The following is a 115,343-nucleotide window of genomic DNA, read 5'->3' as shown; positions in this document are numbered from 1 at the left end:
CATCTCTTTATGAAGTGGAAACAAAAGTATTGAATCAAGCAGTAAAACGTAATATAAATCGTTTTCCTGAAGATTTTATGTTTCAATTAACTTCGTTTGAATGGGAAAATATCCGGTCGCAAATTGCGACGACAAATAGCCCCAACTTGAAGTCACAAATTGTGACTTCAAGTTGGGGTGGCACTAGAAAGATGCCTTATGCTTTCACAGAACAAGGCGTAGCAATGCTAAGTGGTGCTTTGAAAAGTGATAAGGCGATAAACATGAACATCGCGATCATGAGAGCCTTTGTAGATATAAGGCGGATTTTGCTTAAACAAAGTAACATCAACGAACACCTCATCGAAATTAAAGAACGGATTGGGGAACATGATGTTCAACTGAATGAGCTTTATGATGCAATGGACAATTTGCTTGATGAAAAAATAGCCCAATTGAAGTGGAAAGACAGAAATAGAATTGGGTTTAAAATTAAAGAATAATAGAACCGCAAAAACATAATTATGGAAACTGCACAAGATACAATACCACAACCCGAGGCAAAAGCAGAAACCTCAAAAACCTTATTCAAAGGAACAGGCTCTCAGGTTTTGTTGAATGGACTGATTGAAGAAGGCGTAACTACCATTTTCGGCTATCCTGGTGGAGCAATCATGCCAATTTATGATGCACTTTACGATTACGCAGAGAAATTGCAACATATTTTAGTCCGCCATGAACAAGGTGGTATTCATGCAGCTCAAGGTTTTGCCAGGGCAAGCGGCAAAGTCGGCGTTTGTTTTGCAACCAGCGGACCGGGTGCAACTAATTTGGTAACTGGTTTAGCCGATGCCCAAATTGACAGTACGCCTCTTGTTTGTATCACTGGGCAGGTTTTCGCACATTTATTAGGAACAGATGCTTTTCAGGAAACGGATGTAATCAACATCACGACACCAGTTACCAAATGGAATTATCAGGTTACTGATGCCAATGAAATTCAGGAGGTATTAGCAAAGGCTTTTTATATTGCCAAAAGCGGCAGACCAGGCCCTGTTTTGATTGATATCACCAAAAATGCACAGTTGCAAATTGAAGAATTTCCGGAATATGTAAAGTGCAACCATATCCGCTCTTATCGCCCAAAACCAAAAGTTAGGGTAGAATATATAGAGCAAGCTGCAACATTAATTAATTCAGCTAAAAAACCGTTCGTGTTATTCGGGCAAGGTGTTGTTTTAGGAAATGCAGAAAAAGAATTTAAGACATTCATAGAGAAAAGTGGCATTCCTGCTGCATGGACGATTTTAGGTGAAAGTGCAATCCCAACTTCCCACCCGTTAAATGTTGGAATGTTAGGAATGCATGGTAATTACGGACCAAATGTTTTAACCAATGAATGTGATGTCTTAATCGCTATTGGGATGCGTTTCGATGACCGCGTAACGGGTCGTTTAGATAAATATGCAAAACAGGCGAAGATCATCCATCTGGATATTGATCCTGCAGAAATTGATAAAAATGTGAAAGCAGATGTTGGTGTTTGGGGAGATTGCAAAGAAACGCTACCATTATTAACCAACCTGGTTACTGAAAATAAACACGAAGAATGGTTAGCTAAATTCAAAGATTATAACCAGCAGGAAATTGATCAGGTGATCACGCCGGAACTTTACCCAACGAGTGATGAAATGACAATGGGCGAAGTATTGCGTAATATCAATGAGATTTGTGGCGGAGATGCTGTAATTGTAACTGATGTTGGTCAGCACCAGATGGTGGCATGCCGTTACGCGAAATTCAACAATACCCGTAGCAATATTACTTCTGGTGGCTTAGGCACAATGGGTTTTGGTTTACCAGCCGCAATTGGTGCTAAATATGGCGCTCCGGATAAAACGGTAATTGCCATTATTGGTGATGGTGGCTTCCAAATGACCCCACAGGAACTGGGTACCATTATGCAATTTGGAGCAGCCGTAAAAATCCTGATTTTGAACAACCGCTTCTTAGGAATGGTTCGCCAATGGCAACAATTATTTCACGATAAACGTTATTCATTTGTGAACATCACCAGTCCTGATTTTGTGGCATTAGCTAAAGCATATTATATTGAGGCTGATAAAGTTGATGAACGTGCTAACTTAAGAAAAGCTTTAGAAACGATGATTAATCACGAAGGTTCTTATCTGCTAGAAGTAATGGTTGGAAGAGAAAATAACGTTTTTCCTATGGTTCCTCAAGGAATGAGTGTGAGTGAGATTAGACTTAAATAAGAATAAAGCGAAAAGACTAAAGTAAAAAGCTTGGCGCAATCGTCATCTCGACTGGAGCGCAGCGAAACGGAGAGAACTTTGAACAAAGACTTTCTCCACAAGGTCGAAATGACGGCAACACATAAAGAAATTATCATGAGTACTGAAAACACAATACAACATACAATAGATAAAGCCGACTTGGACGGAAAGCAAGAATATACCATCACCGTATATGCTGAAAATCGGATCGGTTTATTAAACAGGATTGCAATTATTTTCTCCAAAAGAAAAATTAATATCGAAAGTTTGAATACTTCTCCATCAGAAATTGATGGAATTCACCGTTTTAATATTGTGATTACTGAAAGTTATGAAGTGGTGAGAAAATTAGCCCGTCAGATTGAAAAGCAAATCGAAGTATTAAAGGTTTATTTTAATACCAACGAAGAAATTATCTGGCAGGAATTGGCACTATACAAAGTATCTACAGATGAAATTGCAGAGAAAGTTACAGTTGAGCGTTTGTTGAGACAATATGGTGCAAGTGCTGTGGTAATCCGTAAAGATTATACAGTTTTTGCAGTTACTGGTCATAGAGAAGAAACGGATGCTTTGGTGAAAGCCTTAGAACCTTACGAACTGATTGAATTTGTAAGATCTGCAAGAGTAGCGATTATTAAAGACAGTGCGGGCTTCCACGAAAAGTTAAAAGAATTTGAAGCTTTTGAACCAGGAGAAGAGTTGGTAGAAAATGAGTTCCTTGATAAGGGAGAGAAAATTTTCACCATGTAACCATAATAAAATCGTCATTGCGAGGAGGAACGACGAAGGAATCTTTAAGATCAACCATAATAAGATTGCTTCGGCTCACACAAATCCAGACTTGCAATGACCTAAAAGAAACAACAATGAACGAAGTATTTAATTTTATAATCAACTCACGCAAAGCATTTATTCAGTTGGTAGAAAGCTTATCTATCGAACAATTGAATAAAATTCCAGATGGATTTAACAACAACATCATTTGGAACTTCGGCCACATCGTGGTGAGTACACAAACGCTTTGCTACGTGCGTACAGGGATTTTGGAAGATGCGAGTACAGTAAAATTTAATGAGTTTTATAAAAAAGATACCCGTCCGACTTACACTGTAACTGCAGATGAAGTTGCAGAACTGAAAGCGCTGGCATTAGCAAGCATTGAAAAGATAAAAGAGGATTACTCCAATGGTAGCTTCTCCAATATTACTCCTTTTACAACTGCAACTTATGGTGTAGAATTAAAAAGCATTGAAGAAGTGTTGACCACAACAGTTGGACATGATAATGTACATTTCGGTTACGCTTTGGCACTGAAAAAACTGATATAGGAATAAAACATAAACCGATAATAAATAGAAATTAACCAATAAAAACGATGTCAAATTATTTTAACACATTACCTCTTAGAGAAAAATTAAACCAACTTGGTGTTTGCGATTTCATGGACAGCAACGAATTTTTAGATGGCGTTAGTGCTCTAAAAGGGAAAAAACTGGTAATTGTTGGTTGCGGTGCGCAAGGCTTAAACCAAGGTTTAAATTTAAGAGATAGTGGTTTAGATGTAAGCTACACGTTGCGCAAAGAAGCTATTGAAGGCAAGAGAGATTCGTGGAAAAATGCAACTGAAAACAACTTTAAGGTTGGTACTTACGAAGAATTAATTCCAAATGCTGATGTAGTAATTAACCTTACACCTGATAAACAACATACAGCTGTCGTAAATGCAATTATGCCCCTAATGAAAGAAGGCGCAACATTGTTATACTCACACGGCTTCAACATCGTGGAAGAAGGCATGCAGATCCGTAAAGATTTAACCGTGATCATGGTTGCTCCTAAATGCCCAGGCAGTGAGGTGAGAGCAGAATATGTTCGTGGTTTTGGCGTACCAACTTTAATTGCTGTACACCCTGAAAATGATCCGCAAGGTAAAGGTTTGGCACAGGCTAAAGCATATTGCGTTGGTACAGGCGGTCATAGAGCAGGTGTATTAAAATCATCTTTCGTTGCTGAAGTTAAATCAGATTTAATGGGTGAGCAAACTATCCTTTGCGGATTGTTGCAAACTGGATCCATCCTATCTTTCGATAAAATGGTGGAAAAAGGTATCGATGCAGGTTATGCTTCTAAATTGGTTCAGTATGGCGTTGAGGTAATTACTGAAGCATTAAAACAAGGTGGAATTACTGCAATGATGGACCGTTTGAGCAATGTAGCTAAAATCAAAGCTTTCGAAATTTCAGAAGAACTGAAAGACATCATGCGTCCTTTGTTCCAAAAACACCAAGATGATATCATGAGTGGTGAATTTAGTCGCACCATGATGGAAGACTGGGCTGCCGGAGATAAAAATTTATTAAAGTGGAGAGCAGAAACAGGTGAAACAGCCTTCGAAAAAACACCGGCTGGCGATGTTAAAATCGGTGAGCAGGAATATTTCGATCACTATACTTTAATGGTATCCTTTGTACGTGCAGGAGTTGAATTGGCTTTCGAAACCATGGTTCAAGCAGGGATCAAACCAGAATCTGCTTATTATGAGTCGTTACACGAAACACCACTTATTGCCAATACCATTGCCCGTAAGAAATTATTCGAAATGAACCGAGTGATTTCTGATACCGCAGAATACGGTTGTTATTTATTCGATCAGGCTTGTAAACCATTATTGGCTGATTTCATGAAAAAAGTGGATACCGATCTAGTAGGTAAAAACTTTAACGAAGGTAAAGATGGCGCTGTTGATAACAGAAAATTAATTGATGTGAATGAGGCCATCCGCTCACACGAAGTAGAACAAATTGGCGCTACTTTACGCAAGGCAATGACTGCGATGAAGGCCATTAAAACTGCATAATAAAACTCAAACCTTATAGGTTTTAAAAACCTATAAGGTTTACAAAACATAATAAAATGTCAAAAACATTAGTCGAGAAAATTTGGGATGCACACGTCGTTAAGAGCGAAGAAGGATTTCCTGATATTTTATATATTGATACGCACTTAATTCATGAAGTAACATCACCACAGGCTTTTGATGGTCTACGAAAAAGAGTATTGCCTGTTTTTCGTCCGCAGCAAACGGTGGCAACTGCCGATCATAACGTACCGACTTTAAACCAGTTACAACCCATTAAAGAGGAGCTTTCCCGCTATCAGGTGGATATGCTCACTAAAAATTGTGCAGAATTTGGAATTGAATTATATGGCTTAGGTCATCCGTTTCAAGGCATTGTTCACGTCATTGGACCAGAGTTAGGCATTACCTTACCCGGAAAAACGATGGTTTGCGGTGATAGTCATACCTCTACGCATGGCGCATTTGGCGCAATTGCTTTCGGTATAGGGACCTCACAGGTAGAGCAGGTTTTCGCAACACAATGTCTATTGCAATCGAAGCCAAAAACCATGAAAATTGAGGTGAATGGTGAATTGGAAAAAGGTGTTGGTGCAAAAGATATCATTCTGTACATCATCGCTCAAATTTCTGCAGCTGGTGGAACAGGTTATTTCATCGAATACGCAGGTTCGGCAATTGAGGCTTTAAGTATGGAAGCCCGCATGACGATTTGCAACATGAGTATTGAAATGGGTGCCAGAGGAGGATTAATCGCACCAGATCAAACTACATTCGATTACATTAAGGGAAGAGAATTTGCTCCCGCAGGCGAAGAATGGGATAAATCATTAGCCTACTGGAAAACTTTGTACAGTGATGCTGATGCAAAATTCGATAGCGTGCTGACTTTTAACGCAGCAGATATTGCCCCAATGATTACTTATGGAACCAACCCAGGAATGGGAATGGGCATCCAGGAACATATCCCGGCAACCAACGCTCAGCCAGAAAAAGAAAAACTTTCGTATCAAAAGGCGCTGGATTACATGGGTTTTGATGATGATGCATCTTTAATTGGTAAACCAGTTGATTATGTTTTCATCGGAAGTTGTACCAATTCTCGCATTGAAGATTTACGCGAAGTGGCTGATTTCGTTAAAGATAAACGCAAAGCCGATAATGTAACCGTTTGGATTGTTCCAGGTTCAAAACAAGTAGAGCAACAAGCCAAGAGTGAAGGTTTGGACAGGATTTTTGAAGCAGCTGGCTTTCAGTTACGTGAACCGGGTTGCAGTGCATGTTTAGGTATGAACGAAGACAAAATCCCGGCAGGTAAGTATTGTGTTTCTACATCAAACAGAAACTTTGAAGGTAGACAAGGACAAAATGCCCGCACATTATTGGCCAGTCCACTTACGGCTGCTGCTGCTGCTGTAACAGGCGTGATTACGGATGTAAGGGATTTGCTGGAGAAGGTTTGAAGATAACTGTCATGCTGATGAAGGAAGCATCTGCAACCTAAGAAAAAGATTCTTCGTTCCTCAGAATGACAACTTTCAAAATATATGATTTTAGAAGTTGCGATATTAAATGTAAAAGCTGGGTTATCAGCTGATTTTGAAAAAGCTTTTATCAAGGCTGAAAAAATCATTTCATTGATGGATGGTTACATTTCTCATCAACTAAAGAAATGCATTGAAGAAGCTGACAAGTATATTCTGCTGGTAAATTGGGAAACTTTAGAGTCACATACCAAGGGTTTTAGAAGTTCGGCAGAATACCAGGATTGGAAAAAATTATTACATCATTTTTATGAGCCTTTTCCAATTGTTGAGCACTATGTAGCAGTTGAGAAATGATGTTAGAAATTATTTTCGACAAACCTAACAGCACCCGTCATGTTGACGGACAAAAACTTAATAAACTTAAGCGATAAACAAAATGGAAACATTACAAGAAATACAAAACCAGTTCAATGCGGTCTCCGAAAAGTACGACTGGCAAAGGCAGTTCCTTATCCCTTGTTTCAATGATTTTTATAAAACGGCTTTGACCCTATCAGAAGAAGTTAGCATTGTAAAAAACATTTTAGATGTAGGTGCAGGAACAGGACTGATGAGTGCTTTTTTCCATGAGAAATATCCCGAGGCCAAAATAACATTAGTGGATATTTCTTCAGCCATGCTTAAAAAAGCAGAAGAACGTTTCGAAGGAAATGAGAACATCAACTTTTTAAATGCAGACTTTGCTACGGTTGATCTACCTGAAAACCATTACGATTTGGTTGTTTCAGGATTGGCCATCCACCATCTGCCAGATGAATTGAAGCAACAACTTTTTATCAAAATTGCTAAAACGCTAAAATCTGGAGGCTGGTTTATCAATGCCGACCAGGTTTTAGGTGGAACAGATTTAGCAGAAAAGATTTATACCGAAAACTGGAAAAATCATGTGGCACAGAATCCGAATTTAACAGAAGAGGAAAAACATAGTGCCTTCGAGCGAATCAAAGTTGACATCATGGCGCCTTTGAAACCTCAATTAGAATGGTTGGAAAATGCAGGACTACAAAATGCAAATTGCTATTATCAGTATTACAATTTTGTAGTTTTTGCCGCAAATAAATAAACATTACAATAGCGCGGGATATAGGTCTTGATACCTGATACTCGTAACTTGATACTATTACAATGAAAAAATTCACAAAATTAACATCGGCAGTGGTGCCTTTAAACATAGAAAACATTGATACCGACCAGATTATTCCGGCGAGGTTTTTAAAAGCGACTACCCGTGAAGGTTTCGGTGAAAACTTGTTCCGCGATTGGCGTTACGAAAACGATAACCAACCAAAAGCTGATTTCGTTTTAAACGACCCAACCTATAACGGTAAAATTTTGGTTGCCGGTAAAAACTTTGGTTGCGGAAGTAGCCGTGAGCATGCCGCCTGGGCCATTCAGGATGCTGGTTTTGATGCCGTGATCAGTAGTTTCTTTGCTGATATTTTTAAAGGAAATGCGCTAAATAATGGCTTATTGCCCATTCAGGTAAGCGAGGAATTTTTAGCTCAGATTTTTAAAGCTGTTGATCATAATGCTAAGTCACCATTAGAAGTTGATTTAGAAAACCAAACGGTAACCATTATTGAAACTGGTGCACAGGAATCTTTCGAGATCAATCCTTACAAAAAATCGTGCTTAATTAACGGTTATGATGATATAGATTTCATCCTGAACCAAAAGAGCCTGATTGAAGAATTTGAGAAAAGGTAAAAATTGAGGCTTAAAGGCTAAAGTTACATTCGTCATTGCGAGGCACGAAGCAATCCTACAAATATCGCTAGGTTCTTCAACCCATCGCATTTAGATTGCTTCGTACCTCGCAATGACGACCACACATAAAAATCGGTATAATCATTTAAAAAAACATGAAAGAAAGTTTCGTCAGTATTCAGAATTTAAACCTAAAACACCAGCAAAAATCGGTGTTAAGGGATCTGAATTGGACGATCAATAAGGGCGATAATTATATTTTGTTTGGTGAAAGTGGCAGTGGTAAAACCTCTTTAGCAAAAATAATAGCAGGCTTGCAACAAGCTGATGGTGCAATAAAAATCAATTTTAACAATAATAGTAATTTACCTGCGGAAGTTTTATTTGTAGAAAGCTGGTATCAGTTTAAAAACTTAGAGGGTGTTGCAAACTTCTATTATCAGCAACGCTATACCAGTCAGCAGGCAAAAGATACGTTAACCGTTCATGCAGAATTGGTGAGTTATGGCAAAGAAAAAGGACTTCATTTCGATCAGGTTGAACCTATTTTAGAATCCTTAAATTTTTCTTCGTTCGCCAGTTCACAATTAATAGAATTATCTAGCGGCGAACATAAAAAACTGCAATTGGTTAAAGCCCTTTGGTTAAAACCCCAATTGCTAATCATCGATCAGCCATATACAGGATTAGATGCGGCATCCCGAAAAAATTTAAACATTTTACTGGATAAAGTTTCTGCTGAAGGCGTTAAATTGATTTTAATCAGTAACGATTCAGAATTACCTGCTTCCATCAATCGCTTTGCTGAAATCAAAAATGGCCATTTAATTGAAGTTGAATCTAATGAAATAACTCCATCAACTGCTGAAAAACATTTTAGAGAAATCCCTGATTTTTTAAAAGAATCTCCGGTTTATTCTTCTCAGCAAATTGTTAAAATGGTTGATGTAAATATCAGCTATGGTGAGAAACAGGTTTTGAAAAACATCAATTGGGAAGTTAAAGCTGGCGAGAAATGGTTATTACAGGGACACAATGGTTCAGGCAAATCAACCTTATTAAGTCTTGTAAATGGTGATCACCCGCAATCTTACGCCAACGAACTTTATCTATTTGGTAACAGACGTGGTAGTGGCGAAAGCATCTGGGATATTAAACAGCACATCGGCTTAATCTCTCCAGAGTTTCATTGGTATTTCGATCCTAATGCAACCGTTTGGCAAAGCATCGCTTCAGGATTTTATGATACCGTAGGTTTATTTCAGCAACTGCCCTATTCAAAAAGCGAACAGGTGAATGAGCTTGTAGCATATTTTGGTTTAACGGCAAGCAAAGATGAGTTGTTAAGCACCCTTCCGCTGGGAAAACAGCGACTGGTTTTATTGGCGAGAACCATTATCAAAAACCCTGAATTATTAATTCTGGATGAACCCTGCCAGGGCTTAGACCAACAGCAAACACAGCATTTTAACCAACTGATTGATGAGTTGTGTAGTAACGGAATGACCTTAATTTACGTTGGCCATTTTGAATCGCAGCTACCAACCTGCCTGGGAAAAAGAATATTATTAGAAAAAGGCGAAGTGAAAGTCGTCGAAAGTTTAAATACCAAAACCCGTCATTTCGAGGAACAAAGCAATCTCGTATAGAAAGCACCTTGCAATGATGACAATATATCATACAATGAAGAAGAACATTTTAGTAATACCTGGAGATGGTATTGGCCCGGAAGTAACCACTTGGGGAAAAGCAGCATTAGAGAAAATTGCAGAAATTTTCGGACATGAATTTCTGTTCGACGAAGCTTTAATGGGACATGCGGCGATTGAAGTTACAGGAGACCCGCTTCCTGACGAAACTTTGGAAAAAGCAAGAAAAAGTGATGCCATTCTCTTTGGTGCTATCGGCCATGCCAAATATGACAACGATCCAAGCTTAAAAGTACGCCCGGAACAAGGCTTGCTTAAAATCCGTAAAGAACTTGGTTTATTTGCAAATCTCCGTCCGATATTACTATTTGATGAACTTCTTCAGGCATCAAGCATTAAACCAGAAATTTTAAGAGGTACAGACATTTTATTTTTCCGCGAGTTAACGGGCGATGTTTATTTCGGTGAAAAAACCCGTTCAGAAGACAGAAATACGGCTTCCGATTTAATGATTTACCACCGATACGAAATAGAACGTATTGCACACAAAGCCTATCAGGCAGCGCAGCAACGCAACAAAAGATTATGTTCGGTAGATAAAGCGAATGTTTTAGAAAGTTCTCGTTTGTGGCGTGAAACCGTTCAAGAGATTGCAAAACAATATCCTGATGTGGAAACGGAACATATGTTTATTGATAATGCAGCGATGCAATTGATAAAAAACCCGAAGAAATTTGATGTGGTTTTAACCGCAAATTTATTTGGCGATATTTTAACTGATGAAGCGTCTCAAATTGCTGGTTCAATGGGCATGTTAGCCTCCGCATCTGTTGGCGAAAGCACAGGTTTCTTCGAACCCATCCACGGTTCGGCACACGATATTGCCGGTAAAGATTTAGCCAATCCTTTGGCCTCTATCCTATCGGCGGCATTAATGCTCGAAATTGGCTTCGGACTTAAAGAAGAAGCAAAATTATTGGTTGACACCATTGATGAAGTTTTGAAAGAGGGTTTCAGAACACATGACATTGCCGACCAAAGTACTAATCGATTTAAAGTTTTAGGCACTGCCGAAATGGGCAAATTGGTATTAAAATTCTTATCTCAAAAAATTAATCAATCCTAAACTCAAGATCATGATTCACGACCCAAATAAAGTTTATATTTTCGACACCACCTTACGTGATGGGGAGCAGGTTCCAGGCTGCCAGTTAGATACAAATCAAAAAGTAGAAATCGCAAAATCTCTTGAGCGATTAGGTGTAGATGTAATTGAAGCAGGTTTTCCGGTATCCAGCCCGGGAGATTTTAACAGCGTAATTGAATTATCTAAAGCGGTAACCAATCCTATTATTTGTGCTTTAACCCGTGCAAACAAAAACGATATTGATGTAGCTGCTGATGCTTTACGCTATGCAAAAAGACCACGGATTCATACCGGAATTGGTTCTTCTGATTTCCATATCAAACATAAATTTAACAGCACCCGCGAAGAAATTTTAGAACGTGCCGTAGAAGCCGTAAAATATTCGAAAAAATTTGTGGAGGATGTAGAATTTTATGCTGAAGATGCCGGCCGTGCCGATATAGAATTTTTAGCCAAAATGGTTGAGGCTGTAATTGCAGCAGGTGCAACAGTGGTTAATATTCCGGATACCAATGGCTATTGCCTTCCAGATCAATACGGTTCGAAAATTCTTTATTTAAAAGAGAACGTAAAGAATATTGATCAGGCCATCATATCGGTTCACTGCCATAATGATTTAGGCTTGGCTACCGCTAATTCCATAGCAGGTTTGCAAAATGGTGCTCGCCAGGTGGAATGTACCATTAACGGCATCGGCGAACGTGCCGGAAATACTTCGATGGAAGAAGTGGTGATGATTTTAAAAACGCATAAAATTTTGGGATTACACACACAAATTGATGCCACTCGTTTTTACGAAATGAGCCACATGATTAGAAACCAGATGAATATGCCAGTTCAACCCAACAAAGCAATTGTTGGTGGAAATGCATTCTCACACAGTTCTGGGATCCATCAGGATGGTTTCTTAAAAAATCGCGAGAACTATGAGATCATTAAACCAGAAGATGTGGGTTTCCCAGACGCTACAATTGTATTAACGGCCAGAAGCGGTCGCCATGCATTGAAACACCATTTGGACCGCTTAGGCCATAGATTGGAAAAAGACAATTTGGATATTGTTTACAAACAGTTTTTGGTTTTAGCAGATGGCAAACAAGGCATTAATGACCAGGATTTAAACCAATTGGTTGCTTTACATTTAGCTTAAGGAAAACTAATGCTGAAGTTTGGCATAAAGTATAGAACTATGAGGGGAACTCCACTCCTTATTTTCAAGGAGGGGCTTGGGGTAGTTTTTAACATCGAAGCACTTCCCCGAGTTTCCTAAACCTGATAGTAGTGAAAATACTTTTTGCTTGGCAGCAACCCTGAATATGCTGTCATGCTGAGGCACGAAGCATCTGCAACCGATGAAACAGATGCTTCGTAGCTCAGCATGACAGAATTTTAAAAAAAGATTGAAACGAATAGCAGGACTGCCATAACCGAAAAGCACTGAACTAGCTTTTCAAAACAATATAAAGCGAAATAAATTCGCAAATTACTTACCTGATATTAAATAACCCCCTTTAAGGGTTTAGGTTTAAAATATGAACATAACAACGCCAAATACTTTGGATTTCAATTCTGCCACGCAGCGACTTAAAGGTGTGGTAAAGCGTACACCTTTGGAATTTAACGCCGGACTTTCTGCTCATTACAACGCAAATATCTATTTGAAAAGGGAAGATTTGCAAATTGTGCGTTCTTACAAGTTGCGTGGTGCGTATAATAAAATCAGTTCATTACCGCGAGAGGCCCTAACGAATGGTGTGGTTTGTGCCAGTGCTGGTAATCATGCACAGGGCGTAGCCTATTCATGCAAGAAGTTAGGAATTAATGGTGTCATATTTATGCCTGAGATTACGCCAAAGCAGAAGATTAAGCAGGTTAATATGTTTGGTGGCGATAATATTGAAATTATTTTAGTTGGTGATACGTTTGATGATTGTTTAAAAGAAGCCCTGGTTTATTCTGAGGAAAAAGCCTCGACATTTATCCCTCCCTTTGATGATGATAAAGTGATTGAAGGACAGGCTACGGTTGCGATGGAAATTTTTGAGGATTTACCGGAATTAGATGCCATAATTGTTCCGGTTGGTGGTGGTGGTTTAGCTTCCGGAGTGATTGCTTATCTGCAAACGGTAAAGCCTGCTGTAAAAATTTTCGGTGTTGAACCAATGGGCGCTCCATCATTAAGCGAAGCTTTAAAAAATGGCGGACCAGTAACTGTTGAAAACATCGAACGTTTTGTTGATGGTGCAGCAGTAAAGAGAATGGGTTGGATCACTTATCAATATTGTAAGGAACTGCTCAGCTCTACTTATTTAATTCCTGAAGGACAAATTTGTACCACCATTTTAAAGCTTTATAATGAGGATGCTATTGTTGTAGAACCTGCTGGTGCATTGTCTGTTGCGGCATTAGAGCAGGTAAAAGATCAAATTGTAGGCAAAAACGTTGTTTGTGTAATTAGCGGTGGCAATAACGACATTGAGCGTATGCAGGAAATTAAAGAGAAATCTTTACTTTTTGAAGGTCTGAAACATTATTTCATTGTCCGTTTCCCACAGCGACCAGGTGCGTTAAAGTTATTTGTAAATGAGGTTTTAGGTCCGCATGATGATATTACTCGTTTTGAATTTATCAAGAAAACCAATAAGGAAAATGGGCCTGCCTTAGTTGGTATTGAGCTTACCAATAAAGATGATTATGCCAGTTTAGTGCAACGCATGAAGGATTTTAAATTTGAGATTATTGAATTGAACCAGGATCAAACCTTGTTTGAATATTTGGTGTAAATAACTTCAAAGGACGCTGAGTTTTTCGCAAAGAACACAGAGAGAAATCTAATACAATTTCGCCAATAGACCCTAAAATGAATTTAGGGTGATGCAAACAATAAATAGAATGAACTTTAAAGATTTAACTAATAGAACCTTAATTACAGACAACAAATTAGATTGGCAAGAATTAGGCGAAGGCGTTAAACGCAAAGTGATGCCTTTTGATGATAACCTGATGTTGGTAAAGGTCAGTTTTGAGAAAGGCGCAATTGGTACAATTCACAATCATCCGCATTTACAATTAAGTTACGTGGCAAAAGGAAGTTTTGAAGTAACTATGGGTGATGATATAAAAATCCTGAACGAAGGCGATGTTTTCTTTGCCCCAACGTTGGTTTACCATGGCGTGGTATGTTTGGAAGCAGGGTTATTAATTGATATTTTTAATCCACACCGTGAGGACTTTTTATAATTTGGCTTATCTCGATAATTGCTACTTAAATCTTGACACTAAATTATTCAAAAGTCAAACGTACATTTTTATAACCCAAACCTTCAATGATTGGTTTTAGAACACTGGCTGCATTAGTTTTGGTCTGTGCTAAAATATCTGATTTTTTGACTTCAGAAGTTATCTTTTGTTCAGCCGCTTTATAGGCCTCATCTACCAGTTTGGCTTCTCTGAAATATGCCATTTTAGTATCGTAAACCCTTGAGCTTTTGTGGTCAATTTTTACATAACAAATCTCTGGCTGTGGTAAATTTACTACAGCGGTATCCGCATTGACCTGGATATGATCTCTTGTAACTTTTGTGAGATCAATACAGCCTACAGCTTCTGCTTTTACAATGAGTAAAACACTGGCTTCAGGCAAAAAATCTGTTTTGTTTTTATGCTCCAGTACATCGCTAATTTGATAGCGAACCAGCTCCAGCTTGCCTATAGCCTCTATTTTTTCTACCAGAAGCTGATGTTTACTTTCAACTGAAGTACTGATGCTAAACTTTTTGGAGATAAAAAAATAGCCGGCTACCAGCAGAATCAACCATGGTAAAACCCTAAAAAATATTCTCATGATGCAGGAATTAATTTAAATTTCGTTATTGTGTGATATCAGATAAACAATTATTAATCCACATTGTGTGATTCAGAATTTTTGGCAGTTGTTTTGTATTAAGACAATCAACACACACAAATAAACACTAATCAACATGAAAAAACTTACTATCCTAATGCTTTGCATTGCCACGCTAGGTTTGGCATCGTGCAAGAAAGACACTATTGTTCAAAACAACAATTCAATTTTAACAGTAGTTAGAGATGTTCCAACGAGTGCTTGGGTACTTAGTAACGATAGAAATACTTTTACATCAGAAATTTCTGTACCAGAAATTGATCAATTTCATATTGATAATGAAGGTACTCTAGTCTACATCTCCTATAATAATGGAGCAAGCTATATTGCTCTTCCTTTTGTTTACAACACTGATGCTTTTAGTTACGAGGTATACCAAGGAGGTGTTGCAATTGATGTACAAAGCTCAGATTACCAAGCTACACAACCTAGAAAACCAACATCGACTGTAAGAATTAAAATCGTTTTGGTTGGTAACGACCTATAATTAATATCTAAAACTCTAAAAAACGACTAATGTTCAATTGAACATGGTCGTTTTTTTTATATTCACCCCTATTAAGCTGTATAGCCCTCACAGCTACTCCGTTTCGTTCCAACAATAATTCATCGTAGAAGCCCTTGTAATAAACGTCTTTAACTTCAAAACGTCTACTACTCCAATTGCTAGAAATTTCTGCCCATTCCGGATAAAATACCACTGAAGCGGCAAATGTTTTTATTCCGATTTTTTCTGCATCTCCACGAGATAGCACCACTGCATTGCCTAAAATCTGTGCTGTATAAATGTGTTTAGGTTGTTGATAAATTTCTGATGGCTTACCTGTTTGCAAAAGTTCACCATCGCGTACAATTAACAGTTGATCGGCGAGGAATAAACCATCAGCCGGATCATGAGAAACGAGGATGACGGTAACACCGGTTTCAGCTGCAACACGTTTAATATCGGCTCGCAGCTGATTCTTCAATAAAGCATCAACCTGACTAAAAGGTTCATCCAACAACAGCACTTTAGTATCGGCAACCATAGCTTTAGCAATGGCTACGCGTTGTTGCTCGCCCCCACTGAGCTCAATAATTTTCTTGTTTTGCAATGGAAGAATCCGAAGGTGTTCCATAATAGACAGCGTTTTTTCGGACTTGGTTTTTAGATCAGTGTTTGATAATTGTGAGGCAATATTATCATAAACCTTCGCATAGATATTCAAAGAAAAATCCTGGGTAACCATTTTCATTTGCTTGTGCCCGGGAATGAGTTGTTCATCTGGCCCTTTAACACGTTCATTATTAAAAAGGATTTCGCCCTGATCAGTTTTTAATAAGCCATAAATTGATTTTAACAAAGTTGACTTGCCGCTTCCGCTTTCGCCAATAATGGCTACAACATCGCCCCTATCGATATCGAAACTGATGTTTTTAATTCCACCGGCCTGATCTGCCTGATATTGTTTGGTTAAATTTCTTACACTGATGATGGTATCGCTCACAGAGGTAAAGATAAAACTTAAAGCAGAAAGACTAAAGCTTAAAGAGAAAGAATATGACACGTGCACTTATATTAAAATTTGCACGTGCAAATATATCAATGTATCTTTATATCAATAACTAGAAAATTATGAATACCAAGTTAACATTAACAATAGATGAGTCTGTTATAAAACGGGCAAAAGCTTATGCAGAAGAGCAAGGTCGGAGTTTATCTGCGGTGGTAGAAAATTACCTTAAAGCTGTAACTAAAAGAGAAGAAATCGAACCCATTCAGGATGAACTTTCTCCTATATTAAAATCATTTAAAGGTGCATTCAAAATGCCTTTAGATTTTGATTACAAAGAAGAATTGAATAAAATCAGAGACGAAAAATATCAAAGATATCTTGATAATGAAAATAAATAACATACTAATTGACTCTGATATTATTCTCGATTATTTTTTAGATCGACAACCTTTCTCTGAAAATTCTTCAAAAATTTTAGCCTTGTGTGAAACAGGGAAATTAAATGGATTTGTCACTGGAATAGCCATTGCCAATATATATTATTTACTAAGAAAGGAACATAAACCTAAATCAATATTGCAGGGTATAAAAGTTCTTCTTAACTTTTTAGATGTTATTAAAGTTGATAAAGCTATAATTTTAAAAGCTATTGATTCTGAATTTTCTGATTTTGAAGATGCAATGCAAAATTTTGCTGCAGATGCTAATGGCTCAATTAATGCCATTATTACCCGAAACATTAAAGATTACAAAAAAAGTAAGCTTAGTGTGCTCACTCCGACCATGTTCCTAGAAACACTATAAAACAAAAAATCCTGTTCCGCCTAACCGAAACAGGATTTAACTTATTTGTGTGTTGTGTATTTTAATTAAGTCCGAAGGTTACGCCAAAACTCATATTTTTCAAACCTGCTTGTGCAGCTGTATTGAACATATCGTTGAAATAGTATTTGGTAAATAAACCAAAACCACCATAACCTAACCTAAACGTTCCGCCGTAACGTACTGACTGGAAATGGTAATTATCATATTGTTTTTCTTTTCCACGTTCATCGCTAATCTGTTTTATTTTCCCATTCAACAAGAAACTTACCTCTGGACCTAGAATAAAATAGAATCTTTTACCTTTATCATTTTCTTTGGTACGCAATTCAAAGTTTAAAGGAATGTGAACATAGCTACTTGAAAAGCGATTTTTTGAAAAAGCAATATTTTCATTTACGTATGCTAAAGTAGGTTGGTTTTTCTGAATGGTGATGTTATCCCTTAAGCGAATTAAAGTCCAATCAAAACCACCAGCTACATAAACTTTAAAGTTCGAATTGAAACGATAACCAAATTGTAAAACATCGAAAGAGAACGTACTTGTTTTTCCACCTTTATAATCTAAAAATTCGTTGGTAGGTGATAAGTTGAAGCTACCATTATCAATTAATCTGGAAAAACCTAAATCTACTCTGGTAAAAGTTATACCGCCAACAAAACGACCTTTTTTAACTGTTTTTGTAGAATCTTCCATCTTCGAAATCAATGTACCTCCTCCGATTCTTACCATATATTTATTCTTCTTTTTGATTACAGTATCTTTAACTACCGTATCTTGTTGTGCAAATGCACCTGGAGCCATAACACCGGCAAGCCCGCTTACCAAAAGTGTTGTAAAAATTAGATTTTTCATATTTTGTGTGTGTTATTTTATCAATGTTGAATAAGTTAATTATCAAATAAGAGAATGGTTTAAGCATTCAAATCTTATGATCCTTTAATCCAATCCTATTTTCTGCTTTTTTTTCCTATTCTGAATGGTCCGATATTTACAGATGAAATAGAAGAATCATCATCATCAGTTCTGAACTGAATCAATTTATCTTTTCTTTTATCAACCTTATCCATAATGAGGTTAACCACATCGCCAACGTTACGGATACCTTTGTTTTCGGAATGATCTGACTCACCCACTACTTCATCAATTGAAATTGTATTGGCATTAGATGCTAGAACAGTTTCATCTTTGGATTTTAAAATCGCCTCATCAATTTTAGCTTTAATGTCTTTTTTAGGTTCTTCAACCTTAGCAATCATAATTTCCTGCTTTTGCATTTCTGGCGCAGTAACTTGTTTTTGGCTTCCCAACGAACGAACCTTTTCTTTTACTGCCGTTTTTGCTATTGCCTCAACATGTTGTGTTGTAGAAGGTAAAACTTGATCTACCTTTCTAACTGGTGTTGTTATCGTTTTTGAAGAGTCATTTACTGGTGATGTTTCTATAATTGGCTTTGCTTTTTGAGGTTCAACATGATTTGCAAACTGATTAGGCTTAACTTCTTGTTGTTGATAAACCAAAAGTCCAACTGTAGCGATTAATAAAACTGCGGCTGCAGATAACCAGTAAAGCGGAACTATTCTCTTTTTCTTAGGTTCTATTTCACTTTCAATGCTACTCCATAAATTACGGGATGGAGTAATTTCGGCATCTTCGAAAGCATTTTTAAATAACTGATCAAAATCCTTATCCTGTATAGGTTGCATAACCAAATCCCTCCATTTTTATAATTTCTTCTTTTAATATTGCTCTGGCTCTCGATAACTGAGATTTACTGGCTCCCTCTGAGATGCCAAGCGTTTCGCCAATTTCTTTATGTGAATACCCTTCAATCACGTACATATTGAAAACCATTCGGTAGCCATCTGCTAATTTTTGTATTACTTTCATTAAATCCTGCATGCCGAGCGTACCAAAATCAAATCCGGTTGAGGGTTGTTCATAAGCTTCATCAATCTCTACCACATTAAGGCTACGTAAATTTTTACGATAACTTTCAATCGCGGTATTTACCATTACCCTTCTAATCCAGCCTTCGAAAGAACCATCGCCTCTGTACTCCTTAATCTTCTGGAAAATTTTAATGTACCCCATCTGCAATACATCCTCAGCTTCCATTCTATCTTTGGCGTAGCGCATACAAACGGCTAACATTTTCGATGCTGTTTGCTTATAAAGCAGCTCCTGCATCTTCCGGTCGCCAGCTTTGCAGCCTTCCATCAAATCGTTTATCGTATAGCTTCGCGTCAATTTCATTGTGTGTTTGTATAGAGTAGATGATAGATGACACACATTGGTTGCATAGGGAAATAAAAAAAGTTAAATAAAGTTAAAATTAAAATAATTGAAGCTGATTATCAGAAAGATATACCTTATTTTTTTCATAAAAACAATAAACCTCATAGGTTTTAAAACATATGAGGTTTGGAAGTAGAATATTTTTAAGCTTATTTCTTCACCTTAAACAATTTAAAATCCTGCTTGTAGGTTAAGAAGAATGAGTGATTAAACTGCAACTGTTTATCAGTATGATCCAAATCAATGTGTGGTTCAAAACGAACATCGAGATATAGATGTGGAATTAATTCTTTTTGATAGGCATAACGTAACGAAACGATATTTCTTCCGCTTTGCTTTAAACCGTTGGTATATAAGTTACTGGAAACGGATTCATATAAAGGCATACCCTTAATTGAAATAAAGTTATTTCCTTTCCAATAAGATGCTACTAAGCTACCCCATTTACTCTCTACACCAGCATTTAACCACAATCCGAAACCACCTTCATAAGCTCTTCTTTTAGTAGGTGAGAAATCCTTATACACTGCAATATAATTATCCGTATAAACTTGCTTGATATTCGTATTGATATCTTTATGCAGCTTTAAACCTGTTGCACCGTTAAATACGGTACTAATAGGAATTTCCTTTAACACATCTATTTGTCCGCCCTGGTGAAAAGCTAAAAACTGAGCTGGGATACTCAATTTCCAATCATCGGTTTTCAGTAAAAAAGTTTCGGTAGATAAACCACCAATAATTTCTTCCTTTGCAGCTTCTCCGGTGTAAATCATTTTCTGCCAGGCAATCCAGGCATCTAAACTAAATTTCTTTCTCTCTACCAATAACTGTGTTCCATATTCAATTGGCGTAGTGATTGTCCTTTCGAAATCGTAAAGTGGCTCTATATATTTATGCTGAATTCCTCCTTCTAAACTTCCAAAAACCAAGGTTAAATTTCTTTTATGATATTTCAGGCTGAATAAAGGCTTTGCATCTGTTACGCCATTACGTCCAAAATCTTTTCTAATAAATGCCCCTGCCGTGATGGCTAAATTAGGATGTGCATAATAAACAATCTGCGGTTGTAACTGCGTCCCGTAGAGGGTGTAACCATCATGAAAATCGTTGGTGTATTCGTAGTTCCGAACGTAATTAAAATTATAAAAGTTAAAGTGAACCTCGTTTGTTAAACTGCTATCAGGACGGATTCTGTTTTCAATAGCCGATTGATTAAACTGTGCTGATGCGAAATAGGATGTAAATGAAAAAGTTAGGAAGAGTAAGGCCCTTTTCAAACCTGTATTTGTAAACATGTGCTTGGATTTTATCGCTCAAATTTAGGATAGTTTTTGTAATGCTGAAGGAGTTGAGGTATTAATATAATTTATTTTACTTTAGACAGATTAGATTATTGATAATAAATATTTTTTTCTATCATTGATGGAAAATATGACGAAGTTAGAATTTGTTGATTGCCATCGGCTACCGGAAAGATCATTTTTTTTTAAGGGAAAGCAGTTTCCACTATGTGCCAGATGTACCGGTATATATGTTGGCTATGCTATTTTTATACCTATTATCTTTTTTATAAAAATAAATATTCTTTTTGCTCTACTGGCTATTATGCCGACCACAATAGATGGACTAACTCAGGCTTACTGTAATCGGGAAAGCAATAACATACTTAGATTTATAACAGGAATATTTGCCGGCTTAGGATTGGCTGGGATAAGTGATTTTATCGCCTATTATATTGTTGTATCCTTAAAATTTTTATATCATTTATTATAATCATCTCTATCTAAAATTAAAAACATCATGTCAGAAAACGATCCATTTAACACTCAAAAAGACCCACAATTTAATCCGTTTAACAACCAATCTAATGAAGATTTAAGCACTGGAATGAAAATCCTTTCATTCTGTATCCCTTTAGCAGGTGCAATTATTTACTTCGTTAAAAAAGATACCGAACCAGTAGCTGCGAAATCAGCTTGTAACCTGGCGTTAATAGGTTTTGGAATTGGTATTGGACTAAATATAGTTAGCTATTTAGTAAGAAGCTAATTCATTTTAAATAAACTTTCTTCAGATTTAGATTTTGAAGAAAGTTTATTTACTTTTCAATCTATAATTTTTATAGAGCTTAACTGCAATCATAATCGCCATCGCCACGCCCATAATGCCAATCAAACCATAAATCCAATTGATTGCGCTTTTAAGGATAACCACAAATACAATTGCAATCATAAAAATGGTTGCCAATTCCCGCCACAAGCGCAACTGAAAACTGGTCATTTTAAATTGATTATTTTTAAGCTGCTTAACAATATTCTGGCAGATGAAGTGGTATATCAGTAAACCAATTACAAAGCCGAGTTTAACATGCATCCATGACATTTGTAATAGCATTGGATGTAATGTTAGCATTGAGATACCTGCCACAACAGAAATAATCATTGCCGGAGCGCAAATGATCTTCCACAGCGTAGCCTCCATTTTGGTAAACTGCTGGAGGAGAATACTCTTTTCAGGTTCTGGCTTTTCATTTGCCTCGGTATGGTAAATAAAAAGACTTAAAATATAGAACAAACCGGCCATCCAGCTGATTACAAATACAATGTGTACTGCAACGAAGTAGTAATAATAGGACTGTAGGGTTTCTATCATTTGATTTTACTTAAAATATAACTATCTACCCAATTTGGAACATCAAGAACTTCGAGGTTTAAAACGCCTTCTTTAATACTTCCAACGAAGTCATGTTTTAATCCCGAATTATCCCATAGGTAAGTTTCATCTACCTTTTTAAGCATATTTATTAATAAATCCATTGTTAAAAAGTAACGCTTCTCAATTTTTTCTGCTCCAACCAAATGACCTCCTTTCAAAACTCTATCCTTTACTCGTTCTATGTTCATCCTTGGCGTCTCCGTGCCTATAAAATAAAGGTAAACCTTATAATTGTTTTGATGAGCAAAACCAATAAGATCTAATTTTGAAGGATGTGAAAATACAGTTTCGAAGCTGAATGATTTTTTATTTCTGATTAATGTATATCGAATAAAATCTGCAATGATGGCAAAATGATAGGAGTTATAAATAGTTGAAAGTGCAATATTTTTAACAACAACATTTTCTCTGACGGCTAAATTCCAACTTTCTGTGTTGAATCCAGCTTTTATAAAAAGTCCACTTTGAAAACAAAACGATGCAAAATCTTCATTGGTTGTATCAATTTCAAAATCAGATAAGTTGAGGAAATTTTTCTTCTGAAATTCTTCCTCCAACAAGTCTGCATTGATAAAAATCTGGGTAGAAAAATAGTTTGATTTTATAGAATCAAACAAAGTAGTTTTACCAGAACCATTCGGTCCGGCAAAAATCCTTAATTTAGGCTGTTTAGGCATTAAAAAATCTTAATTCTCTTTTCAGTAATTCTTCTTCTTTTAAAATTACCTTCTGCTAACTTAACTGAATCTCCGTTATTAAATGTTCTGTAAACTCCATCTGCCTTAACTTCAGTTCTACCTAGATTTAAAGCATCAACAACCCTTAAAACATCTTTCATCTTCTTATTAACGGCTTTAATTAATTGTTTAATTGGCAGCTTATCCTCATCATTTAAAGATTTAACAGTCATATTTTTGAGTTATATAGCTAATATACAAAAATCAAATGATTCAATTAATACCTAAATTCCTTTACTACCTCAATCGCATATTTCACATTATCAAAAGGAATGTCTGGCATGATACCATGACCTAAGTTGAAGATAAATCCTTCTGTACCCCGCATGCGTTCAAATAATTTATGAATTTGTGCTTTAATCACTGATTGATCTGCATATAAAATATGTGGATCTAAATTTCCCTGAACAGCAATACCTGCGGGTAAAGCATTTTTGATGTTCAATAAATCTGCGTTCCAGTCTACCGAAATCACATCAGGTTTAGCTTCCGCCATAATTGGTGCAAAAACCGAACTTCCTTTACAGAAAGAAATTACGGGAATATCTTTTCTGTTTAAATTTGAAATAATTTCCTGAATGTAACGGTGAGAGAATTCCTGATAGTCATTCCAGGATAAAGCAAGTGCCCAACTGTCAAAAATCTGAACTGCGTTAACACCCGCCGCAATCTGAAGATTCAAATAATCAGTCGTTACTTTAGCAATTTTAGCTAATAGTTTGTGTGCTAATTCTGGCTGATTGTGTATAAAAAGCTTTGTTAATTTAAAATCTTTAGAAGAACCACCTTCAATTAGGTAACTCATTACCGTAAAAGGTGCACCTGCGAAACCAATTAAAGGAATATTTCCGTCTAACCGTTGTTGAATCACCTTAATTGCGTCAGCAACATATTGCAATTCATCTAAACAATCTACATTGAGGTTTTCAATATCTTGTGCATTACGTACCGGGTTTGCAAATTTTGGACCTATGCCTTGAGTAAAGCTTAAATCCCCACCCATTGCCTCACCAGTTACTAAAATATCACAGAATAAAATCGCGGCATCAATACCTAATAAATCCACAGGCAACATGGTTACATCTGCTGCAATTTCAGGAGTTTTACACATCTCTAAAAAAGAGTATTTGTTTTTGATCTCCCAATATTGTGGCATAAAACGACCTGCCTGACGCATCATCCATACTGGTGGGCGTTCTGTTTGTTTTGAAAATGCAGCGTCTAAAAATAAATTATTCTTCATGATTTGTAGTTGATCTCCCGTTAATCGTCATGCTGAATTTATTTCAGCATCTTCCTTTTTAGTTGGATACTGAACTGAATTGAGGATGACGTATGGATAAAAAATTTTAATGATACAAAGCTATAAATAAAAAAAAAACGAAGTACCTTTTTATTCCTAAACCGGTGCTTCGTTATTCAAAATGACAATACTTATATTATAATTTGGCTATTTCTCTTTCTATCTTCACAATGATATCCTTTGAACGGGATGACTCTGCAAGTTCTTTAGCCAGTTTTGTATATGCTTCTGCTCTTTCCTTATCTTTTTTTCGCAAGGCTAGATTAGCCAAATGGATTAAAACATATCCTTTTTGTGTTTTCCCTCCTACAGGAAAGCGACTGGCGAGTTGAAAATGATACTCAGCCTGATCATAGTTTTCATCTTTCAAAGCAATGTTACCCTGCATAAACTCGTAATAGCCTCTTCTGTTTTTCGATAATCTTTCCGGGTTTGGAACTTCGGCAAGCATCAGCTTTGCCTTCCCAAATTCGTTATCCTTGAAATATTTTGAAGCCATTAAAACAGAACTATGCCGAAAGTGACTCCAAATGATGAACAGAAATAAGAATCCTGCCACTGCAGCCAGTTCGTATTGAGTATAAAAAACACAAACCAATGCGGCCATTAAAAAAACAGCCATCAATACATACCTGCCGAGACTATTGTACATTAATGAATATCAGTGAATTTGTAGCCTACCCCACGAATCGAGTGGAAATACACCGGATTTTTCTGATCTGGCTCGAAATACTTACGAAACGTTAAAATAAAGTTATCAATCGTTCTGGTAGAAGGATAAACATCATAATTCCAAACAGTTTCTAAGATCTGCTCACGGGAAACGGCATCATTTTTACGCTCAATTAAAAGCTTCAATAACATCGTTTCTTTTTTGGTTAATGGCGTGATGGTGCCATCATCATTTTTCAATTCGAACGAATTAAAATAGATCGTTTTATCGCCGATTTTATAAGAATTTAGCTCTTTTAAATCATCCGATTTTAAACTGCGTTTAACTAAAATACCCACACGAAGAATTAATTCTTCTAAGTTGAATGGTTTAACTAAATAATCATCAGCTCCTTTTTTCAAACCTAAAACACGGTCTTCTGAAGTGTTTTTAGCCGTTAGAAACATAATTGGAACTTCAGCATTTTCTAAACGAATAGTTTCACAAACCTGGAAACCATCCATTTCGGGAAGCATAACATCTAATACAATAAGATTGAAACGCTCTTCTTTAAAAACTTTAAGAGCAGTTTTGCCATCTTTAACGGCATGAACTTTATAACCCTCCAGTTCAAGGTTTAATTTGATAGCATCTAACAAGTGATCCTCGTCTTCTACCAATAGAATTCTTAATTTTTGTGACATAATTGAGATTAACTAAATGTTACTTCAAAAATACTTCCTCGAGGCAGATTGTCTTTTACTGTAATATCTGCATCATGGTATTGTAAAACCTCTTTCACAATAAACAAGCCTAAACCTGTTCCTTTCGCTTTCCTGACATTCTCATTACCAACTCGGTAAAACTTATCAAATATCAGCATTTTTTCGGCATCTGAAATGCCCGGACCTTTATCTGTAACACTTAATCTCAAATGTCCATCCACTTTATCTAAAGCCACATTTACCTCATCGCAAGGACTTGAATATTTAACTGCATTTTCAATCAAATTCGTTACCACTGACGATAAGGCAAACTTGTCACCCATAATCTGCAAATTTGGCTGAATTTGAGCGTTAATCAATTGCTCATTACCGCAGGAATGAACCTGCAACCTGTCTGTAATTTTATAAACCAATTCAGAGAAATTGAATTCCTCCTTTGGAAAACTATAGGAACGGTTTTCAATTTTAGTAGCCAACAGCATGTTTTCAACCAAATCATCTAACCGCTCAATATCCTTTAATGAATTATTTAATAAAGAAACCTGACGGGCTTTATCCAGATCTCTTTTAACAATGGTTTGGATAGAAAGTTTTATTGCGGCAAGTGGCGATTTTAATTCATGAGTGATCGACATTAGAAAATTCTGCTGTTGCTCCCGAAGTTTGTCTTCCCGTTTCAGCGATTGATGCAGAAAATAGCCACCAATGCATAGCAAGAAAAGGAAAACAGAACCCTCCCCCATAATCATCGTCATGCGACTAGGCTGCAAACGCACCACCAAAGTACCCCAGGAAATGAGCTGAATTAATGCATACAGCAGCAATGCATAAAAAATGATAATGGATTTCTTCATTGGTTTACCAGGATTTTTAATTTATTCCTTCTTTAGATAAATTATATTATTTGAAAAGCAAATTTCTATTCGTTTTGGTTAATTCAGTCCCGCTTTTTGTTGCAATCTTTTTCAACTTCTGTCCTTCTAAGGAACGAAGAATTTGTTTTATCGGTTGCAGATGCTTCGTACCTCAGCATGACAGTATATTCAAGGGTTGCTGCAACAAAAAGTATTTCCACTTCAATCGGGTTTAGAGAACTTGGGCTGGTGCAATAAACTTAAAAACCACCCCCAGCCCCTCCTTGAAAATAAGGAGGGGAGTTGCCCCTCAAAGTTTCTAATCAACCCGACTTAATTTGCTTATGTCTTTTATGGTTAAAATTTACTCGATTAAATCTATAAGGTTTTCAAAAACCTTATAGATTTCTACTATTTCTTAAATACCAAATCCAAAGCTTCAAAGATCGCTCTTTTCGCTTTTTCTAATTCTATCTTGGTGTGTGCTGAAGATACGAAACCAACCTCATATCCCGATGGGCCTAAATAAATTCCACGGTTTAATAACTCACGGTGCATGATTTTGAATTTTTCCATGCTACCAGCATCAATATCATCTGCTGATTGAATTTTATCTTTCTCTGTAAAGGCAAACCAAAAAATAGAACCTACCGTAAAAACCTTAAACTTATAATTTCTGGCGGTTGCAAACCGTTGAATGCTGGCCACAAAATCCTGCGTTTTAGTATTTAGATCTTTATAGAAACCAGATCTGTTAAGTTCAGTTAATGTTGCAATTCCTGCAGCCATCGCAACCGGATTGCCAGATAAAGTACCAGCCTGATAAACGCCTCCATCAGGAGAGATATGCCCCATGATTTCAGCAGATGCGCCATACATACCCACTGGTAAACCACCACCTATAATTTTGCCATAAGTTACAATATCAGGTATGATGCCATAATGCGCAGCAGCGCCTTCAAACCCTACACGGAAACCGGTAATCACTTCATCAAAAATTAGCAGTGACTTGTTATCTGTACAAATTTTACGAAGGAATTTGATATACTCTTCATCCTGCATGATCAAACCGTTATTTGCCGGAATACCTTCAATAATTACAGCAGCTACCTGATCCTTAAACTGATGGAAAGCTTGTTCGATAGCATTTTTATCATTTAATGGTATTACAATGGTTTCTTCAGCGAAAGATTTTGGAACACCAGCAGATGATGTTTCACCAAAAGTAACCAAACCGGAGCCTGCCTTTACTAATAATGAATCGCTATGACCGTGGTAACAACCTTCAAACTTGATAATTTTATCTCTACCGGTAAATCCTCTAGCCAAACGAATAGCCGACATCACTGCTTCTGTACCCGAACTGGTAAAACGAATTTTTTCTACAAATCGATTGTTTTTAATAATTAGTTCCGCCAATTCATTTTCTAAAGCTGTTGGTGCGCCAAAGCTCATTCCGTTCTGCATTACTTCAGTAACTTTTTCACGAATTTTTGGATGGTTATGTCCTAAAATTAAAGGCCCCCAACTTCCACAAAAATCAATAAACTGATTACCGTCTGCATCCCAGATGTAACAGCCATCACCCTTTTCAATAAAAAGCGGTGTTCCATAAACCGACTTAAAAGCCCTAACCGGGGAGTTTACGCCACCTGGAAAATACGTTTTAGACTTCTCATATAACTCCGCAGATTTTACTCTCGAAATATCGGGTTTACTTCCGGTATTGACCGGAATATCGGCCTCATTACCAGAAAACATTTTTTTTAATGAATCTAACATTTTTATTAAGCTAAAAGCTAAAAGACTAAAGTCAGAATAAATCGCCATACAGCGCTTTGATCTTTCTGCTTTAGTCTTTTAGCTTAATTACATCCAGTTGTTATTTAAAATATCTTTGATATGATAGGTGGTGATAATGCTTGCACCGGCTCTTGCAAAAGCATGCATGGTTTCCATTACCACTTTTTGTTCGTCAATCCAGCCACGTTCTGCGGCTGCTTTAACCATTGAGTATTCGCCAGAAACATTATAAACGGCAATAGGCAAATTGGTATCCTGTTTTAACCGTTGGATAATGTCCAGATAAGCTAATCCGGGTTTCACCATCAACACATCTGCACCTTCCTGTTCATCCAATTGCGCTTCACGCAAAGCTTCTAAGGGATTTCTAAAATCCATTTGATAAGCTTTTCGATCACCCTTGCTCGGGGCACAATCTGCAGCCTCTCTAAACGGACCATAATAAGCCGATGCAAATTTTGTCGCATGGCTCATAATGGCTGCATTCACAAAACCATTTTCATCCAGTAAATTTCGCATAGCTTCAATTCTACCATCCATCATATCCGATGGTGCGAACATATCTGCACCAGCTTCAGCATGCGCTAGAGCCATTTTCGCAATCACATCAACCGTTTTATCATTTTGAACATAATCGTTCTCCATAATTCCGCAATGTCCATGAGTGGTATAAGAACAAACGCATACATCGGTAACCACATATAAATCATCGCCAAATTGTTTCTTTAATTCACGAACCGCAGTAGGAACCAAAGAATGATCATGATAAGCTGACTTTGCATCGGCCGACTTTTCATCTCCAACACCAAAAAGCATGATTTTATTCAAGCCTTTTTTCATTCCGTCCGCTACATCTTTAACCAAGGCATCAACCGAATAATGGTTTACACCAGGCATGGCATCAATTGCATGCGTAACATTCGTTCCTGGCACCACGAAATAAGGGTACACAAACATATCTTTCGATAGTCGGGTTTCGGCTACCATCTCTCTCACTAACGGGTTCTTTCTTAATCTTCTCGGACGATGTAACATTTTATTTGTATCAAGTAATTATGATCAAGTATCGAGACTTGATCATAGTATTATTTTTAACTGCCGTTTGCCTTCATCTCGTAACTCTGAATTTATTTCAGAGTCTCTTGTGCATTAAAATGCTGAAATAAATACAGCATGACGACTAGGTTTATAAAAGATGCATCAAGATGCTTCGTAAATGGCAATGACGATTTGGTATTTCTTTTTGCTTTGGTCTTTCGGATTAAGCTACCTCTATTTAATTTCTATTCCAAAAACTGCCTCTGCCAATCCAATTTCATCGGGTGAGTAAGGTAAGGCATACTTTACACCCATCTCATCAAACTTTTTACCTGTGGAGTTTCCAATCGCAATCACCTGCTGACCGGGTTCTAATAGATTATCAGCAAAATAGGCATCAACATTGGATGGACTGGTAAAAATCAAAACATCAGCATAACTCTGGTCGATGTTTTCTTCAATTACTGTTTCGTAAATGGGTAAATCAATAATTTTAGCATCAGGCGGTAATGACTTTTGAATGGATTGCAAGGAATCCTGTGCCCTAGGAAATAATATATTCTTTCCTGAAACCAGCTTTGCAAAATCTTCGGCAACCTCTGTGATATCACCGCTTTCACCAACAAAATCGGCAAAGTGACCAAATTTACGCAGAGCATCTTCTGAACCTCTACCCACGACACCAAATTGTGTTTTCTTAGGTAAAAGTGGTTTAAGGTTGAAGAAATATTCCACACTATTTCGGCTGCTAAAGAAAATCCAATCGATATTTTTTAAAATGAATTGGTCTAAAACCGTTACAATAGGAAAAGTACGAATCAACGAGCGACCTTCAATTTCAATATCTTTGGTTTCTAATGCTTTACGAAAATAGCTATGTTCACCAATTTCACGCGAGATAAAAACTTTAGATGGTTTCTTTCTTTCTTTACTAAACTTCGCAACAATTTTTTCTGCTAAACCTTCAGTGGTTGCAGCACGTAAAAACAGGCGCTCCGGAAAATCATCTGCAGTTTCAGCTTTTGAAGTCCACACTTCGAAGGCACCATCTTCTTCCTTACAGTAACAGCCTAATGGCATGTGGCAACCGCCCTCAAACAAGTTCAAAACTTTACGTTCCACACCAACTTCTTCAGCGGTTAATGGATGATGTAGCGTTTGAAGTGCTTCAAAAAGCTCACGATCATTTTCTCTGATTTGTATGGCTAAAGCACCCTGAGCTGGTGCCGGTACAAATTCTGTAGGAGCTAATTCTTCTACATGGAATTCACTTACATCTAAACCTAAACGTTTAATACCTGCTTTGGCAAGCATAATGGCATCGTAGTTTTCATCCCTTAATTTCTGAATACGTGTAGGTACATTACCACGTAGATCTTCAATCTCTAAATCAGACCTTAAGCCCAATAACTGTGCTTTTCTTCTGTTTGATGAAGTACCTACCATCGCACCTTTTTTCAAAGAGAGTTTCTGCGATACATCCACGCAATCTTTTAAAATCAATAGGTATTCAGTGGCTTCTTCGCGTGGAGGAATGGCTGCAATTGTTAAGCCAGCAGGATGATTAGTTGGTAAATCTTTCAGGCAGTGAACAGCCAGATCGATTGTACCTGCCAATAATTCTTCTTCCAATTCTTTGGTAAAAAAACCTTTTCCTTCCAATTTATCCAATCTCAAATTCAGGATTTTATCGCCCTGCGTTTTGATGATTTTAATATCAGCTTCTATTCCAATTGCTGCTAACTCATTTTGAATATGATTAGCCTGCCATAAAGCGAGTTCGCTACCGCGTGTTCCGATGGTTAATTTCTTCACTATAAACATTTAATGAGTAGCAAATTTAAGGTAAATAGTGCTTGAATCTATAAATTGTTTAAAAATGAGACAGTGAGGTTACAGAGAAGGGAGATTGAGATGAAAGTATTACAATTTAAATCATCGGAAGAGGTGCCAATAGCTGGATAGTATTTATTACTTATTCTAATGTGCCTTAAGAAGCTATGATATAAAGTGAAATGAATTAATTTAACCACAGAAGGAAAGTAAGAAAATACAAGTTTAACTTGGTGAGCTTTGAATCTAAAACTCATGCTGTATGGTTAAAACTAAAAATAGAATATAACGCCTAACTTATAACACTTTGCGCTTAAAATTCGCATTCTTTGCGGTTAACCTAGAAGTTAAATTGAGAAAAAACTAAGATTCTTTAACCAGAATTTCCTTGGCCATAATCATTGGCACACTAATACATTTTTTCTCCATGTAATTCATTACACGTTCCAAAACTTCTCGGGATGCTTCGTCCATCTGACTAATTTCGTCAGCAAATACACCATTAAGAGCCGTATTTTTGATTTCTTTGATCTTGCGTGGAACATCCTGCATGGCCAATTCAATCCTACGCTGCTTTAAAACGGTAAAAAATTCAGTGATGTTATTCCCAATAATTTCTTCTGCGTGAACCAATTCACTATAACGTTCCTGAATATTTTTACGGGCGACTTCTTTTAAAGACTCTACTTCAATATAGTGAACCGGATTATTGTGAATAACAGCTGAAGCAACATCATTTGGGATAGCCAAATCAACAATTACCTTTTTACCCGTATCGCCATTTAACAACTTGGCATAAAGTGCTTCGTTAATAATGGCTTCAGTAGAACCTGTACAAGTGATAATGACATCAAAACCCTCTGTAAAATTTTCTAAAGCTTCTAAAGGGTAAGCTTTCCCATTTAATTCTCCGGCCAAAGATTCTGCCTTTGACAGCGTACGGTTAAAAATAGAAAAGTTTGAGTACTTATGTTTGTTAAGATATTTTGCAATATTCTGGTTGGTTTCACCAGCTCCAATAATTAATACACGTGAATTACCACACATATTTAATTCTTTAAGCTTGCGATAAGCAAGAGAAACCACGGAAACCGGATTTTTTGAAATGTTTGTATGCGTATAAACCTCTTTTGCTGTTTTTACTACCCTTTCCATAATCATCCGCATATAATCGCCAGTAAAACCTGCATCACGGCAGTTTTCATAAGCTTTACGGATCTGGGCAAGGATTTCTTTTTCGCCTACAACCAAACTTTCTAAAGAACAAGACGTTCTCAAAAGATGATTGAAAGCTTCTTCATTTTCGTAAACGGTAACATTATCAAGGAAACGCTCCATAAACTCTGGAGGCAAACCCATGTCCAATACAGTAAGAAAACGGGTAACAAATTCTTTATCGGTTTTCTCTTTGGTGAGAAAAACAAACTCTACACGATTACAGGTTCCAATGTAAAAAATTTCGCTAACTGGAAGTTCAGTTTGAATATTCTTCAACCTGCTATCTAAACTCTGGTCACAAATAACTAATTTCCCTAAAGATTTCAGGTCGATGTGGTGATGCGTAAAAGCTATTACTTTTAAATATTCCAAGTGTTTCCGTTGTTAACTATTATCGGGACACAAAAGTAGCACGGATGATGCATGTCACCGTCATTCATCTGTAATTTACGTCAATTTAGAACGGTTTTAAATAAATGCAAAACACTGACAATCGCAACATCCTTTTCAAAATTTTCCTCTGGATATATAGCCTTTTGTATATCCTGGCAGGGATTAATCATTTTATAGCAACACCCAGCTATCATATCATTATGCCAAAATGGTTACCCGCTCATGGGTTTTTAATTTATCTATCTGGTGTGCTGGAAGTTATTTTAGGAATAATGCTGCTTTTTTCTAGAACGAAAAAACTGGCGGCCTTATTCATTATTTTGATGTTAATTGCATTCATTCCTGCACATATATACATGATTCAGATCGCTCCTTTTCTCCTTGGCAAAATTTTAATTACGCCGTTTATGGCTTGGGTGAGATTGCCATTTCAAGTATTATTGATTGCTTGGGCCTGGTATTATTATCGAAATTAGGGTAAATGACAGCAATTTAGCAGCTATAATTTCTTATAAAACCATTAAAGGGCAATGATAACAGAACAAAACTTCACAACAAAATCAGATTTCATAAGTTTATCTTGTACACCAATTCCTTAAATGATGATTATACAAAATGATTTTAGCTTAAGTGGTTCAGACGGAAAACTAATTATCGGAGATATTACTTTTGATGATAAAAATCCAAATACGCCGATCGTACTTTTTGTTCATGGCTTTAAAGGGTTCAAAGATTGGGGCACGCACAATCTGGTTGCCCGATATTTTGCCAGCAATGGATATAGATATATTAAGTTCAATTTATCGCATAGTGGCGTACCAGCAGATCATCCGGTGGATGTTAGCGATATGGAAACCTTTGCCAACAACACCATTTCTAAAGAACTTTTTGATGTAAATGCAGTACTCGATTTTATAATAAAAGCTTATGGAAGCGAAACCGAAGTCAATTTAATCGGCCATAGTCGCGGAGGTGGATTAGCCATTATTGAGGCTTCTCATGATTTACGAATTAATAAGCTCATCACATGGAGCGCGATTTCCAGCTTCAATAGCCTTTGGAAGAAAGAACAGGAAGCGGAGTGGAAAGAAACAGGTAAAATCTTTGTCACTAATGCAAGAACGAAAGAACAAATGCCTTTAAATGTTACGCTGTTAGAAGATTTTGAAGAAAACGCCCAAACGTTTAATATTCTGGATGCAGCGAAACGGATCAATATTCCGTGGTTAATTGTTCAGGGTGATGACGATATCAATGTTCCTTTTGAGCATGCACAGCGATTAGCTGATGCCAATCCGAACAGCATACTGGTGAAAATTGAAGGCGAGAATCACGTGTATGGCGCATCACATCCTTATGAAAACGAAACCCTACCGCCGCTTTTATTTAAGGTTTGCGAACGGTGTTTAACTTTTCTAAAAGAGTAAAGATCAGTGAGGGGGAATGTATGCTTAATCGTTCCCTCTTCCAACAAACCCACGCATATCACTCCCGCTAGGGCTTTGGAAAATTTCTAAATCAAAGTAGGGTACCGCAGCCAAAAGGTGATCGAAAATATCAGCAGCAACTTCTTCAAATTTCTTTAAGCCTTTTTCTTTTGAAAAAACGTAAATTTCAATAGGCAGACCATTTTCTGTAGCCTGTAACTGGCGAACCATAAAAGTTAAATCGGTATTAATTGATGGATTACTTTCTAAATATTTTTCAGCATAAACCCTAAAAGTTCCAATATTCGTCATGTGACGTCCGTTCACCAAATTATTGGGGTTTACCGTATGTTCAGCATTAAATTGCTCGATCTGTAATTGCGTTTCTTTGAGGTAATCTTTTAAAAAATCGATGCTCTGTAAACGGCTGATCAAATCATCATCACAAAATTTTATGCTGGATATTTTAATATTAATGTGGCGTTTGATTCTCCTCCCCTCGCTTTCTTCCATAGCCCGCCAGTTTTTAAAAGACTCACTAACAATAGCATAACTTGGTACTATAGTAACGGTTTTATCCCAATTCCTCACTTTAATGGTGGTTAAATTGATCTCTGTTACTTCACCATCAGCACCATATTTTTCTACGGTAATCCAATCGCCAACACGAACCAGATCGATTGCACTCATTTGCACTGAAGCTACAAAACCTAAAATAGGATCACGGAACACTAAAATGAAAACAGCAGTTACCGCACCAAAACCTCCAAAAATATATAAAAGCGACTGGTTAAGTATGATGGATAAAATCAGTACAAAACCAAAAATGTAGATAATGATTTTGGCTACCTGCTTGTAGCTTCTAATGGGTTTATCAGCATATTTTCGTGATGTTTCCATAATGGAAACCAACGCATTTAAAAAAGCGTTAATGGCGAACATAGTGGCTAATACTACATAGATCTTAGAAAAAATAAGGGCGTAGAAAAACCAGTTTTTAAAATCAATAAAAACATAAGGAACGGCATTGTAGATAATATAGGCACCGAAGATCAATGCAAAAGCCCTGAAAACCCGAAATTCATATAGGGCCTGTTGCCAGTCTGATTTTGTTTTTGCACTTTTTACTACGCCAATAAAAACTTGCCTGGTTACAAAAATTGTGATGAACAAAAACAACGTAACGCTTACTGATCCGATGAGGAAATAGCTGTAAATTAATACGCTACCGGTTAATCCATGTTCGATTAAGAGTTTTCTTAATTCATTAAAAATGGATTCAAACTCGAATAGGTTCATGAGCGCAATTTAGGTTTATTCTTGGAAAGTTAAATGACTTAAGGAAGTGATTAAACCTTCTCTACCCAGTTGCCATCATTTTTAATGATTTCAATTAGTTCATCTAAAGCAAATGCAGTAGTTACATTTTTCTTAACCACTTCCTGACCACGATATAGCGTAATTTTATCAGGACCAGTGCCTACATAACCATAATCAGCATCGGCCATTTCTCCAGGACCGTTCACAATGCATCCCATGATACCAATTTTAAGTCCCTTCAAATGATCGGTTCTGGAACGGATCAGTTGCGTTGTTTCCTGTAAATCGAAAAGGGTTCTGCCACAACTCGGACAAGAAATATACTCTGTTTTACTGATGCGCGTACGAGTGGCTTGCAAAATACCAAAGCTTGTTGAATTAATGAGTACTAAGTCCTGACCTTGTGCATCCATCCAGATTCCATCACCAAAACCATCAGTAAATAGTGCACCAAAATCTGTTGCAGCATAAAGCATTAGTGTATCTGCATCTAAATTTTCATAACTTCTTCTAATGATTACCGGAATTTGAATGTTTCTGTTTTGCAAGGCAACAAAAAATGCTCTTTGTTCTGCCATTCCATGCTGAGCAGAGGTTTCAAGAATGAGCACAACATTATTTAGTGGTGTAGTTGTTAAACTGGTCTGTTGGCTCGCATCAATCCTGACGAAATTCAAAAACTCATCCTTTACTTCAGCCCTGCTAAATTCTTCCAAAGAAAATAGAGGGTGACAATTGTTTTTATCACTAAGATTTAGCCATGTATTATAATTATAAATCTGTTTTAAATTTCCAGGGAAAGAAAATGAAGGTAAGTTATCCCCTAAAAAAACCAGGTCACATGCCTGATCGGCCAGGTTATATTTATCTAAACCCGCACTATAATTATAGCCAACCGAACTCAAAAAATAAGGATCTTTTAGGTTTTCCTTTGAAACATCTATCATTACTAAAGGATGATGATGATCACCAATGTGCTGAACAGATTGTGTAATTCTTCTGGAATAGGCATATGGAGAATAAGTTGGAAGTTGAGTGTTAAGAGTTGGGAGTATAATCGACGACTCCGAACTTCGAGCTTCAAACTCCAAACTCCTTTTCACATACCGATCAGCCAAAGCTTTTGCTACTGGTGCTTCAAATTCAGGATCTTCGGTTAAGGAAACACGAATAGTATCACCCAAACCATCTTCTAACAAAGTACCAATTCCTACTGCAGATTTAATTCGTCCATCTTCGCCATCTCCTGCCTCTGTTACGCCCAGATGCAAAGGGTAATTCATGCCTTCTTTCACCATGGTTTCAACCAACAAACGATAAGCCTGAACCATTACCTGTGTATTACTGGCTTTCATAGAGATGACCAGGTTATAATAATTTTCAGCCTCGCACATGCGGATAAATTCCATAGCCGATTCCACCATTCCTCTTGGTGTATCGCCATAATGACTCATAATCCGATCAGAAAGCGAACCATGGTTGGTTCCGATACGCATGGCCGTACCGTATTCTTTACAGATTTTTATAAGTGGAATAAATTTTTTATTGATTCTTTCTAGTTCAGCTGTATAGGCATCTTGCGTATATTCCAGGTTTTCGAATTTCTTCTTATCGGCATAGTTGCCGGGATTTACCCTTACCTTTTCTACAATTCTTGCCGCCATTTCAGCCGCATTAGGGGTAAAATGAATATCTGCTATCAGTGGAACATCATAGCCCCGGAAACGTAATTCCTTTTTAATATTGGCTAAATTTTCAGCTTCTTTTATGCTTGGTGCTGTAATACGAACATATTCACATCCAGATTCTACCATACGAATGGTTTGTTCAACCGTTCCAATGGTATCCATGGTATCGGTTGTTGTCATCGATTGGATACGAATGGGATTATGACCACCCAATGCAATATCTCCAATCTTAACTTCGCGGGTTAAAAACCTGGAATACTGCGTTAAACTGTTGCAATACCCTCCACCTAACTCATGCTTTACCGATAAATTTTCCATGCTACGGCAAAGATAAGCTAAATGTTTAATTGTTAAATTGATGGATTGTTAAAATATTTCAAACAGCATAAGTTGGTTTTGCTATAAATTCGAAGCAATTTCGTGCATATTTTTCTATCAATTTATACCAATTTAGGTGAGTTTTTCCTATATCAATCTATCTTTAATCACTAAAGTCTCGGCAGTAATGTCATGCCAGCACTGATTTTTTTTATTAAGAAAGCTATACAGATAACCAAAAAAAACTGGAGTTACGGACAAGATTTTAGAAAAATTGCGTGCTATGGAGCGACTTATAGTTATCCTGCTGCCTTCTAAATCTGTCACTTTGATATTGAGTATCCTTTTACCAATAGTGGCTTGCTTTAATGATGATTCCGCAAATACACCATAAATTAATTTAACGATAAAAACAACAGGGAAAGGCACTAGAAAAGCCATAATCCTTTCATCTTTCCCCTGAATAAAAATATAACTGATGAGAATGATAACGGTGTAAATACCAAAAATAATAAAATGATCGATCACTGAGGCCAATAAGCGCTGGTCAAACGCGGCAAAATATTGCGGCGCTGTTTTTTGATATTTAAAGCCAAGAAGCTCACGCAATTCGGGAATTGCATGAGCTTCTTTATAATCGTCCATTCCGGGTTTCCGAATGAAGGTATTAGGAGTAATATTTAAATTTTGAAGATCAGATAAACCATACGGGCCTTGCGGCTTACCATTAATTACAACTGTATATTCTTTATCAGGATTCATTGGATTTGGAGATTTTAGGATCAAAGTTTTTAAAGGCCAGACCATGTATAGCCTTAAACATTCCGCACTCAAACCTTCAACCTTTTTAGTATCTACTCACTTCAAAGTTACTTAATCCTCCATCTAAATTGATGAAAATTTTGTGAGTAGATGTTTTATAATTCGAAGTTTCATAAAGACCATCACTGATTTTTTCAAATCCTTCAAAATCTTTTGCAGATAAGCCGGTTTGCGTTTTTATTCTGCAACCTGAATTAACGGGAACTTTAATCTTAACATCTGCCACCCCTGATTTTACAATCACATCCGTAATTGGCAGTAATTCGCCAAATTGAATATCCAGAGCCGCAGCCCCACCATCGAAACGGAATGTACGTACTTTATAGTCCCTGAAATCAAGATCAGCCTCGCCCGCTCCTAGTTTCATTAAAATATCCCAATTTGCAGCTTTATTTAAATTAAAGTCAACATTGTCAGAGCCGTTATTAAAGTTCCATTTTTTTCTTTTATCATCCAGCTGAAAAGTAAGAACTGTAGCACTATCTGTCACTACTTTTTTTAATGAAAAATTACCATTTTTCCCTTTAACATTTGCATCAATCAATTCAGAAGTTTCTCCGTTTAAATTAAAGGAGATTCCGCCACCTGAAATGTTTAAGATAGTTTTCTTTGCATTATCTGTAGATACAAAAGGTTCGGAAAGTTTAAATTCTCTAACGGACGTATCTCCATTATTATCGTCGTCATCTTCATCATTGTTGTCGATATCAATATCTACACCATTTTTTAAGTGTCTGCCCCACCATGAACTATGCTCAGGAACTTGTTGTCCTCGGATAAAGAGAAATGACAAGGCCACTACCAATACAGCAATGGATATAATACTGCCTGTTTGAGAACTATTTCTATTGAATAAAATATTCAGTCCACCAATGATTAGGAATATTGGCCAAAAGCCCCATACATTACGCCAATAAAAATTGATAATCCCAAAGTTTTCGAGTAGAAGTACACCACCTATAAAAAGCAGTAAAATACCCCAAATTAATCTATCTAATTTCATAAAATTTATAATTGAGGAGGGTTAGTTGTTATATTATCTTTAGACTCTTGAGGCGTTGATTCTTCATGTGTTACAACAGTTTCTGAAAAGTCTGCCTTTTTATCTTCTTCAGCAGCTTTTTGTTGTTGCTGAAAAGCTTGCCAATCGTTTTTTCTTTTTGATTTAGCAATAATGCTGATTCCTAATGCAATAAAAATTAACGGCCACATAAACTTGAATAAGTTTCTAATGGTAAACCAATCCGGAATAAAATCCATTTCCCGCATTAAAAAGAAGCAGCCAATCACGAGCATAACTAAACCGGCAACTGTCCGCCCGGTATCATTAGGTTTATTAAACTTGCTAAAATCTGGTTGGGTTTCAAAAGCAGTTTTTTGAGCACCTTCATTTACAGGTTGTGTCCAATTCGCATTTCCATTGCCTACAGGTCCGGTAAATGGAGGAGGATTACCAAATGGTGCATTATTTGGATTGTTCTTGTTAAAATAATCATTAAACTTTGAAAATCTAAAAGCGGGATCATTGTTAACCGGAACAATTGCCCACATGATGATATAAGCGATCAAGCCAGCCCCGGCCATAAAAATGGTAGACAATACAAATAATAATCTGATTATGGTAACCTCTACCTGCATGTAGTCTGCAAGTCCTGAAGCTACCCCGGCAATCATCTTATCGTGTTCGTTTCTAAAAAGCTTCTTTTCCATAATGCTGTTTATTTTATGTTTAAAAATCCAGCGGAGTGATTAAAACCTCATCAACATTAACCCCTTTACTCAGCGTTAAAATGGTATAAAGTGTTTCTGCAATATCAACGGGCTGTACAAATTTCTCATCAGGTATAGTTGTTCCTTCCCAAGAAGCTGTTTTTGTTGAACCCGGCAAAAAGGCTGTTACTTTAACATGGTGTGGTGCTAACTCTTGCCGCAATACATGATTAAGACTTAGCATCGCTGCTTTTGTTACACTATAACTACCACCATTTTCTACAGGAGTTTTGCTCGCTACCGAACAGATGTTGAAAATATGTCCAGAGCGCCTTGAACGCATTTCTTTCCCAAAAAATTTACTGATATAATAAGCTGCATTTACGTTTAGCGCTTGCTGCTCTTCGAAAACTTCATCAGATTCATCTAACAAACTTCCAGGCAGATAAATACCTACATTATTAACGAGAACATCTATATCACCAAATTCATTTCTTACCTGATGAAGAAATTGATACACTTCTTCTTTAACAGAACAATCTACCTGATAAGTTTTAATCATTCGATCTGGCAGTGAAAGTTCTTCCTGCAGTTCATCTAAATCATGCGAACTTCTGGCTACCAATGCTAAATCGTACCCTGCTGCCTGGAGTTTAATAGCTATTGCCCTTCCAATACCTTTTGTTGCGCCCGTGATTACTGCTCTCATTTCTTATGGTTTAATTTTTGTTAACAAAAAACCATATTAATAATCAAAACCACGAATATTTTTTGAATTATCAAAGACCGACAACTTTTTTATCGTTTCTTTGTAGTAATATAATAATCATTTAAATTAAGCAATACATACGGAATGAATTTTACCAATTTCGGGAGATACATCCTGCTACTCAAATCTGTATTCAGAAGGCCGGAAAAACTTAAAATATATTTGAAGGAAATTGCCAAGCAAATGGATTATGTAGGTGTGGGCTCTCTTGGGCTTATTGCCATCATTTCTACATTTATTGGTGCAGTAATGACGCTTCAGATTGCTTTCCAGCTGGTGAGTGACTTTATACCAAAAACCATTATAGGTTCGGTAAACAGAGATTCGAGTATTCTGGAATTAAGTCCAACCATCAGTGCTATTGTTTTGGCAGGAAAAATCGGCTCTGCTATTTCTTCAGAGATTGGCTCCATGCGGGTAACTGAACAAATTGATGCCCTTGAAATTATGGGAATTAATGCTCCAGGTTATTTAATTCTTCCAAAAATCATCTCAGGCATTACTATGGTACCTATGTTGGTTATCATTTCTATGTTTTTAAGTATCTCTGGTGGTTATTTGGGTGGTTCACTATCAGGTGCAGTTACTCCATCAGAATATCTTCAGGGGATTACAACAGACTTTAACCCTTACACTATTGTAGTTGCTTTAGTAAAGGCTTTTGTTTTTGGTTTCATTATTACATCCGTTCCTGCATATGAAGGTTTTTATGTTCGTGGCGGGGCTTTAGAGGTTTCACAAGCGAGTACCAGAGCAGTTGTAATTAGCTGTATCTCTATTCTTGTTTGCGATTATTTAGTTACTCAATTGTTATTGTAATGATCGAAGTTAAAGATATATACAAATCATTTTCAGGTAATGACGTTTTAAAAGGCATTTCTGGAAAGTTTGAAGAGGGTGTTACCAACTTGATTATAGGCGGCTCCGGCTCCGGAAAAACCACTTTGCTGAAATGTATGGTAGGTTTACACCAGCCAGATTCTGGTTCCGTTTTATATGATGGACGCGATTTTACACCAATGACTTACGAACAAAGAATCGAAGTTCGTAAAGAAATCGGAATGCTTTTTCAGGGTTCTGCCCTATTTGATAGTATGACGGTAGAGGATAACATTATGTTTCCTCTCAATATGTTTACCAATCAAACTAGGAAAGAAAAGCTGGAACGGGTAAATTTTTGCCTGGAACGGGTTAATCTGGCTGGAAAAAACGCATTATTTCCGGCAGAGCTTTCAGGCGGGATGAAGAAACGAGTGGGTATAGCACGTGCCATCTCAATGAATCCTAAATATTTATTCTGTGATGAGCCTAACTCTGGATTGGATCCAAAAACTTCAATCGTTATTGATGAATTAATTCAGGAATTAACGGAAGAATTTAAAACCACCACCATTGTGGTTACGCATGATATGAACTCTGTAATGGGTATTGGAGATTATATTTTATTTCTACATGAAGGAAAGAAATTCTGGGAAGGCAGTAATAAAGAAATAGCGCATACGGATATCAAAGAATTGAACGACTTTGTATTTGCAAGTAGCTTTATGAAAGCTGCTAAAGATAAGTTTTAAGAAAATTCTTATATTTGTTTAATGACTACGGCTACAAAAAACATCATTCACAAATTAGAAACCTTACCAGAAAGCATGGTAAACGAGGTAGAAGATTTTATTGATTTTTTAAAAGCTAAACATTCGAAGGGCATTTATAAAAAAGGTATTGATCAGAGTCAAGTTGTTGAGGAGCCAAAAAGCTTGTATGGTGCTGCAAAGGGATTATTTATTGTTCCTGATGATTTTAATGATCCTATGGAGGATTTAAAAGAATATATGTAATGCATATTTTAATTGATACGCATATTTTTATCTCTTTAATTAATGAAGATCATCGTCTTGAAAAATCAATCATAAGCAATATCGAAGATCCCAAAAATGATAAATTTTTAAGTATTGCCAGTTTATGGGAAATTGTCATAAAAACTAATATAGGTAAACTTACGGTTACCAGAGACCTTGAAGAAATGTATAGCGTAATAGGTGATTTCAATATATCAGTTCTCAATATACAAAAACACCATCTTGACAGTTATTTGTCTCTACCCCTAATTCATCGAGATCCTTTCGATAGATTGATTGTTGCTCAAGCACTGGCAGATAAACTGACGTCAATAACCGATGATCAACACATCAGAAATTATCCAAATTTAAAGTTACTTAATACATGATACAATTATTGGCCCCAACGCACTGGAAAGATTATGAACTTATTGACTGCGGGGATTTTGAAAAATTAGAACGTTTTGGAAATGTGATTTTAATCCGTCCTGAACCACAGGCTGTATGGAAAAAAACATTATCAGAATCAGAATGGAAAAAAACAGCTAATATTACATTCAGAGGTCGGTCAGCAACTTCGGGAGAGTGGGTTAAAAAAAATCAATCCATATCAGATCGCTGGCATGTGGAATATAAAAATAACGAAGTTGCTATTAAACTTCGCTTAGGCTTAACCTCTTTTAAACACGTTGGTGTGTTCCCTGAACAAGCTGTTAATTGGGATTACATTTCTTCATCTATTAAAAAATTTAAAACTCCCCAACCTAAGGTTTTAAATTTATTTGCCTACACAGGTGCTGCCTCATTAATTGCAAACGCAGCCGGAGCTGAAACTACTCACGTTGATTCCATTAAACAAGTAGTAACCTGGGCCAATGAAAACCAGGAACTTTCTGGATTAAAAAATACCCGTTGGATGGTGGAGGATGCATTGAAGTTTGTTAAGAAAGAACTAAAGAGAGGTAAAAAATATAACGGCATTATTTTAGATCCACCAGCTTACGGACATGGTCCAAATGGCGAAAAATGGAAACTGGAAGATCATATTCAGGAAATGATGCAGGATGTAGTTCAGCTTTTAGATGAACAGGAGCATTTCTTAATTTTAAATACCTATTCATTAGGATTCTCTTCTGTGATTGTAGAAAATTTAATCCGTACCTCTTATCCAAGTGTTCAAAACTTAGAAACCGGTGAATTATATTTACAAGCTACTGCAGGTATTAAACTACCTTTAGGTGTTTTTGGTAAATTCTGTAACATATAATTTAATTGTTTTAATTCACCAAATTTCCATATCTTTTCCGCTTAAAAGCCAGTTTTAAAAAACTGTAATACTTTAACAAACTATTATATTATCTATGAAATTTCCCAAATTAGCAGGCACCATTATTCTCGGTTTCGCTGCGATAAGTTTATTTGCAAACTGCAATTCAGATGGCAAAAGCAGCAATGGCACTGGCAAGAATGCATCTGATACTACTAAAAAGAAAGCAGATTCAACAGCAAACGTGATGAAGCCTGTTGATCCAAAATTATATGATTCGCTGGTTAAAAAACTGGCAAATGGTGATACAACAGGAAAGTGGCCAGTTAAAAACCAACCTGTTCCACTGGCCGGCGCAATTTTGCCATTTAAAAGAATCGTTGTTTATTATGGAAACCTACACTCTAAAAAAATGGGTGCTTTAGGTGAATATGCACCAAAAGAAATGTGGCAACGTTTAAATGCAGAAATCAAACGTTGGGAAAAGGCTGATCCATCCACACCGGTACAAGCTGGTTTGCATTATATCGCTGCAGTAGCAAGCGGAACACCGGGAAAGGATAAAAAATACATCAACAGAATGGGAAATAAACAGATTGATTCTGTTTTGAAGATCGCTCAAATGCAGCCAAATACCATTGTATTTCTTGATTTGCAAGTTGCACTAAGTACCATCAAAGCCGAACTTCCACATATTGAAAAATACCTTCAAATGCCAAATGTACACTTAGGAATAGATCCGGAGTTTTCGATGAAAGATGGTTCTCTTCCTGGTAAAAAAATCGGAACTTATGATGCTGCTGATATCAACTATGTAACAGGATACCTTGCTGACATGGTTAAAAAATATAACTTGCCTCCGAAAGTATTTGTTTTACACCGCTTTACTAAGAAAATGGTAACCAACTCCGCAAACATTAAATTACGTCCGGAAGTACAAGTGGTTATACACATGGATGGATGGGGTGAACCCGAGTTGAAGAAAGGTACTTATCGCCATTTCGTTTATGGCGAACCCGTACAGTTCACAGGTTTCAAACTCTTCTATAAAAATGATTTGAAAAAAGAACCTAAACGATTAATGACTCCGGAAGAGTTATTAAAACTTACACCGAAACCGATCTACATTCAGTATCAATAATAAAAAATCCCTAGATTGCACCGCCCCCAAAAAGTTAAACACTTATTGGGGGCTTTTTTATTATTCAAAGATTTTAAGGTCGAAAACGACTCGAAATTATGTTTACTATAAATTTTCAAAAGTTAACAATGCATGCTGGCTTGCCGTATGAATATCTCGCCAAACCCGGTTAATTTCAGATTCCTTTTTCGCAGCTTCCAGTCCGCAATAAGGAAAAAGTGTATCTGTAGCTCTTCTGCAAGCATGAGTAAGTTTTCTACTTACCTTACTTACAGTTTCCAGCTGCTGATGATCGATCACTCCTACGTTAATTAGCTGATTCCAAGACTCATCAAAAGCTTGATAAAATTGAATCTTTAAAGTTTCAACTTCTGTTTTGCATTTATTTAATTCCATGTTGAAGAAGGCTATTTGATCTTCATTGTATCTGCGCAAACCAGTACGTGACAAAAAAGAACTTTCAACCAACTGAATAAAGTGCTGCCCCATGCCAAGACTATTTACAGCCAGCGTAGTTTCTGCCAGTTGTAAAAAAGGGTAATCAAAGCCTTGATCGGCCACTTTAATATCATCATTTATCTTAAAGGTTCTATTTAACGGTACAATCAAATCTTTTACTTCGAATGCATGGCTTCCTGTTGCAATCAAGCCAAAATATGACCAGCCAGATAGAATTTCCACTTCTTCTTTTTTAAGGATAAAAGACATGACTTCAGGATTTCCATCTTCATCTAAAAGATCAGTACCATCCATTTCCTTTATAGTACAGTTTGCTGTAAAAATAGTTGCGTGCAAAGCACCACTGGCATATTTCCAATGACCATTTATCAGGTAACCATTTTCAGTTCTAATGGCTGTTCCTCCAACAGCACCACTACCTGCAAAACAAACTTCCCTTTCGGCAAAGATTTCTTTCGCTAATCCCTGATCTAAAAAACCTGCAAACCAGGCTGCGCCCGCACAAAGTGTAACTGTCCATCCTAAACTTCCGTCAGCCTCTGCCAGTTCCTCTTCCAACCTTAAAATTTCAGGAAGTTTTTTCCCCGCTCCTCCATAAACTTCTGGCACAAAAAGCTTAAACCAGTTTCCCTGATAAGCAAGTTCCAGAATTGCCGGATATAGCTCACCCATTTCTTCAGATTGCGCTGCAAATTCTTTTACTTTTTCCTGCCAGGTTTGTGTTAATGTATTTCGCATATTTTTTCTGTTTATTTATTTCCACGGTAATGTTGAATTCGTAGAAAACAACTTTGATTGTGAAAAACTAGGCCATTCTAAGGTTTCTTTTGCCAATAATTTTCTTCCATTCTATAAAACCGAGTATCGCTACCACAAAAAGAAAAGTAGTTAAGCAGGCCATCAGTGGTAGCTTTTTATGAAATAATAAGGGAATAGCAACGATATTGGAGATATTAAGGAAAATCCAGTTCTCAATTTTACGTTTTGCCAGCAGCCACATTCCTGCCCATGCAGTTGATGAAACAAAGGCATCAAGAAGCGGTACATCAGAGTCTGTGTGATTTCGTAATACAAAATACAAAATGAAGAAACCTACAGTGGAAATCAATATGGCGATTAACAACTCTTGGTTTGTACTCCATGATACTTGGTTCTCGCCTTCAATCTTGCGCTTTTTCCAAATCATCCAGCCATAAACACTCATCACCAAATAATAAATACTGAGCAACATTTCTGCGTATAGCTTCACATTAAGCAAAAGAAACATGGATAAAAGAATGGAAATAATTCCAGTAGGATATAACCAGATATTATTTTTTTTGGCAAGTAAAACCTCAGAAACACCGAAGCCAACGGCGAGCCATTCTATGATTGAAGTATGTAGAATTTGTTGTTGAAAAAGCCTGAACCACTCTTGAAAATTCATTTACAATAATTTTGTCTTGCGACTAATAAAAAATAATTGAAACTGCTTTCAGGGCGAAACAGTATTTTGAATTTAACCTCTTCCCTACGTCGGCATTATCCGAATCAGGTAGTGTAAGGCAGAGGGATGGAGGATTTAAAAGCGGAGGGTTTGGAAACCATCTACCTTTAGATCTTACACCTTCTACCTCTTTTGGGTGTAATCTCAGCCAATGGTTGCAATAGAAATCGCAATGTCACTAGCACCCCTTTGAGTAAGGCAAATATAGTTTTTAAATTGATAGGTTTTGGTTCTATATGGAATTTACATTTCCACCTTCATCAGGCGACTGATATTGTGTTTCGGTTGGTGAGACACCAGACCGATAGGTTGTTGAAGATAGCGGTCGTGTTAAGATTGCTTCGTGCCTCGCAATGACGACCGTTATTGTTCGGCATTCTAAATAACAAGATTCTACAGGTTGGTGTCTCACCAACCTACCTATGTTTTATCGCGATAATGCCTCGAGGAAATCACTTTGCAACGAATCGCCCTCCTGAACTTGATTCAGGATCTTACCTAAATAGTTGTGAATTATCCCTCGCATTAACGACCTATACTAAAACAACCCTAATTGCCCTTTGTCATCAATCTCTATATCATTAGGATTGGTGATTTCAAAATCAACTTTTTTAGCTGGTTTTTCTTCTGCCTTTGGTTTCTCTTTAAGTTTAGTTTTCTCTTCTTTTGCAGCCGCAGGTTTTGGTTTTTCTATTCCCTCTTTTTCAATAGTTTTTTCTTCTGTCTTGGTTTCTTTCTCTATAATTTCTATTGGTTCCGGAGCTGGTTGCTTGACTATCGGCTTTTCTTCCACCACCATTTTCTCTTCAACAGTAGGCGCTATCTTGCGTTCAAACTTCGGTTTCGGTTGTTCCACCACTGGCGTTTCTGCAACCTTTTCAATTTCTTCAGGTTCAGCTTCCTCAATTGTTACAGATTCAGTAATAACTTCTTCAGCAGTTTCCGTCTCATTTAGATCTTTATCTTCTCCTCCAGGTTCATTTTCATCCGATTCTTCTACCTCAATTTCAGGCTCTAACAGCACTACCTTTTGTACATCATGTGGAGACAAACGATTGCCATTGGCTTTCAAACCTTTTACATCAATTAACTCTGCAAGCATTAAATCTAGTGTCTCTGGAATTTGTGTTTTACCTTTAAGCACATCAACAACTACCTTCGCTGCCGGATGAGCCGTTAAAAACAATAACTTCGATTTCTGCTCTTCGCTGATAAAAATTGTTTTCCTACCAATAGACTGTAACTCAAAAACAAAACGCTTAATGAAATAATTCTGTGCTTTGCCTTCAAAATGAACTGCAGCAAAGATCTTTTCAGGATCAAATTTCTCAATCAGAATTAAGCCGTCATCAAAATGATTGCTCAATTCAAATGAGCTCAATTCATAATAACCATCCTTATGCACCTGCAAAATTCTGTCATCGCCATCAAACTCACCAAGATATTTCCCTCTGCCATCTACATTTAAACGCTTTAATAAATCATCATACCAGATTTTTAACCCTGACAGCGTGGAAACGCCTTTACTTTTTAAGGTAATTTTTTTAACCGGATATTTAGAAATAATATTCCCTTGCGATCCACGACCTTTAATGGCCACTTCCGCAAAATCCTGATCAAACTGAAGTTTACGTAATTTAGAATGCGGTTTCAGAGCCACATTTATAATTTCTGCTTCACCATTCGGATTGGCCGTAAAATATAAAACTTTCGAACCTTTTGATCCTTTGGTTAAATCGTATTCTTTATCTCTTGTTACGCCAACCACTGCAAAACGTTTAATGTAAGCTACTCCTGTGCCACCATCTTTATAAATCATATTATAGATGGTTCGTTCGTCGTTTTTCTTAAAAACCTGGGCGTGGATAATCCCCTTCCCAACGAAGGTTTTATCCGCAACTTTGGTAATCATGCATTTCCCATCCTCACGGAAAACGATTACTTCATCTATATCAGAGCAATCTGCAATAAACTCATCCTTACGCAAGCCTGTGCCGATAAAACCATCTTCACGGTTGACATATAATTTTACATTTGCTAAAGCTACTTTTGAGGCTTCCACCCGATCAAACAAGCGGATTTCAGTTCTGCGCTCTCTTCCTTTTCCATATTTATCTTTTAATTTCTGGAACCAGGCTATGGTATAATCTGTAAGGTGTTTCAAATGATTTTTAACCACCTTAATCTCATCTTCCAGATTTTTCATTTGCTCATCGGCTTTTTTCACATCAAAACGGGTGATGCTACTCATCGGTTTATCGATCAGCTTTTTAAAATCTTCTGGCAAAATTTCGCGGTAAAGCGAGGGCTTGAAAGGTTCGAACAAGCGGTGTAAAACCTCCACTACGGTATCAAAATTAGTAGAGTTTTCATATTCAGGATTTTTATACATCCCCTCCTGAATAAATATTTTAAGTAAGGAACTGAAGAAAATTTTCTCCTGCAATTCATGCAGACGAATCTCAAGTTCTCTTTTTAATAAACGTTTAGTGTGTTTTGTATTTTCAATCAGAATATCGTTCACACTTAAAAAGTGTGGCTTATCTCCCTGAATAATACAGGTATTTGGAGAAATGGACACTTCACAGGCGGTAAAGGCATATAATGCATCAATGGTTACATCAGGCGAAATTCCCGGAGCCAGATGCACGATAATTTCTACATGTGCTGCGGTACTGTCTTCAATTTTTTTGATTTTGATTTTGCCTTTATCATTGGCTGCCAAAATACTGTCGATTACCGAACTGGTTGTGGTACTGTAAGGAACTTCAGTAATTACCAGCGTTTTCTTATCCTTCTCTGTAATTTTCGCCCTAACCCTGATTTTTCCACCCCGTTGTCCTTCATTATAATTCGAGAAATCAGCCATCCCCCCGGTGAAGAAATCGGGTACAATATTTGGTCGAATATCTTTTAATACCTCAATGGAGGCATCCAGCAATTCATTGAAATTATGCGGCATTACCTTCGTAGCCAAACCTACGGCAATACCTTCTGCTCCTTGCGCCAATAACAAGGGAAATTTAACAGGTAAAGTGATTGGTTCGTTATTCCGTCCATCGTAACTTAATTGCCATTCGGTAGTATCCGGATTGAAAACTACCTCATTTGCAAATTTCGACAAACGGGCTTCGATGTAACGTGGAGCCGCAGCGCTGTCGCCGGTAATGGGATCGCCCCAGTTACCCTGCATGTCTATGAGTAAATCTTTCTGACCAATTTGCACCATCGCATCACCAATGGAGGCATCACCATGTGGGTGATACTTCATGGTATTTCCGATTACGTTAGCCGCCTTATTAAAACGCCCGTCATCCATCTCTTTCAATGAATGCATAATCCGCCGTTGTACAGGTTTTAAACCATCATGGATATGCGGAACGGCACGATCCAGGATCACATAAGACGCATAATCCAGAAACCAATTTTCGTATAAACCATTAATTGGCGTTACGGTATGCTTGTGTTCTTCGTTTATGTTTTGGTCTAATTCTTCACTCATCTATTTACAAAATTGGCAGCCGTAAATATAATAAAAATGATCTCACCGAATGAACAGAGGTTATGCACATTCAATGTGCACCTTTTATGGAATGATATAAAAAATTAAGTTTGGCAGTTTTGATGCAGCGGTTATTTTTTATGATGCTAGTTTTTTAGCTTCGATAAAGTGCTATCTTTCCAACCTATCTTCTACAAAAGAAAAAGGCAGCAAACTTTTTACGCTTGGCACTTTTAAAATCTCGCCGTTGAGACAATAAAAAATCACTTCAATTGGCGTTGCTTGTTTACGTTCAAATTCTGCCATTACCTGCAAACAACCACCACATGAGGTAATGGGTTTTGTGATATTGAAGTTATCAGTTTGGGCAGTGATGGCCATACTTTCAATAATGGCATTGGGTTGATTGGATCCGATAGAAAATAGTGCAACACGTTCTGCACACAATCCTGATGGATACGCCAAATTTTCCTGGTTGCTACCAAGAATAGTTTCGCCTGATGCTAAACGGATTGCCGTACCTACTCTAAATTTTGAGTAAGGTGAGTATGAACTTTCTAAGGCCTGTTCTGCTTTTTTACAAAGTGACTGATCCTGTTCACCTAATTCACCAATGCCTGTATATTGCTCAAAACTAATATTCAGATTTAATAATTTCATTTATAATTGATTATCAATCCGCTAATGTTAAATTTTTGTAGCGGGTGAACAATTTAGTTTATTTTTTGTATTATTTATAAATATGCCATTAAAATTAATTTTATTGGTATGCTTTTAGCATTTAAAAACCATCAAACACTATCTGCTTTGAATAAATACGTACGTAAAAGTCTAAAAATTTTACTTTGGGTTATTGCTTCAATAATCATCCTGGTTGTAGGTATAGCCCTCTCATTAAACATTCCTGCCGTACAAAATTTTGTAAAAGGAAAGGCCATTAACTACCTTAAAACCAAAACTAAAACCGAAGTTAGTTTAGAAAGCATCAAGATTGCCTTGCCAAAGGATGTGGTATTAAACAAATTTTACATTGAAGACCGGAAGGGCGATACGCTATTATACGCTGAAAAATTAGCAGTAGACATCAGCCTATTTAAATTACTAAAAAATACGGTTGAAATTAATAATATTGAGTTAAAAAATATTCGTGCGAATGTAAAGCGCATTAATCCCGATACCACTTTTAACTTTTCCTTTTTGGTTGACGCTTTTATGAGCGATCAGAAAAAACCTGAACAAAAAGTTGATCAGGATACAACTTCCACACTTAAATTCTCTGTAGATAAAGTTTCTTTCGAAGATATTGGCATTACCTATCGAGATGATGTGGCCGGAAATGACGTGAAGCTTTATTTAGGTGCATTGAAAACTAAATTAAAAACATTTGATTTAGCCAACCAGCATTATATAATTAAAGATCTTAACTTAAATAATACTTCTCTTAAATACCTTCAGCAAAAACCTTTAACGCAATTGGTACAGCACATTACCAACAGCGTAGATAGCAGCCAGAAAGAAACAGGCAAACTGCCTTTAATTGAAGTGGAGAATTTTGCCTTTAACAATGTTAAGGTAAATTATGATGATCAGATCTCCACAACCAAAGCCATTGCCGATGTAAATGAATTAGGCTTAGTAAATTTAAAGGTAGATCTAACGAATAGTAAATATTCTGTAGAGGATGCTAAATTAAATAAATCAAATATCCTTTTTGCCTTTAAACCTGCGCCAAGCAATGAATTAAAAAAGGTTAAAGACACTGTTGTTCCAGAAAAATCACCTTTGGGCTTGATGATTAAAAATATCAGCCTAGCGGATAATAATTTTCAATTTGACAACCTGGGTGCAAAAGCTGCTCCTAAAGGCATGGATTTCAATCACCTTAAAATTAGCGGTCTAACCTTCGGCGCAGGAGATGTAAGCTATAGTGCAGATGGGATTAAAGCGAATGTTAAAAATGGATCGTTAAAAGAAAAGAGTGGATTTGCATTAACAGAGTTAAAAGGAAATGCGATATACAATGACAAGCAGATTAAGTTAAGCAACTTCATTTTAAAAACGCCAAACACCACCATTGAAAATGCGACGGAACTTAACTTTACTTCAATGGATGACTTAACCAAACATCCTGAAAGAGTGAAACTGGCGCTAAATTTTAAAAATACTGTTATAGGCTTAAAGGATGCAGGCTATTTTAGCGATGCCATTCCGGCGAATTACCGCAATGAAAAAATCAAACTGAATGCAAGTGTTAATGGCTATCTCAATAACCTGAACATTCCACTTTTACAAATCAGCGGATTAAAAAATACACAGATTGACATTAGCGGAACAGCTAAAGGCTTACCTGACGTGAATAAAACCTTTCTCGATCTGAATATTAAAAAACTTCATGTTACAAAAAGTGATATCCTGGTGGCTGTACCTAAAAAATCACTTCCACCATCTATTGAACTTCCGAATGTAATCAATGCCAAAGGAAAGTTTACCGGATCAATGACTGACTTCAATACCAATATGAATATCCAAACGGATATGGGTGGTGCCATTGTAATTGCAGGAATGAAGGGAGCAAAAGGAAGGGAAAGCTATAAGGCAGATATCAGTCTGAATAATTTTAATGTTGGCCGCTTGCTAAAAATGCAGCCTAAATTAGGTCGTGTTACGGTGAAGGCTGATGTTGTAGGTACTGGCCTGGATCCTAAAAAAATCAATGCTAAATTTAATGCACGGGTTTTAAACGCCTACTACAATAAATATACCTATCGCAACCTAAATGTTGCCGGCACATACGCCAATCAGAAAGTTGCCATTAAAAGTAGCATGCCCGATAGCAATGCCAATTTTGCATTGAACGCCAATGTTAACCTGGCTGGAAAATACCCGGCTGTAAAGGCAGATTTAAACTTAAAGCAGTTAAATTTACAAGCCTTAAATTTTAGTCCGACAGTATTAAGTGCTGCTGGTGTTGTAAAAGTTGATTTGGCTACCGCTGATGCAGATTACCTAAATGGTAATGTTGACATTACAGGTTTACAGCTGGTAAAAGATCAGCAAAGAATTAATGTTGATACCATTTCTGTTCGGGCCAAAAGCACTGAGAATGAAAATGAATTGACCCTTAAATCTGAAGTTTTATCAGCAAAAATTGATGGTAAATATCAACTGACGAAAGTAAGCAATGCCATCATCAATGAAATTAACAAATATTATGCTTTTGGAGAAGTAACTAAAATTCCGGATCAACGGATGCGTTTCTTCGTTCAGGTTTATGATTCCAAATTACTGAAGCAGTTTGTTCCGGAGTTAACTGTTTTCAAACCATCGCAATTTTATGGCTTAATTGACACTCAAAAAGATAGCCTGCAGATTAAAGGTAACTTCCCGCAGGTGGTTTATGGCGATTTTAAAATCGATACCACGGTTATAGACATCAATAATGATAAGAATAAACTTGATTATTCCTTAACAGTTAAAGCATTGCAAAGCCCTTCAGTTTCACTTTTTAACACAGAAGTAAGTGGTGATGCGGCAAGTAATATTTTAGGAGTTAATATTTTTCTTCGTGATAGACAGCGTAAAGATAAATATGTAATCGGTGGAAATTTTCAATCCATTAATAAGGACTTTAAATTCACTTTAGATCCGCAAAAGTTATTGCTCGATTACCAAAAATGGGTGGTTTCACAAGATAATTACATTCAATTTGGTGCATCTGGTATATTGGTTAATCAATTTCAGATTAGTAACAGTGGCCAGTCATTATCGATTAACAGTAATCCTACAAAACCCAATGCGCCACTGTCAGTTGAGTTTAAAGATTTTCAGCTGGAAACCTTAACTAAATTTGCAGAAACGGATACCACTTTGGTTGGCGGTCGATTAAATGGAACTGCAAATGTTAAGGATCTTGCTTCATCAGCTAAATTCGAGGCCAACTTAACCATTGATCAGCTACGCTACCAAAAAGACCAACTGGGTACATTACGACTGGCTGTAAATAATGCAACACAAAATGCTTACGAAGTAAATGTAGCTTTAAGTGGTGTACATGATTTAAGGGTTAATGGTTTCTATTATACAGCTCCAAAAAGTGCGCTAGATTTAACCGTAAACATTGATAAAATAGAATTAAAAAACATCGAAAGCTTATCTGCCGGACAATTAAAAAACGGAACAGGAACCATTACTGGTGCCTTAAGTGTTAAAGGTGAATTAACAGCACCTAAAGTTTTAGGCGACATTACTTTTAATAATGCCGGGATTAATGTGGCTTACGTTAACTCTTATTTCCGAATGCCTAATGAAAAGATTTCGTTTACCAATGAAGGCATTAGCTTTAATAACTTTACCATGATTGATTCGCTAAACCAGAAAGCAACCATTAATGGAAAGGTAATGACTAATGATTATAGGAGTTATCGTTTTGGTTTAGATATTAAGATGAATAATTTCAGGGCTATTAATTCTACCGCAGCTGATAACGATATGATTTATGGAAAGGTATTCCTGACCAGTGATATTAAGGTTCGAGGAGATTTGAATCAGCCTGATGTGAATATGAACATTAAGGTAAATAAGGATACCAGATTCTTTTTCGCCTTACCAACCAGCGATCCTTCTGTTATAGATCAGGATGGGATTGTACAATTTATCGATGCAGATGCACCTCCATTTAATGGGCAAAAAGCACTTAAGGTAGATAGCATTAATAAATCTTCGATGAAAGGAATTAACCTGGTTGCAGCCATTACCATTGATCCCGAAGCAGAGCTTAATGTAGTGGTAGATCCATCAAATGGTGATGCACTAAATATCAAAGGCGATGCAAACCTGAATGCCACCATGGATCCAAGTGGAAAAATTAGTATGACCGGTCGATATGAAGTTGTTGATGGTTCTTATAATTTATCGATAGGCCCATTGGGTAAAAAAGAATTTAAACTGGTAAAAGGCAGTACCATCATTTGGACAGGTGAACCAACATCGGCCAATGTAAACTTAACCGCACTTTATGAGGTAAATGCAGCACCTATTGATTTACTTAACCAGCCTGATTATTACGAAGCAAGAACAAAGTTACCATTTCAGGTTTATTTGATGATGAAAGGTGAGTTATTGAAACCAATTATCTCATTTAAATTAGACTTACCTGAGAATGAACGCAATGCTTTAGGCGGACAAGTTTATACGAAATTGATTAACGTTAACCGAAATGAAAGTGAGTTGAATAAACAAGTTTTCGCCTTACTGGCATTGAATAGGTTTATTGCAAATAATCCTTTCGAGAGTTTAGCTGGAGGTGGTGGTGGTGTTTCTACACTTGCACGCTCTAGTGTGAGCAAGCTTTTAACAGAACAATTAAATAACCTGACTTCTGATTTAATTCAGGGAGTAGATCTTAATTTTGGCGTTAATTCATCCGAAGATTACTCTACCGGTTCCATGCAGCAAAAAACAGATCTTGAAGTTGGCTTATCTAAAAAACTACTTAATGATCGGTTAACTGTAACCGTAGGAAGCTCATTTGCACTGGAAGGTCCGCAGGCACCAGGTGAAAAATCTACAGATATTGCAGGAAATGTTAATGTAGAATATGCATTATCAGCAGATGGAAGGTATAGGCTAAGGGCTTATAGAAGAAATCAGAACGATGTAATTGTTCAGGGACAAATTATTGAGACAGGTTTAGGATTTACCCTTGTTGTAGATTACAATAAATTCAGAGAGATATTCCAGAAGAAAAGAAACAGAAGAACAAGAAACATTGAACAGAAAGCACAAAATGAGAAAACTAATTAGACCTACACTATTTTTATTGGCCTGTTTAGTTTACGCGGGCTGTAGCAGTACCAAATCCTTAAAACCAGGTCAGATTTTATATACGGGCGCTGAAGTAAAAATTAATCCGGATTCTTCTGGCAAAATTGATGATGAGAAACAGATAAAGGCAGATTTAAAAGGTAAAACCAGACCAAAGCCTAATAACAAATTAAAACTGGCCATTTATAATTTTGCCGGCGAACCCAAAAAAGCAAAAGGAGGTTTAAGAAACTGGATTAGAAAAAAAGGGGAAGCGCCAGTGCTCTTAAGTGAGGTGAAATTAAAATACAATAATGATGTATTAACCAGTTACCTTTTAAGTGAAGGATACCTACAGGCGGAAGTGACAGGTGACACTGTGGTGAAAGATAAAAAGGGAAAAGCCATTTACACTGCCAATACTGGTCAGCGATATAAAATCAACCAGGTTAATTTTCCGCCAGATTCTGGTGTACTGACTAAAATCATCAACAGTAACAAAGCTAAAACCTTATTAAAGGTTGGAGATTTTTATGATTTGGATAACTATAAAAATGAGCGGATCAGAATTGATAATGATTTAAAAGAAAGTGGTTATTTCTACTTTAGTCCGGATTATTTAATTATGCAGGTGGATAGTACCATAGGCAAAAATCTGGTTAATGTTTCCATAAAGGTTAAGGATATTGCTCCAGATGCTGCTTTGAAGCCATATACCATTAAAAATATTAACATCTATCCTAACTATTCGTTAAGAAGAGATACCATTTTAAGGCGTTTAAAACCCCTGGAGTATAAGGATTTTAATATCTACGATGATAGGAAAACCTTCAAGCCACGGTTATTTGATCGTTTGGTTTTCTTTCAGAAAGGCGAGCCATATAACCGTAAAGACCATAATCAATCTTTAAACAGGATGGTAAATGTAGGCGCTTTTCAGGATGTGAGAGCAGAGTTTTTGCCAGTTGATAGCTTCAAAAACAATGAACTCGACCTTAATATCTACCTGACACCATTAAAGAAAAACTCACTTACTTTTTCTGTTACCGGAACCAGTAAATCAAATAATTTTGTAGGCTCGGAAGTTAGGGTAACCCAAACCACGAGAAATCTTTTTAGAGGTGCAGAACAACTTGACCTTAGCGTTAGCGGTGGTTTTGAGACACAAACCAAAGGAACTTCTTTGGGTAGAAACTCCCTTTCACTCACTACAGAGGCCAAGTTAACCTTTCCAAGATTTATTATTCCTTTTTATAAACCAAACAGTACAACTGCCTTCATTCCAAAAACCATTGCATCTGTTTCGTACCAAATGTTAAACAGAGGTAGCGAATATACTTTGAATGCTTTTAAAGGTGAATTCGGGTATAATTTTAAAGAGAACCAGTACAAGGAACATAATTTTAATCCAATATCGGTAAGTTATATTTCTACGGCGTTTCCTTCTGATAAGGTAAGAGATAGCTTGTATGATGTTAACCCATTATTAAGAACTACCCTGGAAAATCAACTGATCGTCGGAAGCAATTATAACTTCACCTACACTAACCAGATGGAAACCAACCGAAGGAATAATACTTTTTTCTTTGGTAGTGTAGAAACAGGTGGTAACTTATGGGGCACGTTTATTCCTAAAGATGATGAAGGTAAGCGTTCGATTTTTAATGTTCCCTTAGCGCAATTTGTTAGATTAGAAGCAGATTTAAGAGACTATTATAAAGTAACCAGAAATGTAACCTGGGCAAACCGATTGAACCTAGGCTATGGTTATGCATATGGAAATAGTACTTCCTTACCTTTCGTAAGGCAGTTTTTTGCTGGTGGTAGTAATGACATCAGGGCTTTTGCGGCCAGAACACTAGGCCCGGGAACATATAAAGTACCAGATGATGCTATTTTTGCAGATCAGGGTGGTGACATTAAACTGATGCTGAATTCAGAATTAAGATTTAAATTAGTGAGTGTTTTATATGGTGCACTATTTGTTGATGCTGGTAACGTTTGGCTAAGGAAAGAAGATGTTGGTGTACCAGGAACGGATAATACAGGCAGACCTGGATCTGAATTTAAACTTAAAAACGCATTAAATGAATTGGCAGTTGGTACCGGAGCAGGCTTACGTGTTGATGCAACCATTTTTGTTGTTCGTTTAGATGTAGCATTCCCGGTACGTAAACCTTATTTAGCAGAAGGACAACGTTGGGTATTTAACAATCTAGCCTTTGGAGACAAAGACTGGAGAAGAGAAAATTTAATTTTTAATATAGGAATAGGATATCCATTTTAATTATTCGAATGAAGTTAGTTAGCAAGATCAGGAAGTTTTTTATCGCTCTATACCATTTATTTATTGCTGCAGGAAAGGGATTTGTTGAAGATCGGGTGATGAAACTGAGTGCAGCGTTGGCCTATTATACGATCTTCTCGCTCACACCACTAATTATCATCATACTTTCTGCCGCTACGCTATTTTTAGGCGATAAAAGCAATACAGAAACACGAAATAAGTTCTTCGCACAGGTTACCGATATGGTAGGTTCAGATGCGGCGGTTCAAATTCAAGGATTTGTAGAGCATTCAACTAAATCTGGTCAATCTACAATCGGTTTAATTATTGGTATTGCAACACTTATTATTGGTTCTACTGCTATTTTTATTGAAATTCAGGATAGCATCAATATGATCTGGAAAGTGAAAGCAATTCCCAAAAAGGGATGGTTGAAAATGTTAACCAATAGGTTGCTATCTTTTTCACTTATTGTTTCTATGGGATTTTTGCTATTGGTATCACTCGTAATTAATAGTGTGGTGGTTGGCCTTGGAGATAAATTAATATCCTTACTTTCTAAAAGTGAAATTGACGTAGTGATTCCTGTTGCCGATGATACCATGGCATTGATCATTTACATCTTAAATAATGTAATTACTCTGGCTGCCGTTACCGCAGTATTTACAGTAATATTTAAAGTGCTGCCAGATGTGGTTATAAAGTGGAAATCGGCTATTATTGGTGCACTATTTACCGCTTTACTTTTTAGTTTAGGTAAATATTTAATTGGAATTTACATTGAAAAAGGCAACCCAGGTTCTGCTTTTGGTGCAGCCAGTTCCATTATTGTAATCTTACTCTGGATTTATTATACTTCGATAATTTTATATTTCGGTGCTGAATTTACTCAGGCATATGCTGAGAAATATGATGGTGGAATCGCTCCGAGCAAGTATGCTGTGTTTACAAAAATCACCATTGTAGAGAAACATGTGGATGTTCTTCCTCCGCAACATCCGGAAGAAACTATTCACGCGCCAGACAAATAATTAAAATTGGTTTGTTAAAATCCGATAGCTTTTTAAAAGAATGTTATCGGATATATTTTAAAATCTTTTCCAGTAATTCATGCTCCATAAATGGCTTAAGAACCAATTCATTCATACCAGATGCCAGGTATTTCTGCCTGTCTTCCTGTAAAACATTAGCCGTTATCCCCAATATAGGTATGCTTCGCTTGGTAACATTGCTTTCATTTCTAATCTTTTGAGTAAGTTCTATCCCACCCATTTTTGGCATTTGTATATCCGTTAAAATAAGATCATATTCTTTTTCGAGAAATAATTCATAAGCTTCTTCGCCATTGTACACCGCATCATAAAAGATATTATATTTTTTTAGGATGGTACTGGCAAGAAGGATATTTAACATGTTATCATCAGCCAATAAAATTCGTTTTCCAATCAGTACTGTTGTTTCTTGATGTAATACTGAGATTGGCGTATCAAAAGAAATTGGTTTTTCACTGGTTTGATAAGGTAATTCAAAAGAGAAAACTGATCCTTCGCCTTCCGTACTCATTACACCGATAGTTCCACCTTGAAATTCAACTATTTTCTTGCAAATGGCCAAGCCAAGTCCTGTACCCTGTTGCCTTTCTTTTGTAGAAGCATAGTAAACCTGAGCAAACTCATCAAAAATAATTCCCTGATCTATTTGCTTTATCCCCAAACCAGTATCAATAATATTTACCTTAAGTTTTGCCTGGGTGCCATTTGTTAGCGTAAGTTCGGCCTGTAGTGTAACACCACCATTTAAGGTAAATTTAATTGCATTACTTAACAAGTTCATTACCACCTGCTTTAAACGCAAGGGATCACCCAGAATATAAGTATCTTTATTTACTGACATCTTCAGATGGAAACCTATTTTCTTTTTTGCAGCCTGAATACTCATGCTATCAAATACATCTCTTATTGCAGTGTAAGGTGAAAAAGATACTTCCTCTAAAACCACTTTACCTGTTTCATATTTTGAAAAATCAAGAATATCATTCACTACTTCCAAGAGCATAATAGATGAATTTCTGATGGCTACAACTTGTTCCTTTTCTTCTGTTTTAAGATCAATCTGTATTAGCTGTTCTGAAAATCCAATAATAGAATTTAAGGGTGTACGGATCTCATGACTCATATTTGCCAGAAAACGGCTTTTAGATAGTGCGTAAGATGCCGTTTTATTGCTATTTGCAATTAGTGCTTTTTCATTCTTGTAAAAATGATAAATCATGTAAAAAACAAATACTAATAAGCCAGTGGCCAGGGCAAGCAAAACTTTAGTAAACTTATCTAAATTCTCTACCGCACCTAATGTGGTTTTATCAGATATTTGCTGTAAGGAAGCGTAATATTTCTTTTCAATAGCTTTATATTTTTTTAACTCGTTAACAATGGTAGAAATTAACTGATGATTCACATCAAGCAATTGCTTTTCTTTATTCTTAAGCTTGTTATTAACAAGATAAAGCCTTAGATAATAATCATTTATAGCATTTAGCTGCAATTTATTATAGGCAACATTTAGGGAAGAAGTATCTGCTAAAATGGTTGTTTTGACTAATGTTGGTTTAGTAGTATCTGCCTTATTACTTCCATCACCATTAATTGCAGCCAGTACTCGTTTTAAAAACCTCTTTTTTTGTAAAGTGGTAATTCTGGGTTTAATTGTATCAATCCTCGTGATATTTTTAAACTGCCTCATCGTGAAAAGCTTAGTTTCCGGATGGTATTTTTCTCCTTCCTGATTAACCTTTGCTGTGAAGTTAATTAAGCTATCACAGAGACTTTTTAGTTTTATAAATTGATTGGTGCGAATTTGCTTCTGTTTGATTAGCCCATTAAAGTCTTTAGATAAAAAAGCATATTCGCTTTGGTTCTTTTGCTTAATGGTATCCATAATGAAGGAGATTTCTTTAATCTCCTTCTCAAACTGGTTGTAGTAGGTACGTTGCCTACTCACCATATACATTCTGCAATTATTTTCTGCATTGTAAAGCTTAAAAATACAGCTATCCAAATTAGCGTAATCATACTGTACCTGAACAATTTTATCTACCGATTTGAGCAGCGGTAAATTTGAGAAATTTACAAATACAACTACCGTTATACCGAAAAGAACTAAAATTGAGGATACAACTATTAAATACTTTCTTGCTGAACTTTTAATGGATTTCAAATGCGTCGATTTAATTTTGTGATTACATCAACGCCGAATTTTATGCTACTTCATCAATAATTTTAGGTTCCTCTTCTACCTCGTCTTTTTCAACACGCAGATTTCTGATGATGTGTTGTTGTCTGTCGGGAGTGTTCTTTCCCATATAATATTCCAACAAACTTTTAATGGTTTGATCTTTTAAAATAACAGGATCCAGCCGGATATCTTTACCAATAAACAAACCAAATTCATCAGGAGAAATCTCTCCCAATCCTTTAAAACGAGTGATTTCGGGCTTATTACCTAATTTTGCAATGGCATTTCGACGCTCTTCATCACTATAACAATAAATAGTTTCTTTTTTATTTCGAACCCTGAACAGAGGGGTTTGTAATATATAAACATGGCCTGCTTTTACTAAATCAGGAAAAAACTGAAGGAAAAAAGTCATCATGAGTAAACGGATGTGCATTCCGTCTACATCGGCATCAGTGGCAATAACGATATTATTGTAATGCAAACCTTCTAACCCATCTTCTATGTTTAGCGCATGTTGTAATAAATTAAATTCTTCATTTTCGTAAACCACTTTCTTAGTTAATTCATAACAGTTAAGCGGCTTACCTTTTAAACTAAAAACAGCCTGGCAATCTACATCCCGAGATTTGGTGATGGAACCAGATGCAGAATCACCTTCCGTAATAAATAAGGTGGTTTCATAACGTTTTTCATGCGTACTATTGAAATGAACCTTGCAATCACGAAGCTTTTTGTTGTGTAATGATGCTTTCTTAGCCCTGTCGTTCGCTAACTTCTTGATCCCTGCAATATCTTTACGCTCCCGTTCAGATTGGTTAATGCGTTTTAAAAGTGCATCTGCCACATCAGGATTTTTATGCAGATAATCGTCTAATTCCTTTTTAACGAAATCATTAATAAACGTGGCTACTGATGGCCCTTCGGGACCCATATTCTGCGAACCTAGCTTTGTTTTTGTCTGCGATTCGAAAACAGGCTCCTGCACCCGAATAGAAATGGCTGCTATGATTGATGAACGAACATCGGCAGCATCAAATTCTTTCTTAAAAAATTCCCGAACGGTTTTTACTACGGCAGCGCGAAATGCTGCCTGATGCGTTCCACCTTGTGTAGTATGTTGTCCATTAACAAAAGAATGGTAATCTTCACCATATTGCTGACCATGTGTCATCGCAATTTCGATATCATGGCCAACCATATGAATAATCGGATAGCGAATTTCTTCTGGTTTATTAAATTTAGAAAGCAAATCGTAAAGACCTCTTTCAGAAAAATATTTTTGGTTATTAAAATTGATGGTTAAACCTGTATTTAAAAACACATAGTTCCACACCATACTTTCTACAAAATCCGGAATGTAATGGTAATTTCTAAAAATGGTTTCATCAGGATAAAAAGTAATGGCTGTACCGTTACGCTGAGTAGTATCAATTATAGGTTGCTCACTTACCATTTCCCCTTTCGAAAATTCTACCTTTTTAGTTTTACCATCGCGGTAAGATTGCACGGTAAAAATGGTAGATAATGCATTTACCGCTTTGGTACCAACACCATTTAAGCCTACTGATTTCTGAAAGGCATTGCTATCATATTTACCACCGGTATTGATTTTACTTACACAATCTATCACTTTTCCTAATGGAATACCACGACCGTAATCACGAACATTAATTTTTTGCTCAGATACTGCAATTTCGATGGTTTTTCCAGTGCCCATCACAAACTCATCAATAGAGTTATCTACAATTTCTTTTAACAAAACATAAATTCCATCATCTTGTGCAGAACCATCACCCAGCTTTCCGATGTACATACCGGGCCGTAATCTGATGTGTTCCTTCCAATCTAATGAGCGAATACTGTCGTCGTTATAAATTACTTCTGCCATAAATTTTTATTTGTTATCAGGTTGATAGAACTTCGTGATTGCACAAAGGAGCCATACCGAGGGATGTTCGGAGCAAGCTTTAACGTTCAACATGACAATAGGTTTGGGATGATTTGATATCGTATAGATGAAAATTCATAAGTAATGATTTCTCAAAAATCGAATAGCAAAAATTATTATACAATAATAGTTTTATTCTTTGAAGCTAGCAAATGAAAATTTCAACAAAAGTGGTTATCGTGAATTGGTGAAGCATTAAATTACCGAACGTATAAACGGAATATCACCTACTGCAAATTGCCAACTGAAACTTCTTGCATAATTTCCATACCTTCGTTGTCTTATATTAAAACCCGATTTAATGCAACCTAAAAAGCAACTTTCGCTCTTCGATTTATCCATGATTGTAGTGAGTTTAGTGATTGGAATGGGGATTTTCCGTACACCTGTAAATGTGGCGGCAAAAGCCCAGATCCCAGAACTTTTCTACCTCGCATGGTTTATTGGTGGCTTCGTGGCATTTTGTGGCGCACTTACCTACGCTGAAATTGGTTCCAGATATCCCGTTACCGGTGGATATTATAAAATCTTTTCTGCAGCTTATCATCCTTCCATTGCATTTGCCATTAATTGTATTGTGATCATTTCCAGCGCTGCATCTGTAGCGGCAATTTCTATCATTGGTGCAGAATATTTAGGGAAGATTATCTTACCAGCCAATATGCAAACAGATGTTTATCGGGTGGCTATTGCCATTACGACCATCTTGGTTTTCTATTTTATCAATTTATTGGGTTTAAAGGCAAGTGCCAAAACACAAAATGTATTAACGGTAGTTAAAATTGGTTTAATATTATTGCTCATCTCTGCCCTATTTTTTGGTTCGCAAACGCAAACCATTGTTCCTGTTTTTAAAACGGCAACCGGCACCTTGCCTAACTGGACAGATTACGGAAAAGCCTTAGGATTGTGTTTAATTGCAGTGTCTTTTTCATATGCAGGTTATGCACAAACCATCAATTTTGGAGGTGAGGTAAAAGAAGCCAAAAAGGTGATTCCACGATCCATTATTATTGGACTAACCATTATTGTAACCCTTTATCTTATTATCAACTATGTTTATGTAAAGGTAATCGGTTTTGAAGAACTTAAATCTGCAGAGAGTATTGCAGCCATTTTAGCTTCCAAAATATTTGGTCCGGCTGGTTTTAAGATGCTTTCTGTTATTATTTTTGTTTCAGTAATGGGCTATGTGAACGTAAATTTATTAAGCAACCCAAGGGCAATGTTTGCCATGGGTGAAGAGGGAGCATTGCCAAAGATTTTCAGTAAAATGAATCAGAAAACCGAAGTGATTACCTTAAGCTTAACTGTTTTTACTTTAATTGCTGTGGTTATTATTTTTTACGCCAAAACCTTCGATAAAATTTTAAATTATACCATTTTTCTGGAAAGCATCAGTATGGCCAGCTCGGCAGCAACCATTTTTATCTTAAGAAAGCGGACGGCACATCTTGACAAAAAATCCATTTACACTGTTCCGTTATATCCTGTATTGCCTATTATATTTATTGCAGCCTATACTTTTGTGGCGTTTAGCATTTATGCAGATGATCCTGGTGCTGCATTAAATGGATTATATATTTTTATAGGTTTTATGATCATTTATTTCATTTCCAGGTGGATTAAAAAGTAGGGATCAATTGAAGTAGGGAATTCGATTCCTTACTTGATTCTTCATTAATATCGTCTTCTAGGTGTCCACGGGTGGGGGTGGTTATACCGTTCACATGACCAAATTAGAATAGAAAAGAAAAAATAAAGGCGAGCCTGATTTTACCAATTAAAAATAAGACCTTGCTGTACAAAACAATTTAACCAAATTAATGAATAAAACGCTCTCACTAAAACAAGAAATTGCTTATGCGGCTGGCATGATTGGTTGGAGTACCATGACAAATATTATCATTGTGATGCTTCCATTTTTCTATCTTCCGCCAAGTAATTCTGGATTACCTCCCCTCGTTCCACAGCTTGTTTTTTTTGGCGCTTTTAATATTTTATCCATCATTGCTGCATCGGGCAGATTGGTTGATGCCTTATTTGATCCGTTTATTGCAAGCCGAAGTGATGGAAGCGAAAATCCAAACGGCCGCCGGATGCCATTTATGAAATGGGCAATTTTGCCCTCCATCATTTTTTGTGGATTGGTTTTTAATCCCATTGAAAAGGTAGAAAGTTTACATAACGCCTGGTGGCTAACCATTGTGCTTTGTTTATTTTTCATATCCGTAACCACCTATATCATTCCTTATAATGCGCTACTTGCTGAAGTAACCAACACGCCGCAGCAAAAGGTTAAATTATCCAGCTATCAGCAGGTTGGATTTGTAATTGGCATTATCTTTTCGGCATGTACAAATAATTTTGCTGATCTGGTTCAACAGCATTTTGCCATTACAGATCGAAGTGAGGCTGTACAAATTGCCATTTGGGGCCTCTGTATATTATCTGGATTGATGATGTTGATGCCGATATTTTGCATTAAGGAAAAAGATTTCTCTGTTGCGAAACCGACACATGTACCGCTTTGGCCAGCGATTAAAAACACCTTTAAAAATAGGAATTTCAAATATTATTTAATTTCGGATTTTGCCTTTTACACCGCATTAAGCATTATTTCGAGTGGCTTATTATTTTTCTGTACGGTTTTACTTGGCTTACCTGAATCAGAAGGTGGCAAGTTTATGGCTGCAATGGTAATGGCATCACTATTATTTTATCCATTGATCACTTTTGGCTCAGCCAAAATCGGCAAAAAGCCATTAGTCTTACTTGGCTTTGGGATTCTTTGTCTAATATTTGTAACCATTTACTTTTTAGGAAAACTTCCTTTTGGCCCCTATACGCAAATTTACCTTTTGGTTTTGTCTGCATCCTTTCCTTTGGCAGCATTAGGAATTTTACCCAATGCAATTTTAGCAGAGATTGCCCAAAAAGACACGATAGAAACTGGCGAAAATCATGAAGGGATGTTCTTCGCTGTGAAATACCTGTTTGTAAAGTTAGGTCAGACATTAGGCATCGCTATTTTTGCCATGCTGACGATTTACGGGAAAGATCCGGGAAATGATTTTGGACTTCGCTTGAATGGAATTGTAGGATTCGGGCTTTGCTTGCTTGCGCTCTTATTCTTTAGCAGATTTAAGGAAGAAAAATAAAACGCTTAAATGAGTAGGTATAAAAAAAGCATGAAACAGTTTGCTTCATGCGTTTTTTAATATTATCCCGAATTTGATTAATAATATGTATTAGAATACTACTTAAACGAGTTATTTTGTTTTTAACCACCCCAACCTTTCGGCACCCTCCGATGCATCGGAGGAAATGGCGATCGCAATTCCCCTCTTTCAGAGGGGTGGTCGCAGACCGGGGTGTTAAAAGCTTAAATAATTATCCAACTCTGAATATTAAATTAATTAGTAGCCCGGACTTTGTTTTAAAATTCCATTACTTCTATCAATCTGATCCTGAGGCAAAGGAAAGTATTCATCCCTTGATTCAATCGTTATGCCATTAAGGTAATTGAAATACTTACCTTCAAAAGCAAAATAACTTTCAAGTGTTTGTTTAGCAATTCCCCAACGCACCAGGTCAAAGAAACGGTGTCCTTCCATAGCCAGTTCCAGTCTGCGCTCAAAACGAACAGCATTCCTTGCATAAGTGGCATTTGGAAAAGATGGATATGGGCTGACTTTGTAAGCTGCTGCAGGCGCACCGTTAATTGTTGTCGGGGCTATTTTTGCTGCCCGAAGTCGCACTGCGTTCACTAATGTTAACGCTGTAGTAAGGTCATTCGTTTCTACAGCACATTCGGCTGCCATTAAATAAACATCACTCAAACGAATCAAATTTACATTTAAACCCGTTACGTTAGTCATACCCGGGCCAGTACCAGAGGCAATCTGAGAAGCTTCAATTGAATTTTTCACTGCAACAAACGGACCGCCATTACTCGCATCCCTGATCCAGCTATCACCTGCCATAATTCCCCAATCGCGATATGGTACACCACGACGTCCGATTGTGGATTCTATTCTCGGATCAAATGCTATTGAACGATCTACCTGATAACTAGCTTTTTGCGCTGTGGTTAAATTAAGATCGGAAGTATACGGATCAGTACGATAGCTGCCATCCAATAATGGTAAGCCTGAAGCATCCACTTTAAAGGCATTGGCTAAATCAATAGTTGGCTGAAAAAATCCACAGCAATTAATTGGCGTTACACCTCCATAAGGAAAGTTTAACATATCACCAACATTACCGTTATCGCCACCTGTTCCATCTGTACCTACTGAATGCTGAACAGCTACAATAGATTCCGGTCCGTCTTCTTTGGTAATATCAAAATTGTCAGCATAAGGCATATCCACCAAACTTCCCTTAGCAGAAATTACAGCATTAAGTTGAGCATAAGCTTCAGCATAGCGTTTTTGGTACAATAAAACTTTTCCAAGATAAGCCTGGGCGGCATATTTATCCATACGGCCCTTTTGACCTTTAGGTTTTGTGGTGCCCAGGTTTGCTACTGCAGCCTGAAGATCTTCAATGATATTTGGATAAATATCCTTATCATTTGGAAGGATTGCTCCGTTTGAAGTTTCGGTAACATAGGGTACCATTTTAAAAACCCTAACCAGAAAGAAATAATAATGTGCCCTAAGTAACCTGGCTTCACCCTGAATTTCTTTCGCTCTGCTATCCGAAAACTTTGTAGCACCACTTCCAGATTGTAGCGTTGCAAGTACTTTTAAAGTATTGTTGCAGCGCTGAACACCTTCAAAACACCTGTCATACATATTAGAAAGGTTATCATTTGTGCTGGTAGGCGAATGTTGCTCGATCGCATTCATAGGGGGTTGATCGCCATTACTACTCCCCTTGTGGGCATTATCAGAGGCTACTTCACCAAACAGCCATTGGCTCGGAGCTGCGCCATAATTACCCCAGGTACCATTGATATTACCATTAAGTAAACCATATGCACCAAGCAGTAGTCCCTCTACCCCATCCTGGGTGGTTAATTGTTCTGCTGTAAGCTCAGCCTGTGGGTTTAGCGAAAGAAAATCCTTTTTGCAGGATACGCTACTTAAAATCAATATGGAAAAGAAAATATATTTTATATGTTTCATCGTAAAATCTTTTAATTAAAATCCAACATTTATACCTAATAAAAATTGTCGAGGTGATGGATATACCCCTTGGTCAACTCCCGGAGCGGTAAAACCATCAGTAACCTGACTAACCTCCGGATCTACGCCCGTGTATTTAGTAATCGTAAATAAATTACTTGCAGCCACGTATATCCTAAACTTGCTGATATTTGCTTTGGATCCAAAAACTTTGGTAGGAATTGAATACCCAATCTGAAGGTTTTTAAGCCTTAAAAAACTACCATTTTGAATATAATAACTGGAAGAAGCAAATTCTACATCAGATGCGCCTGCATAAGCAGATGGAATAGTGCTGGTGGTGTTACTTGGGCTCCAGGCATTTAATAAACGAGTACTTTTAGCACCATCAAATGATGGGAAATCGGTAAAGTAACGGGTAGCTTCGAAGATATCATTACCTTGTACGCCATATAAAAAGGCCGTAATATCAAAATTATGATATGAGGCATTCAGGTTTACACCATAAGTAAAATCAGGATTTGGATTTCCAATTATAGTACGATCTTTCGGGTCGATAACACCATCACCATTAATATCCTGGTAACGTAAGCCACCTACGCGGGCACCAGTGTATGATGGGTTATTCTGAATATCTGCTGCACTTTGGTAAATCCCATTGGTTTTATACCCATAGAAAGAGCCAAAAGCTTCACCTTGCTGTAAAACACTGGTTTGCAAACTTCTGTAATTGCCATATACCTGATTAAAAATCCCAGGAGCAAGCTGGTCAATTTTATTTACGTTTCTTGAAAAGTTAACACCAATATCAAACTTAAATGGATTATCAGCTTTTCTGCCATAGTGATAGGCTACATTAAATTCAATCCCTTTATTGCTCATGTCACCAATATTAACAAATGGTGAACTTCCTCCACCTACTACGCTTGATGGCAAAGGCAGGTTATAAAGCATATCTGTCGTTTTCTTGTTGTACCAGTCTACCGATCCATCAAAAGCACCTTCAAATAAGGTAAAATCTATACCCACGTTTAAGGCTTTCAGGGATTCCCATTTCACATCTGAATTCAAATAAGCATTTTGCCATACTCCAGTAGTGAGTGTATTTCCACCTCCAGTTGCATAAGCCGCATTAGTGATCGAACTTTGGTACCTGTTGATATATTGATATGGCGGAATCCGCTGGTTACCAGTTTGTCCGTAACCCACACGAAGTTTTAAGTCACTTATCCATTTAACACTTTTTAAAAATTCTTCTTCTGATAATCTCCAGGCTACACTTCCAGCTGGATAGACACCATATTTATTTTCTGGACCAAAGTTGGATGATCCATCCCTCCGAACGGTTACACTTGCCAGATAGCGATCATTGAATGAATAATCTACTTTTCCAAAGATGGAGAAAAGGGAACCAATAGAACCTGTACTGGAGTTACTGATATTGGAAGATCCTGTATTCAGGTAATAGTAATCCTGATCACCTAATAAAAAGAAATCATTTCTTGATCCGTTTAATTGTCTGGATCTAGAACGGATCGCTTCAGTACCTACTAATACATTTAATTTATGCTTTTCATTAAAGGTAGCACTATAATTTAAAGTGTTAGACCAGGTCCATTCTGTATTGTAACCCTGATATTCACTTAAATTATTAGAGTTATTTCCTTCCGAAAATTCTAGGTTTGGATAACGCATAGACATTCCGTTATAATTTTCATAACGTATACCAAAATTTGTTCTGAATACTAAACCTTTAATAATATCCCCTTCGGCGAACATATTACCAAAAAAGAAATTGCTTTTGTTTACGTTATCTTTTGATCTATAAAGAACAGCCAAAGGATTTTCTGCATTTCCAAGCTGACTTCCACGGCTTCCGGCAAAATTTCCATTAATGTCATAAACCGGAATAATGGTGGGAATCCGGTAAGCCCAACCCAATGCACTTCCCTGATCTTGATAGCCACCTGGTGTATTTGGATTTACACCGAATCCATAGCCTTCAGAATAACTGTATTGTGCATTTTCGCCAAAACGAATGCGTTTATTAAATGCACTAACGGTAGTATTGGTACGAATATTATAGCGTTTGAAACCAGTATAATCTATTGTTCCCTTCTGATTAAGGTAACCGGCAGATAATGCATAGGTTGCATTTTCAGAACCTCCCGTTGCGCCCAGTTGATAATTTTGTACCGGAGCTGAACGTGTAATCTCGTCAAACCAGTTGGTTCCTTCTTTGTTGGCTTTGGTAATTTGGTAAAAAAGTGAAGGGTCACGGCTGTAATTATATCTGGATGGATCAGCATCTGCTCCTGTAACATCTTGGCCTAAAGCTGAACCTGCTACTAAATATTCGGGTAATACAGGTGTTGTTCCAGACCCATAGTTTCTACCTGCCGCAATTGCTTTTCCGGCGTTGGTATAGCTATCAAATACATATTGCGCATATTGTTGAGGATTCATCATTTCCGGAAAACTGCTTTTCCTTGGCACCTGTGTTCCATAATAAGAATCGACAGTGATTTTTGGTGCGCCAGATGTCCCTTTTCTGGTGGTAATAATTACGACACCGTTATTTGCCCTGGAGCCATAAATCGATGCTGAAGAAGCATCTTTCAGCACTTGCATACTTTCGATATCATTCTGGTTAAGCCAGGACAGTTTGCCTTCAAATGGCACACCATCAATTACATATAATGGCTCATTGTTATTAATGGTACTTGTTCCCCTGATTCGGATTTGTGGTGTAGAACCTGGTGCACCATCATTAATAATCTGAACACCAGTCGCTTTTCCTTGCAATGCCTCTACAGCACTAGCCGCTGGCTGGGCTTTCAAAACACCCATGTCTACTACTGCTACTGCACCGGTTAAATCCTTTTTACGTTGTGAGGAGTAACCGGTAACCACTACCTCAGTTAAATTGTTATTCTCTGCTTGTAATGTTACTGAAATATTGGTCTGGCTACCAACTGTTACCTCTTTATTGATAAATCCGATAAATGAAATTACGAGTACATCTGTTGGCTTTGCACTGATTGAAAATGCCCCATTGGCATCTGTTGTAGTACCTCCGGCTGCATTTTTAAGTTTAATTGTAGCACCTATAATAGGTAGCTGATCATCACTGGCAATAACTTTACCAGTAACTTTAGTTTGAGCAGTTGCGCCGATGGCAAACAACAAACCCAAGCACAGAAGAAGAAAGCCCCTCCTGAAAAAGGATAAATTTTGTGTCATAGTTTATATATTGGTTAGAAATTAGTTAGCGGTTTGATACTGCCTAAAAAATTAAGCAGGTTGGAATAATCAGACTTTTAGGATGAAAGCCTGAAGTGAAAGTCTCGATCTTGGCGAGTATTATAAGGATTTGGAAAAATGGCTCTACAATGGATAGAAGAATAGCCTCTCTGGTTAGATAAAGGTAGTTTCATAAAAAAATATATTTGGTTATTTAAAAATAAGTAGGCTTAATCATACTTAATACAGACTTAACTGCACACTCCTCCTCACAAACTGAATACAATTTAACAAAAATTAACATTCAAGCAAAAAATAATTAATTTAAATAAAATTTTAAATCGTTTTACCATCGTTTAAAAAATTACATAGGAGCGATTATCTCAAGCGCCTTCAAAATTATTTATTCTGGCTTTTCATTTATTTCTGTATCTTTGCTGCCGAAGCAGGAATAAGGGCTTGCCATTCTGAATGGCATATTCTCTCCGCAAGTTAGTCCTTCAACAAATGATCGTTCTAGCTTCTTCAATAAATATTACAAAAATTCATACATGTTATTCAAAGAATTAAACCTCATAGAGCCAATTTTACAGGCACTAGAGAAAGAAGGTTATACACAACCTACCCCTATACAGGAGCAATCCATCCCAACTATATTAAAAGGAAAAGATTTACTAGGCTGTGCGCAAACAGGAACAGGTAAAACTGCTGCCTTTGCCATCCCAATGTTGCAATTATTGCACGAAAAACACATCAACACCAAAGCTAACAAAAACATTAAAGCATTGGTTTTAACACCAACCCGTGAGCTTGCCATTCAAATTGAAGAAAGCTTCAAAGCTTATGGCAGTAATCTAAATTTACGTCGATTGGTAATTTTTGGAGGTGTAAATCAGCACTCACAAGTAGAAGCCCTTAGAAAAGGTATTGACATTTTGGTTGCAACACCAGGACGTTTATTGGATTTAATGAATCAGGGTTTCATTAGCTTAAGTAGCATTGAACTTTTTGTTCTGGATGAAGCAGATCGTATGTTAGATATGGGTTTCATTCATGATGTAAAAAAGGTGGTGGCAAAATTACCTGCTAAACGTCAGACGCTGTTTTTCTCGGCAACCATGCCTGATGAAATTCAGAAACTTGCCAATACTATTTTATCCAGTCCAACAAAAGTAGAAGTTACACCGATTTCTTCTACCGCTGAAACTATTGTGCAATCTGTTTATTTTGTTGATAAGCCTGATAAAAAGAAATTATTAATCCACCTGCTGGAAGATAAAAAGATTGAAACCGCATTAGTGTTTACACGTACGAAACATGGCGCTGACCGAATTGTAAAAGATTTAGCTCATGCCGGAATTAAATCTGCTGCCATTCATGGCAATAAATCGCAAAATGCCAGACAAAGGGCTTTAACTGATTTTAAAGATAGAAAGATTCGTGTATTAGTAGCGACCGATATTGCAGCCCGTGGTATTGATATTGATCAGTTATCTCACGTTTTCAATTATGAGTTACCTAATATACCAGAATCATACGTACATAGAATTGGACGTACAGGTCGTGCAGGTGCGAATGGAATTGCCATTTCTTTCTGTGATGCGGAAGAAAATGAATACTTACTGGATATCCAGAAACTGATTAAAATAACACTACCAGTTGTTGATGATCATCCTTATCCACTTAGCTGGGAAAGCATGCTGGCTAAAAACCAGATTAAGCGTAAACCTCAGGCACAATCGAAAGGTGGAGGCGGCGGTGGAAAAAGAAGCGGCGATGGAAATATGAGTGGTAAACCTCGGAATGCCAGCAACAACAGGAGATCTGGCGGAAATAGAAATAAAGCAAAAGCTTAACACTGTCTGTCATTCTGAACTTGATTCAGAATTCACTATAATTTAGATGCTGAAATAAATTCAGTATGACGATAAGTAAAAACCCGGATTGTAAATTACAGTCCGGGTTTTATTTTTTAACTGTTGTTTTGCGCTATCTATAAACGGTCATCATTGCCAGATTCTTCATCAGCTGTGGGTTTTTAAGCTTAAAGACCAAAGTAGAAAGACTAAAGCGAAAACCTACTTTGTTAAATAGCTTGGTTTTTGTTTTCAATGTTGCTTTGATATCTTTAATACGGTCGTCATTGCTGACAATGATGAGCACAAAAAGCCCCGATTCGCTATCTCACAAATCGGGGCTTTTATAAAATTTTGCAGGAAGCTTTTAGCTTTCTGCTTTTAGCTTAGACTACTACATTAATAATCTTTCCTTTAACAAAAATGATTTTCTTAGGTGCTTTGCCGTCCAGGAATTTCTGAAATTGTTCATTCGCAAGTAAAATTGCTTCTACTTCTGGCTGTGCCAAGGTTAAACTTAAATTCAGATTCATCTTCATTTTCCCATTCACAGAAACTGGATAAGCAAATTCATCTTCTACCAAGTGATCCGCATTAAAAGTAGGGAAAGCCGTATAAGATAAGCTTCCTGCCTCGTTACCCAATTGAACCCAAAGTTCTTCACAAATGTGTGGCGCATAAGGTGATAAAATCACTACCAGATCTTGCAGAATACTGCGCTTGTTACATTTTAAGTCTGTCAGTTCATTTACAGCAATCATAAAACTGGAAACTGAAGTGTTGAAAGAGAAACGCTCAATATCATCCTGTACTTTTTTAATGATTTTATGCAATGATTTCAACTCTGCTTTCGTAGGCTCAACATCAGAAACAGTAAATTCCCATGCCTCATTATGGAATAATCTCCAGAATTTACGTAAGAACTTAAATACGCCTTCAATCCCATTCGTATTCCAAGGTTTGCTTTGCTCCAACGGACCTAAGAACATTTCGTACATGCGCAAAGTATCGGCTCCGTAACGTTCAATCAAATCATCGGGATTAACCACGTTATAATAACTTTTTGACATTTTTTCTACCTCGAAACCGCAAATGTATTTTCCACCTTCAAGGCTAAACTCTGCATCTTTAAATTCTGGTCTCCATTCTTTAAATTTCTCTATATCTAAAACATCATTTTGTACAATATTCACATCAACACGCATGCTTTGAAATATTGAATTTGTTTCTCCATTAAGATGCCTTTTATATAATTCATAAATTTCTGCATCAAATTCAAGTCCGAAATCATTTAGCAGAGCTCGATAAGCTTCTTCCGTATTAGCTGTGACAGCAAAAGTGTCAACATATTTATCTTTAATATTTTTAGATACTAATTTATTACAGCCAATAAATCTATATATAAAATTACTCCTACCCTGAATCATCCCCTGGTTAATCAGTTTTTTGAAAGGTTCTTCTTCTTTGGTATACCCCAAATCTTTCAAAAATTTATTCCAGAAACGGCTGTACAATAAGTGACCGGTTGCATGTTCAGAACCACCAATGTATAAATCGACAGCCTTCCAATATTCAACCGCTTCTTTTGAAGCAAAATCGTTATTGTTATTGGCATCCATGTAACGGTACCAGTACCAGCTACTTCCTGCCCAACCCGGCATGGTGCTTAACTCATAATGACCACCATCTTTTGGCACCCAACCATCAGCTCTTGCCAAAGGCGGTTCTCCAGTTTCGGTTGGCAAATATTTATCAATTTCTGGTAAGATTAAAGGCAACTCTTCCTCCTTCAATAAATAAGGTAAACCATCTTTAAAGTAAACCGGAATTGGTTCTCCCCAATAACGCTGGCGACCAAAAATAGCATCACGCTGACGGAAGTTTACTTTTGCTTTTCCAACATTTTCTTCTTCTAACCAGTTATTTAATAATGGAACCGCTTCCTTATAAGTTAATCCATTAATAAAACCAGAATTAATATATTTTCCATCCTTGGTTGGGTCGGCTTGAATATCAATGTCTTTCTGTGCATCTAAAATTTGAATAATCGGTAAATTGAAATGCGTTGCAAATAACCAATCACGCTGATCGCCACTTGGCACACCCATTACCGCACCAGTTCCATAGCCTGCAAGTACATAATCTGCAATGTATAATGGAACGCGTTCGCCACTTACCGGATTAATCACATAGGTACCAGTAAAAGCACCTGAAACCGTTTTAGTATCCGCCATACGGTCTAATTCCGATTTCTTTTTAGTCTGCGCTATATAATTTTCTACTTCAGCTTTTTGTTCAGGCGTGGTCAATTCAGCAACCCATTCATGCTCTGGCGCTAACACCAGGTATGAAACACCGAAAATGGTATCTACACGAGTGGTGAAAACCTCAATGTAGTCAGAAGTCCGAAGTCCAGAGTCAGGAGTCTCATTCGTAGATCGTAAATCTTCAATCTTAAATCTAACTGATGCCCCAACACTTTTACCAATCCAGTTGCGTTGCATTTCTTTGATTGGCTCCGGCCAGTCGATGGTATCTAAACCTTGTAAAAGTCTTTCAGCATAAGCGGTAATTCTCATGCTCCACTGCATCATTTTCTTCTGCTCTACCGGAAAACCGCCACGTTCCGAAAAACCATCTTTTACTTCATCATTCGCTAAAACCGTTCCTAAAGCCGGGCACCAGTTCACAGTACTCTCTCTTAAATAGGTTAAGCGGTATTTCAATAATTCTGTTTGCTTTTCTTCTTCCGTAAAGGTTGCCCAATCACTCGGCATGAAAGATTTTACATCTTCATCGCAAGCAGCTTTTACATCTGCAGAACCCGAAGCATTAAATTTTTCAATTAAAGTGGTAATATCTTCTGCACGATCATTTTCAAGGTTATACCATGAATTGAATAATTGCATAAAAATCCACTGCGTCCATTTGTAGTATGATGGCTCACTGGTGCGCACTTCACGACTCCAGTCAAAAGAGAAGCCAATCTGATCTAACTGGCGACGGTAAGTAGAAATATTTGCTTCTGTAGTAATGGCCGGATGCTGACCGGTTTGTATGGCATATTGTTCTGCTGGCAAACCAAAAGAATCATAGCCCATTGGATGTAAAACATTGAAGCCTTTAAGGCGTTTGTATCTCGAAAAAATATCTGATGCAATGTAACCCAGTGGGTGACCAACGTGCAAACCTGCTCCAGATGGGTAAGGAAACATATCTAGCACGTAATACTTAGGCTTTTCAGAATTGCTTTCGGCTTTAAACGTTTGATTGTCTGCCCAGAATTTCTGCCACTTTTGTTCTATTTCTTTGAATTGGTAATCCATTGCAAGTTTTAAATTTTTAAAGGAGCGAAAATACGGAAATTAAGGGGCTTAGTAAAACCAAAAACAAGTTAAAACGTTAAGTTATTTATTATTATCTTCGTTAATCAAAATGAGTGGTTATGACACATATCACAATCGAAAATAAAAAATACGTACTCATCCCCGAAGAAAGCTACAAAGCGCTGCAAAAGTCTGCAGCTTTAAAACATCATCCTGAAAAAACTTTTTCCATTGCTGGAGCGAGAGCGCTTAGCAAAAAGTTAATCAGGAAATGGTCAGCAGAAAAATAACAATCAAAGAATCTGTTGTCGAAAGTATTGCTGCAATTTCTTGGTATATAGAATCAGAAGGCTTACCTGCTACTGCTGAAAAATTTGCAGATCGCGTATATGATTTTATAGAGAAGTTAGCGGACAGCAGAAAACGATATAGATCTTGTCGCGACCCAGAACGGATTTTGATGGGCTATAAGTGTATAGTTTATGAAAAGAAATATACCATCGTTCTAATCGAATTTGATACAGAAATAATTATTTGTGAGTTTTTGCCCTCTAAAACAATTTATTGGTAATTTAAGACTTCTAAAAAAGCGCCATTGGCTATTAATAACCAATGGCGCAAACAAACACTAGGGAATTAGATCTTATCGGGTGAGGTAATAGACCTTCACAATATTGGTTTTATCTATTTTAGCAGTAAACTGAAATTGCGATTGTGTCAGGCTATTAACGGTTGCATTTGAAACGCCTTCAGGAAAAGACATTACAAAATCATCTCCAAGAGAAGCCGTATAAGTACCAATCGTGCGTTGGTTATTTAAGCTTAATTCTACTTGGTCATCATTATCAGCCTTGAAATCGATATAATCATTAATGGTATAATTAAATGTTCCATTAAGGGATGGGTTTGTGTTTCCGGAGACTTCAATTTTATTGACAGTCCATTTACCCATCACACGGGCTTTTAAAGAGGTAGTATCCTTTTTACAAGAAAATAATGCTGTTGCAACAATAAGTAATAAGCCAATTACAGTAATTTGTTTTTTCATTAAGGGTAGGTTTAAGTTTTTACTAAATTATAAACGACCTATCTCTGGATTTCGTACCGATTTTGAAAATTTATAGCTAAGATGCATCCGTTTCCCAGTAAACTAAATCGCCGCTCAGGGCGTTAATATTCAATTAGAATAGCTTTATATTGGTGTTTATCAGGTATAATTTATATTTTCGCAAAAACAAAATTGAAATACATGGAAGAATTCGAAGTAAGTGACGCATCTAAGAAAACCAAAACAGTATATATCTCTACGATAATTAGTATTGCACTGGTTTTATTAATGCTGGGACTACTTGGGTTGGTACTTGTACACGCCAAAAATCTGTCTAATTACGTAAAAGAAAATATTGTTTTAAATATTATTGTTGATGAGGGTGCAAAAGAAACGGATGTTCTGGCTTTTCAAAAAGAATTAAACGCCAACCGTGCCGTTAAACAAACGCAATATGTAAATAAAGAACTTGCGGCAAGAAATCTAACTCAGGATTTAGGTGAAGATTTTGTTAACTTTTTAGGTTACAATCCACTTACATCTACCTTTGATGTGTATTTGAAAGCCGAATATGCCAATAATAAAAGCATAGAGACTTTAAAAGCAAACATCGCTAAAAACCCAGTTGTAAAAGAAGTGGTTTATCAGAGTTCTTTAATTGATATGGTTAATAAAAATATCAATACCATCGGCTTAATTATTCTGGCTTTTGCAGTGTTGCTTTTAGTTATTGCAATCGCCCTAATTAATAACACCATACGTTTAGCAATCTATTCTCAGAGATTTTTAATTAAAAGTATGCAACTCGTTGGTGCAACGAAAAATTTTATCCGACGTCCTTTTCTATTGTATGCGGCCTTGCATGGTTTAATTGCTGCATTTATTGCAATCATTATTTTGTTAGCGACATTGATTTATGCACGAAAAGAAGTTCCTGAAATTATCATTCTGAACAATTACAAAGAATTTGGCTTCGTATTCGTGGGCTTAATTTTAATGGGCATATTTATTACAGGCATTAGCACCTGGTTTGCAGTTAGCAGGTATTTACGTTTAAAATCTTACAATCTTTATAGATAATGGCATTAGAAAAAAAGACAAGTCCGGTTACGAAGGACGTAAAAAGCGAATTGGTTTTTACCAAAAAAAATTATCAGTTACTTTTAATCAGCATTGCAATTGTAGCGGTAGGCTTCATTTTAATGATGGGTACAACTGGTGATATTTATGATTTTAGAAGAACTTTACTGGCACCACTTGTTGTGCTTTTTGGTTTTGCCTTCGGAATTTATGCGATCTTAAAGAAATAACTTTTGCTTTAAATAAAGTCTTTTTTTAACTTTAAGGTATGACAACTACTAATTTGCAAATAGAAATAAATTCCTTGCCTATGAATCTTAGACAAGAAGTGGCAGATTTTGTTGAATTCTTAAAAACTAAAAACATAAACAAACCAAAATTAAAGTCACGAGAATTTGGTTATGCAAAAGGTAAAATCAAATTAGCTGATGATTTTGATGAACCATTAGAAATGTTTTCAGATTACATTTAATGGCTTTTTTGTTAGATACACACACTTTCCTGTGGTTTGTTGAAGGTAATGATGAATTGCCTGCTTCAATAAAGAAAAAGATATTAGACATCAATAAATCTTGTTTTATCAGCATTGCTTCACTTTGGGAAATTGCAATTAAAAAACAGATTGGAAAACTCAATTTAAACATCGGTTTTGATGAATTATTTAGATTTGCAGAAAGAAATCAAATTGAAATAATTTCAATTAATGAAGCACATCTAACTACATTACTAAATCTCGACTTTTTCAACAATGACCCTTTTGATAGAATTATAGTATCTCAAGCGATCTCAGAAGATTTAATGCTCCTATCCAGAGATAATAAATTAAAAAGCTATAAAGTAAAATTACAGTGGGGTTAACCCATACAAACCTATTATGAACTATTTCCATGCCATTGTCCTTGCTGTTATCGAAGGACTAACGGAATTTTTGCCTGTTTCTAGTACCGGACATATGATTGTTGCCTCATCTTTTATGGGCATTGCAAGCGACCCGTTCGTTAAGCTTTTTACGATTGCTATACAATTAGGTGCCATACTTTCGGTGCTGGTTTTATACTTTAAAAGATTTTTCAAATCCATTAATTTTTACATCAAACTTCTTGTTGCTTTTATTCCGGCGGCAGTTTTTGGTTTATTGCTTAGCAAAAAGATAGATGAGCTTTTGGAAAGTCCGATGGCGGTAGGTATTTCGTTATTGGTTGGAGGAATAATTCTATTATTTGTTGATAAATGGTTTAACAAACCCACCATTAATGAAGAAGAAGAAATAAATTATCTAACGGCTTTAAAAATTGGCTTCTTTCAATGCATAGCCATGATTCCAGGAGTTTCACGCTCAGGAGCAACCATTATAGGCGGGATGAGCCAGAAATTAAGCAGAAAATTAGCTGCAGAATTTTCATTCTTTTTAGCCGTACCAACCATGTTTGCCGCCACAGGTAAAAAACTATTTGACTTTTATAAAGAAGGAAATACCATTTCTCATGATCAAGTTAATCTTTTAATTATTGGGAATGTAATTGCTTTCATTGTAGCACTTTTAGCTATTAAAAGTTTTATCGGCTTCTTAAATAAACATGGCTTTAGGGTATTTGGCTGGTATCGTATTATTGCTGGATTAATCATCATTATTCTATTGTACACCGGGCATAACTTGCAAGTGATATAATCAGTATCTTTGCGCAAAAAAGATTTGTGAGTACAGAAAATTCAAAGTTTAAAGATTTCAATTTTGCCGAGGGCGAACTGCTTTTAATTAACAAACCCTACAAATGGACTTCATTTGATGTGGTTGGCAAAATCCGGAATTCTTTAAAGCCATTAAAACTAAAAGTCGGTCATGCGGGTACGTTAGATCCACTAGCTACCGGTTTATTAATCATTTGTACAGGTAAATTAACCAAGCAAATAGATACCTTTCAGGCAGAAGAAAAGGAATATACCGGAACCATGATCTTAGGCGCCACCACTCCATCATTTGACATGGAAACGGAGGTTGATCAAACCTTTGACATTTCATCCATCACACCTGAACAGATATATAACGCTATATCACCGTTTACAGGAGATATTGAGCAATATCCGCCTGCACATTCAGCAGTAAAAATAAATGGTGAACGTTTATATGTAAAGGCTCGCTTAGGGGAAGCTGTCGAGTTACGTAAACGTTTTGTTAGTGTTCCTGAATTTGAAATCACCAGAATTGAGTTGCCAGAGGTTGATTTCCGGATTGTTTGCAGCAAAGGCACTTATATTAGATCATTAGTTTCTGATTTTGGAAAAGCATTAAATAATGGCGCCTATTTATCAAAACTCACCCGAACAAGAAGTGGAAACTTTTTGCTTTCAAATTCGTTTGAGGTTCTAGAGCTTGTTAATTATATTCGCAGCAAGAAAGAGGAAATTAAAATTCAGGAATAAACATGAACCGAATCAAAAACAAGAATGCCCGGTACGCAAAAGAAATAATTTTGATTGCTGCAGGGGTAACTTCAGCTTGTTTTGGTTTAAAAAGTTTTCTGATGCCCAGTCATTTTATAGACGGTGGTGTTACAGGTATTTCCTTACTTTTGAGCACATTAACCGGCTGGAACCTCTCCTACCTCATCGTCATTATTAACATTCCGTTTGTTATACTTGGTTTCAGGCAAATTGGAAAAGGTTTTGCCATTAAAACGGCAATAGCCATTGCTGCGTTATCTCTGGCTTTGATTTTTCTTCCTTTCCAACCCATTACGCATGATAAACTACTGATTGCCTTCTTTGGTGGTTTGTTTTTGGGCGCAGGAATTGGCTTAGCCATGCGGGGTGGTTGTGTGATTGATGGCACAGAAGTACTGGCGCTTTACATCAGTAAAAACAGTATCCTCACTGTAGGGAATATTATCCTGATTTTAAACATCATCATCTTTGCCTTTGCAGCATACTTTCTGAATATCGAAACTTCACTGTACGCCATATTAACTTATTTATCAGCCTCTTATACTATTGATTTTATTATAAATGGAATAGAGCAATATACAGGGGTAACCATTATTTCAGAACATCAGGAGGAGATAAAAGATTATATCATTACAGAAATGAAACGTGGTGTAACCATTTATAAAGGAGAAGGCGGTTATGGAGAAAGAAAAGATATCGACATTCTTTTCACGGTGGTAACCAAATTGGAAATGAGCAAATTGCAAACAGCTATCAGAAATATAGATTCCGATGCCTTTGTAATACAACAACAGATTGCCGATTTAAAAGGTGGCGTAGTAAAGCGCCATGCTTTGCATTAATAAATATAATTATAGAAATTTGGGCGTGTCCCCAAGCTACGCAAGGGGTCGGGCTGTACGCTAAATCTTTTTCGTTTTCATTTCACTGATGTTACCGATGGAAAACGAAAAAGTATACCGCTTCCATCCCTCACGCAAAACCCATAGTTTAAAAGATTATTCCATTGAAAATATACCATAACCTATCAGAATTTACTAAGCTTAACAATGCAATAGTAACCATCGGCACTTTCGATGGAGTTCATTTCGGGCACCAGAAAATTATCAGACAGCTGGTTGCCAAAGCAAAATCAGATCATGGCGAAAGCGTTATTTTAACCTTTTTCCCACATCCAAGACTGATCATTGACCCTGAAAATCAGGATCTAAAAATGATCAATACCATAAATGAAAAAGCAGAAATACTTAAAAGCCTTGGCGTTGATCATTTAATTATCACGCCCTTTACACGCGATTTTTCTAATCTGCTTCCTGATGATTATATCAAAAACATATTGGTTAATCACATCGGCACTAAGCATATTATCATTGGTTACGATCATCGTTTTGGAAAAGATCGTACCGGGAATCTGACAGATTTAAAAGCTGCAGGTACTCATTTCGGTTTTTCAGTAGAAGAAATTATGGAACAGGATATTCACGATGTAGCAGTAAGCTCAACAAAGATCAGGCAGGCAATCCTGGATGGAGATGTTAGCCTGGCATCTGATTACCTGGGTTATTCATTTTCTATTTTTGGCCGTGTAATTAAGGGGGATAAAATTGGCAGAACAATAGGTTTTCCAACCGCTAACATTTTTGTTGAGGAAACATATAAGCTTATCCCTGGCGATGGCATTTACGCTGTAACTGTTGAGATGAGTTGCAAATCAGGTGATGAGCAACAAACGCCAAATACCAAACACCTAACTTTTAAAGGCATGGCATATATTGGTCAGAGGCCAACTATTAATGGGATGACCAGAAATATTGAAGTGAATATCTTCGATTTCAATCAGGAAATTTATGGTCAGGATATCAAAATGAACTTCTTAAAATTTCTGCGCCACGATGTGAAGTTTACTGGTTTGGATGCACTTAAAGTACAATTGCAAAAAGATAAAGAAGAAACTCTTAATTACTTTTCCTCTCTTTAACTCAGTAAAATATAAACTTTAACCTTTCAAAAAGCCTCATTTTTCGCTATATTAGCGGCAATGAGGCTTTTTTATACCATCGTTCTGTTCACAACACTGGTAAGTTTTGCAAGCTTTGCATCACCTAAAAAAAGAAATGCACCAAAAATGCTGATTGGACAAATCACCGCCATTTCTCCAAAAATCAGCTTACAACATCATACAGGTATCCAGTCAGACGGTGAAAGTTTGCAGAAAGACTTCATTAATCATACACTAACTAATTTTTTTTTAGATGCTTTAGTTGTTTTAACCCTGTCTTTCTCTTTTTCGCTTTTTGTTAACCGGAATAACACCGTTTTAAAGCGATTAAAATATAATTATTGGTGTTTGCTCAACATGCTTTATCCACAACACGCTTTCTGGTAAGCATAAGAATAATCACCACAATCATGTGGAATAAAGACAGCCGATTAGCCCGGAAATCATTTTACCAACATACCGATTACCATCAATGCATTTACCAGATTTAATTGCCGATTTAGGATTAATCCTAACCGCAGCAGGGATTACCACCCTTATATTTAAAAAAATTAAGCAGCCTTTAGTATTGGGCTATATTTTAGCGGGCTTACTCGTTGGCCCACATTTAGATTTTTTTCCATCCGTAACTGATACCAAGAACATCAGCATCTGGGGTGAAATTGGCGTGATCTTCTTACTGTTTAGTTTAGGCTTAGAATTCAGTTTTAAAAAACTAGTTAAGGTTGGAGGCTCAGCATCGATTACAGCCGTAGTTGAAGTTGTTTTTATGCTATTAATTGGTTTTTCTGCCGGTAAACTCATGGGCTGGAAAACCATGGATAGTATTTTTCTTGGTGGTATACTATCTGTTTCCTCTACTACCATCATCATCAGGGCTTTTGAAGAACTTGGCGTAAAACATAAAAAATTTGCCGGACTTGTTTTTGGTGTACTTATCGTAGAAGATTTAGTAGCCATTTTATTGCTTGTTTTGCTTTCTACACTTGCTGTAAGCCAGCAATTTGCAGGCAGTGAAATGCTAATTTCAATCTTAAAACTGGCATTTTTCTTAGTTCTTTGGTTTTTAGGTGGGATATTTCTGATTCCATCTTTCCTTAAAGCAACGAGGAAACTGATGAATGATGAAACCATGTTGGTGGTTTCTTTGGCCCTGTGTTTAGTGATGGTTCTTTTAGCAGTAAAAGTCGGATTTTCTCCGGCTTTGGGGGCCTTTATTATGGGATCCATCCTAGCCGAAACCACTCAGGCTGAAAAAATAGAACACCTAACCAAATCAGTAAAAGATTTATTTGCTGCAGTCTTCTTCGTTTCAGTGGGTATGCTGATTGATCCAAAAATTCTGATAGATTATGGTTTACCCATCTTAATTATAACATTAGCAACAATTTTAGGTAAGTTCCTGAGTTCAGGTCTCGGTGCATTACTCTCTGGCCAACCCCTTAAAACCTCTGTTCAGGCCGGGTTAAGTTTGGCGCAGATTGGTGAATTTTCTTTCATCATTGCCACATTGGGATTAACCCTTAAGGTAACCAGCGATTTCCTTTACCCCATCGCCGTTGCAGTATCAGCAATTACCACTTTTACAACACCCTACCTGATTAAACACTCTGAAACTTTCTACAATTTTTTAAATAGAATTTTGCCTAAAAAGTGGCTCGAAGGAATTTCCCGATATAGCTCCAGCACGGCTGGAATCACTACACTGAGCGATTGGAAAATTCTCCTGCGCAGTTACGCATTCAATACCATCATTCACTCTGTAATTATAGTAGCCGTTATTTTTCTCGCATCGCGATATATTCAGCCGTTTATTGCCACCAACATGGTAAATGGCTTAAAATCAACAATTATCAGCCTGGTGGTTTCTTTTATCATCATGGCACCTTTTTTATGGGCCTTATCCATCAGAAGGATTCAGAAAACAGCTTACTCACACTTGTGGCTGAATAAAAAATATACCCGTGGCCCGTTAATTGCCATTGAGGTATTTAGAATTGCGCTAGGCATATTTTTCGTTGGTTTTTTAATGTATCAGTTTTTCGACACTTGGGTTGCTGCCGGAATTGCCCTGGCTTTAATCGTACTGATGATGTTTATCTTCTCCAGAAAACTGCAGACTTTTTATAATACGCTCGAAAAGCGTTTCATTTTAAACCTGAATGCCAGGGAAAACCAAAAACCAGATATTCTACCCTGGGATACTCACCTGGCAGAATTAACGGTTTCTCCGGAATCTGAAGTGGTAGGTCAAACCCTCGCCAGCCTAATGATTCGTGAAAAATTTGGTGTCAACATCGCTATGATTGAGCGTGGGAGAAACAGTATCCCGACACCTGGAAGGGATGAAAGACTTTATCCAAATGATAAATTATTGCTCATCGGCGCAGACGATCAACTGGCAGCAGTTAAAGCGATTTTAGAAGTAGATATACCGGAAACAGAAAGCGAGAAAAACTTCCCTGATAAGGAAATGGCTTTACAAAAAGTTGTGGTTAATCTGGAATCTCCTGTTTATGGATTAAGCATTAGAAACGCAGGAATAAGAGAAAAAGCACAGGCACTTATTGTTGGAATCGAACGCGGAACAGAACGAATTTTAAATCCATCGTCTGATTTCATTTTTGACAATGGTGATATCATTTGGATAGTAGGAAATAATAAGAAAATTAAAGAGGTACTTTAATTAACTAATTTGTCTTTATACATGATACTTACATCTTGATACTAATTTTATATCTTCGCATACAACCCTACCTATGAAAGTTGATATTGAAAAAAGTGAGTTTCTTGATGAGATGATTGAGCAATGGCAAAACGATGGCTTAATTAATGAGGATACAGGCATCAAGCTTCGGCAAAGTTATGAAGCTAAAAATTTCGATTGGTTAAGGCTCGCTCAGTATGCATTTTGGGTGGCGCTGGCTTGTGGCTTTATTGCTTTAGGATCGCTCTTAATTGACAATTCTATCCTTAACTATCTCAAACGCGTTTATAACACACCAAATATTGTTATTGCACTTGTATCCGCAGGGATTGCTGGCTGGCTTTATATATTGGGTTTCCGAAGAAAGAAAAAACTGCATAATCTCAGATTTAGCAATGAAGCAATTGTATTTTCGGCCATTTTACTTACTGCGAATGCCATTGCCTATTTTGGAAAATCGCTGGATAATGGCTCCGGAAATTTCACCATCCTGATTTTAATCTCTGTATTTATTTACGGCGGACTTGGTTACTTTTTCAACTCAAAGTTGATCTGGATATTTGCATTAATATCGTTAGGCGCCTGGTTTGGTACAGAAACAGGTTATCTCAGCCGCTGGAATTACTATTTTTTGGGCATGAATTATCCCCTCAGATTTGTAGTTTTTGGAGCAGTTTTAACAGCAGCTTCATTCATCATGAAAGCCTTACCTAAAACCAGGCAATTTTTTCAAGTCACCTATATTGCAGGAATGGTTTATTTATTCATTTCACTCTGGGCCCTTTCGGTTTTTGGCAATTTTGCCAGTTTAGAAAAATGGTATGCCGTTCGGCAATTAAGTCTATTCTACTGGGCCTTAATTTCTGCTGCAGTCTGTGTAGCCAGTACCTTATTTGGATTAAAATACCGCGATGACGTTGCAAGAGAGTTTGGCATTACATTTTTATTTATCAACCTGTACACCCGTTACTTTGAATATTTCTGGGATAGCTGGCACAAAGCATTATTTTTTTCTGTTTTGGCTGCATCGTTTTGGCTTATTGGTAGAAAGGCAGAAAAGATTTGGAATGTAGAATTTTTGAAGTAATGCTTCCTTTGTACTTTTATTAGGATTTAGCCAGATGCATCATGGAAATTAATAATCAAAATTTGTATAAAAAGGTAATTGAACTACTTAATCAAGCCAGGCAAAGCGTAGTTCAAACCATTAATAATACAATGGCCATGACTTACTTTGAAATTGGTAAAATGATTGTAGAAGAAGAGCAAAATGGCAATGAAAAAGCAGAGTATGGCAAACGTGTTTTAAAGGAGCTTTCAAAAAAGTTAGTCACCGAATTTGGCAAAGGTTTTTCAGAAACTAATTTATAGCAAATGCGGCAATTTTATATCAATTACTCAATTCGTCAGACACCGTCTGACGAATTCAAACTTACCTGGTCGCACTATCTTAAACTAATGAGGATAGCTGATATAAATGAGCGCAATTTTTACGAAATAGAAGCAATAAAAAACAACTGGAGCTTACGAGAGTTACAACGTCAATATGATTCGGCTTTGTATACACGTTTAGCCTTAAGCAAAAATAAGGAAGAAGTGATTTCCCTTGGCCAAAGAGGTCAAATTATTGAAAAGAACAAAGATTTAATAAAAGACCCTTACATTTTAGAATTTTTAGGGCTGCCAGATAAAAGCTTCTACTCTGAAAGTGATTTAGAGCAAAAACTGATCGACAAATTAGAACACTTTCTGCTAGAGTTGGGTAATGGGTTTACATTTGTAGCCCGCCAAAAAAGAATAACCTTTGATGAACGTCACTTCAAAGTAGATTTGGTTTTTTATAATAGGATATTGAAATGTTTTGTATTAATAGACTTAAAAATTGGGGAATTAAAACATCAGGATATCGGCCAGATGCAGATGTATGTGAATTATTTCGATAGAGAAGTAAAGCTTGATGACGAAAACAAAACCATAGGAATTATCCTCTGCCAGGATAAAAGTGAATCTGTTGTTAGATACACATTACCAGAGAATAACGAACAAATTTTTGCAAGTAAATACTTAACCGTATTGCCTAGTGAGAAAGATTTTATCAAAATTATCAAGAATTCATAAACGGGACTACCTTATTGATTAGTGTTAGAAGGAATAACCTACAACAAAACAATCAATTGCTTCACAATCAAATAAACAGCCAGCACATATAAAAATATGGCAATAGATTTATTAATAATCAGGCTACTCAAGGCAAACTTTTCCTGAATGAAAGTAGCAAAGTGAGCATACACATACAAAGCACCTGCAGACCCAAAACCTGAACCAATAGCAAAAATAATCAGCGATAAATAATCAGTTTTAATCCACTCGTGCAGGATTACATAATTACCAAAAAATAGCCAAAAAGGGATTTGAACAGGATTTAATACCCCTAATATTAATCCATAAAGTACACTCCCACTTCGTTTGTCATCCTTTTTACTACTGGTTTTCGGAACTTTTTTGCGGTTGATCCAAGTAATGGTTCCCATCACAATAAACATGAGAATCATAAAACAATCAACCAAAGTACCTAACCTTACTTCACTTACCGCCTCATTAGGATTAATATCACTCATGGCCCACCGGGCAAAACGCATCATCCCGAAGGTAAAGAATATCTCAACACAAGAAAACGAAAAGATAAAATACCAAACCTGCCGCATCCCTTTATTAATGGTGAGCTGTGCAACAGTTAAATTAATGTTGCCCGGGGGAATATAGCCCATGGCGTTAAGAAGGATGCCTAAAATAAAGGTTAGAAAAAGCATTGCCGAAATTATGGATTTAAATTTAAATGCGATGCTAAATATTTACCCGTATAAGAATTTTTCTCTTTTGCCAGGTCTTCAGGTATACCTTCAAATACCAACTGTCCGCCTCCATCACCACCTTCAGGGCCGATATCAATTACCCAATCGGCACATTTAATCATGTCCATGTTGTGCTCAATAACTAAAATGGTATTGCCTTGCTCTATTAAAGTATTGAGTGCCTTTAATAGTTTTTTGATATCATGAAAGTGCAACCCAGTGGTTGGCTCATCAAAAATGAATAATGTTTTATTTGCATTATTACCTTTAATTAAAAATGATGCAAGCTTAATCCTTTGCGCTTCTCCACCTGATAAGGTATTTGAAGATTGTCCTAAATGCACGTAGCCTAAACCGACATCAACCAACGGATTCAATTTATTCAAAATCTTCTGCTCATCCTTAAAGAAATCAACCGCTTCATCAATGGTCATATCCAGAATTTCAGAAACGTTTTTTTCTTTATAGGTTACATCTAAAACCTGCTGCTTAAATCGCTTCCCGCTACAAGCCTCACATGGCAAATAAATATCTGCCATAAATTGCATCTCAATCTTCACCTCGCCTTCACCCTGACAAACATCACAGCGGCCACCTTCTACATTAAAAGAAAATGCAGCTGGCTTTAGTCCTGCTGCTTTGGCTGCTGCCTGATTAGAAAACAATGCACGAACATCATCCCAGGCTTTAACATAAGTAACCGGATTTGAACGGCTGGATCTTCCTATTGGATTTTGATCCACCATTTCTACTGCACTAACCAAATCTACATTTCCAAAAATCCCATCATATGCGCCCGTTTGCTCACCTGCATAATTGCCTATTGCTTTTTGTAATGCCGGGTAAAGAATTTTTTTTACTAAACTTGTTTTTCCTGATCCTGAAACGCCACTCACCGTAGTAAAAACGCCCAGAGGAAACTTAACATCAATATTCTGAAGATTATTTTCCCTGGCTCCTTTAATCAGGACATGATCTTTCCATTTACGCCTCTTTTCTGGTATAGCAATTTTTTCAATACCCGCTAAATATCGTCCGGTTAAGCTATTTTTATCTTTTAGAATTTCTTCATAATTACCACTGAATACCAGGTTACCACCATGGGTACCTGCTTCAGGACCAATATCAATAATATAATCAGCCGCACGCATCATTTCTTCTTCGTGTTCTACTACGATAACTGTATTACCTACATTTCTTAAGGATATTAAAACCTCAATTAATTTATTGGTATCACGAGGATGAAGTCCAATACTCGGCTCATCCAAAACATAAATAGATCCCACTAAACTACTCCCTAAAGAGGTAGCCAGGTTAATTCTTTGAGACTCACCACCAGATAGCGTATTGGATAATCTATTCAGCGTTAAATAACCCAAACCCACATTATTTAAGTATAAGAAACGATTATCAATCTCGGCTAATAAACGTTTGGCAATTTTTGCATCATTTACGCCAAGCTTCAAATCATTAAAAAATACCAATGCCTTCGATAAAGGCATTAAAACAATATCAATAATGGATTTTTCAGCAATTTTCACATAAGACGCATCTTTACGTAAACGCGATCCTTTACAATCCGGGCAGGTCGTTTTTCCACGGTAGCGTGACAACATTACCCGGTACTGAATTTTATAAGTTTGCTCTTCAAGCTCTTTGAAAAAGGCATCAAGTCCGGAGAAATATTTATTACCAGTCCATAACAAGCGCTGTTCCTTAGCTGTTAACTGACTAAAAGACCGATGAATAGGAAAATCAAATTTTGGTGCTACCTTAATAAAATTTTGCAACCAAACGTTCATTTTCTCTCCCCTCCAAGGTGCAATGGCATTGTCGTAAACACTTTTACTTTTATCAGGAATTACCAAATCCTCATCAATACCAATTACATTTCCGTAGCCTTCACAACGCTTACAGGCGCCATATGGATTATTAAACGAGAAAAAATTAGGCGTTGGTTCTTCAAAACGAATTCCATCCAGTTCAAAGCGATCGCTGAAGTGCTTGGTTTTTCCTTCAGCCTCCACATAACAATCACCTTTACCTTCAAAAAAGGCTGTTTGTGCCGAATCAGCTAGTCGGCTTAAAGTTTCCTCTTCCTGATTAGTTACCAATCGATCAATTAGAATCTGTACCGTTTTATCATCAGTTAATTCAGCATCTTTAAAGTCAGCATCATCCAGTACGGCTTCAATTTTCAATACTTTACCACCAATCAATACCCTCAAAAATCCCTTTTGCAATAAAATGGCTAGTTCCTCTTTAATGGTTCTGTTATTGTGCGGGTAAAGCGGACAAAAGATAGTGACTGTAGTATCCTCAGGCAATTCACCTACATAATCAACAACCGAACTCACAGAGTCCTTTTTTACTTCCTTGCCAGATACCGGAGATATTGTTTTTCCAATACGAGAGAACAGCAATTTCAAATAATCATAAATTTCTGTTGAAGTACCTACCGTAGAACGGGGATTGGAAGTAATTACCTTTTGTTCTATGGCAATGGCAGGAGCAATACCTTTAATATAATCCACATCGGGTTTATTCATCCTCCCCATAAACTGACGGGCATAGGATGACAAACTCTCTACATAACGGCGCTGACCTTCAGCATATAACGTATCAAATGCTAGCGAAGATTTTCCCGAACCAGACATCCCTGTAACCACCACCAACTTGTTTTTTGGAATGGCAACATCGATATTTTTAAGGTTGTGCACACGGGCACCTTTAATGATTATGTTTTTATGCGGATCTTTTTCGGCCTCTTTTTTGCTCATGTATTGTTAAGAATATATTATGAAAACCCCAGAAAGTAATTTGGGTTTTAAGATGATACAAAAATAGGGTACTGAGATGGTTAATTTATTTTTTAACATTTTATTTTTTGCATTTTGGTAAAAAATAACTTTCTTTGGATATTAACAACCTCAAAACCAAACTAACACATTCAAAAAACATAGGAGATAAGCTATAGAAATTAAACATCTACAAATTAATTTTTAGCAAACAGTACGGGATTTAGTGTAGGTAAACCTATGAATTTACAATCATATAACGATCAGGACCTTGTAAAGGTATATATTGCCGGGAACGAGAATGGATTGCAGGAACTTTTACGAAGACATAAAAGTAAGATTTATACATCCATTTATTTATTGGTTAAAGACCAATATCTGGCGGAAGATATTTTTCAAGATACTTTTATTAAGGTAATCAATACGCTGCGATCAGGAAGATATAACGAAGAAGGTAAATTTTTACCTTGGGTAATGCGTATTGCACATAACCTGGTTATCGATTATTTCAGGAAAGAAAAAAGAACACCAATCATCACCAGTTCTGATGGAATGGATGTATTCAATATGCTACACTTTTATGACGAAAGTGCAGAAGAAAAAATGCTCCGCGATCAAACTCATAAAGATTTAAAGGAAATGATTCATTTATTGCCTGATGAGCAGAAAGAAGTGCTTCTAATGCGCCATTATGCAGATTTAAGTTTTAAAGAAATTGCTGATTTAACTGATGTTAGCATTAATACAGCATTAGGTCGTATGAGATATGCCTTAAGCAACCTTCGTAAAATGCTTAAAACAAAAGAAATGACATACAAAGGGTAGCGTAAAAGTTACAAAAATTGTATGAGGCTTTAAAATAAAGTATCTGAAGTACCGTTAAGTTTATAAACTTATCACATTTAGTTGCTTATGACAAAAACCTCTACATCAAACACCAGTGTAAATTCACCAATGCAAAACATGTTTCAGCTAAAAACTGACATTGAATCTGATACAGAACTAGACTTATTTTATGATCAAATAAAAGGTAAGTTAGATCGGTTAGCTAAAGATCCTCAAGATGAAACCATCAGGAAGATATTAGCTTACAGTAAAATAAAGTAAGAATTTACATTTGCTAAAAAGGGCTTTCTACAAGTGTAGAAAGCCCTTTTTCATTTTTATGGAATCTATAAATCTCTAAAATATTCACCTTATTTTTAACGATAGGTGCCTGTTTAAGATGTCTCGAATTTTACAATTGAAAAAACAAAAAGCCCTACCTTTGCATAGTGTAATTTTAACACTAAGTACAAATGAATAAAAATCTTCTTCCACTCACTTTAGGTGGTTTGGGTATCGGAATAACGGAGTTTGTAATGATGGGATTGCTGCCTGATATTGCAAAAGCTTTAACAGTGACCATACCAAAAGCTGGCCATCTGATTTCTGCATATGCATTGGGCGTTGTAATAGGCGCACCACTTCTCATAATAATTGCGGGCAAATACCCACCTAAAAAGATACTTATTGCCTTGATGGTAATGTTTACAGCATTCAATGCTTTTTCTGCATTTGCGCCTACATTTAATACTTTATTTATTGCCAGGTTACTTTCCGGTTTACCTCATGGTGCCTTCTTTGGTGTAGGTTCTGTAGTGGCCAGTCGCATTGCACAAAAAGGAAAGGAAGCACAAGCCGTTTCTTTGATGTTTATGGGTTTAACCATTGCCAATATTATTGGCGTTCCACTAGGCACATATATCGGTCATAATTTTTCCTGGAGGATCTCTTTTGCCGTTGTGGTTGCTGTCGGATTGATTACTCTATTGAGTCTTAAGTTATGGTTACCTGCTTTAGAAGCTGCCAAAAACCGCGATTTAAAAGCAGAGCTTAGTTTCTTCAAAAAAAGAGAAGCCTGGATTCTCATTACGATGATTTCCATTGGGACTGGCGGTTTATTTACTTGGTACAGTTACATCGCACCCTTGATGACCGAAGTCGCGGGATTTTCAGCAGAAGCCGTTACCTACATCTTAATGCTTGCAGGTTTAGGAATGATGGCAGGCAATTATATCGGAGGAGTATTAGCCGATAAATATTCGCCAGCTAAAGCATCAGCAGCACTATTAATAGCTATGGTGGTTACATTAACCATTGTACATTTTGTATCTGCCAATCAAATACTGGCACTGATTATGACTTTTATTACCGGAGCAGTTGCTTTTTCTCTGGCGGCACCTATTCAAATGTTGATGATCCAATCCGCTAAAGGTTCTGAAATGCTTGCGGCATCTGCCAGCCAGGCCAGTTTCAACATTGGAAATGCACTTGGAGCATTTTTTGGCGGCTTACCTTTGGTATATGGCTTTGATTATACCTCTCCAGCTTACGTTGGCGCTGCGATGGCTTTAATAGGTGCATTTTTTGCCTTCTGGCTGATTAAAAGTAACCAGGAAACTCCAAAACCAAATAAGGTTCCTGCTACTGCTTTTCATTAATTTTAAACAATGGAAATTATTGAATGATTGAATTCTCTTCCTTCTAAGTAAAAGTAATTTAATCATTCAAGCTACTCATTTCATCATTTTCTTTAATCTATCTCAACAGAATATGCAACTAATAAATAGTTTTAATGATTTTAAGTTTTAAAATTCCAATTTATTAGTGGCATTTTTCTCTTCTGGTTAATATTCCAAAGCCCCCAATTGCAGACCTTTTAAAAGCTTACTTTTATTGAATAATCCAACCTGAAGCCCCCGGCATTTTGATGTCACATTACTTAAGACCCCAACTTGAAGACCTTTATAATCAACGGCACTGTTACCTATTCCTATTTGCAATCCGCTTCCTTTATAAACATCATTAAACATAGAGAACTGCAGCCCATTCTGCTTTTCTACTACATTATCTACAATTGAAATTGAGATTCCATTTGCAGCAAATAAGTATTGACCTATAGCACCAACCGTTATACCATTAACAATACAATCTCCGCAAACAGTTCCAGAGCCAGAAAGATTTAAACCATTTATCTTCTCTGTAAACTTAAGTCCCCTTACCTGAACAAGATCGTCGCCCTCATTTATCGGACTACTAGGAGCAAGTGGTAAGATTAAGCCTAAACCAATCAACTCTAACCTCATCCCATTGGTTAATACATTGGCGTGTTTTTCTTTTAATCCTGAGGCAATTCCGTAAGAAATTCCAGTTATTTTGGCATTAGCCTGATGGAATGTAGCTGCAGGGAAATGTTTTTTTCTATGCTGAGCATAACCTCTTACTTCCAGCAAAAAAGAAATCAATGTTATTATTATAATTCTATTTTTCATCTTTTTATTAATTAGTTTATGACCAAAGATCCCTGATAAAAAATGGACGAATTATCCTATAAAATTAAGCGTGATACCAGTAATATCTTTTAAAGTGATTATTTTTAAATCTGTATCCCTAAAAATTAAAATAGAATGAGTTATTAATTTATAAAACTTAATAAGTGATATATATAACTTAACTTCAATTAATAAATTATTCTCTATGGTAAATCAGCAGGAATTATTTTTCGAAGCTATTAAGTCTGCATTACCCGGGTACCAAAACCTTGCACAAAGCGTAGCCGAGGTTTTAGGAGTAAGTACCAACGAAGCTTATAAGAAAATACGTGGAGACAGCATATTAAACCTTCAGCAGATTGTTTTATTATCAAACAACTTTGGTGTTTCATTTATCTACAAACCAGATCAATTGCCCACGGTAACGTTCGATTATTTAAGCTTAGATCAAGAAATACCGAATATGCTTTTATATTTACAAGACCTGCTTAAAAACTTAAAACAGATCCACCAGAGTAAACATAAGCACATCACCATTACAACGGATGACATTCCCTTGTTCCATTTTTTCAAATATCACGAACTCACTTGTTTTAAATTATTTTTCTGGTCAGACAGTGTTATGAATACCGATGTACAATTCGATCCAGGCATTTTCGGTACCGAAATCATCAACATTTCTAAAGAATTAAACCAACTATACTTAGAAATCCCATGCACAGAAATATGGTCAAAAGATACCGTTCACGGCACAATTGAACAGATTCGTTATGCATTTGAAGCAGGTTACATCACCAAAGAACTTGCAGAACAGATTATTGAACAGGTAAGATACTGCCTGACTGATATGAATATGTATGCCATTAGCAGTAAAAAAACCATCGATCCGAATCATACTTTTAATTGGTACAACTGCGATGTACTGGGAAGCATTTCTTACCTGGTAGATTTTAAAGACCACATGGCCTGTTACAACCGATTTAATACCTTTAACTATTTAAGAACCGAAGACCAAAGCTATTGCAAACAAACTAAACAATGGATGCAGGCACTAATCATGAAATCCGTTTCCTTTAGCGGACAGGGTGAAAAACACCGAAACAAGTACCTCTATAATGCTTTCGCAGAATGCGATAAATTATGGAGAGAAATTGCAAACAGCTAAAACCTCGCTTTTGCATTTAAGATTAAGAATAGCCTGATTACCCACTTTTCTTTGTTTAAATGGCAAGTAAAAGTGTATTACATTTCCATCTTTAATTTGCATTTGCTTATTATATTTGGCCATGCTTAAAAAAGAACGCTATAAACTTTTTGTAGAACATTTTTCCGCCAAACAGCCAGATGCAGAAACGGAGTTACATTACAATAACCCTTATCAGCTGCTTGTAGCAGTAATCCTTTCTGCACAATGTACTGATAAACGCGTGAATATGGTTACTCCGGCCTTGTTTCAACGCTTTCCAAATGCTAAAGCTTTGGCAGAGGTAACCCCAGATATCGTATTTGATTATATCAAAAGTATTAGCTATCCCAACAATAAGGCAAAACACCTGGTTGGCATGGCTAATATTTTAGTTAATGAATTTAATGATATTGTTCCTTCAGGGATAGATGACCTGCAAAAAATGCCAGGTGTAGGTCGCAAAACAGCCAATGTAATTGCTTCAGTGATTTATAATGCTCCGGCTATGGCTGTAGATACACATGTGTTTCGTGTAGCTAACCGATTGGGGCTAACCAATGGTAAAACACCTTTAGCCGTAGAAAAAGATTTAGTTAAAAATTTACCAGAACAAGATATTCATATTGCCCATCACTGGCTGATTTTACATGGCCGATATGTTTGTCTGGCGAGAAAGCCAAAATGTGAAGTATGCGAGATTACCTATATGTGTCGTTATTTTGAGAGATTAACAGCACAAGAAGCGCGTAATCAACTGAAAATAAAAATAATTTAATTTTACTATTGACATTAGCTAAAAAACAATTAACTTAGCTAAATATTTTAGCATTACAAATTATTAACATCAGCATATTTAGCCGACAATTCAATTATATTTACGGAATCAAATCATATAAAAATGGCAAGCGCAAATCCAGATAAATTAAAAGCATTACAGTTAACATTAGATAAATTAGAAAAGTCATATGGTAAAGGAACCATCATGAAACTTGGAGATACCGCTATTGAACCTATAGATTTTATTTCTACCGGTTCAATTAGTTTAGATATCGCTTTAGGTATTGGTGGTATTCCAAAAGGTCGTGTGATTGAAATTTATGGACCAGAATCTTCTGGTAAAACGACTTTGGCTACCCACATTATTGCTGAAGCACAGAAAAAAGGTGGTATCGCTGCATTTATTGATGCAGAACATGCTTTCGATCAGTTTTACGCAAAAAAGCTGGGTGTAGATACTGATAATCTATTAATTTCTCAACCTGATAACGGTGAGCAGGCTTTGGAAATTGCCGATAATTTAATTCGCTCTGGTGCAATTGATGTAATCGTAATTGACTCTGTTGCTGCATTGGTTCCTAAAAGTGAAATTGAAGGTGAAATGGGAGACAGCAAAATGGGTCTACACGCCCGTTTAATGAGTCAGGCATTACGTAAATTAACCGGAACCATTTCAAAAACGGGATGTTGCTGTATTTTCATTAACCAGTTACGTGATAAAATTGGGGTGATGTTTGGTAACCCTGAAACCACAACTGGTGGTAATGCCCTTAAATTTTATGCGTCGGTACGTTTGGATATTCGCAGGATCTCTCAAATTAAAGATTCTGATGAAGTTTCTGGTAACCGCGTTAAAGTTAAAATTGTAAAAAACAAAGTGGCTCCTCCATTCAGAATTGCAGAATTTGACGTAATGTTTGGTGAAGGAATTTCTAAAAATGGTGAGATCGTAGATTTAGGTGTTGATTTTGGCATCATTAAAAAAGCTGGATCTTGGTATTCTTACGGAGATACTAAGTTAGGTCAGGGAAGAGATGCCGTTAAGCAATTATTAAGCGACAACCCTGAACTTGCTGAAGAACTTGAAACAAAAATTAAAGCTGAAGTAACGGGCGAAAACTTACAAGAAAAATAAATAAGTACTCCATACTTATCTTATATAAAACAAAAGCGTCAGGAAATTAAATCCGGACGCTTTTTTGCGTTTTGTAAGAAATTCATCTAAAACCAGAAATGCTAAATTTGCATTAATTACAACGGTTAAAACAGAAATCAGCTTTTATAAATATATGTCGCTGGTGAAATGAAATCGACAATTAATTTTGACTAAAAATTGCGCTAAAATCTTTGGTTACATAAACAATAACCAACAAAGCAGCAATCACTAATCCACCCAGGATAATTACGCCCCAACTTCCTTTCAGTTTATTTTTATCCTTCCTGATCAGGTAATACAAAATACCAATAAGCGGTATCGCACAAACAATCCAAAATACCAATGATGCTCCAGTCATATATAAGATTTTATTATTTCTTTTCTTTTTTTGTATTTACTTAGCCTTCAAACAACTTACCCATCTAACCTTCTAACCACTTAATCTCTCTACTAAAACTCCATCCTCGCCATTGGCGAAACTTCCTGTCCCACAAAATCATTTTTCAAAAACTTGTGATAACCTGCTATTGCAATCATTCCGGCATTATCTGTACAATATTGAAAAGCAGGGATATAAATTTGCCAGCCCAATTCTTCAGCAGTTTCCTGCAATCCATTTCTTAAACCAGAATTTGCAGAAACTCCACCTGCAATGGCAACTTCTTTGATATGATATTGCTTAGCGGCCTTTTTAAGTTTATTTAATAAAATTTGTACAATGCTATGTTGTACAGAGGCACAAATATCATCCAAATTTTCGGCAATAAAGTTTGGATTTTCTTTTTCCTGCTTCCTGATGAAATAAAGAATAGAAGTTTTAAATCCACTAAAACTAAAATTAAGATCCGCAATCTGAGGTTCAGCAAATTTAAAGGCTTTAGGATTACCCAATTTAGCATGTTGATCTATTAATGGACCACCAGGATAGGGTAACTGCAATATTTTTGCAGTTTTATCAAAGGCCTCTCCCGCTGCATCATCAAGGGTTTCACCCACAATTTCCATGTCAAAATAATCCTTAACCAAAACAATCTGCGTATGCCCGCCTGATACAGTTAAGCATAGAAAAGGAAAATTAGGTTTTGGATCATCAATAAAATGCGCCAGTATATGTGCATGCATATGATTGACAGAAATTAAAGGTATATTTAAAGCCAATGCGAAAGATTTTGCAAAGGAAACACCTACTAAAAGTGATCCAAGCAAACCAGGGCCTCTGGTAAAGGCAACTGCATTTATGTCCTGTTTTGTAACCTTTGCATTTTTTATTGCTTGCTCAATAGTTGGTACAATATTTTGTTGATGTACCCTGGATGCCAATTCGGGGATTACACCACCATAATTTTCATGAATTGTTTGGTTTGCAATAACATTGGCCGTAATTTTGCCGTTGTTACATATGGCGACTGAAGTATCATCGCAAGAAGATTCGATAGCAAGTATAACAGACAAATTATTTAAATTTTTAAGCTGCAAAATTATTAAAAAACTATTTAAAATACTCCTTTGGGTAATTGCATCAATAATTTTGCTGCTGGCACTGATTATTTTCTCACTACAATTTAAGCCTGTTCAAACTTATATTGCTCAGAGAGCTGCAGCCTATTTATCAAAAGAGCTTAGCACTACTATATCTATTAAAAGCCTTTACATCAAGCCTTTCAAATCTGTCGTGCTCGAAGATTTGGTGGTACTTGATTTACAAAAAGATACTTTGCTGCGTACGCCACAGTTTATGGTAGATATTAATCAGTTCTCTCTTGATAAAAAAATAATTGATGTCAATACTGTTCAAATCAATCATGGACAGTTTTTCCTAAAGGAATTCAAAGATAAGTCTTCTAATCTCGATTTTATCATAGACTATTTTGATTCTGGTAAACCTACTGTAAAGAAAAAGAAAACCAAGCCCTTTGATGTAAAGTTGGGCCGGCTAATTTTGAATGAATTTGCTTTCCGATATACTAATTTTGCTGCAAAAGATACTACCCAAGGTAAAAGCGTAAATTTTGATAATGTAGATGTTAAACAGCTTAGTGGAATTTTTGAAGGGCTCGACACGAAAAATCACTTATTTAAAACCAGCATTAAAAATTTAACCTTAAAAGAAAAAAGCGGGTTTTATCTTAAAAACTTAACTGCGGTAACCACAGTTGATAGTAATGCAATAGAATTAAAAAATCTTTTACTGGTTACCGATAACAGTCGTTTAAGCAATTATTACCAGATGAAGTTTAAGTCCTTCAAGGATTTTAATCATTATATTGATAATGTTAGAATGAAGGCTGTATTTAAAGATAGCCACATGTCATCAAAGGATGTTGCATTTTTTGCTCCTGAATTAAACGACATGAAACTCGATCTGGATATTGACGGACAAATCACTGGTTTGGTAAATAATCTCCGGGCAAAAAAACTAGCAATAAAAGCTGGGAAGGCTACTTATATAAAAGGAGATTATGTCATTAGAGGACTTCCGAAATGGCGGGAAACTTTTATGGATCTCAAAATTGAAATGGCGGGAACCAACAAAAAAGATCTTGATGAAGTGCTTGCCGGCGTTACCAACAGCAAAAAGAAAATCATCCCAATCATTGTGAATAAGTTTGGAAACATCAATTTCAATGGTAGTTTCACCGGATTTCAAAATGACTTTATTGCTTATGGTGAGTTTAAAACAAAGTTAGGTCGAATTGTTTCGGATGTGAATATGAAGATCGATAAAAATGATGTTCCATCATATACCGGAAATGTAAAAACATATGATTTCAACCTGGGCAACCTGATCGATGAAAAATCTTTAGGCAGAATAACCTCCTCATTATATGTAAAAGGACGTGGAACTGAACTTAAAAATCTGACGGAAAAAATTAATGGTGATGTAGATTATATTGATTTCAATGGATACAGATACCGGAACGTTAAGATTGATGGAACTTTTGATAAAAAATATTTCGATGGGAAACTCAGCATTAACGATCGAAATGTGAAGCTTGTTTTTGATGGCGGCGTTAACCTGAATCCAAAACTTCCTGTATTTAACTTTAATGCAACAATTTCAAAGGCCAGATTAAAGTCTTTAAAATTGATGAAAGATTCCTTAATGATTGATGCAAAATTTAGCACCAACTTTTCAGGAACAAATCTTAATAATATTGAGGGTAATTTATTGATTGACGAAATCAGGCTTCAAAATCCTAAAGGCATCTATCATGTTGATTCTGTACGATTGATGGCCGAAGGAAAGGGTATCGATAGAAATCTGAATATTAAATCAGATATTTTAGATGCCAGTATCTCGGGAGAATACGACCTGAACTCTATCGTTTCCTATTACAAAGCCATTGCAAAAACTTATATCCCATCGCTTAAAGCAGATATTATAAAGTACAAGAACCAAATTTTTAAATTTAACCTGGTTGTTAAAAAGTTTGAGCCACTGGCCCAGTTTATTTCTCCTGGTCTGGAAATGGAAGAAGGTGCCACATTGATTGGGGATTTTGATTCACGGAACAATACGGCAACACTATCAGGCTTTGTGAAGAAATTAAAGTATAATGGCATCGTGGTGAATAACATTATTTTGGATGAAAACACCACCAAAGAACAACTTCAGTTGATTGCCACTTCAGATCGTGTGCAGCTAAACGACAGTTTGTATATCAAAGACGTAAATATTTCAAATATTCTTCGAAATGACAGTCTGGCTTTCAACATCAAAATGTCTAATGCAGATGAGGCCAATCAACTTGATTTAAATGGACTTGTTGAATTTACTAAAAATCAAGATACGACAGCACGCCTGAGCCTTTTACCTTCCATTTTAAAGATTAATAGTGAAGAATGGAGAATACAGGAAAAAGTGAGAATTATACTCAATAAGGGGAAAACGCTCATCAGTAATTTCGATTTAACCAATGGCAAGCAACAGCTTACCGTTGATGGGTTATTGTCTGAAGATCCAAAAGATTTGCTAAAGGTGGGCTTTAAAGATTTTAACCTGAAAACACTTAATCCATTCACAAAAGGCTTTGGAGTAAAATTAAATGGAAATGTAAATGGAGACACCAAATTATACGGCTTATTAAAATCACCGAGAGTGAGTGATGATTTGAAAATAGATTCGCTGAATTTTAATGACATTTATATCGGAACCCTTCAAGATACTTCTTCATTTAATGGCGAAACCAGTAAAGTGAATATTTTCACCAGAATAACTGCTGATAATTCAGAAACCTTTAAACTTACGGGTAACCTGGATTTAAAAGAGAAATTTATTGACATGAGTGTTAAAATGAATGAAAGTAAATTAACCATTTTAGAGCCGTTTGTAAAACAACTGGTATCAAACTTAAAAGGAAATATATCTGCTGATTTAAGTGTAAAGGGAAGTTTAGATAAGCCATCCATTAACGGGAACCTGGAATTACACGAAGGGCAATTAATGGTCAATTACTTGAAAACGACTTATGTAATTACAGACAAAGTTAGCATTGATAATAGTATTATAAACCTTGATAAATTTACGATCCGCGATTTAGAAAGCAATGAAGCGGTTGCAAACGGATCTATTGATTTGAATAACCTTAATGACCCTACGTTAAAGATCGTGGTTAAGGCTAACAAATTCATGTCGTTGAATACCACGGCAAAAGATAACTCAGTTTATTTTGGAAAGGCTTACGGTACAGGCGAATTTAAATTTACCGGGCCTACCAGTAGAATGAAGATTGATATCAAAGCTAAAACTGAAAAGGGAACGGTCTTTAATCTTCCACTAAATAGTTCTGAAACGGTTTCTGATAAAGACTTTATCAATTTTATCAGCCGTGACTCTAGCAAGGTGGTTAAAAAAACCACCAATTTTGATGGGCTTACACTATCGTTTAAATTAACGATTGATCCGAATACCACAGCAAACATTTTTACTACTTTAGGGAATTTAAGTGGAAAAGGAAATGCTGACTTAAATCTGAATATTAATAGTCTGGGAGATTTTGAGATGTCTGGCGATTATATTATCGAAACGGGTAGTTTTGATTTTACGGCTCAAGAGGTGATCAACAAAAAATTCGAAATCAGGCAAGGTGGAACCATCAGGTGGACGGGTAATCCGACAGCAGCGCAAATTAACCTGAAAGCTGTTTATGCATTACGTGCCAATTTAAATGAACTATTCAAGGCTGCCAACAGAGATGCGAGCAGTAATGCCAACCAGCGGGTAGATACCGAGGTTGAAATGGGACTTACAGGTCTGCTGCTTCAGCCGGAGATAAAACTGGATATTAATTTCCCATCACAACCTTCTATCAAAGAGCAACTGCAAACTTATTTAAGTGATCAGAATAACCTGAACTTACAAGCTTTCAGTTTAATTATCAGAAGAAGTTTCGCCTCCGGAAATGGAGGAGAGTCAATTGGAAATCAGCTAAGTTCTACTGCAACGAGTACCGCTACAGAACTGGTATTTAACCAATTTAATAATGTATTATCATCCTTAAACCTGAATTTTGTAGATTTAAACGTTCGGTCTTTGAATGAAGCGAATGCTTCCTTTAAGTTCTTTAACAACAGGTTAATTATCAATGCCGGTATTGTTGACCGAAATAGTGTAAATGATTTTAATGTTATTGATTTCTCTAATGATAACGTTGGTAGAGAGGTTGAAGCCCTCTTCTTAATTAGAAAAGACGGTAGCCTCACGGTTAAAGCTGCAAATAAACCACCTACACAGCAAAGTATTTTCTTAAACAGCGGAATCAGCCCTACAGCAAACGTAACGTCTTTTGGATTGGTATATACCCAACAGTTCGACACCTTTAAAGAATTTGTTCAGAAAATTTCGGGTTCTTACCGTAGAAACTTAAAACGTAGACAGAGCGAAGCCCCTGTTAAGGTTAATAAATCAATCAGTAAAGAGGTGATTATTAACCAGAACAAGAGTAATCCGAGGAAGTAAAAAATTTCATCGTTAAGCTACTCCCCTTCTTTTTTAAAAGTAGGGGCTTTTTCAGCTGTTAACCCCTATCCGCCTATCGGCACCTTTCCCCTGAAAGGGAAAGGGCGTAAAAAACAATTCTCGCTTCGCAATGACGACAGTTCATGTTTGGTTTTATACAACAGGGTTTTCTCCGCTCATCGTCATTGCGAGGAGGCTTTTTCAGCCGACGAAGCAATCTTTCTTACAAATGAGATTGCTTCGTGCCTCGCAAAGACGACCGTTCATATTTGATTTTTAATAAAAGGTTTTTTCTCCGCTCATCGTCATTGCGAGGAGGCTTCTTCAGCCGACGAAGCAATCTTTCTTACAAATGAGACTTCTTAAGCTGTTAACCCCTATCCGCCTATCGGCACCTTTCCCCTGAAAGGGAAAGGGCGTAAAAAAATAATTCTCGCTTCGCAAGGATGACCGTTCATATTTGGTTTTTAATAAGAGGTTTTTTCTCCGCTCATCGTCATTGCGAGAAGGCTTTTTCAGCCGACGAAGCAATCTTTCTTACAAATGAGACTTCTTCAGCTATTAACCCCTATCCGCCTATCGGCACCTTTCCCCTGAAAGGGAAAGGGCGTAAAAAAACAATTCTCGCTTCGCAAGGACGACCGCTCATGTTTAGTTTTATATAACTGGGTTTTCTCCGCTCATCGTCATTGCGAGGAGGCTTTTTCAGCCGACGAAGCAATCTTTAAGCGCTCGCTACTGCTCTACTTTATTTAATAAAAGCAAAAAAAGCCAGTAGTTAGAACTACTGGCCAATATTTTTCAACCTTTACCTTAAACTGGAATTATCCTTTCATAATGGAATGGCCCATTTTATCACGCTTTGTTTTCAAATAACGTTCGTTGTGCACATTGCTTTCAATTTCGATTGGAATATTCTCGATTACTTCCAAACCATAGCCAACCAGGCCGGCTCTTTTGGTAGGGTTATTACTCATTAAACGCATTTTGGTAATGCCTTCTGATCTTAATATCTGAGCACCAACGCCATAATCACGTTCGTCGCCTTTAAAGCCCAATTTAATATTTGCTTCAACGGTATCAAAACCAGCATCCTGAAGATTATAAGAACGAAGTTTGTTGATCAGTCCAATGCCTCTACCCTCCTGGTTCATGTAAACAACAATGCCTTTGCCTTCTCTTTGAATCATTTCTAATGCTTTATGTAACTGTGGTCCACAATCACAACGGCAAGAACCAAAAATATCACCTGTAACACATGAACTGTGTACACGCGTAAGCACCGGCTCATCCTCTTTCCATTCTCCTTTAGAAATGGCCAGGTGTGTAGCATTGTTATCCAACTGCGTATAGGCCGTCATTTTAAAATCGCCCCATTCTGTTGGTAAATCTATCGTTACTTCTCTTTTAATTAAACTATCAATTTTTAACCTGTAAGCAATCAGGTCTTCAATAGAAATGATTTTTAACTGGTGCTGTTCTGCAATTTTAAACAAATCCGGAAGTCTGGCCATTTCACCATCTTCCTTTAAAATTTCTACCAAAAGACCAGCAGGTTTCATCCCAGCCAAACGGGCTAAATCTACCCCGGCTTCTGTATGGCCGGCACGGCGAATCACGCCACCATCCTTTGCAATTAATGGAAAAATATGTCCTGGTCTGCCTAATTCTTCAGGTGTAGTTTTTGGATTAACCAAAGCCTGCATCGTTTTAGATCGGTCACTTGCTGAAATACCTGTTGTACAACCATAGCCAACCAAATCTACTGATACGGTGAAGTTGGTTTCATACGCAGCGGTATTTTTGCCAACCATTAAATCAAGGTTTAATTCTTTACAACGCTCTTCGGTAAGTGGCGCACAAATTAAACCCCGCCCATAGGTAGCCATAAAGTTAATCACTTCAGGAGTTGCATTTTCTGCAGCAGTCAGGAAATCTCCCTCATTCTCCCTATTTTCATCATCAACTACAATAATCACTTTGCCTGCTTTAATATCAGCAATGGCTTCTTCTATGGTATTTAATTTTGTTTGCATTTGTTTAAGGCCGATTAATCTAGCCAGATCATGTTATCTTTCATTTGGCTTAAACAACATGAAACCGCTTTTGCCTACACAAAGGTACAACCTTAATGCACAAAAAAAATCTTCCAAATATCATTTATAAGTAAATGATAACTGACGCTTATTTTTGCTTGATACGGAATAACTTAACGAAAAGTTGTTTATAATAATTGATATCAAACAAGGCTGAATCAACTGTGGCTTTATAAGTAAGGAAAGCTGCTAATGGAGACAGTACAATTACAGCTATCCACATGGCTACTATAGGGTTAGTTGAACCTTCCCGTGCGGATTTTTCTGCCACTGTGGTAATAATATGATAAATGAGAAAGAAGGAGATGGCAATTACCACGGGCAAACCCATACCACCTTTACGGATAATGGCACCTAAAGGCGCACCAATAAAAAACAGCAGAATGCAGGAAGCCGCCAGCGTAAACTTTCTTTGGTATTCTATCCTGGTAAATATAATCTCACCTACCAAATCAGTATGGCGTGGTGCTGTGTTAGATAAGTTTTGTATCAACCCGGCAACGATATTTGAAGCATTATCCAAGCTTGTTCTCTTTGATCCGTTGGGGATATCTTTAATAATATTATCGCTAATGGCCTTCGGGGCAATTTTTAGTTTAGAATATCCTTTGGTAACGCTGTATTGTTTAAAATTACTTGATGCCATCCTGACCGAATATTGGCTCAGCGTATCAAGCACTTTCACTAATGAATCTCGCTTCCTGGAAATCCCTTTTAAGTTAAGCATGGGCGTACTATTGCCAAACGCATTAGGATCTGTACGGTTCATATCAAACGACTCGAGACTAAACCGGGGTTCTGTCTCTTTAAACCTCGTCCGGTTTAAAATCTGGCGTGGATTGTATGCGCCACTCGTACTGGCTTGTTCTTCGTATTGTATGCCATCTTTTAATTTGAGCAAAAGATATTTACCGTCTGAAGTTTTATTCATCTCCCCTTCTTTCGCCATAATTACTTTCGGAATCCCATTGGTACCCCTATGGTCATAAATCAGAATTCCACTTAATTTCCCGCTTTCATCTTTTGCATCTACACGAATGGAAAAATTCGGAATGCTGTTATTAAAAACGCCTGGTTTAATTAAAAATGAAAGTTTTTTATTGCGAATATCATAAAGCAGGGAACTGAATTTCAGGTTTGCTTTTGGGAGCATGTAATTGGAAAAGAGAAAGGAACTGATGGTTAACAAAATGATCACCACAAATAAAGGCCTCATGGCTTTTTGAAGTGAAATACCGGCAGATTTAATGGCCACCAGTTCATAATTTTCGCCCAGGGTACCAAAAGTCATGATAGAGGAAAGCAGAACAGAAAGTGGTAAGGCCATGGCTACATTGGCGGCCGAGGCATAATACATCAGCTCTAAAATGGTATACCATTCAAAGCCTTTGCCGATTAAATCATCGATCCACTTAAATAAGAAAAACATCAAAAGAATAAACATTACCACGAAAAATGTGGCAAGAAAAGGCTTTATGAATGCTTTAATAAGAAGAAGATGTATTTTTTTCACCCTACAAAGGTAAGCAATACAGCCTTAAACTAGGCACCTAAAACGCTAATCAAATAGTCAATTTGATTATCCCAGATTAATTTTTTCTCTGCCAGTAAGTCATCGGTGGTGAAATCGGTAATGGCAAGTGCCACATCATTGGTGAGTTCATCCTGCACAATTTCCATTTCGAAATAGCACTGTGGTTCATCATCCAGCCACTTGAATTTAACCAGTTTGTTTTCTTTTATCGAAACCAGTTTTGCTTTTAGCTGTTCATCATCCCAGGTAAATGTATAAACCTGATCGCGAAAATTTACATCATCGGCAAACCATTGCGATAAGCCATTTGGCTCACTGATAAAGCTATACAAAATTCGTGGTGACGATTTAACCTCGTACTCAAGTGTAAATTTTTTCTTTTCTGCCATGTTAATTCATTACCAGAATAACTCCGGATGTATTTTTTTTATTTTATTTTTCTAAAGAAAGGTAAATTATTCTATATTTGCAACTCCAAAAAATAACCAACTAAATATTTGATAATATACACAAATATTTATACCCGGCGGGGTAGCTCAGATGGTTAGAGCGCAGGATTCATAACCCTGAGGTCGGCAGTTCGATCCTGCTCCCCGCTACTGATTAAAAGCTCATCGAAAGATGGGCTTTTTTTGTTTAAGGTGATATAATTTTAGGCAAAAAGTGGATCAGATTATGCTAACAAGAGAGTTAAATTTATTCTTTTGGGTATTACTACTTTGCATTCACTTGAACTGGCATTGATTTTCATCATCTTAAAAAAGCCTCAGTTCAATATACTTGATTATATCTTTCAATCTTTTTAATGCAGTCTTCAGCGATTTTTGTAATTTTACTTGAATGGCAACTTTAAAATTGAAAAAGTCATATTGCAACAACCAATTAAGAGACTACTCAACTTTATTCAAAAGAAGTGAGGTAAATCTTTGGCTAAGAAATGATTTCAGTTCATTAGATCTTAAAATACAGAGGTACGATCAAAAATGGAATAACCATAATATGGACTACTTTGGGTACATAAGGCATATTTATCAAGTACTTGAAAAAAAATACCCTAATGAGTATATTTACAAAAACAACTTTCTTAATGATTGGATTCTGAAAAAATTTGCGTTAGAAAATTCAGTAGTTTTTAACGAATTTAGAGTTGTAGACTCAATAGCAGACTTAGTAATATTTAATGGTTGCTCGAAGGTTTTTGAAATTAAAACTATACTTGACGGGGAATACAGATTATCTAAACAACTTGAAAGTTACAAAAAAATATTCAACGAAATATATATCATTGTTCCGCTTTCTCAAATCGAAAGATACTTGAAGTTTGAAGAAAAAATAGGCGTGATTACTTATGATCATCTTTCAAACTGCTTTACTGTAGTACAAGAATCAACCAAGAACCTTGAGATCGATCCTTGTACAGCTATGAACATACTTCGTACTAAGGAATATAAGAGTATCGTTTCTCAATATTATGGTGAAACACCTGAAATGAACGACTTCAATCAATATGAAGTATGTAAGAAGCTAATTGAACAAATTCCACCTATCTCTTTTAACAAAATGTTCGTTGATTTGATGAAGGTTAGAAAAATAAATAATAACTTTCAAAAAGAATATAAAGAATTGAATCAGATCTGTCTAGCGATGAATTTATCTTTGAAAGAACAGGATCTCTTATATAAAAATCTAAAGAACCTCATCAATTACTAACCAATGTATTATCCTTATCTAAGAGCACGACAGTTTGAATTGTTGTCACTAAGGGAACTAGTTACCGAAGGACAAATTTTAGAGAATGTTATTCCTGTACTGGAACCCGTCAAAGATGGATTTAGCAGCCTAACGCTAGCCCACAACATCTTTAAAGAATGCAATTTTCATCCTTACTTAATTTTAAATCCCATTGTAGGAGAGCTTAAGGGTGATTATTTAGAAATTTTAAATTACTTAGTCGAACTTGAAGATTGTGCATTTAAGCCAGCCTTCCATTATAGTAATAATTTAGAATTCGTACTTTCTACAATAATTAACTACGATTTGAAAGATTGCATGATCATCTGTTTAACGAATTTTACAGATGATATAGGTTTTCGAACATTATGTGAGCACCCTTCTGTGACTCATATTATGCTCCAAGATCCAAACAATTATCGCTCATTGGACAGATTCATTAAACAGTTAAACAAGACATATATTCGTTTAAATGATGTATTCCAAAAACAAGCTAAGAACAGCCTCTTTTTGGAAATTGGAGCACATAAGTTCACTGAGGAGCATTTATATTATCGGGAAGAGCGTTATCAAGGCTTTTCTGATTATACAGTAGTTCCAAGTGAATTTATAGATGGAGGAAGCACACCAAGAGCAGTTGTTATACATCTAACATATTTATATGCTGAAGAAAACAATGAGATATGGATACGTCATTTCACATCAAAAACTAATGACAGCATTGCGAATGTTCAAGGAAAATTTGCAGAAGCAGCATATAAGGCTATTTCATTCTGCAATGAGCACCAATTGAAAAATTCGGCTTTGGATGAACTTATTACATATTACAACGAAAAGAGATATCCTGGGCTTGGGATAGTAAAAAAGATTTCAATAAAAAACCATCTACTTGTTGTTAGCGATTATTTAAGCGGAGGGATACATGCCTAATACTTGCTCTAATTGTTATGCTGAAAGAGAAATTAAAGCGTATATAAATGCTAGTGGGGTATTAGGAAAATGTGGATTTTGTAACTCTGAGAACGTAAATATATTGGATATAAATGAGTTGTTTGATTTTTTTAAAGAGTTAATCGACAATTTTAAGCCAACAGAAGCAGGACAGCCCCTTAAAAACAAAATTCAATCACATTGGACTTTCTTCAGCAACCACGAGATCGCAACAAAAATTCTTAATCATGTTATTGATGAGGTAAGTTCGGCCTTTTTAAATGCTGAAGATTTAGTCGATTTCAATGATGAGATTTTAGAAAATGTTAATTATTGGGACAAGTTGAAGGAAGAGTTAAAATGGTCGAATCGATACCTTACAGATCTAAATTATATTACCGGAGATCTAGGCTGGGATAGCTATTTTAATACTCAACTTACATTGTATTCAAATATAAACTTATATCGAGCTCGTCTACATCAACAGACTTTAGCAGATGCTTATTCTCCTGCTGAGCTTTTTTGTCCACCCAAGCATATATCTTCAGCCGGAAGAGCAAATCCTTTAGGAATACCTTATTTGTATTTAAGTGATAATGAAAATACGGTTCTTTATGAGGTTCGCGCATCTTATTTAGATGAGGTAAGTATAGGAACCTTTTCAGTTAAACCTGTAATAACAGAAGGTATAAGTATTGCTGACTTTACAGAAAACTCTTCAATTTTTCATCCGTCTAAGGTCAATGAAAAAATTAAATCTCAGCTTTTAAGGCAAAAAATAAGTATCGACCTTTCCAAACCAATGAGAAGATACGATTCAGAGATTGATTATATCCCAACTCAATTCATTTGTGAGTTTATAAGGGTTTATACGGGTGTAAACGGCATCAAATTCGCAAGTTCTCTTCATAACACTGGAAATAATTTTGTTATATTCGATCAGAATTTAATGGAATGTACTGATGCAAAAAAAGTAAAAATAAGTAGATTTCGGATGTCAGTTTAAACTAAATTCAAAGGATTAAATGATGAAAAATCTAAAAGGATAAATGTAGATTGTTTTTCATTTCTATTCAATAATAAACTCTCAATTATCCTATAAGCATATTTGTTACCTAACGTAAAGCCTTTAAATATAATTTAAATAACCTGAGGCTTTTGTAAATGTCGGCAAATTTGAAAAAGAAAAGTTCGAAATTTATTTGTACAAATTATTTGAATCAAAGCTCATCGAGAGATGGGCTTTTTTTGTTTAAGGTGTTTAGATATTACAGCGCACTCGTCACCTCGTACAGTCTCTAACCTCACCCCACCTCCGGCACCCCAAACCCCCGATACTCCTCAACAATTTGTTGCGCAGAAGCGATTTCACTTTCCAACATAGAAAGTTGATGGCGCAGTAAAATTTGTTGGTGAAGGCCGCATGATTTAAGTTTCTCTAAACACTTCACTTCGAGCACACCCACATAAGGGTTAGCCGCTTTACCCTTCAAATTTGTTTTCAATTCGTTAAGCAAGCACCAAAGCTTGCGGTTGCTGGCATAAGTTTCTTCCATTCGCGAAAGTTTTTCACGAATGATTTCATGTTTCTGTGTTGCACGTTTCTGATTGTAAGACAGCTTTTTTAGCATGGCTACTAAAGCCTTCTGATCATTTAAGCTAATTCTTTCAGTGGCCTGAATCTCGTTAGCATTATTCATTAAAAGTTCGATGGTACTTAACGTGCTTAATTCTTTGGCATTAAGCTCTCGTAAACCCTTTTCATGCAAACTGCCGGTGGTTTTATTACTCCCCATAAGTTTAGACATGTCTGTTTGTGATAAACCAATCTGATCTCTTAATTTTTTCATGCTGCAAAATTTTTATCTAAGTTACACGATTCTCGAAACAAAATTATTAGAAACATTTTTTTGTTTCGAGAAAAATTGTTTCGAAAATCCGAAACATTTTATGCAGAAACTATTTTTTGTTTCCACATGAATTGTTTCTAACCTCGCGTTAAAGAATGTAAAAGCATTTTTAAATAAAAAATTTCAGTCAAGCATTAACGGAAGTGAACAAATCAAATTGTTTTTAAACTGTCGTCAGTTTTTAAGTGTAAATAAAATCATACAATCAAAATGTTTAGATATTTATTCTTTTTTTGTTTTATTTACTACTATTAAGAATACATTTTAATACAAACTAAATTTTTAAACATGGATTATTCAGTATCAACATTAACGGAGCATGCAGATTGCGACACCGTTTTGGCCCTTATCGAAAAGAAAAAAAAGATTTATCTTTCAGGAAACTTTCGTTAGAACGCCAGCAAGAAAATTATGCCAACACAACGGTTGAGGTTTCATCCGAAATTGAGGTATTAAATGCAGAACTATCTGCAGTAAACACTGTAGTGGCTACCTTACCCGATGGCGACACGAAAGACGACAACATTAAGAGACAGAAAAAGTTAGAGTATAACCTCTTTCTCTTAACCAATCGTAAAGCCAACTATGGTGCCATTGCACTGCTGGAAAAGGAATTTAACATTGCCCGTGTGGTAAAAGAGTTGGAAGAAGCCGATTCTTTTGCCATAGCAGTAGTTGCCCGTAGAAACAGTATCTAAAATTGCCCTATTGTGATCACATCCCATGTGTACACCATTTATAAATAATTATCAGCTTAAAATTAAATCATCCCCAGATTTATTTTAATTCAGCATTTGCGAACTTAGCCTGCTTAAGCTAGCACCAATAACATTTCATCCCGTTAAGTAAATTTCATTAAAAATATTCCTGACCGAGTGGTAGTCCCACATTATCTAGTGTCTCTGAAAGAGGTATTGGCGGTTTGCAGCGGTCAGGATATTTCATTTAGCGGTTGAGGGAAAGCTTAAATGAACAGCTTAAACTTAGAATGAATGTACTATCGTTATATCATCCGCTATCATTACTAAAAAATTAGGCTCCATTTAACTGCCATTCTTCAAAATATTTTGTGAATTAGATTTTTGTATTTACATTGCCATCGCGAAGTATTAAATAATATATTTTTTCACCTTAATCAGAGTTTCATTACAACAATTATTTTTAACAATATTCCCGATCGAGAGGCAGCCCCTCATTTCAATTTTCTCTGAAAAGAGTTATTTGGTACTTCGCAGCGATCGGGATACTTTATTTTAAGGTTATGCGAAGTACCGAAATTAAAAACCCAAACACACAGCTCCCTGTTCAGGTTGAAGCTGTAAATGAATTCAGGAAACTTATTGAAGACTACTTCAAAATGAATAGTCTGGCGGATGTGAATCAAATTCTTACCGAAATGCTGAGCGCAGCCACCGGGCCCGATCCACGCTATGGCAAACATCAACCCGTTACTATAGCCAATGCCCTTTATGATGTTAACAATATCATCAATCTCATAATTAACACTAAAACTTTAGCCAATAAAAAGTTATTTAAGCATTACGTTAAAAACCAAGCCTATAAACTGCATGCTGTTGGCCATTTTAATGTAGCGCACCTATCTGAAGTGTTATATTATGGATTAAATGCTTACATCTTTCAGGAAGAAGGTTATGAAGGTGCAACCCTTAACTTTTCTGCAGAAATTACTACTGCATATAAAATGATATATGATTGGTTAACGGATTGTAATGCATGGTATATGGCTTTTAAACAGCGCATTCAAATAAATTGATTTGGTGGGATAACCCCTATCCGCCTATCGGCACGTTTCCCCTGAAAGGGAAAGGGCGAGAGAAAAATATTTATCGAAGCTAAAACTTAATTTCGGTCGGTGAGACACCAACCGATAGTTTAATTGATGAGACCGACCGATAGGTTATGGCGATCGCTACTCCCCTCCTTTTTTTAAGGAGGGGTGCCTGAAAGGCGGGGTGGTTGAATTTTCGAAGCTGGTGATTGAAAAAGAGTTGGGGCATGGCAGATGGAAGTGGTTAGAAACGCAGGGATTCTTCGCTGCGCTCTGAATGACAGAACTAGATGTAAAACCCCTATCCAACTAGCGGCACATTTCACTTGGAAGGGCGATGAAAAAAATATTTATTGAAGCTAAAACTAATTTCGTTATGGCTGTCTTGTCCTAAAATAGGTTTACATAAAAATGTAGACTTATGAAAAAAGAGATTCAAGAATTCAGTGAACAATTCAAGCGCACAATCATCGAAG

At 36.5% G+C, this 115,343-nt stretch carries 101 protein-coding genes, 1 tRNA gene and 1 pseudogene (1 of these 103 running past the window's edge); 61 read left to right on the top strand and 42 right to left on the bottom strand.

All coding sequences use genetic code 11. The features are described 5' to 3' along the window. The 14 genes from EV200_RS00505 to EV200_RS00440 form a co-directional block, all read left to right on the top strand. Window positions 1-482, top strand: the 3' portion of a protein-coding gene (locus EV200_RS00505) for an ORF6N domain-containing protein (RefSeq protein WP_132528877.1). It extends 76 nt beyond the left edge of the window; the window shows 482 of its 558 coding nt (coding positions 77-558); the start codon falls outside the window, past its left edge; its stop codon occupies window positions 480-482. Between the two features lie 21 nt (window positions 483-503). Next, on the top strand, window positions 504-2,255 hold the full coding sequence (gene ilvB, locus EV200_RS00500; protein ID WP_132528876.1) for a biosynthetic-type acetolactate synthase large subunit: 1,752 nt from the start codon (window positions 504-506) through the stop codon (window positions 2,253-2,255). A gap of 135 nt (window positions 2,256-2,390) precedes the next feature. Next, complete coding sequence (gene ilvN / locus EV200_RS00495; protein WP_132528875.1) at window positions 2,391-3,029, top strand: acetolactate synthase small subunit; 639 nt, start codon at window positions 2,391-2,393, stop codon at window positions 3,027-3,029. A gap of 116 nt (window positions 3,030-3,145) precedes the next feature. Then, window positions 3,146-3,607, top strand: a complete 462-nt coding sequence (locus tag EV200_RS00490) for a DinB family protein (RefSeq protein WP_132528874.1) — start codon at window positions 3,146-3,148, stop codon at window positions 3,605-3,607. 47 nt (window positions 3,608-3,654) lie between these two features. After that, the gene (ilvC, locus tag EV200_RS00485) at window positions 3,655-5,136 is read left to right on the top strand and encodes a ketol-acid reductoisomerase (protein ID WP_132528873.1); all 1,482 of its coding nucleotides are present in this window, start codon (window positions 3,655-3,657) and stop codon (window positions 5,134-5,136) included. A gap of 56 nt (window positions 5,137-5,192) precedes the next feature. Next, on the top strand, window positions 5,193-6,599 hold the full coding sequence (leuC, locus tag EV200_RS00480) for a 3-isopropylmalate dehydratase large subunit (protein ID WP_132528872.1): 1,407 nt from the start codon (window positions 5,193-5,195) through the stop codon (window positions 6,597-6,599). Between the two features lie 84 nt (window positions 6,600-6,683). Then, a complete protein-coding gene (locus tag EV200_RS00475) occupies window positions 6,684-6,977 on the top strand; it encodes an antibiotic biosynthesis monooxygenase family protein (RefSeq protein WP_132528871.1) in 294 nt (97 codons plus the stop codon). Between the two features lie 82 nt (window positions 6,978-7,059). Then, on the top strand, window positions 7,060-7,746 hold the full coding sequence (locus tag EV200_RS00470; protein ID WP_132528870.1) for a class I SAM-dependent methyltransferase: 687 nt from the start codon (window positions 7,060-7,062) through the stop codon (window positions 7,744-7,746). 62 nt (window positions 7,747-7,808) lie between these two features. Beyond that, window positions 7,809-8,390: a 3-isopropylmalate dehydratase small subunit gene (gene leuD, locus EV200_RS00465; protein WP_132528869.1), complete on the top strand. Its 582-nt coding sequence runs from the start codon at window positions 7,809-7,811 to the stop codon at window positions 8,388-8,390. 155 nt (window positions 8,391-8,545) lie between these two features. Then, window positions 8,546-10,039, top strand: a complete 1,494-nt coding sequence (locus EV200_RS00460; protein WP_132528868.1) for an ATP-binding cassette domain-containing protein — start codon at window positions 8,546-8,548, stop codon at window positions 10,037-10,039. A 34-nt stretch (window positions 10,040-10,073) separates the two neighbouring features. Further along, the gene (leuB, locus tag EV200_RS00455) at window positions 10,074-11,165 is read left to right on the top strand and encodes a 3-isopropylmalate dehydrogenase (protein ID WP_132528867.1); all 1,092 of its coding nucleotides are present in this window, start codon (window positions 10,074-10,076) and stop codon (window positions 11,163-11,165) included. Between the two features lie 10 nt (window positions 11,166-11,175). Next, window positions 11,176-12,336 (top strand): 2-isopropylmalate synthase, encoded by a 1,161-nt coding sequence (locus tag EV200_RS00450; RefSeq protein WP_132528866.1) that lies wholly within the window; start codon window positions 11,176-11,178, stop codon window positions 12,334-12,336. A gap of 382 nt (window positions 12,337-12,718) precedes the next feature. Beyond that, window positions 12,719-13,969 (top strand): threonine ammonia-lyase IlvA, encoded by a 1,251-nt coding sequence (gene ilvA / locus EV200_RS00445; RefSeq protein ID WP_132528865.1) that lies wholly within the window; start codon window positions 12,719-12,721, stop codon window positions 13,967-13,969. 109 nt (window positions 13,970-14,078) lie between these two features. Continuing rightward, window positions 14,079-14,426, top strand: coding sequence for a cupin domain-containing protein (locus EV200_RS00440; protein ID WP_132528864.1), 348 nt, complete (start codon window positions 14,079-14,081; stop codon window positions 14,424-14,426). Window positions 14,427-14,469: 43 nt separating this feature from the next. Here EV200_RS00440 and EV200_RS00435 read toward each other — a convergent pair whose 3' ends face one another. Then, window positions 14,470-15,030: a DUF4230 domain-containing protein gene (locus tag EV200_RS00435; RefSeq protein WP_132528863.1), complete on the bottom strand. Its 561-nt coding sequence runs from the start codon at window positions 15,028-15,030 to the stop codon at window positions 14,470-14,472. 136 nt (window positions 15,031-15,166) lie between these two features. Here EV200_RS00435 and EV200_RS00430 point away from each other — a divergent pair, with 136 nt between their 5' ends. After that, window positions 15,167-15,577, top strand: a complete 411-nt coding sequence (locus tag EV200_RS00430) for a hypothetical protein (RefSeq protein ID WP_132528862.1) — start codon at window positions 15,167-15,169, stop codon at window positions 15,575-15,577. A 7-nt stretch (window positions 15,578-15,584) separates the two neighbouring features. Here EV200_RS00430 and EV200_RS00425 read toward each other — a convergent pair whose 3' ends face one another. Beyond that, window positions 15,585-16,637 (bottom strand): ABC transporter ATP-binding protein, encoded by a 1,053-nt coding sequence (locus EV200_RS00425; protein ID WP_229676874.1) that lies wholly within the window; start codon window positions 16,635-16,637, stop codon window positions 15,585-15,587. A gap of 68 nt (window positions 16,638-16,705) precedes the next feature. Here EV200_RS00425 and EV200_RS00420 point away from each other — a divergent pair, with 68 nt between their 5' ends. Together EV200_RS00420 and EV200_RS00415 are read left to right on the top strand one after the other, a co-directional pair. Next, complete coding sequence (locus EV200_RS00420; protein ID WP_029284015.1) at window positions 16,706-16,984, top strand: DUF6364 family protein; 279 nt, start codon at window positions 16,706-16,708, stop codon at window positions 16,982-16,984. After that, window positions 16,971-17,390 carry a PIN domain-containing protein gene (locus tag EV200_RS00415; RefSeq protein WP_208864484.1) on the top strand — a complete coding sequence of 140 codons (420 nt, stop codon included), beginning with the start codon at window positions 16,971-16,973 and terminating at the stop codon, window positions 17,388-17,390. The genes EV200_RS00420 and EV200_RS00415 overlap by 14 nt, the downstream gene beginning before the upstream one ends. Window positions 17,391-17,451: 61 nt before the next feature. Here EV200_RS00415 and EV200_RS00410 read toward each other — a convergent pair whose 3' ends face one another. From EV200_RS00410 to EV200_RS00395, 4 genes are all read right to left on the bottom strand, one after another. Further along, window positions 17,452-18,264, bottom strand: a complete 813-nt coding sequence (locus tag EV200_RS00410) for an outer membrane beta-barrel protein (RefSeq protein WP_132528861.1) — start codon at window positions 18,262-18,264, stop codon at window positions 17,452-17,454. 95 nt (window positions 18,265-18,359) lie between these two features. Then, entirely contained in the window at window positions 18,360-19,115 is a 756-nt protein-coding gene (locus EV200_RS00405; protein WP_132528860.1) for a hypothetical protein, read from the bottom strand. Beyond that, window positions 19,096-19,665 carry an RNA polymerase sigma factor gene (locus EV200_RS00400; RefSeq protein WP_025146912.1) on the bottom strand — a complete coding sequence of 190 codons (570 nt, stop codon included), beginning with the start codon at window positions 19,663-19,665 and terminating at the stop codon, window positions 19,096-19,098. Before EV200_RS00400 ends, EV200_RS00405 begins: the two co-directional genes overlap by 20 nt. A gap of 191 nt (window positions 19,666-19,856) precedes the next feature. Then, entirely contained in the window at window positions 19,857-21,005 is a 1,149-nt protein-coding gene (locus tag EV200_RS00395) for a hypothetical protein (protein WP_132528859.1), read from the bottom strand. Between the two features lie 136 nt (window positions 21,006-21,141). Here EV200_RS00395 and EV200_RS00390 point away from each other — a divergent pair, with 136 nt between their 5' ends. Both EV200_RS00390 and EV200_RS00385 read left to right on the top strand, forming a co-directional pair. Continuing rightward, the gene (locus EV200_RS00390; RefSeq protein WP_132528858.1) at window positions 21,142-21,483 is read left to right on the top strand and encodes a DUF2085 domain-containing protein; all 342 of its coding nucleotides are present in this window, start codon (window positions 21,142-21,144) and stop codon (window positions 21,481-21,483) included. A gap of 27 nt (window positions 21,484-21,510) precedes the next feature. Next, on the top strand, window positions 21,511-21,759 hold the full coding sequence (locus tag EV200_RS00385) for a hypothetical protein (RefSeq protein WP_132528857.1): 249 nt from the start codon (window positions 21,511-21,513) through the stop codon (window positions 21,757-21,759). Window positions 21,760-21,804: 45 nt separating this feature from the next. Here EV200_RS00385 and EV200_RS00380 read toward each other — a convergent pair whose 3' ends face one another. The 11 genes from EV200_RS00380 to hemA form a co-directional block, all read right to left on the bottom strand. Beyond that, on the bottom strand, window positions 21,805-22,362 hold the full coding sequence (locus tag EV200_RS00380; RefSeq protein ID WP_132528856.1) for a CopD family protein: 558 nt from the start codon (window positions 22,360-22,362) through the stop codon (window positions 21,805-21,807). Next, window positions 22,359-23,102, bottom strand: coding sequence for a hypothetical protein (locus tag EV200_RS00375; protein WP_132528855.1), 744 nt, complete (start codon window positions 23,100-23,102; stop codon window positions 22,359-22,361). The genes EV200_RS00380 and EV200_RS00375 overlap by 4 nt, the downstream gene beginning before the upstream one ends. Then, on the bottom strand, window positions 23,102-23,335 hold the full coding sequence (locus tag EV200_RS00370; RefSeq protein WP_132528854.1) for a hypothetical protein: 234 nt from the start codon (window positions 23,333-23,335) through the stop codon (window positions 23,102-23,104). Before EV200_RS00370 ends, EV200_RS00375 begins: the two co-directional genes overlap by 1 nt. Window positions 23,336-23,379: 44 nt before the next feature. Further along, window positions 23,380-24,405 carry a uroporphyrinogen decarboxylase gene (gene hemE / locus EV200_RS00365; RefSeq protein ID WP_132528853.1) on the bottom strand — a complete coding sequence of 342 codons (1,026 nt, stop codon included), beginning with the start codon at window positions 24,403-24,405 and terminating at the stop codon, window positions 23,380-23,382. Between the two features lie 196 nt (window positions 24,406-24,601). After that, a complete protein-coding gene (locus EV200_RS00360) occupies window positions 24,602-25,117 on the bottom strand; it encodes a hypothetical protein (RefSeq protein ID WP_132528852.1) in 516 nt (171 codons plus the stop codon). Continuing rightward, window positions 25,117-25,821 carry a response regulator transcription factor gene (locus EV200_RS00355; protein ID WP_029284042.1) on the bottom strand — a complete coding sequence of 235 codons (705 nt, stop codon included), beginning with the start codon at window positions 25,819-25,821 and terminating at the stop codon, window positions 25,117-25,119. Before EV200_RS00355 ends, EV200_RS00360 begins: the two co-directional genes overlap by 1 nt. 8 nt (window positions 25,822-25,829) lie before the next feature. Continuing rightward, on the bottom strand, window positions 25,830-26,696 hold the full coding sequence (locus tag EV200_RS00350) for a sensor histidine kinase (RefSeq protein ID WP_132528851.1): 867 nt from the start codon (window positions 26,694-26,696) through the stop codon (window positions 25,830-25,832). A gap of 411 nt (window positions 26,697-27,107) precedes the next feature. Beyond that, entirely contained in the window at window positions 27,108-28,478 is a 1,371-nt protein-coding gene (gene hemL / locus EV200_RS00345) for a glutamate-1-semialdehyde 2,1-aminomutase (protein WP_132528850.1), read from the bottom strand. Between the two features lie 87 nt (window positions 28,479-28,565). Further along, window positions 28,566-29,534 carry a porphobilinogen synthase gene (gene hemB, locus EV200_RS00340; RefSeq protein ID WP_132528849.1) on the bottom strand — a complete coding sequence of 323 codons (969 nt, stop codon included), beginning with the start codon at window positions 29,532-29,534 and terminating at the stop codon, window positions 28,566-28,568. 237 nt (window positions 29,535-29,771) lie between these two features. Then, window positions 29,772-31,361, bottom strand: coding sequence for a hydroxymethylbilane synthase (gene hemC, locus EV200_RS00335; RefSeq protein ID WP_208864483.1), 1,590 nt, complete (start codon window positions 31,359-31,361; stop codon window positions 29,772-29,774). A gap of 372 nt (window positions 31,362-31,733) precedes the next feature. Next, window positions 31,734-32,960, bottom strand: a complete 1,227-nt coding sequence (gene hemA / locus EV200_RS00330) for a glutamyl-tRNA reductase (RefSeq protein ID WP_132528848.1) — start codon at window positions 32,958-32,960, stop codon at window positions 31,734-31,736. A gap of 221 nt (window positions 32,961-33,181) precedes the next feature. On the opposite strand from hemA, the gene EV200_RS00325 reads away from it, so the two are divergent. Both EV200_RS00325 and EV200_RS00320 read left to right on the top strand, forming a co-directional pair. Then, window positions 33,182-33,457: a DoxX family protein gene (locus EV200_RS00325; protein ID WP_229676875.1), complete on the top strand. Its 276-nt coding sequence runs from the start codon at window positions 33,182-33,184 to the stop codon at window positions 33,455-33,457. A 123-nt stretch (window positions 33,458-33,580) separates the two neighbouring features. Next, a complete protein-coding gene (locus EV200_RS00320) occupies window positions 33,581-34,408 on the top strand; it encodes an alpha/beta hydrolase family protein (RefSeq protein ID WP_229676876.1) in 828 nt (275 codons plus the stop codon). 24 nt (window positions 34,409-34,432) lie between these two features. Here the strand turns inward: EV200_RS00320 and EV200_RS00315 are convergent, their stop codons facing one another. The 6 genes from EV200_RS00315 to EV200_RS00290 form a co-directional block, all read right to left on the bottom strand. Then, window positions 34,433-35,707, bottom strand: a complete 1,275-nt coding sequence (locus EV200_RS00315; protein ID WP_132528846.1) for a mechanosensitive ion channel family protein — start codon at window positions 35,705-35,707, stop codon at window positions 34,433-34,435. A gap of 50 nt (window positions 35,708-35,757) precedes the next feature. Continuing rightward, window positions 35,758-37,734, bottom strand: a complete 1,977-nt coding sequence (gene ispG / locus EV200_RS00310) for a (E)-4-hydroxy-3-methylbut-2-enyl-diphosphate synthase (RefSeq protein WP_132528845.1) — start codon at window positions 37,732-37,734, stop codon at window positions 35,758-35,760. Window positions 37,735-37,881: 147 nt separating this feature from the next. Continuing rightward, window positions 37,882-38,496 carry an RDD family protein gene (locus EV200_RS00305; RefSeq protein ID WP_132528844.1) on the bottom strand — a complete coding sequence of 205 codons (615 nt, stop codon included), beginning with the start codon at window positions 38,494-38,496 and terminating at the stop codon, window positions 37,882-37,884. A gap of 85 nt (window positions 38,497-38,581) precedes the next feature. Beyond that, on the bottom strand, window positions 38,582-39,559 hold the full coding sequence (locus EV200_RS00300) for a LiaF transmembrane domain-containing protein (RefSeq protein ID WP_132528843.1): 978 nt from the start codon (window positions 39,557-39,559) through the stop codon (window positions 38,582-38,584). A 5-nt stretch (window positions 39,560-39,564) separates the two neighbouring features. Next, the gene (locus tag EV200_RS00295; protein ID WP_132528842.1) at window positions 39,565-40,266 is read right to left on the bottom strand and encodes a PspC domain-containing protein; all 702 of its coding nucleotides are present in this window, start codon (window positions 40,264-40,266) and stop codon (window positions 39,565-39,567) included. Window positions 40,267-40,285: 19 nt separating this feature from the next. Continuing rightward, window positions 40,286-40,975: an SDR family oxidoreductase gene (locus EV200_RS00290; RefSeq protein WP_132528841.1), complete on the bottom strand. Its 690-nt coding sequence runs from the start codon at window positions 40,973-40,975 to the stop codon at window positions 40,286-40,288. Between the two features lie 144 nt (window positions 40,976-41,119). Between EV200_RS00290 and EV200_RS00285 the strand changes: the two genes are divergently transcribed. From EV200_RS00285 to EV200_RS00260, 6 genes are all read left to right on the top strand, one after another. Next, entirely contained in the window at window positions 41,120-41,854 is a 735-nt protein-coding gene (locus tag EV200_RS00285) for an MlaE family ABC transporter permease (protein WP_132528840.1), read from the top strand. Then, window positions 41,854-42,606: an ABC transporter ATP-binding protein gene (locus EV200_RS00280; RefSeq protein ID WP_132528839.1), complete on the top strand. Its 753-nt coding sequence runs from the start codon at window positions 41,854-41,856 to the stop codon at window positions 42,604-42,606. Before EV200_RS00285 ends, EV200_RS00280 begins: the two co-directional genes overlap by 1 nt. A 21-nt stretch (window positions 42,607-42,627) precedes the next feature. Next, window positions 42,628-42,870: a type II toxin-antitoxin system VapB family antitoxin gene (vapB, locus tag EV200_RS00275; RefSeq protein WP_132528838.1), complete on the top strand. Its 243-nt coding sequence runs from the start codon at window positions 42,628-42,630 to the stop codon at window positions 42,868-42,870. Continuing rightward, window positions 42,870-43,259 carry a type II toxin-antitoxin system VapC family toxin gene (locus EV200_RS00270; protein WP_132528837.1) on the top strand — a complete coding sequence of 130 codons (390 nt, stop codon included), beginning with the start codon at window positions 42,870-42,872 and terminating at the stop codon, window positions 43,257-43,259. Before vapB (EV200_RS00275) ends, EV200_RS00270 begins: the two co-directional genes overlap by 1 nt. Beyond that, on the top strand, window positions 43,256-44,137 hold the full coding sequence (locus EV200_RS00265; protein ID WP_132528836.1) for a class I SAM-dependent methyltransferase: 882 nt from the start codon (window positions 43,256-43,258) through the stop codon (window positions 44,135-44,137). Before EV200_RS00270 ends, EV200_RS00265 begins: the two co-directional genes overlap by 4 nt. Window positions 44,138-44,231: 94 nt before the next feature. Beyond that, a complete protein-coding gene (locus EV200_RS00260) occupies window positions 44,232-45,278 on the top strand; it encodes a hypothetical protein (RefSeq protein ID WP_132528835.1) in 1,047 nt (348 codons plus the stop codon). Window positions 45,279-45,383: 105 nt separating this feature from the next. Here EV200_RS00260 and EV200_RS00255 read toward each other — a convergent pair whose 3' ends face one another. The 4 genes from EV200_RS00255 to EV200_RS00240 form a co-directional block, all read right to left on the bottom strand. Continuing rightward, entirely contained in the window at window positions 45,384-46,475 is a 1,092-nt protein-coding gene (locus tag EV200_RS00255) for an acyl-CoA dehydrogenase family protein (RefSeq protein ID WP_132528834.1), read from the bottom strand. A 67-nt stretch (window positions 46,476-46,542) separates the two neighbouring features. Next, complete coding sequence (pnuC, locus tag EV200_RS00250; RefSeq protein WP_132528833.1) at window positions 46,543-47,163, bottom strand: nicotinamide riboside transporter PnuC; 621 nt, start codon at window positions 47,161-47,163, stop codon at window positions 46,543-46,545. A gap of 598 nt (window positions 47,164-47,761) precedes the next feature. Further along, window positions 47,762-50,725 (bottom strand): DNA gyrase/topoisomerase IV subunit A, encoded by a 2,964-nt coding sequence (locus EV200_RS00245; protein WP_132528832.1) that lies wholly within the window; start codon window positions 50,723-50,725, stop codon window positions 47,762-47,764. Between the two features lie 171 nt (window positions 50,726-50,896). Continuing rightward, window positions 50,897-51,385 (bottom strand): cytidine deaminase, encoded by a 489-nt coding sequence (locus EV200_RS00240; protein ID WP_132528831.1) that lies wholly within the window; start codon window positions 51,383-51,385, stop codon window positions 50,897-50,899. 108 nt (window positions 51,386-51,493) lie between these two features. Here EV200_RS00240 and EV200_RS00235 point away from each other — a divergent pair, with 108 nt between their 5' ends. The 3 genes from EV200_RS00235 to EV200_RS00225 are packed head-to-tail and all read left to right on the top strand — an operon-like array spanning window position 51,494 to window position 59,845. Beyond that, window positions 51,494-56,527, top strand: coding sequence for a translocation/assembly module TamB domain-containing protein (locus tag EV200_RS00235; RefSeq protein ID WP_229676877.1), 5,034 nt, complete (start codon window positions 51,494-51,496; stop codon window positions 56,525-56,527). Next, window positions 56,511-58,814, top strand: a complete 2,304-nt coding sequence (gene tamL / locus EV200_RS00230) for a translocation and assembly module lipoprotein TamL (protein ID WP_132528830.1) — start codon at window positions 56,511-56,513, stop codon at window positions 58,812-58,814. Before EV200_RS00235 ends, tamL begins: the two co-directional genes overlap by 17 nt. 8 nt (window positions 58,815-58,822) lie before the next feature. Continuing rightward, window positions 58,823-59,845 carry a YihY/virulence factor BrkB family protein gene (locus tag EV200_RS00225; protein WP_132528829.1) on the top strand — a complete coding sequence of 341 codons (1,023 nt, stop codon included), beginning with the start codon at window positions 58,823-58,825 and terminating at the stop codon, window positions 59,843-59,845. A gap of 43 nt (window positions 59,846-59,888) precedes the next feature. Here EV200_RS00225 and EV200_RS00220 read toward each other — a convergent pair whose 3' ends face one another. Both EV200_RS00220 and EV200_RS00215 read right to left on the bottom strand, forming a co-directional pair. Next, window positions 59,889-62,030 carry an ATP-binding protein gene (locus EV200_RS00220; protein WP_132528828.1) on the bottom strand — a complete coding sequence of 714 codons (2,142 nt, stop codon included), beginning with the start codon at window positions 62,028-62,030 and terminating at the stop codon, window positions 59,889-59,891. A gap of 40 nt (window positions 62,031-62,070) precedes the next feature. Beyond that, window positions 62,071-63,939, bottom strand: a complete 1,869-nt coding sequence (locus EV200_RS00215) for a DNA topoisomerase IV subunit B (protein ID WP_132528827.1) — start codon at window positions 63,937-63,939, stop codon at window positions 62,071-62,073. A gap of 361 nt (window positions 63,940-64,300) precedes the next feature. Between EV200_RS00215 and EV200_RS00210 the strand changes: the two genes are divergently transcribed. Both EV200_RS00210 and EV200_RS00205 read left to right on the top strand, forming a co-directional pair. Continuing rightward, a complete protein-coding gene (locus tag EV200_RS00210) occupies window positions 64,301-65,635 on the top strand; it encodes an APC family permease (RefSeq protein WP_132528826.1) in 1,335 nt (444 codons plus the stop codon). A gap of 190 nt (window positions 65,636-65,825) precedes the next feature. Further along, on the top strand, window positions 65,826-67,160 hold the full coding sequence (locus tag EV200_RS00205; RefSeq protein ID WP_132528825.1) for an MFS transporter: 1,335 nt from the start codon (window positions 65,826-65,828) through the stop codon (window positions 67,158-67,160). A 258-nt stretch (window positions 67,161-67,418) separates the two neighbouring features. On the opposite strand, the gene EV200_RS00200 is transcribed toward EV200_RS00205, so the two are convergent. Together EV200_RS00200 and EV200_RS00195 are read right to left on the bottom strand one after the other, a co-directional pair. After that, complete coding sequence (locus EV200_RS00200) at window positions 67,419-69,134, bottom strand: RagB/SusD family nutrient uptake outer membrane protein (protein WP_132528824.1); 1,716 nt, start codon at window positions 69,132-69,134, stop codon at window positions 67,419-67,421. Window positions 69,135-69,149: 15 nt separating this feature from the next. Further along, on the bottom strand, window positions 69,150-72,377 hold the full coding sequence (locus EV200_RS00195) for a SusC/RagA family TonB-linked outer membrane protein (protein WP_132528823.1): 3,228 nt from the start codon (window positions 72,375-72,377) through the stop codon (window positions 69,150-69,152). Between the two features lie 551 nt (window positions 72,378-72,928). Here EV200_RS00195 and EV200_RS00190 point away from each other — a divergent pair. Next, the gene (locus EV200_RS00190) at window positions 72,929-74,233 is read left to right on the top strand and encodes a DEAD/DEAH box helicase (RefSeq protein WP_132528822.1); all 1,305 of its coding nucleotides are present in this window, start codon (window positions 72,929-72,931) and stop codon (window positions 74,231-74,233) included. A gap of 386 nt (window positions 74,234-74,619) precedes the next feature. Here the strand turns inward: EV200_RS00190 and EV200_RS00185 are convergent, their stop codons facing one another. Then, window positions 74,620-77,559, bottom strand: coding sequence for a leucine--tRNA ligase (locus tag EV200_RS00185; protein WP_132528821.1), 2,940 nt, complete (start codon window positions 77,557-77,559; stop codon window positions 74,620-74,622). Window positions 77,560-77,678: 119 nt separating this feature from the next. On the opposite strand from EV200_RS00185, the gene EV200_RS21670 reads away from it, so the two are divergent. Together EV200_RS21670 and EV200_RS00180 are read left to right on the top strand one after the other, a co-directional pair. Then, on the top strand, window positions 77,679-77,849 hold the full coding sequence (locus tag EV200_RS21670) for a hypothetical protein (protein ID WP_165877823.1): 171 nt from the start codon (window positions 77,679-77,681) through the stop codon (window positions 77,847-77,849). Further along, a complete protein-coding gene (locus EV200_RS00180; RefSeq protein WP_132528820.1) occupies window positions 77,831-78,130 on the top strand; it encodes a type II toxin-antitoxin system RelE/ParE family toxin in 300 nt (99 codons plus the stop codon). Before EV200_RS21670 ends, EV200_RS00180 begins: the two co-directional genes overlap by 19 nt. 72 nt (window positions 78,131-78,202) lie before the next feature. Here the strand turns inward: EV200_RS00180 and EV200_RS00175 are convergent, their stop codons facing one another. After that, on the bottom strand, window positions 78,203-78,607 hold the full coding sequence (locus EV200_RS00175; protein WP_132528819.1) for a lipocalin family protein: 405 nt from the start codon (window positions 78,605-78,607) through the stop codon (window positions 78,203-78,205). A 201-nt stretch (window positions 78,608-78,808) separates the two neighbouring features. Here EV200_RS00175 and EV200_RS00170 point away from each other — a divergent pair, with 201 nt between their 5' ends. From EV200_RS00170 to EV200_RS21940, 13 genes and pseudogenes are all read left to right on the top strand, one after another. Next, window positions 78,809-79,687 (top strand): cell division protein FtsX, encoded by an 879-nt coding sequence (locus EV200_RS00170; protein WP_132528818.1) that lies wholly within the window; start codon window positions 78,809-78,811, stop codon window positions 79,685-79,687. Continuing rightward, window positions 79,687-79,917 carry a DUF3098 domain-containing protein gene (locus tag EV200_RS00165; RefSeq protein ID WP_029284117.1) on the top strand — a complete coding sequence of 77 codons (231 nt, stop codon included), beginning with the start codon at window positions 79,687-79,689 and terminating at the stop codon, window positions 79,915-79,917. The genes EV200_RS00170 and EV200_RS00165 overlap by 1 nt, the downstream gene beginning before the upstream one ends. Before the next feature lie 38 nt (window positions 79,918-79,955). Beyond that, entirely contained in the window at window positions 79,956-80,159 is a 204-nt protein-coding gene (gene vapB / locus EV200_RS00160; protein ID WP_132528817.1) for a type II toxin-antitoxin system VapB family antitoxin, read from the top strand. After that, a complete protein-coding gene (locus EV200_RS00155; protein WP_132528816.1) occupies window positions 80,159-80,545 on the top strand; it encodes a type II toxin-antitoxin system VapC family toxin in 387 nt (128 codons plus the stop codon). Before vapB (EV200_RS00160) ends, EV200_RS00155 begins: the two co-directional genes overlap by 1 nt. Window positions 80,546-80,561: 16 nt before the next feature. Continuing rightward, the gene (locus tag EV200_RS00150; RefSeq protein WP_132528815.1) at window positions 80,562-81,356 is read left to right on the top strand and encodes an undecaprenyl-diphosphate phosphatase; all 795 of its coding nucleotides are present in this window, start codon (window positions 80,562-80,564) and stop codon (window positions 81,354-81,356) included. 26 nt (window positions 81,357-81,382) lie between these two features. After that, window positions 81,383-82,108: a tRNA pseudouridine(55) synthase TruB gene (gene truB / locus EV200_RS00145; RefSeq protein WP_029284121.1), complete on the top strand. Its 726-nt coding sequence runs from the start codon at window positions 81,383-81,385 to the stop codon at window positions 82,106-82,108. Window positions 82,109-82,110: 2 nt separating this feature from the next. Then, complete coding sequence (locus tag EV200_RS00140; RefSeq protein ID WP_132528814.1) at window positions 82,111-82,971, top strand: YitT family protein; 861 nt, start codon at window positions 82,111-82,113, stop codon at window positions 82,969-82,971. Between the two features lie 164 nt (window positions 82,972-83,135). Beyond that, window positions 83,136-84,107, top strand: a complete 972-nt coding sequence (locus EV200_RS00135; protein ID WP_132528813.1) for a bifunctional riboflavin kinase/FAD synthetase — start codon at window positions 83,136-83,138, stop codon at window positions 84,105-84,107. Window positions 84,108-84,167: 60 nt separating this feature from the next. Beyond that, window positions 84,168-84,515 carry a hypothetical protein gene (locus EV200_RS00130; protein WP_132528812.1) on the top strand — a complete coding sequence of 116 codons (348 nt, stop codon included), beginning with the start codon at window positions 84,168-84,170 and terminating at the stop codon, window positions 84,513-84,515. Between the two features lie 85 nt (window positions 84,516-84,600). Beyond that, on the top strand, window positions 84,601-86,814 hold the full coding sequence (locus EV200_RS00125; protein ID WP_132528811.1) for a cation:proton antiporter domain-containing protein: 2,214 nt from the start codon (window positions 84,601-84,603) through the stop codon (window positions 86,812-86,814). Between the two features lie 73 nt (window positions 86,815-86,887). Next, complete coding sequence (locus EV200_RS00120) at window positions 86,888-87,922, top strand: DUF2157 domain-containing protein (RefSeq protein ID WP_132528810.1); 1,035 nt, start codon at window positions 86,888-86,890, stop codon at window positions 87,920-87,922. A 41-nt stretch (window positions 87,923-87,963) separates the two neighbouring features. After that, window positions 87,964-88,392 (top strand): annotated as a pseudogene (locus EV200_RS21945) (DUF1016 N-terminal domain-containing protein); the annotation flags it as partial. A gap of 39 nt (window positions 88,393-88,431) precedes the next feature. After that, on the top strand, window positions 88,432-88,953 hold the full coding sequence (locus EV200_RS21940) for a DUF1016 domain-containing protein (RefSeq protein WP_229676880.1): 522 nt from the start codon (window positions 88,432-88,434) through the stop codon (window positions 88,951-88,953). A gap of 38 nt (window positions 88,954-88,991) precedes the next feature. Here EV200_RS21940 and EV200_RS00110 read toward each other — a convergent pair whose 3' ends face one another. Both EV200_RS00110 and uvrA read right to left on the bottom strand, forming a co-directional pair. Continuing rightward, complete coding sequence (locus EV200_RS00110) at window positions 88,992-89,645, bottom strand: LysE family transporter (RefSeq protein WP_132528809.1); 654 nt, start codon at window positions 89,643-89,645, stop codon at window positions 88,992-88,994. 8 nt (window positions 89,646-89,653) lie between these two features. Further along, window positions 89,654-92,467 carry an excinuclease ABC subunit UvrA gene (gene uvrA / locus EV200_RS00105; protein ID WP_132528808.1) on the bottom strand — a complete coding sequence of 938 codons (2,814 nt, stop codon included), beginning with the start codon at window positions 92,465-92,467 and terminating at the stop codon, window positions 89,654-89,656. 258 nt (window positions 92,468-92,725) lie between these two features. On the opposite strand from uvrA, the gene EV200_RS00100 reads away from it, so the two are divergent. From EV200_RS00100 to EV200_RS00090, 3 genes are all read left to right on the top strand, one after another. Then, entirely contained in the window at window positions 92,726-93,310 is a 585-nt protein-coding gene (locus EV200_RS00100) for an RNA polymerase sigma factor (RefSeq protein ID WP_132528807.1), read from the top strand. A gap of 87 nt (window positions 93,311-93,397) precedes the next feature. Further along, on the top strand, window positions 93,398-93,592 hold the full coding sequence (locus EV200_RS00095; protein ID WP_132528806.1) for a hypothetical protein: 195 nt from the start codon (window positions 93,398-93,400) through the stop codon (window positions 93,590-93,592). A gap of 191 nt (window positions 93,593-93,783) precedes the next feature. After that, complete coding sequence (locus EV200_RS00090) at window positions 93,784-94,968, top strand: MFS transporter (RefSeq protein ID WP_132528805.1); 1,185 nt, start codon at window positions 93,784-93,786, stop codon at window positions 94,966-94,968. A gap of 186 nt (window positions 94,969-95,154) precedes the next feature. On the opposite strand, the gene EV200_RS00085 is transcribed toward EV200_RS00090, so the two are convergent. Then, window positions 95,155-95,799, bottom strand: coding sequence for a hypothetical protein (locus tag EV200_RS00085; protein ID WP_132528804.1), 645 nt, complete (start codon window positions 95,797-95,799; stop codon window positions 95,155-95,157). Window positions 95,800-96,004: 205 nt separating this feature from the next. On the opposite strand from EV200_RS00085, the gene EV200_RS00080 reads away from it, so the two are divergent. From EV200_RS00080 to recA, 3 genes are all read left to right on the top strand, one after another. Next, window positions 96,005-96,964, top strand: coding sequence for a hypothetical protein (locus EV200_RS00080; protein ID WP_132528803.1), 960 nt, complete (start codon window positions 96,005-96,007; stop codon window positions 96,962-96,964). A gap of 121 nt (window positions 96,965-97,085) precedes the next feature. Beyond that, the gene (nth, locus tag EV200_RS00075; RefSeq protein WP_132528802.1) at window positions 97,086-97,760 is read left to right on the top strand and encodes an endonuclease III; all 675 of its coding nucleotides are present in this window, start codon (window positions 97,086-97,088) and stop codon (window positions 97,758-97,760) included. A gap of 123 nt (window positions 97,761-97,883) precedes the next feature. Next, window positions 97,884-98,897 (top strand): recombinase RecA, encoded by a 1,014-nt coding sequence (gene recA, locus EV200_RS00070; protein ID WP_132528801.1) that lies wholly within the window; start codon window positions 97,884-97,886, stop codon window positions 98,895-98,897. Between the two features lie 181 nt (window positions 98,898-99,078). Here recA and EV200_RS00065 read toward each other — a convergent pair whose 3' ends face one another. Together EV200_RS00065 and tsaD are read right to left on the bottom strand one after the other, a co-directional pair. Further along, window positions 99,079-99,276 carry a hypothetical protein gene (locus EV200_RS00065; protein WP_132528800.1) on the bottom strand — a complete coding sequence of 66 codons (198 nt, stop codon included), beginning with the start codon at window positions 99,274-99,276 and terminating at the stop codon, window positions 99,079-99,081. 92 nt (window positions 99,277-99,368) lie between these two features. Then, window positions 99,369-100,370: a tRNA (adenosine(37)-N6)-threonylcarbamoyltransferase complex transferase subunit TsaD gene (gene tsaD, locus EV200_RS00060; RefSeq protein ID WP_132528799.1), complete on the bottom strand. Its 1,002-nt coding sequence runs from the start codon at window positions 100,368-100,370 to the stop codon at window positions 99,369-99,371. Between the two features lie 76 nt (window positions 100,371-100,446). Between tsaD and EV200_RS00055 the strand changes: the two genes are divergently transcribed. Further along, on the top strand, window positions 100,447-104,877 hold the full coding sequence (locus tag EV200_RS00055; RefSeq protein ID WP_132528798.1) for a translocation/assembly module TamB domain-containing protein: 4,431 nt from the start codon (window positions 100,447-100,449) through the stop codon (window positions 104,875-104,877). Window positions 104,878-105,701: 824 nt separating this feature from the next. Here EV200_RS00055 and EV200_RS00050 read toward each other — a convergent pair. The 3 genes from EV200_RS00050 to EV200_RS00040 form a co-directional block, all read right to left on the bottom strand. After that, the gene (locus EV200_RS00050; RefSeq protein ID WP_132528797.1) at window positions 105,702-106,913 is read right to left on the bottom strand and encodes a bifunctional 3,4-dihydroxy-2-butanone-4-phosphate synthase/GTP cyclohydrolase II; all 1,212 of its coding nucleotides are present in this window, start codon (window positions 106,911-106,913) and stop codon (window positions 105,702-105,704) included. A gap of 148 nt (window positions 106,914-107,061) precedes the next feature. Further along, a complete protein-coding gene (locus EV200_RS00045) occupies window positions 107,062-108,486 on the bottom strand; it encodes an LptF/LptG family permease (RefSeq protein WP_132528796.1) in 1,425 nt (474 codons plus the stop codon). A gap of 29 nt (window positions 108,487-108,515) precedes the next feature. Next, window positions 108,516-108,896, bottom strand: coding sequence for an START-like domain-containing protein (locus EV200_RS00040; protein WP_029284154.1), 381 nt, complete (start codon window positions 108,894-108,896; stop codon window positions 108,516-108,518). A gap of 136 nt (window positions 108,897-109,032) precedes the next feature. Here EV200_RS00040 and EV200_RS00035 point away from each other — a divergent pair. From EV200_RS00035 to EV200_RS00020, 4 genes are all read left to right on the top strand, one after another. After that, window positions 109,033-109,106, top strand: a tRNA-Met gene (locus tag EV200_RS00035). Window positions 109,107-109,347: 241 nt separating this feature from the next. Continuing rightward, the gene (locus EV200_RS00030) at window positions 109,348-110,217 is read left to right on the top strand and encodes a sce7726 family protein (RefSeq protein WP_132528795.1); all 870 of its coding nucleotides are present in this window, start codon (window positions 109,348-109,350) and stop codon (window positions 110,215-110,217) included. Window positions 110,218-110,220: 3 nt separating this feature from the next. Next, window positions 110,221-111,168 carry a sce7725 family protein gene (locus EV200_RS00025; RefSeq protein ID WP_132528794.1) on the top strand — a complete coding sequence of 316 codons (948 nt, stop codon included), beginning with the start codon at window positions 110,221-110,223 and terminating at the stop codon, window positions 111,166-111,168. Further along, window positions 111,161-112,174, top strand: coding sequence for an RES domain-containing protein (locus tag EV200_RS00020; RefSeq protein ID WP_132528793.1), 1,014 nt, complete (start codon window positions 111,161-111,163; stop codon window positions 112,172-112,174). Before EV200_RS00025 ends, EV200_RS00020 begins: the two co-directional genes overlap by 8 nt. A 298-nt stretch (window positions 112,175-112,472) precedes the next feature. Here the strand turns inward: EV200_RS00020 and EV200_RS00015 are convergent, their stop codons facing one another. Further along, window positions 112,473-113,018 (bottom strand): hypothetical protein, encoded by a 546-nt coding sequence (locus EV200_RS00015; protein ID WP_132528792.1) that lies wholly within the window; start codon window positions 113,016-113,018, stop codon window positions 112,473-112,475. Between the two features lie 386 nt (window positions 113,019-113,404). Here EV200_RS00015 and EV200_RS00010 point away from each other — a divergent pair, with 386 nt between their 5' ends. Together EV200_RS00010 and EV200_RS00005 are read left to right on the top strand one after the other, a co-directional pair. Next, window positions 113,405-113,776, top strand: coding sequence for a hypothetical protein (locus EV200_RS00010; protein ID WP_132528791.1), 372 nt, complete (start codon window positions 113,405-113,407; stop codon window positions 113,774-113,776). 563 nt (window positions 113,777-114,339) lie between these two features. Then, the gene (locus tag EV200_RS00005) at window positions 114,340-114,852 is read left to right on the top strand and encodes a hypothetical protein (RefSeq protein ID WP_132528790.1); all 513 of its coding nucleotides are present in this window, start codon (window positions 114,340-114,342) and stop codon (window positions 114,850-114,852) included. Window positions 114,853-115,343 lie beyond the last annotated feature (491 nt).

Origin of the sequence: Pedobacter psychrotolerans, assembly GCF_004340665.1 — a bacterium.
Classification (GTDB): domain Bacteria; phylum Bacteroidota; class Bacteroidia; order Sphingobacteriales; family Sphingobacteriaceae; genus Pedobacter; species Pedobacter psychrotolerans.
The sequence above is the reverse complement of the archived record's forward strand: the minus strand, read 5'-3'. Positions and strand labels throughout refer to the sequence as shown.

What these genes read in the sequence shown, in the direction of transcription:
- EV200_RS00325 (WP_229676875.1), top strand. Translation starts at nt 33,182, where the DNA reads ATGCCAAAATGGTTACCCGCTCATGGGTTTTTAATTTATCTATCTGGT.
- EV200_RS00170 (WP_132528818.1), top strand. Translation starts at nt 78,809, where the DNA reads ATGGAAGAATTCGAAGTAAGTGACGCATCTAAGAAAACCAAAACAGTA.
- EV200_RS00265 (WP_132528836.1), top strand. Translation starts at nt 43,256, where the DNA reads ATGATACAATTATTGGCCCCAACGCACTGGAAAGATTATGAACTTATT.
- EV200_RS00095 (WP_132528806.1), top strand. Translation starts at nt 93,398, where the DNA reads ATGACAAAAACCTCTACATCAAACACCAGTGTAAATTCACCAATGCAA.
- EV200_RS00020 (WP_132528793.1), top strand. Translation starts at nt 111,161, where the DNA reads ATGCCTAATACTTGCTCTAATTGTTATGCTGAAAGAGAAATTAAAGCG.
- EV200_RS00460 (WP_132528868.1), top strand. Translation starts at nt 8,546, where the DNA reads ATGAAAGAAAGTTTCGTCAGTATTCAGAATTTAAACCTAAAACACCAG.
- EV200_RS00260 (WP_132528835.1), top strand. Translation starts at nt 44,232, where the DNA reads ATGAAATTTCCCAAATTAGCAGGCACCATTATTCTCGGTTTCGCTGCG.
- vapB (WP_132528817.1), top strand. Translation starts at nt 79,956, where the DNA reads ATGACAACTACTAATTTGCAAATAGAAATAAATTCCTTGCCTATGAAT.
- EV200_RS00190 (WP_132528822.1), top strand. Translation starts at nt 72,929, where the DNA reads ATGTTATTCAAAGAATTAAACCTCATAGAGCCAATTTTACAGGCACTA.
- nth (WP_132528802.1), top strand. Translation starts at nt 97,086, where the DNA reads ATGCTTAAAAAAGAACGCTATAAACTTTTTGTAGAACATTTTTCCGCC.
- EV200_RS00490 (WP_132528874.1), top strand. Translation starts at nt 3,146, where the DNA reads ATGAACGAAGTATTTAATTTTATAATCAACTCACGCAAAGCATTTATT.
- ilvB (WP_132528876.1), top strand. Translation starts at nt 504, where the DNA reads ATGGAAACTGCACAAGATACAATACCACAACCCGAGGCAAAAGCAGAA.
- EV200_RS00350 (WP_132528851.1), bottom strand. Translation starts at nt 26,696, where the DNA reads ATGAAGAAATCCATTATCATTTTTTATGCATTGCTGCTGTATGCATTA.
- EV200_RS00040 (WP_029284154.1), bottom strand. Translation starts at nt 108,896, where the DNA reads ATGGCAGAAAAGAAAAAATTTACACTTGAGTACGAGGTTAAATCGTCA.
- pnuC (WP_132528833.1), bottom strand. Translation starts at nt 47,163, where the DNA reads ATGAATTTTCAAGAGTGGTTCAGGCTTTTTCAACAACAAATTCTACAT.
- EV200_RS00435 (WP_132528863.1), bottom strand. Translation starts at nt 15,030, where the DNA reads ATGAGAATATTTTTTAGGGTTTTACCATGGTTGATTCTGCTGGTAGCC.
- EV200_RS00235 (WP_229676877.1), top strand. Translation starts at nt 51,494, where the DNA reads ATGCTTTTAGCATTTAAAAACCATCAAACACTATCTGCTTTGAATAAA.
- EV200_RS00165 (WP_029284117.1), top strand. Translation starts at nt 79,687, where the DNA reads ATGGCATTAGAAAAAAAGACAAGTCCGGTTACGAAGGACGTAAAAAGC.
- EV200_RS00050 (WP_132528797.1), bottom strand. Translation starts at nt 106,913, where the DNA reads ATGCAAACAAAATTAAATACCATAGAAGAAGCCATTGCTGATATTAAA.
- ilvN (WP_132528875.1), top strand. Translation starts at nt 2,391, where the DNA reads ATGAGTACTGAAAACACAATACAACATACAATAGATAAAGCCGACTTG.
- EV200_RS00415 (WP_208864484.1), top strand. Translation starts at nt 16,971, where the DNA reads ATGAAAATAAATAACATACTAATTGACTCTGATATTATTCTCGATTAT.
- ilvA (WP_132528865.1), top strand. Translation starts at nt 12,719, where the DNA reads ATGAACATAACAACGCCAAATACTTTGGATTTCAATTCTGCCACGCAG.
- EV200_RS00175 (WP_132528819.1), bottom strand. Translation starts at nt 78,607, where the DNA reads ATGAAAAAACAAATTACTGTAATTGGCTTATTACTTATTGTTGCAACA.
- EV200_RS00200 (WP_132528824.1), bottom strand. Translation starts at nt 69,134, where the DNA reads ATGAAACATATAAAATATATTTTCTTTTCCATATTGATTTTAAGTAGC.
- EV200_RS00100 (WP_132528807.1), top strand. Translation starts at nt 92,726, where the DNA reads ATGAATTTACAATCATATAACGATCAGGACCTTGTAAAGGTATATATT.
- EV200_RS00065 (WP_132528800.1), bottom strand. Translation starts at nt 99,276, where the DNA reads ATGACTGGAGCATCATTGGTATTTTGGATTGTTTGTGCGATACCGCTT.
- recA (WP_132528801.1), top strand. Translation starts at nt 97,884, where the DNA reads ATGGCAAGCGCAAATCCAGATAAATTAAAAGCATTACAGTTAACATTA.
- EV200_RS00395 (WP_132528859.1), bottom strand. Translation starts at nt 21,005, where the DNA reads ATGTTTACAAATACAGGTTTGAAAAGGGCCTTACTCTTCCTAACTTTT.
- EV200_RS00195 (WP_132528823.1), bottom strand. Translation starts at nt 72,377, where the DNA reads ATGACACAAAATTTATCCTTTTTCAGGAGGGGCTTTCTTCTTCTGTGC.
- EV200_RS00180 (WP_132528820.1), top strand. Translation starts at nt 77,831, where the DNA reads ATGGTCAGCAGAAAAATAACAATCAAAGAATCTGTTGTCGAAAGTATT.
- EV200_RS00420 (WP_029284015.1), top strand. Translation starts at nt 16,706, where the DNA reads ATGAATACCAAGTTAACATTAACAATAGATGAGTCTGTTATAAAACGG.
- EV200_RS00280 (WP_132528839.1), top strand. Translation starts at nt 41,854, where the DNA reads ATGATCGAAGTTAAAGATATATACAAATCATTTTCAGGTAATGACGTT.
- EV200_RS00430 (WP_132528862.1), top strand. Translation starts at nt 15,167, where the DNA reads ATGAAAAAACTTACTATCCTAATGCTTTGCATTGCCACGCTAGGTTTG.
- EV200_RS00300 (WP_132528843.1), bottom strand. Translation starts at nt 39,559, where the DNA reads ATGAAATTAGATAGATTAATTTGGGGTATTTTACTGCTTTTTATAGGT.
- EV200_RS00125 (WP_132528811.1), top strand. Translation starts at nt 84,601, where the DNA reads ATGCATTTACCAGATTTAATTGCCGATTTAGGATTAATCCTAACCGCA.
- EV200_RS00440 (WP_132528864.1), top strand. Translation starts at nt 14,079, where the DNA reads ATGAACTTTAAAGATTTAACTAATAGAACCTTAATTACAGACAACAAA.
- uvrA (WP_132528808.1), bottom strand. Translation starts at nt 92,467, where the DNA reads ATGAGCAAAAAAGAGGCCGAAAAAGATCCGCATAAAAACATAATCATT.
- hemE (WP_132528853.1), bottom strand. Translation starts at nt 24,405, where the DNA reads ATGAAGAATAATTTATTTTTAGACGCTGCATTTTCAAAACAAACAGAA.
- EV200_RS00355 (WP_029284042.1), bottom strand. Translation starts at nt 25,821, where the DNA reads ATGTCACAAAAATTAAGAATTCTATTGGTAGAAGACGAGGATCACTTG.
- EV200_RS00475 (WP_132528871.1), top strand. Translation starts at nt 6,684, where the DNA reads ATGATTTTAGAAGTTGCGATATTAAATGTAAAAGCTGGGTTATCAGCT.
- EV200_RS00360 (WP_132528852.1), bottom strand. Translation starts at nt 25,117, where the DNA reads ATGTACAATAGTCTCGGCAGGTATGTATTGATGGCTGTTTTTTTAATG.
- EV200_RS00080 (WP_132528803.1), top strand. Translation starts at nt 96,005, where the DNA reads ATGGTAAATCAGCAGGAATTATTTTTCGAAGCTATTAAGTCTGCATTA.
- EV200_RS00140 (WP_132528814.1), top strand. Translation starts at nt 82,111, where the DNA reads ATGAACCGAATCAAAAACAAGAATGCCCGGTACGCAAAAGAAATAATT.
- EV200_RS00450 (WP_132528866.1), top strand. Translation starts at nt 11,176, where the DNA reads ATGATTCACGACCCAAATAAAGTTTATATTTTCGACACCACCTTACGT.
- EV200_RS00470 (WP_132528870.1), top strand. Translation starts at nt 7,060, where the DNA reads ATGGAAACATTACAAGAAATACAAAACCAGTTCAATGCGGTCTCCGAA.
- EV200_RS00205 (WP_132528825.1), top strand. Translation starts at nt 65,826, where the DNA reads ATGAATAAAACGCTCTCACTAAAACAAGAAATTGCTTATGCGGCTGGC.
- EV200_RS00405 (WP_132528860.1), bottom strand. Translation starts at nt 19,115, where the DNA reads ATGCAACCTATACAGGATAAGGATTTTGATCAGTTATTTAAAAATGCT.
- EV200_RS00120 (WP_132528810.1), top strand. Translation starts at nt 86,888, where the DNA reads ATGAAAGTTGATATTGAAAAAAGTGAGTTTCTTGATGAGATGATTGAG.
- EV200_RS00240 (WP_132528831.1), bottom strand. Translation starts at nt 51,385, where the DNA reads ATGAAATTATTAAATCTGAATATTAGTTTTGAGCAATATACAGGCATT.
- EV200_RS00375 (WP_132528855.1), bottom strand. Translation starts at nt 23,102, where the DNA reads ATGCCTAAACAGCCTAAATTAAGGATTTTTGCCGGACCGAATGGTTCT.
- EV200_RS00285 (WP_132528840.1), top strand. Translation starts at nt 41,120, where the DNA reads ATGAATTTTACCAATTTCGGGAGATACATCCTGCTACTCAAATCTGTA.
- EV200_RS00090 (WP_132528805.1), top strand. Translation starts at nt 93,784, where the DNA reads ATGAATAAAAATCTTCTTCCACTCACTTTAGGTGGTTTGGGTATCGGA.
- EV200_RS00030 (WP_132528795.1), top strand. Translation starts at nt 109,348, where the DNA reads ATGGCAACTTTAAAATTGAAAAAGTCATATTGCAACAACCAATTAAGA.
- EV200_RS00025 (WP_132528794.1), top strand. Translation starts at nt 110,221, where the DNA reads ATGTATTATCCTTATCTAAGAGCACGACAGTTTGAATTGTTGTCACTA.
- hemC (WP_208864483.1), bottom strand. Translation starts at nt 31,361, where the DNA reads ATGTTTATAGTGAAGAAATTAACCATCGGAACACGCGGTAGCGAACTC.
- EV200_RS00305 (WP_132528844.1), bottom strand. Translation starts at nt 38,496, where the DNA reads ATGAATCCTGATAAAGAATATACAGTTGTAATTAATGGTAAGCCGCAA.
- leuD (WP_132528869.1), top strand. Translation starts at nt 7,809, where the DNA reads ATGAAAAAATTCACAAAATTAACATCGGCAGTGGTGCCTTTAAACATA.
- EV200_RS00315 (WP_132528846.1), bottom strand. Translation starts at nt 35,707, where the DNA reads ATGAACCTATTCGAGTTTGAATCCATTTTTAATGAATTAAGAAAACTC.
- EV200_RS00215 (WP_132528827.1), bottom strand. Translation starts at nt 63,939, where the DNA reads ATGGCAGAAGTAATTTATAACGACGACAGTATTCGCTCATTAGATTGG.
- hemB (WP_132528849.1), bottom strand. Translation starts at nt 29,534, where the DNA reads ATGTTACATCGTCCGAGAAGATTAAGAAAGAACCCGTTAGTGAGAGAG.
- EV200_RS00005 (WP_132528790.1), top strand. Translation starts at nt 114,340, where the DNA reads ATGCGAAGTACCGAAATTAAAAACCCAAACACACAGCTCCCTGTTCAG.
- hemL (WP_132528850.1), bottom strand. Translation starts at nt 28,478, where the DNA reads ATGTTAGATTCATTAAAAAAAATGTTTTCTGGTAATGAGGCCGATATT.
- EV200_RS00270 (WP_132528837.1), top strand. Translation starts at nt 42,870, where the DNA reads ATGCATATTTTAATTGATACGCATATTTTTATCTCTTTAATTAATGAA.
- EV200_RS00015 (WP_132528792.1), bottom strand. Translation starts at nt 113,018, where the DNA reads ATGAAAAAATTAAGAGATCAGATTGGTTTATCACAAACAGACATGTCT.
- EV200_RS00380 (WP_132528856.1), bottom strand. Translation starts at nt 22,362, where the DNA reads ATGATAGAAACCCTACAGTCCTATTATTACTACTTCGTTGCAGTACAC.
- EV200_RS00210 (WP_132528826.1), top strand. Translation starts at nt 64,301, where the DNA reads ATGCAACCTAAAAAGCAACTTTCGCTCTTCGATTTATCCATGATTGTA.
- leuB (WP_132528867.1), top strand. Translation starts at nt 10,074, where the DNA reads ATGAAGAAGAACATTTTAGTAATACCTGGAGATGGTATTGGCCCGGAA.
- EV200_RS00290 (WP_132528841.1), bottom strand. Translation starts at nt 40,975, where the DNA reads ATGAGAGCAGTAATCACGGGCGCAACAAAAGGTATTGGAAGGGCAATA.
- EV200_RS00155 (WP_132528816.1), top strand. Translation starts at nt 80,159, where the DNA reads ATGGCTTTTTTGTTAGATACACACACTTTCCTGTGGTTTGTTGAAGGT.
- leuC (WP_132528872.1), top strand. Translation starts at nt 5,193, where the DNA reads ATGTCAAAAACATTAGTCGAGAAAATTTGGGATGCACACGTCGTTAAG.
- EV200_RS00245 (WP_132528832.1), bottom strand. Translation starts at nt 50,725, where the DNA reads ATGAGTGAAGAATTAGACCAAAACATAAACGAAGAACACAAGCATACC.
- EV200_RS00130 (WP_132528812.1), top strand. Translation starts at nt 84,168, where the DNA reads ATGAGGCTTTTTTATACCATCGTTCTGTTCACAACACTGGTAAGTTTT.
- EV200_RS00085 (WP_132528804.1), bottom strand. Translation starts at nt 95,799, where the DNA reads ATGAAAAATAGAATTATAATAATAACATTGATTTCTTTTTTGCTGGAA.
- EV200_RS00370 (WP_132528854.1), bottom strand. Translation starts at nt 23,335, where the DNA reads ATGACTGTTAAATCTTTAAATGATGAGGATAAGCTGCCAATTAAACAA.
- EV200_RS00410 (WP_132528861.1), bottom strand. Translation starts at nt 18,264, where the DNA reads ATGAAAAATCTAATTTTTACAACACTTTTGGTAAGCGGGCTTGCCGGT.
- EV200_RS00255 (WP_132528834.1), bottom strand. Translation starts at nt 46,475, where the DNA reads ATGCGAAATACATTAACACAAACCTGGCAGGAAAAAGTAAAAGAATTT.
- ilvC (WP_132528873.1), top strand. Translation starts at nt 3,655, where the DNA reads ATGTCAAATTATTTTAACACATTACCTCTTAGAGAAAAATTAAACCAA.
- EV200_RS00295 (WP_132528842.1), bottom strand. Translation starts at nt 40,266, where the DNA reads ATGGAAAAGAAGCTTTTTAGAAACGAACACGATAAGATGATTGCCGGG.
- vapB (WP_132528838.1), top strand. Translation starts at nt 42,628, where the DNA reads ATGACTACGGCTACAAAAAACATCATTCACAAATTAGAAACCTTACCA.
- EV200_RS00150 (WP_132528815.1), top strand. Translation starts at nt 80,562, where the DNA reads ATGAACTATTTCCATGCCATTGTCCTTGCTGTTATCGAAGGACTAACG.
- tamL (WP_132528830.1), top strand. Translation starts at nt 56,511, where the DNA reads ATGAGAAAACTAATTAGACCTACACTATTTTTATTGGCCTGTTTAGTT.
- EV200_RS21670 (WP_165877823.1), top strand. Translation starts at nt 77,679, where the DNA reads ATGACACATATCACAATCGAAAATAAAAAATACGTACTCATCCCCGAA.
- EV200_RS00400 (WP_025146912.1), bottom strand. Translation starts at nt 19,665, where the DNA reads ATGAAATTGACGCGAAGCTATACGATAAACGATTTGATGGAAGGCTGC.
- EV200_RS00185 (WP_132528821.1), bottom strand. Translation starts at nt 77,559, where the DNA reads ATGGATTACCAATTCAAAGAAATAGAACAAAAGTGGCAGAAATTCTGG.
- EV200_RS00110 (WP_132528809.1), bottom strand. Translation starts at nt 89,645, where the DNA reads ATGCTTTTTCTAACCTTTATTTTAGGCATCCTTCTTAACGCCATGGGC.
- EV200_RS00385 (WP_132528857.1), top strand. Translation starts at nt 21,511, where the DNA reads ATGTCAGAAAACGATCCATTTAACACTCAAAAAGACCCACAATTTAAT.
- ispG (WP_132528845.1), bottom strand. Translation starts at nt 37,734, where the DNA reads ATGGAAAATTTATCGGTAAAGCATGAGTTAGGTGGAGGGTATTGCAAC.
- EV200_RS00225 (WP_132528829.1), top strand. Translation starts at nt 58,823, where the DNA reads ATGAAGTTAGTTAGCAAGATCAGGAAGTTTTTTATCGCTCTATACCAT.
- EV200_RS00390 (WP_132528858.1), top strand. Translation starts at nt 21,142, where the DNA reads ATGACGAAGTTAGAATTTGTTGATTGCCATCGGCTACCGGAAAGATCA.
- EV200_RS00320 (WP_229676876.1), top strand. Translation starts at nt 33,581, where the DNA reads ATGATGATTATACAAAATGATTTTAGCTTAAGTGGTTCAGACGGAAAA.